This is a genomic window from Lacrimispora sphenoides, from assembly GCF_900105215.1.
GTDB lineage: Bacteria > Bacillota > Clostridia > Lachnospirales > Lachnospiraceae > Lacrimispora > Lacrimispora sphenoides_A.
Genome location: NZ_FOIP01000002.1, coordinates 2,190,542 through 2,291,170, shown reverse-complemented (window position 1 = coordinate 2,291,170; position 100,629 = coordinate 2,190,542). Strand labels below are relative to the sequence as shown.

The 100,629-nt window shown below is 42.2% G+C and carries 96 protein-coding genes and 2 pseudogenes (1 of these 98 running past the window's edge); 74 read left to right on the top strand and 24 right to left on the bottom strand.

Annotation, left to right across the window (positions count from 1 at the left end):
• Nucleotides 1-90 precede the first annotated feature (90 nt).
• The 7 genes and pseudogenes from BMW45_RS28680 to BMW45_RS27335 all read left to right on the top strand — a co-directional run bounded on the left by BMW45_RS28680 (nucleotide 91) and on the right by BMW45_RS27335 (nucleotide 4,234).
• A complete protein-coding gene (locus BMW45_RS28680) occupies nucleotides 91-294 on the top strand; it encodes a hypothetical protein (RefSeq protein WP_242883273.1) in 204 nt (67 codons plus the stop codon).
• Nucleotides 266-706 carry a hypothetical protein gene (locus BMW45_RS28675; RefSeq protein ID WP_242883271.1) on the top strand — a complete coding sequence of 147 codons (441 nt, stop codon included), beginning with the start codon at nucleotides 266-268 and terminating at the stop codon, nucleotides 704-706. The genes BMW45_RS28680 and BMW45_RS28675 overlap by 29 nt, the downstream gene beginning before the upstream one ends.
• Nucleotides 645-1,481, top strand: coding sequence for a HAMP domain-containing sensor histidine kinase (locus BMW45_RS28670; RefSeq protein WP_242883269.1), 837 nt, complete (start codon nucleotides 645-647; stop codon nucleotides 1,479-1,481). Before BMW45_RS28675 ends, BMW45_RS28670 begins: the two co-directional genes overlap by 62 nt.
• Before the next feature lie 125 nt (nucleotides 1,482-1,606).
• Nucleotides 1,607-2,579: pseudogene (gene pta / locus BMW45_RS27350) on the top strand (phosphate acetyltransferase).
• A gap of 247 nt (nucleotides 2,580-2,826) precedes the next feature.
• Nucleotides 2,827-3,222: a YbaN family protein gene (locus BMW45_RS27345; protein WP_092246017.1), complete on the top strand. Its 396-nt coding sequence runs from the start codon at nucleotides 2,827-2,829 to the stop codon at nucleotides 3,220-3,222.
• 13 nt (nucleotides 3,223-3,235) lie between these two features.
• Nucleotides 3,236-3,523: a DUF4491 family protein gene (locus BMW45_RS27340; protein WP_092246020.1), complete on the top strand. Its 288-nt coding sequence runs from the start codon at nucleotides 3,236-3,238 to the stop codon at nucleotides 3,521-3,523.
• A 231-nt stretch (nucleotides 3,524-3,754) separates the two neighbouring features.
• Complete coding sequence (locus tag BMW45_RS27335) at nucleotides 3,755-4,234, top strand: hypothetical protein (RefSeq protein WP_143057054.1); 480 nt, start codon at nucleotides 3,755-3,757, stop codon at nucleotides 4,232-4,234.
• 148 nt (nucleotides 4,235-4,382) lie between these two features.
• Here the strand turns inward: BMW45_RS27335 and BMW45_RS27330 are convergent, their stop codons facing one another.
• A complete protein-coding gene (locus BMW45_RS27330) occupies nucleotides 4,383-5,057 on the bottom strand; it encodes a DUF5680 domain-containing protein (RefSeq protein WP_092246026.1) in 675 nt (224 codons plus the stop codon).
• 353 nt (nucleotides 5,058-5,410) lie between these two features.
• Here BMW45_RS27330 and BMW45_RS27325 point away from each other — a divergent pair, with 353 nt between their 5' ends.
• Nucleotides 5,411-6,064 carry a class I SAM-dependent methyltransferase gene (locus BMW45_RS27325; RefSeq protein ID WP_207649080.1) on the top strand — a complete coding sequence of 218 codons (654 nt, stop codon included), beginning with the start codon at nucleotides 5,411-5,413 and terminating at the stop codon, nucleotides 6,062-6,064.
• A gap of 54 nt (nucleotides 6,065-6,118) precedes the next feature.
• Nucleotides 6,119-6,574: a GNAT family N-acetyltransferase gene (locus tag BMW45_RS27320; RefSeq protein ID WP_092251210.1), complete on the top strand. Its 456-nt coding sequence runs from the start codon at nucleotides 6,119-6,121 to the stop codon at nucleotides 6,572-6,574.
• 137 nt (nucleotides 6,575-6,711) lie between these two features.
• On the opposite strand, the gene BMW45_RS27315 is transcribed toward BMW45_RS27320, so the two are convergent.
• Nucleotides 6,712-7,260: a GNAT family N-acetyltransferase gene (locus BMW45_RS27315; protein ID WP_092251096.1), complete on the bottom strand. Its 549-nt coding sequence runs from the start codon at nucleotides 7,258-7,260 to the stop codon at nucleotides 6,712-6,714.
• Nucleotides 7,261-7,572: 312 nt separating this feature from the next.
• Between BMW45_RS27315 and BMW45_RS27310 the strand changes: the two genes are divergently transcribed.
• Entirely contained in the window at nucleotides 7,573-8,511 is a 939-nt protein-coding gene (locus BMW45_RS27310) for a UbiA family prenyltransferase (protein ID WP_092251095.1), read from the top strand.
• Nucleotides 8,512-8,873: 362 nt separating this feature from the next.
• On the opposite strand, the gene BMW45_RS27305 is transcribed toward BMW45_RS27310, so the two are convergent.
• Both BMW45_RS27305 and BMW45_RS27300 read right to left on the bottom strand, forming a co-directional pair.
• Entirely contained in the window at nucleotides 8,874-9,302 is a 429-nt protein-coding gene (locus tag BMW45_RS27305; protein ID WP_092251094.1) for a hypothetical protein, read from the bottom strand.
• Between the two features lie 68 nt (nucleotides 9,303-9,370).
• Nucleotides 9,371-10,153 carry a class I SAM-dependent methyltransferase gene (locus tag BMW45_RS27300; protein ID WP_092251093.1) on the bottom strand — a complete coding sequence of 261 codons (783 nt, stop codon included), beginning with the start codon at nucleotides 10,151-10,153 and terminating at the stop codon, nucleotides 9,371-9,373.
• A 203-nt stretch (nucleotides 10,154-10,356) separates the two neighbouring features.
• Between BMW45_RS27300 and BMW45_RS28665 the strand changes: the two genes are divergently transcribed.
• The 13 genes from BMW45_RS28665 (at nucleotide 10,357) to BMW45_RS27235 (ending at nucleotide 26,508) form a co-directional block, all read left to right on the top strand.
• The gene (locus BMW45_RS28665) at nucleotides 10,357-11,208 is read left to right on the top strand and encodes an N-acetylmuramoyl-L-alanine amidase family protein (protein ID WP_092251092.1); all 852 of its coding nucleotides are present in this window, start codon (nucleotides 10,357-10,359) and stop codon (nucleotides 11,206-11,208) included.
• A 290-nt stretch (nucleotides 11,209-11,498) separates the two neighbouring features.
• Entirely contained in the window at nucleotides 11,499-12,908 is a 1,410-nt protein-coding gene (locus BMW45_RS27290) for a glycoside hydrolase family 1 protein (RefSeq protein WP_092251091.1), read from the top strand.
• Nucleotides 12,909-13,037: 129 nt separating this feature from the next.
• Nucleotides 13,038-14,408: a PTS transporter subunit EIIC gene (locus tag BMW45_RS27285; RefSeq protein ID WP_092251090.1), complete on the top strand. Its 1,371-nt coding sequence runs from the start codon at nucleotides 13,038-13,040 to the stop codon at nucleotides 14,406-14,408.
• Nucleotides 14,409-14,556: 148 nt separating this feature from the next.
• Entirely contained in the window at nucleotides 14,557-16,005 is a 1,449-nt protein-coding gene (locus tag BMW45_RS27280) for a M81 family metallopeptidase (RefSeq protein ID WP_092251089.1), read from the top strand.
• A gap of 16 nt (nucleotides 16,006-16,021) precedes the next feature.
• Complete coding sequence (locus BMW45_RS27275; protein WP_092251088.1) at nucleotides 16,022-17,398, top strand: M24 family metallopeptidase; 1,377 nt, start codon at nucleotides 16,022-16,024, stop codon at nucleotides 17,396-17,398.
• Between the two features lie 121 nt (nucleotides 17,399-17,519).
• On the top strand, nucleotides 17,520-18,305 hold the full coding sequence (locus BMW45_RS27270) for a MurR/RpiR family transcriptional regulator (RefSeq protein WP_092251209.1): 786 nt from the start codon (nucleotides 17,520-17,522) through the stop codon (nucleotides 18,303-18,305).
• Between the two features lie 241 nt (nucleotides 18,306-18,546).
• A complete protein-coding gene (locus BMW45_RS27265; RefSeq protein WP_166433486.1) occupies nucleotides 18,547-20,583 on the top strand; it encodes a BglG family transcription antiterminator in 2,037 nt (678 codons plus the stop codon).
• Nucleotides 20,577-20,852 carry a PTS sugar transporter subunit IIB gene (locus BMW45_RS27260; RefSeq protein ID WP_025233773.1) on the top strand — a complete coding sequence of 92 codons (276 nt, stop codon included), beginning with the start codon at nucleotides 20,577-20,579 and terminating at the stop codon, nucleotides 20,850-20,852. Before BMW45_RS27265 ends, BMW45_RS27260 begins: the two co-directional genes overlap by 7 nt.
• Before the next feature lie 39 nt (nucleotides 20,853-20,891).
• Nucleotides 20,892-22,172: a PTS ascorbate transporter subunit IIC gene (locus tag BMW45_RS27255; RefSeq protein WP_092251086.1), complete on the top strand. Its 1,281-nt coding sequence runs from the start codon at nucleotides 20,892-20,894 to the stop codon at nucleotides 22,170-22,172.
• Nucleotides 22,172-22,870 carry a tryptophan synthase subunit alpha gene (locus tag BMW45_RS27250; RefSeq protein ID WP_092251085.1) on the top strand — a complete coding sequence of 233 codons (699 nt, stop codon included), beginning with the start codon at nucleotides 22,172-22,174 and terminating at the stop codon, nucleotides 22,868-22,870. Before BMW45_RS27255 ends, BMW45_RS27250 begins: the two co-directional genes overlap by 1 nt.
• 339 nt (nucleotides 22,871-23,209) lie before the next feature.
• On the top strand, nucleotides 23,210-23,773 hold the full coding sequence (locus BMW45_RS27245; protein ID WP_038284412.1) for a TetR/AcrR family transcriptional regulator: 564 nt from the start codon (nucleotides 23,210-23,212) through the stop codon (nucleotides 23,771-23,773).
• A 113-nt stretch (nucleotides 23,774-23,886) separates the two neighbouring features.
• Nucleotides 23,887-26,304 carry an endopeptidase La gene (lon, locus tag BMW45_RS27240; RefSeq protein WP_092251084.1) on the top strand — a complete coding sequence of 806 codons (2,418 nt, stop codon included), beginning with the start codon at nucleotides 23,887-23,889 and terminating at the stop codon, nucleotides 26,302-26,304.
• Entirely contained in the window at nucleotides 26,305-26,508 is a 204-nt protein-coding gene (locus BMW45_RS27235) for a DUF1858 domain-containing protein (RefSeq protein WP_330390914.1), read from the top strand.
• A 75-nt stretch (nucleotides 26,509-26,583) separates the two neighbouring features.
• Here BMW45_RS27235 and BMW45_RS27230 read toward each other — a convergent pair whose 3' ends face one another.
• Nucleotides 26,584-26,967, bottom strand: a complete 384-nt coding sequence (locus BMW45_RS27230) for a DUF6483 family protein (RefSeq protein ID WP_092251083.1) — start codon at nucleotides 26,965-26,967, stop codon at nucleotides 26,584-26,586.
• Between the two features lie 221 nt (nucleotides 26,968-27,188).
• Between BMW45_RS27230 and BMW45_RS27225 the strand changes: the two genes are divergently transcribed.
• The 3 genes from BMW45_RS27225 (at nucleotide 27,189) to BMW45_RS27215 (ending at nucleotide 31,035) form a co-directional block, all read left to right on the top strand.
• Nucleotides 27,189-28,313: a CdaR family transcriptional regulator gene (locus BMW45_RS27225; protein WP_092251082.1), complete on the top strand. Its 1,125-nt coding sequence runs from the start codon at nucleotides 27,189-27,191 to the stop codon at nucleotides 28,311-28,313.
• A 121-nt stretch (nucleotides 28,314-28,434) separates the two neighbouring features.
• On the top strand, nucleotides 28,435-29,826 hold the full coding sequence (locus BMW45_RS27220) for a GntP family permease (protein WP_092251081.1): 1,392 nt from the start codon (nucleotides 28,435-28,437) through the stop codon (nucleotides 29,824-29,826).
• A 51-nt stretch (nucleotides 29,827-29,877) separates the two neighbouring features.
• Nucleotides 29,878-31,035 carry a glycerate kinase family protein gene (locus BMW45_RS27215; protein ID WP_092251080.1) on the top strand — a complete coding sequence of 386 codons (1,158 nt, stop codon included), beginning with the start codon at nucleotides 29,878-29,880 and terminating at the stop codon, nucleotides 31,033-31,035.
• Between the two features lie 51 nt (nucleotides 31,036-31,086).
• Here BMW45_RS27215 and BMW45_RS27210 read toward each other — a convergent pair whose 3' ends face one another.
• Nucleotides 31,087-33,378, bottom strand: a complete 2,292-nt coding sequence (locus BMW45_RS27210) for a methyl-accepting chemotaxis protein (RefSeq protein ID WP_166433485.1) — start codon at nucleotides 33,376-33,378, stop codon at nucleotides 31,087-31,089.
• Nucleotides 33,379-33,740: 362 nt separating this feature from the next.
• Nucleotides 33,741-34,736, bottom strand: coding sequence for an SPL family radical SAM protein (locus BMW45_RS27205; protein WP_092251078.1), 996 nt, complete (start codon nucleotides 34,734-34,736; stop codon nucleotides 33,741-33,743).
• A 159-nt stretch (nucleotides 34,737-34,895) separates the two neighbouring features.
• On the opposite strand from BMW45_RS27205, the gene BMW45_RS27200 reads away from it, so the two are divergent.
• A complete protein-coding gene (locus BMW45_RS27200; RefSeq protein ID WP_092251077.1) occupies nucleotides 34,896-35,597 on the top strand; it encodes an ATP-binding protein in 702 nt (233 codons plus the stop codon).
• A gap of 86 nt (nucleotides 35,598-35,683) precedes the next feature.
• On the opposite strand, the gene BMW45_RS27195 is transcribed toward BMW45_RS27200, so the two are convergent.
• Nucleotides 35,684-36,361 (bottom strand): Crp/Fnr family transcriptional regulator, encoded by a 678-nt coding sequence (locus BMW45_RS27195; protein WP_092251076.1) that lies wholly within the window; start codon nucleotides 36,359-36,361, stop codon nucleotides 35,684-35,686.
• 112 nt (nucleotides 36,362-36,473) lie between these two features.
• On the opposite strand from BMW45_RS27195, the gene BMW45_RS27190 reads away from it, so the two are divergent.
• From BMW45_RS27190 to BMW45_RS28200, 11 genes are all read left to right on the top strand, one after another.
• Nucleotides 36,474-36,809 carry a cupin domain-containing protein gene (locus tag BMW45_RS27190; RefSeq protein ID WP_025233759.1) on the top strand — a complete coding sequence of 112 codons (336 nt, stop codon included), beginning with the start codon at nucleotides 36,474-36,476 and terminating at the stop codon, nucleotides 36,807-36,809.
• A gap of 44 nt (nucleotides 36,810-36,853) precedes the next feature.
• Nucleotides 36,854-38,446, top strand: coding sequence for a hydroxylamine reductase (gene hcp / locus BMW45_RS27185; RefSeq protein ID WP_207649164.1), 1,593 nt, complete (start codon nucleotides 36,854-36,856; stop codon nucleotides 38,444-38,446).
• A gap of 33 nt (nucleotides 38,447-38,479) precedes the next feature.
• A complete protein-coding gene (locus BMW45_RS27180; RefSeq protein ID WP_025233757.1) occupies nucleotides 38,480-38,662 on the top strand; it encodes a DUF1858 domain-containing protein in 183 nt (60 codons plus the stop codon).
• Nucleotides 38,663-38,677: 15 nt separating this feature from the next.
• Nucleotides 38,678-39,298 carry a hypothetical protein gene (locus tag BMW45_RS27175; protein WP_092251074.1) on the top strand — a complete coding sequence of 207 codons (621 nt, stop codon included), beginning with the start codon at nucleotides 38,678-38,680 and terminating at the stop codon, nucleotides 39,296-39,298.
• A complete protein-coding gene (locus tag BMW45_RS27170; RefSeq protein WP_054791698.1) occupies nucleotides 39,286-39,834 on the top strand; it encodes a hemerythrin domain-containing protein in 549 nt (182 codons plus the stop codon). Before BMW45_RS27175 ends, BMW45_RS27170 begins: the two co-directional genes overlap by 13 nt.
• Before the next feature lie 338 nt (nucleotides 39,835-40,172).
• Complete coding sequence (locus BMW45_RS27165) at nucleotides 40,173-40,820, top strand: helix-turn-helix domain-containing protein (protein ID WP_092251073.1); 648 nt, start codon at nucleotides 40,173-40,175, stop codon at nucleotides 40,818-40,820.
• A gap of 19 nt (nucleotides 40,821-40,839) precedes the next feature.
• Nucleotides 40,840-43,539, top strand: a complete 2,700-nt coding sequence (locus tag BMW45_RS27160; RefSeq protein WP_242883267.1) for a cation-translocating P-type ATPase — start codon at nucleotides 40,840-40,842, stop codon at nucleotides 43,537-43,539.
• Nucleotides 43,540-43,778: 239 nt separating this feature from the next.
• Complete coding sequence (locus BMW45_RS27155) at nucleotides 43,779-44,549, top strand: tRNA threonylcarbamoyladenosine dehydratase (RefSeq protein WP_025233752.1); 771 nt, start codon at nucleotides 43,779-43,781, stop codon at nucleotides 44,547-44,549.
• A 4-nt stretch (nucleotides 44,550-44,553) separates the two neighbouring features.
• The gene (locus BMW45_RS27150; RefSeq protein WP_092251072.1) at nucleotides 44,554-45,723 is read left to right on the top strand and encodes a rhodanese-like domain-containing protein; all 1,170 of its coding nucleotides are present in this window, start codon (nucleotides 44,554-44,556) and stop codon (nucleotides 45,721-45,723) included.
• A 24-nt stretch (nucleotides 45,724-45,747) separates the two neighbouring features.
• Nucleotides 45,748-46,179, top strand: a complete 432-nt coding sequence (locus BMW45_RS27145; protein WP_092251071.1) for an RrF2 family transcriptional regulator — start codon at nucleotides 45,748-45,750, stop codon at nucleotides 46,177-46,179.
• Between the two features lie 140 nt (nucleotides 46,180-46,319).
• The gene (locus BMW45_RS28200) at nucleotides 46,320-47,114 is read left to right on the top strand and encodes a CAP domain-containing protein (protein WP_207649162.1); all 795 of its coding nucleotides are present in this window, start codon (nucleotides 46,320-46,322) and stop codon (nucleotides 47,112-47,114) included.
• A 193-nt stretch (nucleotides 47,115-47,307) separates the two neighbouring features.
• On the opposite strand, the gene BMW45_RS27135 is transcribed toward BMW45_RS28200, so the two are convergent.
• The gene (locus BMW45_RS27135; RefSeq protein ID WP_025233748.1) at nucleotides 47,308-47,679 is read right to left on the bottom strand and encodes a YmaF family protein; all 372 of its coding nucleotides are present in this window, start codon (nucleotides 47,677-47,679) and stop codon (nucleotides 47,308-47,310) included.
• A gap of 263 nt (nucleotides 47,680-47,942) precedes the next feature.
• Here BMW45_RS27135 and BMW45_RS28660 point away from each other — a divergent pair, with 263 nt between their 5' ends.
• Nucleotides 47,943-48,161, top strand: a complete 219-nt coding sequence (locus BMW45_RS28660) for a hypothetical protein (RefSeq protein ID WP_092251069.1) — start codon at nucleotides 47,943-47,945, stop codon at nucleotides 48,159-48,161.
• Nucleotides 48,162-48,892: 731 nt separating this feature from the next.
• The gene (locus BMW45_RS28195; protein ID WP_092251068.1) at nucleotides 48,893-49,168 is read left to right on the top strand and encodes a hypothetical protein; all 276 of its coding nucleotides are present in this window, start codon (nucleotides 48,893-48,895) and stop codon (nucleotides 49,166-49,168) included.
• A 252-nt stretch (nucleotides 49,169-49,420) separates the two neighbouring features.
• On the opposite strand, the gene BMW45_RS27120 is transcribed toward BMW45_RS28195, so the two are convergent.
• Nucleotides 49,421-49,774, bottom strand: coding sequence for a hypothetical protein (locus BMW45_RS27120; protein ID WP_092251067.1), 354 nt, complete (start codon nucleotides 49,772-49,774; stop codon nucleotides 49,421-49,423).
• A gap of 465 nt (nucleotides 49,775-50,239) precedes the next feature.
• Between BMW45_RS27120 and BMW45_RS27115 the strand changes: the two genes are divergently transcribed.
• Nucleotides 50,240-50,788 (top strand): DUF4489 domain-containing protein, encoded by a 549-nt coding sequence (locus tag BMW45_RS27115; RefSeq protein WP_092251066.1) that lies wholly within the window; start codon nucleotides 50,240-50,242, stop codon nucleotides 50,786-50,788.
• Between the two features lie 179 nt (nucleotides 50,789-50,967).
• Here BMW45_RS27115 and BMW45_RS27110 read toward each other — a convergent pair whose 3' ends face one another.
• Nucleotides 50,968-51,303 (bottom strand): nuclear transport factor 2 family protein, encoded by a 336-nt coding sequence (locus BMW45_RS27110; protein WP_092251065.1) that lies wholly within the window; start codon nucleotides 51,301-51,303, stop codon nucleotides 50,968-50,970.
• Between the two features lie 92 nt (nucleotides 51,304-51,395).
• Complete coding sequence (locus BMW45_RS27105; RefSeq protein WP_092251064.1) at nucleotides 51,396-52,145, bottom strand: GNAT family N-acetyltransferase; 750 nt, start codon at nucleotides 52,143-52,145, stop codon at nucleotides 51,396-51,398.
• Between the two features lie 170 nt (nucleotides 52,146-52,315).
• Here BMW45_RS27105 and BMW45_RS27100 point away from each other — a divergent pair, with 170 nt between their 5' ends.
• The gene (locus BMW45_RS27100) at nucleotides 52,316-52,516 is read left to right on the top strand and encodes a helix-turn-helix transcriptional regulator (RefSeq protein ID WP_025233742.1); all 201 of its coding nucleotides are present in this window, start codon (nucleotides 52,316-52,318) and stop codon (nucleotides 52,514-52,516) included.
• A complete protein-coding gene (locus BMW45_RS27095) occupies nucleotides 52,513-53,004 on the top strand; it encodes a DUF6773 family protein (protein WP_092251063.1) in 492 nt (163 codons plus the stop codon). Before BMW45_RS27100 ends, BMW45_RS27095 begins: the two co-directional genes overlap by 4 nt.
• A 330-nt stretch (nucleotides 53,005-53,334) precedes the next feature.
• Here the strand turns inward: BMW45_RS27095 and BMW45_RS27090 are convergent, their stop codons facing one another.
• Both BMW45_RS27090 and BMW45_RS28190 read right to left on the bottom strand, forming a co-directional pair.
• Nucleotides 53,335-54,855 (bottom strand): exosporium glycoprotein BclB-related protein, encoded by a 1,521-nt coding sequence (locus tag BMW45_RS27090; RefSeq protein ID WP_092251062.1) that lies wholly within the window; start codon nucleotides 54,853-54,855, stop codon nucleotides 53,335-53,337.
• A gap of 238 nt (nucleotides 54,856-55,093) precedes the next feature.
• On the bottom strand, nucleotides 55,094-55,249 hold the full coding sequence (locus BMW45_RS28190) for a hypothetical protein (protein ID WP_166433483.1): 156 nt from the start codon (nucleotides 55,247-55,249) through the stop codon (nucleotides 55,094-55,096).
• A 428-nt stretch (nucleotides 55,250-55,677) separates the two neighbouring features.
• On the opposite strand from BMW45_RS28190, the gene BMW45_RS27085 reads away from it, so the two are divergent.
• The 4 genes from BMW45_RS27085 to BMW45_RS27070 all read left to right on the top strand — a co-directional run bounded on the left by BMW45_RS27085 (nucleotide 55,678) and on the right by BMW45_RS27070 (nucleotide 59,578).
• Nucleotides 55,678-57,345, top strand: a complete 1,668-nt coding sequence (locus BMW45_RS27085) for a DUF2207 domain-containing protein (protein WP_092251061.1) — start codon at nucleotides 55,678-55,680, stop codon at nucleotides 57,343-57,345.
• Between the two features lie 266 nt (nucleotides 57,346-57,611).
• On the top strand, nucleotides 57,612-58,049 hold the full coding sequence (locus BMW45_RS27080; protein WP_092251060.1) for a GNAT family N-acetyltransferase: 438 nt from the start codon (nucleotides 57,612-57,614) through the stop codon (nucleotides 58,047-58,049).
• Nucleotides 58,050-58,163: 114 nt separating this feature from the next.
• Nucleotides 58,164-58,925, top strand: coding sequence for an MBL fold metallo-hydrolase (locus BMW45_RS27075; RefSeq protein WP_092251059.1), 762 nt, complete (start codon nucleotides 58,164-58,166; stop codon nucleotides 58,923-58,925).
• 140 nt (nucleotides 58,926-59,065) lie between these two features.
• Nucleotides 59,066-59,578: a dihydrofolate reductase family protein gene (locus BMW45_RS27070; RefSeq protein ID WP_092251058.1), complete on the top strand. Its 513-nt coding sequence runs from the start codon at nucleotides 59,066-59,068 to the stop codon at nucleotides 59,576-59,578.
• A 221-nt stretch (nucleotides 59,579-59,799) separates the two neighbouring features.
• Here the strand turns inward: BMW45_RS27070 and BMW45_RS27065 are convergent, their stop codons facing one another.
• The 4 genes from BMW45_RS27065 to BMW45_RS27050 all read right to left on the bottom strand — a co-directional run bounded on the left by BMW45_RS27065 (nucleotide 59,800) and on the right by BMW45_RS27050 (nucleotide 62,128).
• Complete coding sequence (locus BMW45_RS27065; protein WP_092251057.1) at nucleotides 59,800-60,090, bottom strand: hypothetical protein; 291 nt, start codon at nucleotides 60,088-60,090, stop codon at nucleotides 59,800-59,802.
• Between the two features lie 228 nt (nucleotides 60,091-60,318).
• A complete protein-coding gene (locus BMW45_RS27060) occupies nucleotides 60,319-61,170 on the bottom strand; it encodes an IS3 family transposase (protein WP_242883299.1) in 852 nt (283 codons plus the stop codon).
• Nucleotides 61,137-61,697 carry a COG3415 family protein gene (locus BMW45_RS27055; protein WP_092248602.1) on the bottom strand — a complete coding sequence of 187 codons (561 nt, stop codon included), beginning with the start codon at nucleotides 61,695-61,697 and terminating at the stop codon, nucleotides 61,137-61,139. The genes BMW45_RS27060 and BMW45_RS27055 overlap by 34 nt, the downstream gene beginning before the upstream one ends.
• Before the next feature lie 98 nt (nucleotides 61,698-61,795).
• On the bottom strand, nucleotides 61,796-62,128 hold the full coding sequence (locus tag BMW45_RS27050) for a hypothetical protein (protein ID WP_092251056.1): 333 nt from the start codon (nucleotides 62,126-62,128) through the stop codon (nucleotides 61,796-61,798).
• 298 nt (nucleotides 62,129-62,426) lie between these two features.
• Between BMW45_RS27050 and BMW45_RS27045 the strand changes: the two genes are divergently transcribed.
• Nucleotides 62,427-62,897: a GNAT family N-acetyltransferase gene (locus BMW45_RS27045; protein ID WP_092251055.1), complete on the top strand. Its 471-nt coding sequence runs from the start codon at nucleotides 62,427-62,429 to the stop codon at nucleotides 62,895-62,897.
• 230 nt (nucleotides 62,898-63,127) lie between these two features.
• Here BMW45_RS27045 and BMW45_RS27040 read toward each other — a convergent pair whose 3' ends face one another.
• Complete coding sequence (locus tag BMW45_RS27040; protein WP_092251054.1) at nucleotides 63,128-63,496, bottom strand: YkvA family protein; 369 nt, start codon at nucleotides 63,494-63,496, stop codon at nucleotides 63,128-63,130.
• A gap of 312 nt (nucleotides 63,497-63,808) precedes the next feature.
• Here BMW45_RS27040 and BMW45_RS27035 point away from each other — a divergent pair, with 312 nt between their 5' ends.
• Entirely contained in the window at nucleotides 63,809-64,282 is a 474-nt protein-coding gene (locus BMW45_RS27035; protein ID WP_092251053.1) for a peptide-methionine (S)-S-oxide reductase, read from the top strand.
• A gap of 377 nt (nucleotides 64,283-64,659) precedes the next feature.
• On the opposite strand, the gene BMW45_RS27030 is transcribed toward BMW45_RS27035, so the two are convergent.
• Nucleotides 64,660-65,052, bottom strand: coding sequence for a hypothetical protein (locus tag BMW45_RS27030; RefSeq protein ID WP_092251052.1), 393 nt, complete (start codon nucleotides 65,050-65,052; stop codon nucleotides 64,660-64,662).
• 299 nt (nucleotides 65,053-65,351) lie between these two features.
• On the opposite strand from BMW45_RS27030, the gene BMW45_RS29210 reads away from it, so the two are divergent.
• Entirely contained in the window at nucleotides 65,352-65,666 is a 315-nt protein-coding gene (locus BMW45_RS29210) for a GNAT family N-acetyltransferase (protein ID WP_092251051.1), read from the top strand.
• Nucleotides 65,667-65,814: 148 nt separating this feature from the next.
• Here the strand turns inward: BMW45_RS29210 and BMW45_RS27020 are convergent, their stop codons facing one another.
• Complete coding sequence (locus tag BMW45_RS27020; protein ID WP_092251050.1) at nucleotides 65,815-66,069, bottom strand: hypothetical protein; 255 nt, start codon at nucleotides 66,067-66,069, stop codon at nucleotides 65,815-65,817.
• 956 nt (nucleotides 66,070-67,025) lie between these two features.
• On the opposite strand from BMW45_RS27020, the gene BMW45_RS27015 reads away from it, so the two are divergent.
• Nucleotides 67,026-67,589: an HD domain-containing protein gene (locus BMW45_RS27015; protein ID WP_092251049.1), complete on the top strand. Its 564-nt coding sequence runs from the start codon at nucleotides 67,026-67,028 to the stop codon at nucleotides 67,587-67,589.
• A gap of 211 nt (nucleotides 67,590-67,800) precedes the next feature.
• Here BMW45_RS27015 and BMW45_RS27010 read toward each other — a convergent pair whose 3' ends face one another.
• A complete protein-coding gene (locus BMW45_RS27010; RefSeq protein ID WP_092251048.1) occupies nucleotides 67,801-68,706 on the bottom strand; it encodes a DUF2935 domain-containing protein in 906 nt (301 codons plus the stop codon).
• Nucleotides 68,707-68,934: 228 nt separating this feature from the next.
• On the opposite strand from BMW45_RS27010, the gene BMW45_RS27005 reads away from it, so the two are divergent.
• From BMW45_RS27005 to BMW45_RS26935, 14 genes are all read left to right on the top strand, one after another.
• Nucleotides 68,935-71,631 (top strand): diguanylate cyclase, encoded by a 2,697-nt coding sequence (locus tag BMW45_RS27005; protein WP_092251047.1) that lies wholly within the window; start codon nucleotides 68,935-68,937, stop codon nucleotides 71,629-71,631.
• A 237-nt stretch (nucleotides 71,632-71,868) separates the two neighbouring features.
• A complete protein-coding gene (locus BMW45_RS27000; protein WP_092251046.1) occupies nucleotides 71,869-73,812 on the top strand; it encodes a methyl-accepting chemotaxis protein in 1,944 nt (647 codons plus the stop codon).
• A 448-nt stretch (nucleotides 73,813-74,260) separates the two neighbouring features.
• A complete protein-coding gene (locus tag BMW45_RS26990; protein ID WP_092251044.1) occupies nucleotides 74,261-74,920 on the top strand; it encodes an amino acid ABC transporter permease in 660 nt (219 codons plus the stop codon).
• Nucleotides 74,901-75,578, top strand: coding sequence for an amino acid ABC transporter permease (locus BMW45_RS26985; RefSeq protein ID WP_025233718.1), 678 nt, complete (start codon nucleotides 74,901-74,903; stop codon nucleotides 75,576-75,578). The genes BMW45_RS26990 and BMW45_RS26985 overlap by 20 nt, the downstream gene beginning before the upstream one ends.
• Nucleotides 75,579-75,582: 4 nt before the next feature.
• On the top strand, nucleotides 75,583-76,335 hold the full coding sequence (locus BMW45_RS26980; protein ID WP_092251043.1) for an amino acid ABC transporter ATP-binding protein: 753 nt from the start codon (nucleotides 75,583-75,585) through the stop codon (nucleotides 76,333-76,335).
• 28 nt (nucleotides 76,336-76,363) lie between these two features.
• The gene (locus tag BMW45_RS26975; RefSeq protein ID WP_092251042.1) at nucleotides 76,364-77,233 is read left to right on the top strand and encodes a cysteine ABC transporter substrate-binding protein; all 870 of its coding nucleotides are present in this window, start codon (nucleotides 76,364-76,366) and stop codon (nucleotides 77,231-77,233) included.
• Nucleotides 77,234-77,376: 143 nt separating this feature from the next.
• Complete coding sequence (locus tag BMW45_RS26970) at nucleotides 77,377-77,994, top strand: TetR/AcrR family transcriptional regulator (RefSeq protein ID WP_092251041.1); 618 nt, start codon at nucleotides 77,377-77,379, stop codon at nucleotides 77,992-77,994.
• Nucleotides 77,995-78,123: 129 nt separating this feature from the next.
• Nucleotides 78,124-79,947, top strand: coding sequence for an ABC transporter ATP-binding protein (locus BMW45_RS26965; RefSeq protein ID WP_092251040.1), 1,824 nt, complete (start codon nucleotides 78,124-78,126; stop codon nucleotides 79,945-79,947).
• Nucleotides 79,940-81,691 carry an ABC transporter ATP-binding protein gene (locus tag BMW45_RS26960; RefSeq protein WP_092251039.1) on the top strand — a complete coding sequence of 584 codons (1,752 nt, stop codon included), beginning with the start codon at nucleotides 79,940-79,942 and terminating at the stop codon, nucleotides 81,689-81,691. Before BMW45_RS26965 ends, BMW45_RS26960 begins: the two co-directional genes overlap by 8 nt.
• 41 nt (nucleotides 81,692-81,732) lie before the next feature.
• Nucleotides 81,733-82,359 carry a VOC family protein gene (locus tag BMW45_RS26955; RefSeq protein WP_092251038.1) on the top strand — a complete coding sequence of 209 codons (627 nt, stop codon included), beginning with the start codon at nucleotides 81,733-81,735 and terminating at the stop codon, nucleotides 82,357-82,359.
• A 281-nt stretch (nucleotides 82,360-82,640) separates the two neighbouring features.
• Nucleotides 82,641-83,756, top strand: a complete 1,116-nt coding sequence (locus tag BMW45_RS26950; RefSeq protein ID WP_092251037.1) for an ABC transporter substrate-binding protein — start codon at nucleotides 82,641-82,643, stop codon at nucleotides 83,754-83,756.
• Nucleotides 83,757-83,872: 116 nt separating this feature from the next.
• Complete coding sequence (locus tag BMW45_RS26945; RefSeq protein ID WP_092251036.1) at nucleotides 83,873-84,952, top strand: ABC transporter ATP-binding protein; 1,080 nt, start codon at nucleotides 83,873-83,875, stop codon at nucleotides 84,950-84,952.
• Nucleotides 84,946-86,598: an ABC transporter permease gene (locus BMW45_RS26940; RefSeq protein ID WP_092251035.1), complete on the top strand. Its 1,653-nt coding sequence runs from the start codon at nucleotides 84,946-84,948 to the stop codon at nucleotides 86,596-86,598. Before BMW45_RS26945 ends, BMW45_RS26940 begins: the two co-directional genes overlap by 7 nt.
• A 63-nt stretch (nucleotides 86,599-86,661) precedes the next feature.
• Nucleotides 86,662-88,110: a phosphoglucomutase/phosphomannomutase family protein gene (locus BMW45_RS26935; RefSeq protein ID WP_092251034.1), complete on the top strand. Its 1,449-nt coding sequence runs from the start codon at nucleotides 86,662-86,664 to the stop codon at nucleotides 88,108-88,110.
• A gap of 68 nt (nucleotides 88,111-88,178) precedes the next feature.
• On the opposite strand, the gene BMW45_RS26930 is transcribed toward BMW45_RS26935, so the two are convergent.
• Nucleotides 88,179-89,024, bottom strand: coding sequence for a hypothetical protein (locus BMW45_RS26930; protein WP_092251033.1), 846 nt, complete (start codon nucleotides 89,022-89,024; stop codon nucleotides 88,179-88,181).
• A gap of 133 nt (nucleotides 89,025-89,157) precedes the next feature.
• On the opposite strand from BMW45_RS26930, the gene BMW45_RS26925 reads away from it, so the two are divergent.
• The 5 genes and pseudogenes from BMW45_RS26925 to BMW45_RS26905 all read left to right on the top strand — a co-directional run bounded on the left by BMW45_RS26925 (nucleotide 89,158) and on the right by BMW45_RS26905 (nucleotide 94,461).
• Entirely contained in the window at nucleotides 89,158-90,222 is a 1,065-nt protein-coding gene (locus BMW45_RS26925; RefSeq protein WP_092251032.1) for an extracellular solute-binding protein, read from the top strand.
• A pseudogene (locus BMW45_RS26920) lies at nucleotides 90,219-91,938 on the top strand (sensor histidine kinase). Before BMW45_RS26925 ends, BMW45_RS26920 begins: the two are co-directional and overlap by 4 nt.
• Nucleotides 91,931-92,695 carry a response regulator transcription factor gene (locus BMW45_RS26915; protein WP_092251031.1) on the top strand — a complete coding sequence of 255 codons (765 nt, stop codon included), beginning with the start codon at nucleotides 91,931-91,933 and terminating at the stop codon, nucleotides 92,693-92,695. The pseudogene BMW45_RS26920 and the gene BMW45_RS26915 overlap by 8 nt, the downstream one beginning before the upstream one ends.
• 104 nt (nucleotides 92,696-92,799) lie before the next feature.
• Nucleotides 92,800-93,174, top strand: coding sequence for a desulfoferrodoxin family protein (locus BMW45_RS26910; RefSeq protein ID WP_025233703.1), 375 nt, complete (start codon nucleotides 92,800-92,802; stop codon nucleotides 93,172-93,174).
• 129 nt (nucleotides 93,175-93,303) lie between these two features.
• A complete protein-coding gene (locus BMW45_RS26905; protein ID WP_025233702.1) occupies nucleotides 93,304-94,461 on the top strand; it encodes a DUF4317 domain-containing protein in 1,158 nt (385 codons plus the stop codon).
• 3 nt (nucleotides 94,462-94,464) lie between these two features.
• On the opposite strand, the gene BMW45_RS26900 is transcribed toward BMW45_RS26905, so the two are convergent.
• Nucleotides 94,465-95,625 carry an acyltransferase gene (locus BMW45_RS26900; RefSeq protein WP_092251030.1) on the bottom strand — a complete coding sequence of 387 codons (1,161 nt, stop codon included), beginning with the start codon at nucleotides 95,623-95,625 and terminating at the stop codon, nucleotides 94,465-94,467.
• A gap of 179 nt (nucleotides 95,626-95,804) precedes the next feature.
• On the opposite strand from BMW45_RS26900, the gene BMW45_RS26895 reads away from it, so the two are divergent.
• From BMW45_RS26895 to BMW45_RS28650, 4 genes are all read left to right on the top strand, one after another.
• On the top strand, nucleotides 95,805-97,538 hold the full coding sequence (locus BMW45_RS26895) for a restriction endonuclease FokI recognition domain-containing protein (RefSeq protein WP_092251206.1): 1,734 nt from the start codon (nucleotides 95,805-95,807) through the stop codon (nucleotides 97,536-97,538).
• 20 nt (nucleotides 97,539-97,558) lie between these two features.
• Nucleotides 97,559-98,227: a Crp/Fnr family transcriptional regulator gene (locus BMW45_RS26890; protein ID WP_025233699.1), complete on the top strand. Its 669-nt coding sequence runs from the start codon at nucleotides 97,559-97,561 to the stop codon at nucleotides 98,225-98,227.
• Nucleotides 98,228-98,339: 112 nt separating this feature from the next.
• A complete protein-coding gene (locus tag BMW45_RS26885) occupies nucleotides 98,340-99,977 on the top strand; it encodes a SulP family inorganic anion transporter (RefSeq protein ID WP_092251029.1) in 1,638 nt (545 codons plus the stop codon).
• 557 nt (nucleotides 99,978-100,534) lie between these two features.
• Nucleotides 100,535-100,629, top strand: partial view of a YezD family protein gene (locus tag BMW45_RS28650; RefSeq protein ID WP_242883261.1) — the 5' portion only. Its footprint extends 70 nt past the window's final position; only the first 95 of its 165 coding nucleotides appear in the window; the start codon lies at nucleotides 100,535-100,537; its stop codon lies beyond the right edge, outside the window.

The window sequence follows — 100,629 nt, the reverse complement described above, 5'->3', positions numbered from 1 at the left end:
CATTAGAAAAAAGGTTGAGGACGATCCCAAAAACCCGGTGTATGTGCGGACGATCCCGGGGCTGGGATATAAATTCGGAGGGGATGGAGATTGAAGAGCCTAAGAAAACAGCTGTCTCTTTCTATTTTGCTGACGCTTCTGGTCACTATTGGACTGATTGGCCTTCTTTCCAACTGGGTTATTAACCGGGAGTTTGAGAAGTATATCACGGAACTTGGGCGGGAGCGCAGGGAAAATATTGTAGATGATTTAAGCAGGCAGTACGATGGATTCAAAACGGAACTGGAAGCTTGACTACGTTCATGCCATCGGCATGAATGCCTTGTATGACGGGTATATCGTGAAACTGTACGACGCAGGAGGAAACATGGTATGGGATGCGGAAAACCATGACATGAGCCTATGCGGTCAGATTATGAATGAGATATCAGCGCGTATGGAAGAGAGGGGCACTGAGGGCGGCTTTGTGGACCACACCTTTGAAATTGATCAGAATGGGAAAAAGGTGGGAGCAGTCTCTATTAAGTATTACGGTCCGTTCTTTATGAATGAGGCTGATTTCAATTTTATCAATGTCATGAATACAGTCCTTCTTGTCATAGGAATCTTGTCCAGCGCCTGCTCAGTGGTGGTAGGGTGTCTCCTTGCCCGAAGAATATCCCGTCCAGTCACAAAAAACGGCTTATATTGCCAAACAAATATCTAAAGGCAACTATGACATCCGGTTCGAGCCAGGTACAAGGATACGGGAGCTTGATGATCTTGCAGACGCAATCAATCATCTCTCCGATGCCCTTAAAACACAGGAAGGACTGCGCAAACAGATGACTGCAGATGTGGCTCATGAACTGCGTACACCGCTGACTGCCTTGAGTTCCCATTTGGAAGCCATGATCGAAGGTTTATGGGATGCAACCCCTGAACGGCTGAAAAGCTGCCATGAGGAGGTAATGCGTCTTGGAACGCTGGTTGAGGATTTGGGGCAGCTGGCGAAGATAGAGAGTGAAAACCTGGTCTTAAATAAAACCCGGATCGATTTGCTGGAGATTGTACAAACGGTGTCAGATACGATGGAGGGAGAAATCAGCAAGAAGAACTTATCTCTTTCCATAGAGGGCAGTCCGGTCTTTGCTGAAGCGGATAAAAACAGATTCAGCCAGGTCGTGGCCAATCTGCTTTCCAATGCCGTCAAATACACGCCGGAGGGCGGAGCTATAGAGATTAAAGTATATGAAACGGACCGGTGGGGGATTGTTAAGGTAAAGGACACGGGAATTGGAATTCCTGAAGCGGAGTTGCCGTTAATCTTTGAGCGCTTTTACAGAACCGACAAATCCAGGAACCGGAAATTCGGAGGCGCCGGAATCGGTCTTGCTATTGTTAAGTCCATTGTCGCCGCCCATGATGGAACTGTGACGGCGGAGAGCGTAAAAGAGCAGGGCAGTTGTTTTACAGTAAGCATTCCAAAGGAAGGCAAATGAAACCAACGGTATGAGAGATTATATTGATAAGTTTTGGGCAGTTAGGGAAACGTTATTGATTTATTCATGTGATTTGGTTTATACTTGATAAAATAAGTATCAAATAACCAGAGGAGGAAATGAATATGTTCGAAAATATGGTTGCCGCATTGAAAGTTCAAAAAAGAAAAATCGTATTTACCGAAGGCACTGATCCAAGAATCCTGGAAGCAGCCAGCCGCCTTTACAATGAAGGTGTTCTTACGCCGGTCCTTCTTGGCAATCCTGGTAAAATAGACGCAGCTGGCAAAAGAATTTGGCTGGCCCGTCGATGGCATTGAAAAAATTGATCCACTTAATTATGAAGGATTAGAAGAAATGGTAGCCAAAATGGTAGAATTGAGAAAGGGTAAGATGGATGAAGCAGCCTGCCGGGCAGCACTTGAAAAATCCAATTATTTCGGAACCATGTTGGTCAAAATGAGAAAAGCAGACTGTTTGTTAGGCGGAGCAACCTATTCGACTGCTGATACGGTAAGACCGGCTTTGCAGCTGATTAAAGCCAGACCTGGCAGCAAAATTGTTTCCAGCTGCTTTATTCTATACCGGCAGACAGAAAGCGGCAGTGAAATGTATGCGATGGCTGATTGCGCCATTAATGTTGATCCCGATGAAAACGAGCTGGTAGAAATTGTATTGGAGACAGCCAGAACAGCCGGTACTTTCTCCATTAATCCCAATGTCGCACTGCTTTCCTACAGTACGCTTGGTTCCGGAAAAGGCGAATCCGTTGATAAAATGCACAATGCGGCTGAGAAATTGAAGGCAATGAATTTAGACTTTCCGGTAGATGGTGAGCTGCAGTTTGATGCCGCTTTTTCTCCCACAGTAGCGAAGGTAAAGGCCCCGGACTCTCATGTAGCCGGACATGCCAACACATTCATTTTCCCGGATATTGATGCCGGCAATATCGGCTATAAAATTGCGCAGCGCTTAGGAGGCTTTGAAGCTTTCGGCCCCATTCTGCAGGGTCTCAATGCTCCGATCAATGATCTCTCAAGAGGATGCAATGCTGATGAGGTTTATAAAATGTCAATTATAACAGCGGCTTTGCTATAAGCCTGCTTTAAAATGTAGAGATAACTTGAAGCGCCAAAAGCATCAGAATGGAGTCTTGTGATGCTTTTGGCGATTTTTAAGTTGTAAAAACATGAAAAACGGGAGATACCTACGACAATGCATATTGCCAGATACCGATGCGGCGGCACGAATAATCAACTCATAGCTCCAATACTATTATATAGATCATGATAAACATATCCGGACTGCAGGAAGCTTCAGCGGGGAATGAACAGGAGGGTCTTGCTTGTTAAAAAAAGTAATATATGCTTCTATTGGAATCGCTGCCATGGCCCTGGGAGTTATGGGAACGGTGGTACCTGGCCTGCCTGCCACACCGTTCTTCCTGCTGGCCTTGCTCTGTTTTACAAAAAGCTCTGAAAAGCTCAATTGCTGGTTCAGAGGCACAGGTCTGTATGCAAAATACGTGAAAGGGTATGAATATGACCGGTCAATGACAAGAAAGCAGAAGCTTATCATTCAGACTGCCGCAGGATTGATGATGTTTATCTCCTTTCTATTGATCGGAAATATGGCTGTACGTCTGCTTCTTATCGCAGCCTTTATTCTGCACAATTATGTTTTTATCTTTGTTATTAAAACGCGTCAGGCAGGCAGAACAGAAACGACTACAAAGGGATAGGTTGGTGACAAATATGAATTATAATGGAATTCTTATCGGTATCGGAACATTTCTTATCATCGGATTATTACATCCTGTTGTTATCAAGGCAGAATATTACTTTAGCAGCAGAATCTGGCCGCTTTTTCTGATAGGGGGAATCTTGTGTATCGGTTTCTCTCTTGCATGCGCTAAGGTAGTATTATCCGCACTTTTGGCAGTTTTGGGCTTCTCGCTTTTATGGAGTATAAAGGAGCTTAAAGAGCAGAAAGAGAGGGTGGAAAAGGGCTGGTTCCCCAGAAATCCTAAAAGAAAATGGTAATGTAAACAAAAAACGATCCATAAAGGATCGCTTTTTGAATTGTGAAGAAATGGCCGTCAGGTGCAAGAAAACATATCGATTCGGTTTAGTGATATTCCGGTATATGACCAACCAAATCTTCGGTCCCAACGGAATCCTGCGACGGTATTTGCCCAGATCTGAACTGGGAAAAACCAAAACTCTAATCCGTTGCTTAACCATACATAAGTAAAACGTCCAATGCAATTTCTCATGGAACCAGGATTGACAAATCTGACTCCAGGGCTTGGAGGGCCAGGCCTTCGGGGAACGCTGGATGGTGGAGGTCCCATAGGTACCGGACCGCCTCCTCCAGGTGGCCTTCCAGTAGGTGGAGATGGTGGCCTTCCAGTAGGTGGAGATGGCGGCCTGCCAGTAGGTGGAGATGGTGGCCTGCCAGTAGGTGGAGATGGAGGCCTGCCAGTAGGTGGAGATGGAGGCCTGCCGGTAGGTGGAGATGGAGGCCTGCCGGTAGGTGGAGATGGCGGCCTGCCAGTAGGTGGAGATGGCGGCCTGCCGGTAGGTGGAGATGGCGGCCTGCCGGTAGGTGGAGATGGCGGCCTGCCAGTAGGCGGGGATGGGGGTCTTTGGGGTCTATCAATAGGTGAGGTTGGCGATCTATCGGTAGGTGGGAATGGGGGCATGTTTTTACTTCCTTTCCGGATGTTGATATTAATATTATATGAGATATAGGAAAGGGAATTGCCATGAACCGGAAGGAAAATAAGGATTATGCCAAATTGGATATAGGTATAGACTGTTCTCATTCTAATACATGGTTCGATACTTATGAGGGCAGCCATAGTGATAAATTGTAAATACAGGCATTGTGCTGATTATCTCACTTTACGATTCCTCCATGAAAATAACACTCATAAACCTGTAAATTCTTATAGTATATTTCTTCGTATCCCTGATACCATTTGAAATCTCCGCATACCTTGCATTTATAAAGATAATCATGCTCTTGATAGAAGTCAGGACCGCGGAAGGGTTTATCCCGGGGTACCGCTAATAAGACCGCCTTTAAAAAGTCGCTGTTAAAATTACTGCTTATTACCCGACCGGAGTAATTCATTGCATAGATTGGAATGCTGTTTTTCCACACGGCTTCTTCTCCGGAAAAACACTCACCGCCGATATACGTGTCTAAATACAAGAAGACGCCTTCTTCATAACGTAAATCATGGGAGCTTGGCCTTGAAGAGGCACATTCTCTTCCTTTCGCAGCATAAGTATTACATTTTGCCTTAATAAGAAAATCAATTAATTCATTACTGTCGCAGGAATCTTCCTTGACGATAGAAGTAATGCAGGAATCATTATCTTTTACCAAATGGTCAATCGTAACTTTAAAAAATTCTGATATACTGATGAGATTGGAAATGTCAGGATATGCCTGGCCGCTTTCCCATTTTGTTATGGCTTGACGGGATACGGAAACTTTTTCAGCTAGTTCCTCCTGCGTTATGCCTTTGCTTTTTCTTAGTAGCTGTAATTTTTCCGGAAAAATCATAGAAATCCACCTCCGTGTTTTTTTCTATCTTACCATATTTGACTTGTACTTTTGTAGTCCCTGCTGGTTGCTTTTTTGCTACTTTTACTTGCTTATTGTAATTAATAAGTGCCGTTGGCATTTTTGTATGAGAGCGATATATGGATAGCTGGCAGTTTTAGGTGAAAAGTATTATACTCTGTTATCCAATATTGAATTTTTTAAGGATTATACCTATTCATGTTATGATTTACTTATCACGAATAAATAAGCTGAAATTTGATGTACATTCAGTAACAAATATTGATAGTTCGTATGTTAGATGGTAGTATATTCTTAAAACTTATTTGATTGATCATATGGGGGGGATTGTAATGAAACTTGAAAAGATGGAAGAATTTTTTGATAGTCGTTTAGATGGGTATGAGGATCACCAGCTTAATGCTATTGATTCTGCAAAAATATTTTATCCCTATACGGCATCCCAGCTGCCTATGGCCGAAGGCTGTAAAGTACTCGATTTGGGCTGTGGGACAGGGCTTGAATTGAACGAATATTTTATGCTTAATCCACTTGCTGCCATAACAGGAATCGATTTGGCAAATGGGATGTTAAAAGCACTTAAGGCCAAATTTCCAGACAAACAGCTTACGCTTATCAATGGTTCATATTTTGAGGTTCCTTTTGGTGAAAAAGTATTTGATGCTGCCGTTTCTGTGGAATCATTGCATCATTTCACTATGGAACAGAAAATCCTGCTTTATAAAAAGCTGCATGGTTCGTTGAGAGAGGGCGGATATTTTATTTTAACGGACTATATGGCTGAAAATGATGAGGAAGAAAAGAATAACTTTTTAGAGCTTTCCCGGTTGAAAAAAGAATTGGGAATATGTGACAGTGAGTTCTATCACTATGATACACCGCTTACACGAGCGCATGAAACAGAAGCGTTACTCTCCGGAGGATTTTCAAAAGTCGAACTACTGAATAAATGGCAAAGTACGAACATTTTGAAAGCATATAAATGATTGTTATTTCCTTACATGCAAGAGGTGAAAATTTTAGATTGGATGAAAAGTATTATGGGATTGAGATATATAAGAGCTGAAAAGAAAGATGTAGATTTATTAATCAATATTTATAATGCAGCATTCTATACTGATTATGTTAAGTATGGGGAATGTCCTGCTTATGGTAAAACAAGAGAAGAAATGGAAGCATCGATTGAAAAGTCTCAAAAACTAATTATTTACAGCGTAAACAATCCCATTGGAGCTATTTCAATTGCTGACAGAGGAGATGGAGAGTATTATTTGGGATGTCTTTGCATTATTCCTGAATATCAGGGCAAAGGAATTGGCACACACGCATTTCACCATATTCTGGACTTTTATTGCGATTGGAAAAAGATAACATTGGTAACCCCTGCGGATAAAGAGGAAAACATAAAGTTTTATACAGAAAAATGCGGTTTTATAGTAAGTAGTACAGAAATGGATGGAAATGTTCCGGTAGCACATTTTTTATTAAAACGATAAATCTTAGAGACACTTCAGAGGACTGCTAACTTAATACCATAAGCGGCAGTCCTCTGATAAATTCAAGTGTATCTTTTAAATCCTCATATTCTGCTTTTTCTATTTTTAATTGATACACCCCTTTACATATAGCAATCCTATAATTTACATATCATCATAAGTAGATCCCGATACGTACCATCCTTTAATTTTTCGGCATTTTCAATTGTCCCGCATATCTTAAATCCATGTTGTTTATATACATGGGCTGCTCTTTTATTGCATGCAACGACTTGAAGCTCGACCTGTTCATATCCTAGCTTTTTTGCATGATCGAGGCAGCATTTTGTTAACATATGACCGATTCCCAGATCCCAGTAATCTTTTAACACTGCAATTCCATAACCAGCTCTGTGCTTTGTTTTCATATTTTCCCTAATGCAATAAATAGTCCCATTAGCAACCAGCTTATTGTCTACAAATGCTGAGATTTCTAAGCCTTTTTTATCTTCCAGATATTTGAAGATATGAGAATCCTGTTCCTCCAGAGTGCTGTTAATTTCCTCAGGATATCTCCCCAAATAGTCGGTCTCACCAGCGCATTTCACTAAGTATTCAAGTAAATCTTTGGAGTCGGATATCTCAGGACTTCTTAAAACAACTTTTTTACCATTGTTAGATATGTATGTAGTTTCCTCTATTCTCATTATGATCCTCCGTGATATCCTTATTTATTTTAATTTTACTTAGATTTCTTATAGTAAATTTCATATTATCAAAAAAAGTATCACCAATCAATATAAATTTCCAATATACCGTGGTCCTATAAATCCTACAGTAGTTAAGCCTTTCTGGTGTTTGCAATCATACTGATTGATTTGACTATTTTTTTCAGTATTGTTATAATATTGACGAGCACAATTTTATTTGTGATCGAAAGGATTCCTATACGGATATAATATGTTTCGTTTAGGAAGTCCCCATTAAACCATTTGATTAATAGATGAAAGAGGATTGCAATGCAAACAAAGACCGCTGAAGTTGATTATCATTCTAATATGAAAAAGTTTCTTGAATTTACTGAGATACGTACCAAGATCACAAGTCTGATTCCGTTTCTTATGTCTCTGGCTTATCTGTTTTACCGCAGGCAGCCGGTAAATATGGAACGTACAGTTTTGTTTTTTTGTTCTATGTTTTTGTTCGACCTAACGACAACCGCGATTAATAACTATATTGACACCAAAACGAATGGTCAAAAGCTGCCTTTTTCACGGGGCATAGCAAAGCTTATTATTTATCTGCTGTTCGGCATAAGCGCTGCTTTGGGTCTTACACTGGCGTACCGCACGGATTTGGTCGTGCTGCTGTTGGGCGGACTGTGCTTTCTCTGCGGCGTGTTTTATACCTGGGGGCCGGTTCCAATTTCCCGTTTACCCTTGGGAGAGATTTTTTCAGGACTGTTTTATGGTCTGTTTATTCCCTTTTTGATGCTTTATATGAACATGCCGTCAGGAACGTTCCTGACCTTGGCAGTGGATTGGCATGCAATCCGGTTCGTTTTAAATATTGCGCCTGCGTTTTCTCTGCTTTTAGTTTCAGCAGGGCCAATCTGTGCGACTGCCAACATTATGCTGGCTAACAATATCTGCGATCTGGAAAAGGATATTACGGTAGGGCGTTATACGCTACCTTACTTTTTCGGCAAAAATGCATTGGGAGTTTTTGCCGGACTATATTATGTAACTTATTTGACATGGGCGGCGTCTGTTGCGCTGGGGATCTTATCCCCGATCTGTCTGCTGGCGTTAATCACCATTATTCCTGTGCATAAAAACATCTGCCGCTTCAGAGCGGAACATATCAAAGAAAAGACCTTTGTCCTTTCGGTACAGAATTATATTATCATTGTGGGTACTCAAACTCTGGTGATCTTTTTAAGTGGTTTATTTCTTTGATGGGAAACTTTATTGACCAGGACTTCATTGTAACGTTTGGTTTTCCATTATCATTATAGCTAGTTACCACAATAAGAGGGGAAGGTATTGTAAGAACGTACTCATTCCATGAAAATCCATATAACTCAGATTTGTTAATTTTACGGACACCGTTTGAATTCTTTTTTCATTTTTAAATCCCCCAATTTCCGATTTTTTTATTTAATAATATAAGAAAGTTATCCAGACATGAAAATATGCTTCCCTTATATAAACAGTTTTATAGTTAAGCTGTTTATATAAGGGAAGCATATCAATTACTGATTAATTAGTTATCTATGATTACCATTATTGATCTGAAGTTTATCTGCTTCATATAATGTTTATTTAATACGAAGTTGTTGTTTACTTTGTTCAGCAAACCAATCATCAACTGCTTGCTTACTAAAATAAAGCCGGTCGTTAATCTGTACATAAGGGAACTCTGGCCAAACTCCATTCAAAATATTATTTTGCAAATCGGAACGAAGTTTACTGTCTATTTTGTCATAGTTATCACCATAACCTTCGTTATCGTATTCATCATGAGACGGATATATACCCAAATATTGCTGCAAAACATCAATTTCCATAAGATCGGGATACGTATAGCTATTCGATGATATACTACCGTTAAAATTGCCCATCATAGGGCGGTCAGCCATAATGTTCGCAAAAACCAATGCAGCAATAATAAATCCGACTGCTATAATGATAGCACAAATCATCAGAGGAAAGCTATTTTTCCAATCCTTATTTTTGTCTGAAATCATCTAAACCTCCTAAGTATTGAATTTGGTTGTTAAATAAATTATATTCGCATTATTCTAACAAAAGAATATTATGGTTTCCTCGCAAGCTGTAAATCGATAGTATCATATATAGCGATTTGGCCGCCAAAATTATGAATCGTTTCTTCAATTTCTGAAAAGAACTTTTTTCTGGTATGCTCTTCAATAGCAATGTGGTCGGAATAAGTACCGAGTAGCGATATGTATTCACTTGCTGTAAAGGATCTTGTTCTATGATATAATTTATAACTTATATCAACAAAACCGTATTTCTGAGCCATATCCGCAAGTTTTTTAGCTTCATTCTCACTGTATTCATTGGCACTTACAGCACCAGGCATATATATAGAATATATCTTCTGAAGTGCCTCATGAATTTCTTCTCTGCCTTTATCTTTGTATGGATGATTTGCAAAACGAGCAAAGACACCGCCGCTTTTTAGCATATCAAAAACTTTTGTATACCCAATTTCTTCTGGTATCCAGTGAAATGCAGATGCAGAATAGATTAAATCATAAATATTTTTATCGTACACAAGGTATTCAAATTTTGCTGTTACGGTTGAAAAAGTCGAAAATTCCTTAAATTTCTGACGACATAATTTTGTGAAATTTTCACCATATTCCACAGCGGTTATCTTGCAGCCTGTTTTTAGAATCGGTAATGTTGCTTGCCCTCCACCGATTCCAACCTCCAAAACATTACTGGTTTTATCAATTGCAATATAATTAAAAATATCTTCGTATAGTTCTGGAACATAACCAGGGCGCATCTTTTCATATTTTTCGGCCTCAGTGTTAAAAGTCCATTCCAACCCTTTGATTACTGGCATAAATCATCCCCCACCCCTGCAGTTACATAAATAATCTTTATTATAATAGTACCATCGAACTTGCTAACGATCAATAATAAGTTCCCAATGTAAGGAAATTGACTAAATCCTAACGATCATTAAGTAAATTGTAAATATATCGTAATGCCAAAATATGGGATCTGCTGTTATACTATTCTTATAAAGATGAAGGAGGACAAAACATGAAGAAATATTTAAAGTTACTGTTAACCGGTATTAGCTCCTTAGCATTAGTCCTGTCGGCGAGTGCTTTTACAACACAAGCAGAGGAACAGACTTCATTGCCAAGCTCCATACGTATTTACGGAACAGTTACCCAGGTATCCGAAAACAGACTCCGTATGATAAGGAAAGACGGTGCCAGTGCAGACCAGGAAATCATTTTGAACCTTTCCTCTGAGTCGAAAATTTTAAACGCCGTCAGCGGAGATCCTGAAGCAGTTGAACAAATACAGGAAGGAGAATTTATTTATGCTGACATTAGTCCGGTTATGACTATGAGTCTGCCGCCTATGACAAATGCCTTTACAGTGCTTTGTAAAATCCCGGCTGATTATCAGGTTCCGGAATACATAACGGTAGCGTCTATGTCTATAAACTCAGATGGGAAGACGGGCACCCTTACCTCTGATACAGGGAAACAATACAGGATAACAGAGCAAAGTAACCTGTTTCCATATTTAACCCGTAACATTGTTACAGTCCATGACCTGACAAAAGGACGTAATTGCCTTGTCTGGTCAACGGATAATGCGATTTCAAAAATCATGGTATTCCCAAATTCCGTCACATCGGATATGCAGACCGGCTGGGTAAAAAAGGACGGCAACTGGTATTTTTATGATAACAATGGCCTATCATATACAGGCTGGCTGAAAGATAATGGTAACTGGTATTACTTGGATCCTGAGAGTGGAATTATGAGAACAGGATTCATCACCCTGGAAGGCAAAACATACTATCTTCAAAAAGATGGCCGCATGCTTACATCAGCCAAGACATTTATTCCCGATGAAAACGGCGTATTAAGATAACAGCAAATCCAAGCCGGGGGAAGGAGATAATGGCTTGATTGTCAAGCCATATAAAAACCATTGCAAAACCAATCTAAAACTAATTTCAAAACAAAAAATAGTTAAATAAAATAAGCATTAAGGTGAAAGAAGTCCCCTCACCTTAATGCTTTTTTTATTATAGATAACGAAAGCTAAAGCCGGCTATAAAATCGTTCGTATTCTGAACTACATGAAATTTTTAAAAAGATTATAATAAAAAGTGTAAAACGTTTTGCGATAATTGTTTAAGAGAGGAATACAGAAAAAACATGAGTATCAAAGGAAATTTTTTATGGGGCTCGGCAACCGCTGCTTATCAATGTGAAGGAGGTTGGGACGAAGATGGGAAAGGCTTAAATGAATGGGATGTCTTTAACCATGAAAGTTCTCTGAATATTAACAATGAAGATGGTGACGTTGCCAGTGATTTTTACCATAGGTTTAAAGAAGATATAGACCTGATGGCAGAAGGAAACCAAAATACTTATAGATTCTCAATCTCATGGGCCAGAATCATTCCGCGGGGAGTTGGCGAGGTCAATCCGAAAGGTATTGAATTTTATAACAATGTTATTAACTATTGTATGGAAAAAGGAATTACTCCTAATGTGACATTATTTCATTACGACCTCCCCAATGAGATGGCTAAAATCGGCGGATGGGAGAACCGAAAAGTTGTAGATGCTTTTAATCAATATGCAAAAGTGTGCTTTGAAAACTTTGGAGACCGGGTTAAGATTTGGTCTACGATCAATGAACCAAGATATTATGCGTACTGCAGCTATGTTGTAGGAAATTATCCGCCAAACTACAAGGCTGATTTCAGTCGCTTTTGGAACGTTCTTTATAACCTGATGCTGGGTAGTGCGAAAGCCGTTCAAAGCTATAAAGTGTTAGGTATGAAAGGAATCATTGGGATTGTTCATGACAATGGAAATGTTGAATTAGACCCTGACACGAAAGAAAAAGAATTAGTAAAATTAAGAGCTGATATTTTTTACAACCGTATGGTTTTAGATACCGCCGTATTTGGTAAAATTCCGGCTGAACTAAGCAAGGTGTTAGAGGATAATCATGTCGATGCTTCATTTATTTATGAAGAAGATATTCCTGCCTTTGAAAAAGGCAAGATCGATTATATTGGCTTAAATCTTTATAATCGTCAGTATATAACCGATTATTCTGAGGGTGAAACAGAAATTTTCCACAATAATAAGGGAAAAGGATCAAAATCCAAAGAAGGCATTCGTATAAAGGATCTGTTTGAAACATCATTTGACCCTGATGTTAAACGCAATCTTTGGGGTAGAGAAGTCTATCCAAAATGTATGTACAATGCCTTAAAGGAAATCAAGGCAAAATATGGAGATATTTTGGTTTATATCACGGAAAACGGATGCGGTCAATATGAAACTCCCGATGATAATGGCTATGTGAAAGATACTGAAAGAATAGAAATATGCAGTGAATTTATCGACTACATGTTACAGGCGAAAGAAGAAGGCGTCAATGTACAAGGGTATTATATGTGGTCTTCCATGGATCTCTATAGTTGGATTAATGGCTATGAAAAGCGGTATGGAATTGTCAGAGTTGATTTTAAAAACAACAACAGACGAATTCCAAAGGAAAGCTACTACTGGTATAAAGCGCTTATCGCAGCCAAAAGGGGCATCTAAAAAGGGTATTGAAGTATACAAATATGGTAACGGATAACGATTTGGCTGTTAACATGATTTAAAAATTTTGATATAGCTATATAATGATAAATTTTATTGAAGAATAATTATGGGTGGAGGAAAAATAAAATGAAATATGTTGAGATGTCAAAGCAAGTATTAGAACATGTCGGTGGTATAGAAAACTTAAATCATGTTGAGCACTGTGCAACCAGGCTTCGTTTACACTACAACAGCAAGAAACTTGTAAATGAAGAAGCATTAAAAGGAATTGAAAATGTCCTGGGCATTGTCAGCAAAGCCGGACAGGTCCAGATTATCATTGGGCCTAATGTGAATGAAGCATATAACGATTTCTTAGATGTGTCAGGCTGGAAAGAAGGCATAACCAGCGAAACAGTTTCCCTGGAAGAACCGGAAGAAAAAAAGGCGATGTACTATGTTAATAAATTTGGTAACTTCATGGCCGCAGTTTTTATGCCGATTGTTCCTGCGCTGATTACAGGCGGAATGATTCTGGCATTTAAAAACTTACTGGTTAACTACTTTGGTGTTGCCATGGATTCTGGTACTGCGGTTATTTTAACTTCGATTTTCAGTGCTGCGTTTACCTTTTTGCCGGTTTACATTGGATTTACAATGGCGAAACGTTTAAAAATGGAACCAATCATGGGCGCATTTTTAGGCGGCCTTTTAGTTAGTTCAAATATTAGCGGGGCAGCAGGATTAAGCTTCTTGGGAATTGGTATTCCGGTGGTAGAATATACAGGCAGTGTATTGCCGATTATGCTAGGCATTGGATTTATGTATTTTGTGGACAAGTTATTCCAGAAGTATATTCCTGAAACCGTGAGATACTTTTTGAAACCATTATGTACAATGATCGTTGTTGTCCCTGTCACTTTAATTATTTTAGGGCCGATAGGAACTGTTTTAAGTACTTATGTAGGTGTTGGAATTACAAACTTAATGAGTGCAATTGGCGGAATAGCCATGCCGATCTTTGCGGTGGTTTACCCTTACATGGTCATGCTGGGATTAGACAAAGCCATTATGCCGATTGGATTTAACAGCGTTGCGACGATTGGATATGATCCGGCGATTATGGTTATGGGATATATCTCGAACCTGTGTATTGGTGGGAGTGCGTTGGCAGTAGCTACAACCATTCGAAACGATAAAAGCAAAAAAGGTATGATTACATCTTTTGGTATCACTGCACTTTGCGGAGTTACGGAACCGGCATTTTATGGATCATTAATCATGAGGCCAAGAGTTTTGATTGGTACTGCAATCGGAGCGGCAAGCGCTGGTTTAGTTGCTGGTATCTTTGGATTAAAGAGCTATGTTATGGGAGGATGCCCAGGATTATTAACAGCTTTGTTCTTTGTTGAGAAAGATGGCGGCTTGGGGAATTTCTTTTTGGCCGCAATCGTATCAGTAGTGGCAGTTGCAGTATCTTTTGTATCATGCAAGATTATTCTTTCAAAAACAGAGTAATAAAATATAATAAAATAATTTTTAAATAAGGGTGTCTTAATCTATTTTGTAAGAATATTATAAAAATTACTCCTGTGAATAATATTCATAGGGGTGATTTTTTATAGTGAGAGGCACACTTCTAACCATATTCAGGAGGAAGAATGTAATGAAAGTATTGATAGCCCAATTTGTTATTGAATCCAATGCAAACATTCCGTATAAAAGTAGATTGGAAAATTTTAATCTTTTATTTGGAGAAGATTGCATTCGGGAAATGAAATGTGAAGATGTATTTGGGAGAGAAGGAGTTGAAATCATCCCTTCCATTTATGCCAATGCAGCAGCCGGCGGTGTATTAGAGAAAGATGCCTTTGATTTCATTGAAAATAGAATTTTGGAAGATGTCAAAAAGCACATTCATGAAATTGATGGAATCTACCTTCACCTGCATGGAGCAAGTGAAGTGGAAGATTTAGAGGGCGGATCAGGTGATCACCATATTGTGAAGGAGATCCGCAAATTAGTCGGGCCTTATTTACCGGTTGCAGTGGTTTGTGATCCTCATGGCAACTTATCGAAGGAATATGTTGAAAGCACAACACTGATTCGCAGTTACCGGAATTCACCCCATACAGATATAAAGGAAACGATTACGTTTGTTTGTGAAAAGATGGCAGCACTGTTGAAGACCCGTCAAAATATTACACCGGTATACCGTAAATTACCCATGATTTTAGGAGGGGAACAAAGTGTTTCTGCGGATGAACCAGTTAAAACCATCAATCAATATTTAGAAGAATTAGAAGAAGATAAAAGAATTTTAAGCTGTTCCTGGCATGTAGGATATATCCGCCATGACTGTGATGTTGCAGGATGCGGTATTGTTGTTATCCCCGCAACAGAAACCGACCAGGAATATGCAAATCATATTGCTGATAAATTAGCCAAGTATGTATGGGATAAACGGCATGAATTTCATTATACCGGACTGACTGCACCGCCGGAAGAAGCAATGAAAATGGCGGTAGAATTTAAAGGTAAGCCCGTATTCATCACTGATTCCGGGGATAATGTAACCTCTGGAGCCGTGGGATGCAATACAGTTCTATTGCGCCAGGTGCTGGCACTTGTCAATACCAGTAACAAGAAGTTTTTGTTTGCCGGCATAAATGATGCAGAGGCTTTAACAAAATTAGCCGGTTTGGAAGAAGAGGAGAAAGTATCAATTTCTTTAGGAATGAATTTGGATGAGTTATCCGCAAAAGTAGATTTAGACGTTGAGGTCAAAGCTAAAGGGTATTTGGCCGGATACTCTTATGTAGGAGAAGGGAATTTTGGCGATTGTATTACCATTGGTGTCAAAGATAAACCAATTGATATTATAGTTTCAGGAAATAATCATCCTTTTGTGGAAATACACCAGTTTCATACGGCTGGTGTAAACTATGAAGACTATGATATTATTATTGTTAAACAGGGATATATTTTCCCGGAATTAAAAGAAGAAGGCAAATTAACTGTTATGTCATTAACACAGGGAGCAACGCTGCAGGATACTTCAAAGCTGCTATTCAAACGCATTATGCGTCCAATGTTTCCGATTGATGACATTTAAAGAAGGAGAATATATAATGATACAGCTAAAAGAAATAAAAGCGCCGGAATTAGAGCAGGATCTTGTACCAGTTGCATTAAGTGATGAAACAATGGAAGAAAGAAAAGAAAAGTTGTTGGCAAAGATGAAAGAAAAAGGTTATGATACTGTTGTTATCTATGCCGATTTGGAACACGGAAGTAATTTTGAATACATATGCGGTTTCCTGCCACGTTTTGAAGAGGCCTTATTAGTGCTTCATTCCTGTGGTAAGGCGTATATGGTATTAGGAAATGAGAATTTGAACAAAGCAGCAAAATCAAGAATTGAAGTGACGGCTGTGCACATGCCGTATTTTTCCCTTCCAAACCAGCCGATGGAGACAGAGAAAAGTGTGGCTGAAATTTTCATGCAGTGCGGATTGGAAAAAGCAAAAAATATTGGTTTTGTTGGTTGGAAGAATTTTACCGGCAAAACCGAGGATAATACTGCATTATATGATATTCCTTACTTTATCGTACAAGCAATCATGAGCAACTGCAGGGAAGCCAGATTTTCTAATGCTGCGGGCTTATTCATTGGTGATGGAGGCGTACGTACCACAAACAATGCCAATGAACTAGCACATTATGAATTCGGGGCTGCACTTGCAGGAAATTGTATATTAGAAGCAATGGAAGCGTTTGATGAAGGAAAAACAGAAATGCAGATTGCAGAAAAATTAGCTGCATTTGGACAGCCTCATAATGTTGTAACAATCATGGCGGCTGGGGAGCGTTTTGTAAAAGCCAATATATACCCAACCAATAAAGTAATTAAAAAAGGAGACCGTATTTCAATTACAACGGGATTCAAGGGTGGATTGCAAAGCCGCGGCGGATATGCGGTATTTTGCGAAGAGGAGTTGCCGGAAGGTGAAAAAGACTACTTGAAGAAGGTAGCAATTCCCTACTACACTGCGGTAAAGACTTGGTTAGAAACGATTAAGATTGGTATGGACGGAAATGAATTATATGATAAGATAGAGGAAGTGCTGCCAAAAGCCCAGTATGGATGGTCATTAAACCCCGGTCACCTATGTGCCGATGAAGAATGGCTTGCTTCTCCGGTATACAAAGGTTCTGAGGAACGAATAAAGAGTGGAATGCTGTTCCAGATTGATATCATTCCATCCGTTCCCGGTTATGGCGGAATCAGCTGTGAGAGCGGAGTTATGCTGGCTGACAAGGCATTACGGGAAGCAATAAAAAAAGAATATCCGGAAGTGTGGAATCGAATCCAGAAACGCAGGGCTTATATCATGGAAGAATTGGCAATCAAACTTCCGGAAGAAGTCATTCCAACAAGTAATGCGACTGCTTACTGCCGCCCATTCTTACTCAATAAGAGAGCGGCATTCACAGGTTCCAAATGAGAATTCTGATCGTTGTTCCAATGTCTGTTTTGAGCACTTTTATCTGCATACCCGTCCGGTTATAAACAGCTTATAATAGAAGAGGAATCATGCATTAATAAGCTCAATGGAGGAATGTAATGTGGAAATCAATAACTTAGGTCTCTTAAACTCTTTATCATTAATAGTTAACGCAGGAAAATCAGATAATATTGAATATGTATTAGCACAGTACATTTTAAAGAATCTATATAGAATTTCCAGTGTTAGTATTTCAGAAATCACAGAGGAATGCTTTACATCCATATCAGCCATCAGAAGATTCTGCGAACAACTGGGATACGATAATTTCAGCAAATTAAAAAGTTCAGTGACTAAATTAGTATTTCCAAGTAATTTAAGATATAGGGATATTGAAGAATATTACAATTATCAAAGCCATATAAAAAACCTTATTAATGACATGATTATAGATATCGATGAGCATTTTAATTTTGAAAAGATAAGTTTTTTATGTCAGCTGCTTCATAGAGATGTTAATATCGTATTCTTATGTGCAAACAATACCAGCGGAACAATCGCAAAGTTTCAGCAGGAATTAATGTTTGCATCTAAGGTCACTCATGTTATTTCAAATTCATTTACTAAGAACAATGTTTTAAAATCTTTCAATGCTGAGGATATCATAATTACTGTATCAGCATCTGGAAAGTTTGCAGAGCTGTCATTTGAATTTGTTAAAAGTTTAAAAGGCCATAAATTTTTAATAACAGGAAACAGGGATCAAAGTTTAAAAAGTGCTTATGAAGATGTTTTTTATATAAGTAAGAATAGTATCTCAAATGACTACCTTAGTATTTATGGGAAATATGGCATTACCTATATACTTGATTTATTATCCATGCAATATATATTTTTATATTCTTAGATGATTTAAAATTCAGCTTCCTTATAACTGATATCTGAGCAAATTCAGTTATAAGGAAGCTTCTAAAAATTTTGTATTTCAAACAACCTTGACTTATGAATCATCATATGGCGTCAGCGTAAGCGGCGTCTTTTTTTGTGGTTTGCCCGCCATATACCTATCCATTCAAAAAAAGTGAAGCAAATTGGATTTGTAGATGATTTCAATGGAATGCTATACTTATCACATAAAGGAGGAAACCATGGAAAACCGACTTTTAGAAATATTCCGCCTTGTCTGCCAGAGCAACCGTGAGTTTACCGTGCGGGAGCTGGCACAGCAGTTTTCTGTAAGCAGCAGAACGATTTACAGTGATATAAAAAAATTAAATGAATTACTGGAGGCTTCCGGATACTCTGAAATCAATGCAGATAAGGGGAAGATGTTTTATACGGAACCGCTGATGATAGAGTTTGAGAGTCTGATCCACTCTACCCCGGCTTTTGTTCTGTCGAATTTAAGAATCCGGCGACTGCGGATCACCACGTCCATACTCTTGTCCGGGGATCAGTTCACGGTGGATGACTTGTTGAAGGAACTTGATATTTCAAGAAATACCCTCATCGGTGATTTAAAGGAAGTAAGGGAAATGCTCAGCTTTCATTCCATCGCAGTAGAGGCCACACCCTTTAAAGGGTACCGGATTTCCGGTAAAGAGCAAAACATCAGGAATCTTCTGATTCTTTCCATCAGTGAGGATCCGCTGTTTTTTGAGGACAGGGCAGGAAAGGAAGATATGCAGATCCTGTATTCCTGTGAAGCCTTTCTTGATGATGTAGCAAGACGGCTTAATGTAGAACTAAGCGATGTATCATTTAACCGTATGCTGATCGCCTTTTATGTCACTTATGCAAGGATCTCCATCGGAAAAGCGTTCACCGGAGGACCAAAGGATGTTTTAACGAGAGAAGAAAAGGCATTTGTGGAACGGCATGAAGAAATTGAAGCGATATTCGGCAGGGAAGTATCGATTGATGACTGCTTTTATCTGGCCAATAAACTGGCAGAAGCATCTGTTGTCAAATCCGAGGAGCTGTTATCTGAAAAATGGCTGCCCTTTAATCTGGTAACGAACCAGTTTATCGATGCAGTGGCACAGGAATACTCCTTTGAAGCTTTTCGAACCGATTCCAAGCTTTATGAGGGACTGCTCAACCATCTGCGTCCTGCCTATAAGCGGGCTTTGGCTGGGGAATGGGCTGAAAATCCATTATTGAGCTATGTTTTGGAAAATTTCTACCAGCTTAATAAAGCAGTGGAAAAGAGTGTAAAGGTACTTGAAGAAGAGCTTAAAGTGCATTTTAATGAGCACGAGATATCATATTTCACATTGTTTTTTGCTTCCGTAATAGAAAGAAATGAAAAACAGATCCGCAGGACGCCCAATGTCATCATTGTCTGCAACGCAGGAATCAGCACTTCTGAGATATTAAAAAGCAGGCTGCAGGCAATCTTCCATGTGAATATATTGGGGACATTCAGTGTGAGAAATGCGGCACTGTGGCTGAAGGAACATACTCCGGACCTGATCATATCCACGGTACCTTTTAAGTGGAAGGACACAAAGGTACTGAAAGTAAGCCCTTATTTATCGGATTATGACATAAAGGAAATACAGAGCCAATTGTCATTTTTAACTGCCAGGATCCATATGGCCGAGGTGATGAACATTATTGGCAAATATGTGGAAATCGAGGATCATAAGCTGGCGCCTTTAAAAAATGAATTGAGTATATATTTGGGAATTACAGAAAATTCAGAACCAAAGAAAGGAATTTATCAACCGATGTTAAAAGAAATTTTGACCACAGAATTAATAAAAGCAAAATTTGAGGCCGCCAGTCGGGATGAAGCCGTTAAGGAAAGCGGCAGGCTCCTTGTAGATAAGGGGCTGGCAGATGAGTCTTACATCCAGGCAATGCTAAAAAATGTTGAGGTGAACGGAACCTATATCGTAATCTCACCGGGAATCGCCATGCCGCACGCAAGACCTGAGGAAGGCGCCCTGGATATCGGCCTTAGTATTGTAACGCTAAAAGAACCCGTTGTATTCGGACATCCGAAAAACGACCCGGTTAAAATCGTGGTGGGCCTTTGTGCCATTGACCACCAATCACATTTAAAAGCACTTACCGAGCTTGCGGACATTTTAATGGACGAAAAAAAGGTATATGAAATAACCAATGCAAATTCCGCAGAGGAAATATTACAGATTATAAAGGGGGATTCACAATGTTAAAAATAGTTACAGTATGTGGTGCAGGAGTAGGAAGCTCCATGATGCTTCGCCTGTTTACCCAACAGATTCTTGATGCAGAAAAGATTGAAGCAACCGTAGATGCTTCAGATATCGGTTCCGTCAGCCCGGATTCCTATGATATTTTAATTACAACTTCAGATTTTGCCGATGTTTTAAGAGATTCTAAGGCGCACATTATCCGGATCGACAATATGATGGATAAGCAGTATTTAAAAGAGCAGCTTCTTGAAGCAATAAACAAGAGATAACCGGAAGGCTGATGGCGGCCTTGGAAGGGAGAGAGAAAAATGGGAGTAGTAATGTATTTGATTAATAATGTTTTCAGCCAGGCTGTATTCATTATTGGAATTGTTGTAATCGCAGGTATGGTTGCCCAGAAGAAAACCTGGGATCAGATCCTTCCCAGCGTGATTAAGACGATGATCGGCTTTACCATGATCAACGTAGGAGGACAGACCCTTGGTATGTCCCTGCTGCCTTTGCAGGGAATGATTACCAAGATATTTAATATGCCGCCTGTATCAGTGGATATTGGAGCGGCTCAAGCTGAAAGCCTTACCGGGATCGGTACAGAAATGGCATTGATCTTTGCACTGGGCTTTCTGGTGAACCTTTTACTGGCAAGATTTACTCGCTTTAAATATGTGCATTTGTCAGCTCATGTATCCTTCTTTTATGCCGGATTGATTGCGGCGCTGTTAAAATTCGGAACCAATTTGGCTTTTGTACCGCTTGTAATAACCGGTTCCATATTGTTAGGAATCTATATGACCTTTTCCTGCGCCTACGTGGCGGTATTTATGAAGGAAGTAAAGGGAGGAGAGGGCTTTACCCTTGCCCATTCCAGCTCCATCGGAATTCTGATTTCTTCCCTGCTTGCCAAAACCTTTGGAAACAAGGAAAATGATCTTGAAAACTTAAATATTCCAAAGAAGCTTAATTTCTTACGGGAGATGACCATTTCCTTAACCATTGTTATGACAGTTCTCTTTTTGGTCATAAGCCTGATTTCCGGTCCGGCCTGGATGCGTGAAAATATCACCGGCGGACAGGATATCGTTGTGTTCAGCTTTTTACGTGGTTTGTCCTTTGGTATGTGGATCACAGTTATTATTACAGGTGTAAGAATGATGCTTTCCGAGATCATCTCTGCATTCCACGGCTTTGCCAATAAGATCATCCCTAATTCCGTACCAGGGCTTGATATCCCTCTGCTTTTCCCCAATTATCCTAATTCCGTGATATTGGGCTTCCTGACCAGCTTGATTGCAGGTCTGATCGGTATGATGATCCTTGGATTTATTAATTATCCGGTTGTGGTATTCCCGGCTCTGATCCCCACTTTTTTCACCGGTGCGGTAACAGCCATCTTCGGAAATGCCCATGGCGGACGCAGAGGTGCGATCATAGGCTCCTTTGTAAATGGTTTGATTCTTATTTTCGGACAGGCTCTGCTCCTTCCAATGATTGGATCTTATGCGCCGATCATGCGTATTTTAAGCGAGACAGATTATTCCTTCTATGGTCCGATCTTAGGCTGGGTGCTTAAGCTGTTTGGAGGCATCTAATGAAAAATTTAGTGTTTTACCTTACCTTGAATTATCCGGACAGGGAAACGTTTTTTCAGATTTTAGAGTTATTGGATCATAAAAAGGCCGGTTTTGTTGAAATCGGCATACCGGTTACCGATCCTTTTGTAGACGGAGCTGTGATACAGCAGACTCATAAAGAAGCGTTGGAGCAAAAGATAAGCCCAGACGATGTAATACGCACGCTGGTAGAAATCCGCAGGCGTTTCACGTTTAAAGTTGTGTTAATGACTTATAAGGAAGGCGTGGAATACTTTCACCTTTCTGACGTTCCGAAAGACTTATATGACGGTTTTCTATGTGTGGATGGAGAATTTCCCACCGGATCCTTCCCCAATCAGATCACTGTACTGGGCCGGTCCCTTAGTGATGAGAGCATAGCAAAGGCTCTTGCGCATAATGACCTGTTTGCCTATATCGTTTCAGGGGAAGGGAAAACCGGATCGTTTGATAAGCTTCCTACAGAATACGTTGAAGTTGTAAAAAAAGTAAAATCTGTTTCAAAGACACCGGCCTATGTAGGCTTTGGCATAAAGTCCGCCGAGGACGTGAAGGAAGTCATGAAGAATGGAGCCGATGGTGCCATCATAGGGACAGAGTTCATAAAGCGTTACCAGCTTGGAGGTATGGATGCTTTGAATGCTTATCTGGAAGAGTTGAAGTTAGCCGATGCATAGGCTGGTTTTTCAATCTGCTTAGCATGACAAGGGGAGTGTTATGATATTGCAGAGTAGAGGGCAGGCAGGAGTTTAGTATCCAGAGTAATGCTGCCAGCATGATAATGATATATAAAAAGATAGAGGCCCTAAAATGGCCCTGTCAGAAAGCTATGTACGAAAAATAAGTCTTGATTGGCCTGAAAAGTCATTTTCAAGACTTATTTTTATATTATGAAAGCTATTTTATTGTGAAAACCCTAATTGCAGATAGGAATATAATAATTTGGTCTTTAAAAATAAAAAAATAGTTGACAATAAGTGAATGATCATTTATTATAAAAATATAGAGGTGATGGCATGAGAAAAAAAGACGACGAAAAAGTGAAAAGCATAAAGGAAGCAGTAATCAAGCTGATCCTGCAGGAGGGCTTCCATGGCACTTCTGTCTCTAAAATCGCTAAGATGGCAGGGGTTTCGCCGGCAACGGTTTATATCTACTTTGAGAATAAAGAAGATATGCTGCACGATATTTACCTGGAATACTCGGAAGAAATATATGATTATTTATTGGACAGCGTAAAACGGGAAATGGAGGGACGGCAGCAGATCGAGGTGCTCATCCGAAGCTACTATAACTATATATTAGAGAACAAGGAAATCTTCAGCTTTGTGGAGCAATTTTCCAATTGCCCCTCATTGGCCAACAACTGTTCCGGGAAAAAGGGCATTTGCAATATATACAGCCTGATGTCGGATATGAAGAGGAGTAATCTCATAAGGAATTACAAAGAGGATAATCTTTTGGCCATCATTTTTCAGCCGGTGAAAGCAATTGCTGTTGATAACCGCAAGAACGAGGCACAGAAAGAGGATTTGCTGCAGGAAATGATTCAAATAATTCAAGACGCAATATTGCTTTAGGTTTTTACAGGCGGGATTATTTTGTGAATATATTTTACAAAAAGTCTCGCATAAAAACAATTCCATATTAAATGAACATTCACTTAAGGAATACGCACAGAAAGGATAAAACTATGACAAATCATGATAAAAATAACATAGGAATCGTTTTCCCAATTTCCAACAAAGTTTTATTACCGGACGTCGTAACTACGGTTCGTTTGGAAGCACTTGACGAAACACATATGATGTATCTGGAAAACGAAGAATCCATAAAAATAGCTTTGCCGTTAAAACATAATTTTGGTAAAAACCTAAAGAATGAGGAAGATTTTTACCGGGCAGGCCTGACCTTTGAGGTCACAGGAATAGACCAGACGGATAAAGGGATCCTGCTTTCCGTAAGGCTGAGGGACCAGATCAATGTAAAAGAGCTTCACACAGAAAACGGCGTTATCTATGCCCAGTATGAGCTTAGTCAGAATCAAGAAGATTTAGACGAGAAGAGCCGGGAAGAAATGCTTGGCTATATCAAAAACGTTACCAGTGAGATAAGCTCCAAATTTTCGGGAGGAGAACAGTACCAGAGAATTGTCAATGAGTTTAAGGATTTAAATTCCATAATTGTGTATCTGTCTCAATTCCTTCAGATACCCAACGATGAAAAGCACGAGCTTCTGGAAATGTCCTTAAAAGAAAGAAGCCTTCGTTTCCTGGATTACATGCTGAAGCAAAAGGAAATGATCGAACTGCAGATGGAGATTTCCGAGAAGTTCTCCGAGAAGGCAAACCGGTATTACAGGGAGTCCGTGCTTAGAGAACAGTTAAAGGCCATTCAGGAAGAATTGGGGGAAGGCAAAAAGGACGAAGGAAAAAAGGAGCCGGATTATTTAAAGAAGATCGAAGAGGCAGGTATGCCGTCTGAGATCAAAGAGGCGGCTCTTGAAGAACTGGAAAAGCTTGATGATCAGGGCCCCAATAAACTGGACTACAACGTGATCCGTAATTATCTAGATCTTTTGGTTCAGCTTCCATGGAAAAAGGAAGAGGATAAGGACATTGATCTTGACGAGGCAAGACGGATTCTTGATGAACAGCATTACGGGCTGCAAAAAGTTAAGGACAGGATCATTCAGCATCTGGCAGTCATGCAGTTAAACAAAGCTAAAAAAGGTTCCATTCTCCTCCTTGTGGGACCGCCGGGAACCGGAATAACAAGCCTTGGAAAAAGCATTGCAGAGGCCCTTGGCAGAAAATACATCCGTTTAAGCTTAGGCGGTATCCGTGATGAATCGGAAATCAGAGGGCACCGAAGAACTTATGTCGGAGCAATGCCAGGAAGAATTATCCAGAGCATCCGGAAGGCAGGGAAGACCAATCCTGTCATGGTGTTGGATGAAGTGGATAAGATTATGTCCGGCGGTTTCAGCGGAGACCCTGCCAGCGCACTTTTGGAGGTTCTTGATCCGGAACAGAACAACAGCTTTACCGATCATTACATGGATCTTCCTTATGACTTATCCGATGTTTTCTTTGTAGCAACGGCCAATTCATTGGAAAGCATTCCAGGTCCTCTCTTAGACCGGATGGAAGTTATCCAGATAACCAGCTATACCATGGATGAAAAGTTCCATATCGGCAAAAATCATCTGATCCCGGAGGTCCTGAAAGAACATGGCTTAAAGCAGGAGCAATTGGTAATTGAAGATGAAGTATTACAGAAGATTATCAATGATTATACGCTGGAGGCCGGCGTGCGGGGGCTGAAAAAGCAGCTGTCCAGCCTGGCCAGAATTACAACGGAAAAGATCGTATCCAAAAAGGCGGAGCTGCCTCTTGTGATTAAGGAAGAAGATTTAGAAGAATATCTTGGCAGTCAGGTTTCCCGTCACGATAAGGCCCAGCAGGATAATCCTCCGGGTGTGGTTACAGGCCTTGCATGGACTCCGGTGGGAGGAGAAATACTCTTTATCGAGGCAACCGATATGCCGGGAAGCGGAGCGGTCATATTGACCGGAAAGCTGGGAGATGTAATGAAGGAATCTGCCAAGATTTCCTTAAGCTTATTAAAATCCAGACTGCCTTTAAATGCCTTTAATTTTAAAGAAAGAGACCTTCATATCCACGTTCCGTCAGGAGCGGTTCCTAAAGATGGCCCATCGGCCGGAATCGCATTATTTACCGCTTTGGCCTCTCTTGTTACCGGCAACAAGGTAGATTCAAGACTTGCCATGACCGGAGAAATCACTTTGCGGGGAGCGGTCCTGCCCATCGGAGGCTTAAAGGAAAAGCTTCTGGGCGCACAAAGAGCCGGAATCAACAGGGTCTTAATTCCCAAAGATAATGTAAGTGATTTAAAGGATGTACCGGAAGAAGTGAAGAATCAGCTTACGATCATACCGGTGGAAACGGTAGAGGATGTATTAAAGGAGTCTTTGGGGATTTTCCTGCCCAGAATCGAACATGTATATTTTCAAAAGAACGGGAACGGATTGTTTCCCGAAGGGTTAAACACACCACATAAAAATATTGAAAGAAAAGGGGTAATTTAAATGAATATGACAGTGACAAAGGATACTTTAATCGGAGAGGTCTTAGAAGCAGACCGAACCACCGCACACTTCTTTTTTGAAATGGGAATGCATTGCCTTGGCTGTCCCGCATCTGCCGCTGAGACCGTGGAAGAGGCCTGTATGGTCCACGGCATTCCGGCTGAAGAACTGATCGACAAGTTAAATAAGCATATGTCAGAGTAATGGTCTTAACAATTTAAAAGAGAGGCGTCTTCAAATGAAGATGCCTCTCTTTTATAATGTAATATGGATGTCTGATTAACCTCTGCCCAGAAGAGCTTCTGCCATGCTGTCATAGCCATAAACTGATGATACATATCTTAATCCGTCCGTAATTTCGTTTTTGGAATAATTATGCTCTTCAAGAAAGTTATAATCGATCTGATTTAAATGATAATAAAACATGAGCGCCATTTTAAAATGCTCCATATCGTCGGAATCCAGCTCATCCAATAATTTGTTTTCTGCCTCATTGATCTTTCCGGCCTGAATGAGAGCTAAGAGCTCAAGATAATTTGATGCTGTCTCCTGGTCTTTAAAATTCTGTTCCTCATTTTCCCCTAATTCAATATGAAAAATCAGTTTTAGCAAAGTTGTTACCATCTCATGAATCATGCGCATGATAAAATCATCTTGTAACATAAAATTCTCCTTTTTTAACCGTCATATATAATAAGTATAAAATGTTATGATAAAAAATAATTTACCACAAATCCTAGAAAAAGTAAAATGTATATAGTAAGAAAAGGATAAAATCCATTGCTATTGAAGGAAAAAGCAAAGTATGGTAAGCTGTTTTCAATAATGATGAAGAGATAACCGGTGAATTCGTATGATAAAGTTCAAGCTTCGGGAGGATGCAGATGATAGAAACAGAATTGGCTAAGAAATTCATTGAACAGGTCACTCAATATACAGAATACAATATCAACATAATGAATGAGCAGGGGGTCATCATCGCCAGTCGGGATCCAAAGCGGGTGGGGGCATTTCATGAGGTGGCCTATTATATTGTAACAGGAAGCGAGGATATCGTGGTCACTTCCACAGAGGATGATTATCCTGGAGTAAAGCCAGGGATCAACATGGTCATTAACATTGACGGCAGACGGGAAGGAGTGGTAGGAATTACCGGTGATCCTGGTGAGATAAAGCCTGTCGCTCTGATCACCAAAATGGCCATCGAGGCCATGCTGAAATACGAGAAGCAGCAAGAGGAATTAAGGCGCAGGAGAAATCGGAAGGAGCATTTCACAAACCTTTTGATCCATGTGGAATATCCGGATCCGGGGGAACTTCGGAGCGTAGCAAAGAAGTTAAATTATTCGGAAAACATCGTACGAATCCCCATCCTGTGCAAGCTGGATGACACCCGGCCGGAGCCGTTTCTTAACATAATCAAGAACAGCCCCAGGCACGGAACGGAGGACATCAGCATTGTCCTGGGCAACAGCCATATTCTCATATTTAAAACTATGCCGAAACAGTCTCGAAAATTATTTGCGGATTACAAATACATCATAGCAGAATATTTAAGCACTGCCTTAAAATGGCTTCGGGAGCAGGAGAAGAGCTGTAAATTCTACATCGGCTCATTTCAGGGAAGCTTTACCCAGTATTATAATGCTTATCGGCATTGCAAGTGGCTGGAAGAAAATGCGGATTCCGATTCTGCCGCCTTTTTTTATGACCATACAGGAAATTATGTGCGCTCTATTGTGCCGGTGAATGAGCTGCAATGGATGTTCAATGTTTATGAAAGAGAGCTGAGTGAAGGATTTATAAAGACATTTAAGGAAATTGCCGGAGCCCTTATAAAGACAAATTATAATCTGGTAACGGCATCAAAAGAACTTTTTGTGCATAAGAATACTCTTTTATACCGTTACAATAAGATAAAGGATACCTTAAATATCAATCCCATAGAATCTTCAGCAGACCGTTTTTTTCTGGAGGCTTTTTATAGTTTTTTAAGAAGAGAACACTAGTTTTGTATTGACGATACAAAAATCAGGGGTCATATTGATACTCATGACATTAGAAATTTCGGGGTCAATGATGTTATGATAACGGTAGAAACTGTTGTATTGTATAGAAGGGGGTTATTTTATGACAGGTTTACCACTGATTTTTATTTTCGTACTTGCAATTTTCATAATGATCATTGCAATCTCCAAGTTTAAGATTCACCCGTTTATCGCCATCATGAGCATCTCACTGCTCCTGGGACTTATTGCAGGGATTCCGCTGGTGGATAAGACATTGGAAGATGGGACCAAGGTAAGCGGCCTTGCAAATGTAATAGGGGCTGGATTCTCCGGTACATTCACAAGCATTGGTATTGTTATCATCCTTGGAGCCTTGATCGGAACCATATTGGAGAAAACAGGGGCGGCCCTTAAGCTGGCTGATATGGTAATCCGGCTTGTTGGGAAAAACAATCCGGTCCTTGCAATCGAGATGATGGGCTGGGTGGTATCCATCCCGGTATTCTGCGATTCCGGTTTCGTAATTTTAAACCCGATCCGGAAAGCCCTGGTAAACAGGACTGCCGCCTCCTTAGTCGCCATGACTGTAGGCCTTTCCTCTGGGCTCTATATTTCCCACGTTTTCATTCCGCCCACGCCAGGACCTATTGCGGCTGCTTCTACCCTAGGTATTGGAGAAAACCTGCTTCTTGTTATGGGAATGGGCGCATTATGTTCCATCTTCCCGCTGATTGCCGGGTTCTTCTACGCAAAATACATCGGTGGAAAAGTACGGTCAGACGATGAAGCCGATATGGGTGAGATTGCAAAAACCTATGAGGAGCTGGTTGCCGAATACGGTAAACTTCCCGGCGGATTCAATGCCCTTGCTCCTATTATTCTTCCAATCCTTCTTATGGCTTTTTCCTCAATCGTGGCAATGGCCAATATGCAAGGCTTTGGGGCTGATGTGCTTAAATTTTTAGGTACTCCCATCATAGCTCTGGCAGCAGGTACCGTGTGCGGTGTCCTTCAGCTAAAGGGAGCCGGTAAAATGGAAGAATTTTATGAGATAACCAATGACACTTTAAAAACTGTGGGACCGATCCTGTTTGTAACGGCTGCCGGCGGTGTGCTGGGTAAGGTGATTTCTTCCACCGATATGGTGAACTATATCAAGGACCATGCTTCCGTACTCAGCACCATGGGTATTTTCTTCCCATTCCTTTTGGCAGCGATCTTAAAGAGTGCTCAAGGCTCCTCTACCGTGGCTATGACAACCACTGCAGGAATTGTGGCTCCGCTGCTTCCTATGCTGGGCCTTGGAAGCCCCGTACGTGTAACTCTTGCCTGTATGGCAATCGGTGCGGGAGCCATGACTGTTTCCCACGCAAACGATTCATATTTCTGGGTGGTAACGAATTTTGGAGCCATGACTCCGGAAAAAGGATATAAGACTCAAACAGTCGCAACATTGATTCTGGGGATCGCAGGAATCCTGGAAATATTTATACTGACTTTGATCCTGCATTAATTTAAGAAGAAATAAGAATTAAAAATCACTGGTCTAAGGAGGACTTTGTATATGAAATTATTGTTTGCATCCGACTCGTTTAAGGGGACTCTTTCCAGTGAACAGACCATAGAACTGCTGAAAAAAGCTGCGGCGGAAGTGTTTGATCAGTGGGAAGGTATCGGAATCCCCGTGGCCGATGGAGGAGAGGGAACAACGGATGCGGTGATCGCAGCCATGCAGGGAGAAAGAATCCCCTTAACCGTCTGTGGGCCGCTTCTTGCTCCTGTAAACGCTTATTACGGAAAATTGGATGAGAAACGTGCCATCCTTGAGATGGCGGCGGCTTCCGGGCTTCCCCTGATTCCAAGAGATTTAAGGGATCCAAGGAATACCACGACCTATGGGACCGGAGAGCTGATAAGAGATGCTTTGGACCGGGGCTTTACCGATATTTCCATAGCAATCGGCGGTTCAGCGACCAATGACGGCGGCATGGGCTGTATGAGGGCATTAGGAGTAAAATTCCTTGATTCGGAGGGAAGAGAGTTAGAAGGAACAGGAAGAGATCTGGAAAAAGTCGCCCATATCGATAGTTCCGGCCTCCATCCCCTGATTTCTAAAGTGAAAATGACAGCCATGTGCGACGTCAATAATCCCTTATGTGGGAAAGACGGAGCCACCTACACGTTTGGAAAACAGAAGGGCGGTTCACCCCAGGTCCTTGATGAACTGGAAAGAGGAATGCAGAACTACCGGGATGTGATGATACGGGAACTGGGGATTAATCCAGATCATATGCCAGGTTCCGGAGCCGCTGGGGGCCTTGGCGCGGCACTTCTGGTATTTCTCCATGCGGAGTTAAAATCAGGAATTGAAACGGTTCTGGATTTGATTGATTTTGATTCCCGCCTGGAAGATGTGTCTATGGTTGTGACCGGAGAGGGGCGCACGGACTGGCAGTCCTGTTTTGGAAAGGTAATACAGGGCATTGGGATGAGGTGCAAAAGAAAAGGAATTCCGGCTGTTGCTCTGGTAGGAGCTATGGGAGAAGGTGCAGAAAAGATTTATGACTTTGGGATCTGTTCCATCATGACAACGGTCAATGGGGTCATGGAACTGGATAAGGCCTTGGAAGATGCCGAGGACTTATACTATCAGGGAGCTCTTCGGATGTTCCGTTTTATAAAAACTGGCATGGAAATACAGAAAAAAGCTGCGGATATTTAAATCCGCAGCCTTTTTTCAGGCATTTGCCAATAGAAAAGAATCCTGAAACTATTAATATTTATCATAAGTCTCTTCCGGGGCAGAATCCTCCCAAGAAGTAGAATCCTCCAAAGCAGTAGAACCTCCCCAAGCAGCAGAATTCTCCAAAGCATTAGAATCCTTCCAGGTAGCAGAATCCTTCCAAGCAGCAGTTGGTTCACTGGTTGTGGAAGGTACTTTATCCATCAGTTGAAATTTTTCTACCAGGGATTTTAGATTATAAGCCTGGGCGGTCAGTTCTTCGGAAGTGGCTGCACTTTCTTCCGATGTTGCGGAAGTGGTCTGTACAACGGCGGATATCTGGTCAATGCCGGTTGTAATCTGCAGCAAGGCTTCAGACTGGGCGGCGGATGCTTCCGCGATTTCTGCGACCCTGACGGAAGAAATATTAGATTTTTCAACTACAAGCCGCAGCGCTTCTGCAGTTTCATCTGCTATTTTTGTTCCGTTTCCAATGGCAGTAATAGCGTTTTCAATAAGAGCCGTAGTATTTTTAGCAGCTTCCGCAGACTTGCCGGCCAGATTACGGACTTCATCGGCTACCACCGCAAATCCCTTTCCGGCGGAACCGGCTCTTGCAGCTTCAACGGCTGCATTCAGTGCCAGGATATTGGTCTGGAAAGCGATATCGTCAATGGTTTTGATGATCTTACTTATTTCGCCGGAGGTACTTGCGATTTCATTCATTGCTGAAATCATATCCTTCATCTTCTGATCACTTGCCAGCATGCCTTCGCATGCTTCCAGGGACAGGGTATTCGCCTCTAAGGCATTGGACGCGTTTTCTTTTACCCGTTCTGAAACTTCGTTAATGGCTGCGGACAGCTCTTCGATGGAAGAGGCCTGTTCCGTGGCTCCCTGGCTGAGAGACTGGGAAGCATCAGATACCTGGGAGGCCCCGGTGGAAACCTGCTCAGAAGCCTGGTCGATCTCTAAAAGTGTATCGCTTAAAGTAATTCGGATGTTCCGCATTGCTTCCAGGATATACTGGTAAGCGCCGGTGTATTTTTCCTCATGATTGGAAGTTGCCTTGAAGTTGCCGTTGCTCATTTCGCCCAGAACCTCATTGATATCCTGGATGATGAATTTTAAATTTTCTGCCATATCCATAAATGTTTTGGACAGTACACCTATTTCATCCATGGACTGAACCTCCAACTGGATATCCAAGTCACCGGAAGCGATGCTGGCTGCAGCGGCCATCACACCGTCAATAGGGCGAAGAGTCTTTTTTAAGAAAATGATGACAACCGCATTAATTATGATCAGTGCCAGGACTGCAAGAAGATTCATTACTTCAATGATCTTTACTACATCCTTTGTCAGATCTTTCTTTTCCAGACTACTGGCAGCCCACCATGTCTGTGATCCGCTGGTAATCGGGTAATAATATCTGGATTCCATGGTTCCGTCGGATCTTTTGGTATCAATCTGGAATTCGGTTTTAGTCTGCTGCAGGGCTGTAATTTTAGCATAATCGGAAGGAGAAATCATCTCACTTAGGTTTCTGCCGATGTTATCGTTTGATTGGCTGTCATAGACAATCATGTTTTCTTCCGTGTAGATATCAACATACATGGTATGATATTTTGAATCTGAAGTTTTTATCTTAGAAAAGTTAGAAACGTTAATATCGGCCAGAATAACTCCGATGACGTCTTCCCCTTTCATAACAGGAAAAGCGATGGTACTCATCATAATTCCGTCGTAAAAATAAGGATCGGTGATATAAGTCGCCTTTGTTTCCTTGGCAACACGGTAATAATCCTTTGTGGAATAGTCGCTGTATGCTCCAAGAGACTGAGCGGTTTTATTTTCAGCCTCTTTTTTGTCTACATAGAGGGAGTAATCCTTGACCCCGGGATCAAATTCTAATGGCTCAAAAAATGCACCGATCCCATAAATATCAGGATTGGTGTCCACGGTTGACCAGGCAGAATTTAAGATATAATTCTCGATCGCATAATTAATTTCCTTAAGTCCAACATCGTATACCCTGCTCTTACGGACGGTGCTTTTCCAATCGCCGATAGCGTTCTTATCGTTGTATGCACGGTATAAGTAATCCTGCAAATTTTTAGCGGTTCCAGAAGCATCGTCGATTATGGCCTGTACCATGAGGCCATTCTGGGCGGATATTCCTGAAAATTCACCGTTGATTGCCTTTGAAACTGCTTTGCTTGCCTGCACTGCAGAGATACTAATGAGCAAGACCAGGCTCGCTACCAGAATGACTCCCATAGCAATAGAAGTCTTTGCAGCAAGTTTCAAATTGCTGAACTTAAGCTTTTTCAATATCTTCATAATTGTATTACACTCCCTTTTATTTAATGATCGGTCCGCTCTGTGGAAAAAGCGGAAAATTTTACCAGCAAATGAGTGAAAAAATATACTGCATGTTATGCAGTAAAATTTTATGGTCATATGCGGATAAAAGAAAAGATCCTCCTTTCGTATTTTAAGCATGGTTAGTAACCTTGTTATACTACCTATATAACAATTGTATATTCGACATAAAAGGACAAAATATTAATAGTATATCTTGATTTTTCATAGAATCGCAGCAATAACTGCGATAATTCACAAGGATTATGGAAGACCTTTGGCCGCCCATAACTTATGGAAGCGGCCATTTTAAGAGAGCAGGAAGTGCTCTGGGTATTTTTCTAAACTACATATAAGATTGTCATTCCTTTTAGCTTTTCTTCTATTTGCTGTCTTAAAAACTGTTCCCCGTCGCTTCTTAAATCATCACGGTAGCAGTATTTTCCCTTTCCCCGCCCGGTCATGAGTTCCTTGTCATAAAGACGTTCTGCCTGAGGAAATGCCTCTGTGTTGATTGCGTTCTGAACATAGCTGTAGGTCATGAAAATGACTTCAATGGCTGCCTGTTCCCTTACTTTTTTGGAAAGCCGGTCTGAGAGCGTATCAATCAGTTGAGAATACAGGTATTTCCAGTCATCGGTCATAATGATGGGAGCAATCAAAAGTCCCACCCGGTATCCGGCGTCACACATGCTGTTTAAGGCGGTAATTCTGGCGTCTAAGCCGGAGGTGCCCGGTTCAAACCGGGTGATGATAGGCTGGGGGTTGACACTCATCCGCATGATGACACGGCCGCCGTGGCTGAGGCCAAGAAGGGGTTCTACCTTATTGAATTTCGTTGGGAAGGTGAGAAATCCATAGTTGCTCTTGCTGAAATTTTCGATTGTCCAGGCCAGATTTCCGGTTATGGTATTTTCAAGAACAAGATCACTGTTGCTTCCGATTTCATAGGTATAGTTTTTTTCAGAGCGGGATCCGTGGTCCATTATTTTTTTCAGCAACTGCTCCCGGTTTACAAACAAACGCAAATAGGCGCATTTGTTGTAGTTGCATACCAGATAGCAGTAGTGGCACATGGCGGTGCAGCCGGAAGAGGTATAAGGAACAAGAAAATCCGATACCTTGTGATTGGGAACGTAGTTGTGGGTTTTGCGGACCCCTATGATGAGATGTTGTTTCATGGCCGGAAAATCACTGTTTGGACGGGTCCTCAGCTCATCTATTTTATTGTGGCTTTTAATAGGAATCCATGGAATCGTGCTGTATTTTTCCTTTAGAAACCGGCCAAGCTCATAGTCTAGGGATTCTGGTTCGTAATAAATTTTATCTGGGAACATGGGATACCTCCGATAAGGAGTAGTATGTGTGAAAAGTAAAGAGGTAAACCCATAAAACCGTATAATTTTTTCTTGAATTTTTGTTGTAATTACAACGGACAGAAGCCAAAGAGCATAGTATGATAGCTTCAGAAAGCAAATATGAGGAGGCTATAAGGAATGGTTCGTAGAATTATTCAGATTGATAAAGAAAAATGCAATGGATGCGGTCTTTGTGCAGCAGCATGCCATGAGGGAGCCATTGGTATGGTAAATGGAAAAGCAGTGCTTATGCGAGATGACTACTGCGATGGATTAGGGGACTGCCTTCCGACATGTCCTACCGGGGCCATTACATTCGTAGAGCGGGAAGCAGCCGCTTATGATGAAGCGGCAGTGGAATTAAATCAGAAAAAGGCTGAGGCAAAAGGACACGCTTCCTTTAGCGGCTGCCCTGGAAGCCGGGCGATGCAGATTGAACGCACGGCTGAAACAAAGAAAACGGCTGAGGCTCCTATCCAGTCCCAGTTAAGACAGTGGCCGGTTCAGATCAAGCTGGTTTCTGTGAAAGCACCTTATTTTGATCAGGCGGATCTATTGATCGCTGCGGACTGTAGCGCCTATGCTTATGGAGATTTTCATCAGAAATTCTTAAAGGGAAAGGTCGTTCTTGTGGGATGTCCGAAGCTGGACGAGGTGGATTACAGTGAGAAGCTGACGGAGATTATAAAGAACAACGCCATTCAAAGCATTACGGTCGTCCGAATGGAGGTACCATGCTGCGGCGGTCTGGAACATGCGGCCTTAAGAGCCCTTGAGGACAGTGGCAAAGAAATTCCATGTGACGTAGTTACCATCTCTGTTGATGGGAATATTTTATAAATTTAAAAGCGGAATCCGGGGATAATTGCACCGGATTCCGCTTTTTAAATAGTATTACGAAATAGGGTCCGTCAGGCAGGAAGAAGTTATCCTTCATGGAGATCTTCTTTTAACGTGAACCGGTTCTTCTTATAGGTTAAAATCCCTTCGTCCTGCAATTTGCTCATTTCATTGGACAGGGCACTGCGGTCAATGGAGAGGTAATCCGCCAGCTGCTGCCTGTTAAATGGAATATCAAAAGTGGAGGAATTGTTTTTTAAGGATTCGGCGGAAAGGTAAGAGAGCAGTTTTTCCCTGATGGTCTTTTTGGACATATGCTGCATTTTTTTCGTGAGGATTAAATTCCGCCTGGCAATGGAAGATAAAAAGTTTTGTAACAGGCGTGTGTGGAAGGTGCATGCGGAGGTGCAGACGTTCATTATCCTGTTAAAATCCATAAACAGCACATCGCATTCGGAATCAGAGATAACACTCATTTCAATCGGTATGGAGGGGATGCAGGCATAGGTTTCCGCAAAAAGAGCGCCGGACATCGCCTCGGAAATAATGGTCCGTTTGCCCCAGAAATCCTCCTGTATGATGAGTGCAGTCCCGGTGAGCACCATTCCAACGGAACGAATGTAGTCTCCGCTTCTTATAATAAATTCATCTTTTTTATAATGCTTAATCCGGGCCGACAGGCATTTTAGCATTGCGCTTATTTCCTCCGGCTGTACTCCGGAAAACAGATTTGACTTTTTTAATATAGGCAGGTATTCCTCCATTTGCCGCCTCCTTTTAAATTATTTTTATAATGTTGTAATTACAACAGAAATGATGAGATTATTATATTATAATCTGCTTATAAAAGCAATAGGAAAACAAGGAGGCAGCCAAATGACAGAGAAATTCATTAAAAATATAAAGCATGAAGAAATCGTAATGTTATCTGATCTGGTTCAGGCAAATGAAGGCCAGATTGTCAGCAAGACCCTTGCACAGAATGAAGCCCTTAGCATTACGTTATTTGCATTTGATAAAGGGGAAGAAATCAGTACCCACGAATCCAACGGGGATGCCATGGTGACTGTTTTGGAAGGAACCGGAAAATTTACGGTAGACGGTAAGGAATATCTGTTAAATGCAGGTGAGACCCTTATCATGCCTGCAAAAAAGCCTCATGCGGTTTATGCGGAAGAACGCTTTAAGATGGAATTGGTTGTAGTATTTTAACCAGTTGGAATAAAAAGGACAGAATAGAAAGGTTGGATATAGATATGGATAGTAAGATGTTTTGCTTTCAGTGTGAACAGACGGCAGGCTGCAGTGGATGTACGGGCAGCGCAGGAGTGTGCGGCAAATCCGCAAGCACCGCAAATTTACAGGATGAACTGACAGGCGCCCTGATCGGGCTAGCAAAGGCATGCGGCAATAATTCCCCTTTGGAGACTACCACAAGAATTCTTATTGAAGGGCTGTTTACCACCATCACAAATGTAAATTTCAATGATGAAGTTTTAGCAGAGATGATTAAAAGGGTACGGGAAGAAAAAGAAATGATCGTGCCGGATTGCAGCAAATGTACCTCTGTTTGCGGAAATACTTCCGATTATGATATGAAGAACATTTGGGAGGACCAGGAAGATATCCGTTCCTTAAAATCTTTGATTTTATTCGGACTTCGGGGCGTTGCAGCTTATGCCTATCATGCTATGGTTTTAGGATATGAAGATGAAGGAGTCAATCATTTCTTCTATAAGGCGTTGTCAGTCATTAGCTATGATCTGACCATGGAGCAGCTGCTTCCGGTGGTTCTTGAAGTGGGAGAGATCAATTTAAAATGCATGGAGCTGCTTGATAAAGCAAATACCACCGCATATGGGACTCCGGAGCCTACCAAAGTGCCTCTTACGATTGAAAAAGGTCCGTTTATCGTAATCACCGGACATGATTTATATGATTTAAAACAGCTTCTTGAGCAGACAAAGGATAAGGGGATCAATATCTATACCCACGGAGAGATGCTTCCGGCCCATGGCTATCCGGAATTAAAGAAATATCCTCATTTAAAGGGGAATTTCGGAACTGCATGGCAGAATCAGCAAAAAGAGTTTGATAATCTTCCTGCACCCATTCTCTTTACCACAAACTGCCTGATGCCAGTGAAAAAGAGCTATGCTGACCGTGTATTCACCACAGAAGTGGTTTCCTATCCGGAAATGGTCCACATAGGAGATGACAAAGACTTTACTACTGTCATTAAAAAGGCGCTGGAGCTTGGCGGATATGAAGAAGACCATGAAATGACAGGAATCAACGGCGGCAAAGAAGTCATGACAGGATTTTCCCATGGAACCGTATTGGGAGTTGCAGATCAGGTCATAGATGCAGTGAAGCAGGGAGCGATCAGCCACTTCTTCTTAGTAGGCGGCTGTGACGGTGCTAAGACAGGAAGAAATTATTATACCGATTTTGTAAAGCAGACGCCTGAGGATTCTATTATCTTAACCCTTGCCTGCGGAAAATACCGTTTTAACGACCTTGACCTTGGAACCATTGGAGGTCTTCCAAGAATCATGGATATGGGGCAGTGTAATGATGCATTCAGCGCCATCAAGGTAGCGGTTGCTCTGGCGGAAGCATTTGGATGCGGGGTCAATGAACTTCCCTTGTCCATGATATTATCCTGGTATGAACAGAAGGCAGTGTGCATTCTTCTTACCTTGCTGCATCTTGGAATCAAGAATATCTACCTGGGGCCATCTTTACCTGCATTCTTATCGCCAAATGTATTAAACTTCCTTGTTGAAAACTACGGAATATCACCTATCAGCACACCGGAAGAGGATTTAAAGAAAATTCTTGGATAATATAAATAATTAATAAATCAGGAGGATAATTATATGATAACGAAAGAAATGTATATTGGAGAAATATTAAGAAGCAATCCAAAGGCAGCGGAGATTTTAATGGGCTGCGGTATGCACTGTCTGGGATGTCCGTCATCCCAGATGGAATCCTTAGAAGATGCTTGTATGGTACACGGGCTTGATGCAGACACAGTGCTGGACAAGCTGAACCAATAAGAAAAGAGGTGTAACATGAGTGCCTTTTTAGGACCGATTCATACTTGGTTATACAACAAAATAAAATTTCAGGATGCAATGACTGACGCAATTTTAGACTACGCAGAAGAAAATGGCTGCGGCAAAGAGCTTAGAGCCAGGACTGACAGCAGATACGGAGTGCTTGAAAAAGGAGATCTGGAGGATATGATCGATACAGGCAATATCCACGGCTGGCTGCAGGAAAAGGTGAGCCTGGTGGAAAACAGACTTGCTTATGTGGTCACAGAACTCATGGAACCAGATCAGGAACGATTATCCCATATTGTTAATGCTGTCTTAGAATTTGGAAAAAGAACTTCTGTGGATAAAAATATCACTGTCCGCAAAGGCTATGATTATCTGGAAAGCACCTTGCTCAACGGCATGCCCTGTGACAGAGTGAACGAGTTAGTCCAGGAAACGGAAGACAACCTGGTATGGAGACAGACCCAGGATATCCATGGCACTTATTGGACGATGATCCATGGAGATGTAACACATTACTATACCTTAAGAGAATCTCTGATAAAAGGAATGTTTGAGGATTCCGAACTGGAATTTCATCAGATTGAGGATCAGGTATATGAATTGAGGAGACGCTTATGTACGGAATAGATATTTTAATGAAGGAGCATGAGAACATTCTGACTTTTACCGGCTTTTTAAGAAGCATCAGCGCTGATATTCTGGAGGGGAAGCCGGTGGATGCCCCTCTGCTGCGGGAGTGCCTTGAATTTGCAAGAAATTACGCAGATAAGCATCATCACGGAAAGGAAGAAAAAATCCTGTTCCGGATCATGATGGAAAATATGGGACCTGTTGCGGAAAAGCTAATCAGGAATGGAATGCTTGTGGAACATGATCTGGGAAGACTTTACCTTTCTGAGCTGGAAAAAGCCATTGATGAATATGAGAAAAATCCGGGAACAGAATCAAAGTTAGATATTATCTCCAATGCAGTCGGCTATGGTGCCTTATTAAAGCGCCATATTGAAAAAGAAGATGAGGCCGCCTATGCATTTGCAGTACGTGCACTGGCAGAAGATAAGTTAAAAGCTGTAGATGACGAAACGGAATCATTTGAAAGACAGGCAAAGGATCAGGGCGTACAGGATAAGTACGAATCCTGGATCCGCGAAAAAACAAGGTAACAAGCACGGGACGGCCTGAAGGGGAAACAGGCCGTCCCGCCTGTTACAGGGAAGATACAAAAGAAACCTTCCTAAGATCCGGTGATTCAAAGCTGGTGAATCAGGCGAAAGAAGAAAGCGGTTTATACCGCCTGGTAAGATAAGTAGAATAGATCCGGAGGCTGTACACGAATACTCAGTGTAACAGTCTCTTTTTTTGTTATAAAACCGTAAAATTGGGAAGGCTATTTCTAGATTCCTTCGTATAAAGAAAAGGTAAAGATTTGATAATATTCAGTATCATTTAATAAAAACGATTTACATTGTTATCATTTTTTTTTATACTTTTTTAGAAAGGTGTGGTAACAGTGATAGGAAAACGTATTAGAACTCTTCGGGAAGAAAGGAACTTGAGCCAGGAAAAACTGGCTGCAGAGCTCGGAGTGAGCCGGATGACGGTCAACAATTACGAGAATGAGAAGCGGGCGCCGGATATTGATTTTGCCGGGCATATAGCGGATTATTTCGGAGTGACGGTTGGATATTTAATGGGAGCGACTGAGTATCGCTACAAGCAGGATGAAATCATATCTCTTAAAAGAGCGGAAAAGCTATTCCGTATTATGGAAAAGCTTCCCCAGCCGGAGATACAGGAGATGATCTCTTCTCTTATTGAGACCTTGGAAAAGTCCGTGGAGCTGGATATGACCGATGAAATTGTACATGTAGTAAATCTACTCTGTGTACAGGTTCGCAGGCTTTTATACAGCTATGAAAATTTAAAGGGCGATATTGCGATCCCGGTTAAGAAACTTAAGGAGCTATCGGTTTCGGAAGAGAACATCAGACAGGTAGTTCATGATAAGCCAAGAACCGTTTATGATGCTGCATTCCAGTCGATCAAGCAGATCACACAGGAAGTGGACTGCTGCGCGGAGACCATGGAGCGGAGACTGGAAAGGTTAATGGAAGAGAAACTTAAGGAACCAATGAATGAAGAATTTTAACTGAAAGGAGGATGATTAAGTGGAAAATTGGTATGTAGCTAGCATAGCAGAGACACTTGAACATTTTAATACGAACGAAAATACTGGAATATCGGATCAAGAGGTAGCAAACCGACAAAGCAAGTATGGAAAAAATGAGTTTGCAAAGCAGGAAAAAACCAGTTTGATCAAAGAAATCCTGCACCATCTTAAAGATATTTCAACGATAATCCTGCTTTTGGCTGCCTTGCTGTCTTTGGGGATGGCATTGAAGGATGGTCATGGTTTTATAGAGCCAGTTGTAATCGTTTCGATTGTTATCTTAAACCTAATACTTGCAATAACCCAGGAGCGGGGCGCTGAAAAAGCCCTGGAGGCATTGTCCAGCTTAAACTCTCCTAACTGTATTGTTATACGGGATGGCATACAAAAAGAGATGGATACAAGTGAATTGGTTCCCGGTGATATCATTAAGCTTCAACTGGGAAGCATTGTTCCTGCCGACGCACGCCTGATCACCAGCACCAATTTACAGGTGGATGAATCGGCGCTCACAGGAGAAAGCGAGCCATCGGAAAAAGATGCGGATATTCTGCTGCAGGGCAGTGTTCCCCTGGGAGATCAGCTTAATATGGTATTCTCCAGCTGTCATGTAACATCAGGACATGGGTTAGCCATGGTTACTGCTACCGGAATGCAGACAGAGATGGGGAAGATTGCAGGATATCTTAACAACTCACAGAAATTAAAAACACCGCTGCAGCGGCGTTTGGAGCGAATTGCAAAGTCCATCAGCATTGTTGCCATTGCAGCAGCTGTATTGCTCTTTGCCATCGGTATATTACAGGGAGAATCCGTTTGGTCCATGGTTATGCTTGCGGCCACGCTGGCTGTAGCAGCAGTACCGGAAACCCTGAATTTAATTGTAACCTTATCCCTTTCCCAGGGCGTTAAAAATATGGTGAATAAAAATGCTCTGATCCGCAAGCTGTCCGCAGTAGAGACTCTTGGAAACACCTCGGTCATCTGCTCAGATAAGACCGGAACACTGACGCAGAACCGGATGACCATTGAAAAGCTTTGGATTCCTGGAAATGAGCCGTTTAAAGCCGTAGATGAATTTGTGAAGGATCAGATAGAGCTTCTTTCGATGTTTGCACTGGCAAGTAACGCCTCTGTCCAGGAAGAAGAGGATGGTACCTTAACCATCATGGGAAATCCGACGGAGAAAGCCATCATGCGCCTTCTCCATGAAAAGGGCTTATCCAAAGAACGTATTTCTGAGCAATACCGCATCGTAGGAGAAATCCCTTTTTCTTCTGAACGTAAGATGATGACCATTGTTTTGGAGGCGTCCTCGGGAGGATATTTAATTCTTACGAAAGGTGCTCTAGACCGATTGCCTCTCAAAGCATTTGATGAGAAAGCAAAGAATGAAGTTGATTATGTTCATAAGATTTTTGCCGGAGAGGCACTTCGTGTTCTGGCCCTTGGGATCCGATATGTAAAGGAAGCTCCTTCTATGGAAAACCCGGAGGAAATTGAGCAGGATCTGGAATTATGCGGACTTATTGGTTTAATTGATCCGGCTCGTCCGGAAGCAGCCCAGGCAGTAGAAAGGGCAAAGATGGCCGGTATCCGTACCATCATGATCACCGGGGATCATGCGGCGACAGCAAGTGCAATCGCTAGAAACATTGGAATTCTAGGTGAAAATGAAAAGGTTCTTACCGGACAGCAGTTAAATGATATGTCTGATGAAGACCTTTGCAGGAATATCCATCATTACTCTGTTTATGCCCGGGTTTCCCCTGAGGATAAGATCCGCATTGTTGAAGCATGGCAGGAAAATGGAGAGGTTGTTTCCATGACCGGGGACGGTGTCAATGATACGCCGGCACTGAAGGCAGCAGACGTTGGAATCTCCATGGGTCAAAGCGGAACTGAAGTAGCAAAAAGTGCTTCTGACATGATTTTAACAGATGATAACTTTGCTACGATTATAGATGCGGTATCAGAGGGGAGGAATGTTTTCTCGAATATCAGAAAAACTGTTTACTTTCTGCTGGTATGCAATATTTCGGAAATTGTCATTATGCTGGTTGCCCAGTTAAAAGGCTGGGGTATCCCTGTAACACCGATCATGCTGTTGTTAGTCAATGTGCTGGGTGACGGTATTCCGGGAATTTGCTTATCCAGGGATACTTCGGATCCTCGCCTTATGGATCGGGAACCTATCCGCAGAGACGAAGGATTTTTAGCCGGCGGCCTTCTTCCGGTAATTATACAGCAGACCATTGCGTGCTCGGTTGTGGTTCTGGTTGGATATTACATCGGTACGTTCCGGACACTTCCTGGAATGCAGGAACCCTCTCAGGCAATCGGACAGACCGTTGCCTTTCTGGTTTTAGGTTGGACCTCCATCCTACATTTATTTACAGTCCGCAGCAGGAAGTCTATCTTCAAGCGGACGATTAAAGATAATCCGCCGGTATTATACAGTACCATGGCCATGATCGCAGTATTCAGCCTTCTGGTGGCATTCCCGCCCATAGGTAAAATCTTTGGTTTAACTGCCATAGGTTCTTATCACTGGCTGTTTGCAGCTGGTCTTTCCCTAATACCGACGGTCGTAGCTGAGATTGGAAAATTCATTGATGAACAGACAAACATTCGCGAGATATATGAATACCGAAATCGTGTGATCCGCCACCGGATAAGAAAAGACGACAGTTTTTAACCTCATCTAGCAGGGGCGCGGACTGTGAATATCCGATTGACTAACAGTTAGCGAAAACTCTAAAAATAGCAGGCAACGAAAAGCCGTTTAGCAATCAGCGGTCCAGTAATTGTTTGCTATTTTGTTTTTCATCAGCAGTAAAAATCAATTGCCCAAATAAGCATTTAGAAGTATAATAATTGAAGTGCTTTTTTATTCCTACTAAATTGATAGTAAATTAAAGAAAGAGGTAGAATCAATTGTTAAACCAGTTTTCAAGAACCCAGTTGTTATTGGGTGAAGATGCCATGGAAAAATTGAAGAGTGCAAAGGTTGCTGTATTTGGTATCGGCGGCGTAGGCGGATATGTGGTAGAAGCCTTGGTAAGAAGCGGAGTCCGTTCCTTTGTACTAGTTGATGATGATAAGGTTTGTCTTACCAATTTAAACAGGCAGATCATAGCCACCAGAAAAACGGTAGGCAAATATAAAGTTGAAGTAATGAAGGACAGAATATTGGAAATCAATCCAGATGCCGAAGTGGAAATGCACCAGTGCTTCTACTTGCCGGAAAATGCGGATGATTTTGATTTTAAAAATTATGATTATGTAGTAGATGCAGTTGATACTGTAACCGCAAAGCTTGAACTGATCATGCGGGCAAAAGAGGCAGGCGTACCGGTTATCAGCTGTATGGGTGCAGGCAATAAACTGGACCCTACAAAATTTCAGGTTGCGGATATTTATAAAACCACCATGTGTCCCCTTGCTAAGGTCATGCGCAGAGAGCTTAAGAAAAGGGGCGTAAAGAAGCTTAAGGTTGTTTTTTCCACAGAAAAGCCAACAAGGCCTCTGGAGGATATGTCCATCAGCTGCAGGACAAACTGTATCTGCCCGCCGGGAGCCAAACATAAGTGCACGGAGCGGAGAGATATTCCCGGAAGCGTGGCCTTTGTTCCTTCTGTGGCAGGGCTTATCATAGCCGGAGAAGTGATCAAGGATCTGTCTCTAAATGGAAAGATGGGGAGGTAATCACATGTTTGACGGCGATATGGCTCAGGAGCACTATCTTTCATTGGAACAAATGAAGAAAATGAGCCCGGAGGAATATGTGCTTGTAGACGTCAGGGATCAGACGGCATACAACCATGGATTTATACCGGGGGCTATCAATATTGAAAAAGAAGCATTGTTGAATGGGGAGCCTTCCCTTCCAAGGGACAGGAAGATCATATTATATTGCTTAAAAGGGATCATCAGTGAAGAGGCTGCAGAGCATCTGACAAAACAGGGATATGAAGCGTATAACCTTCGCGGCGGCTATGGAGAATGGCTGCTTCGGGCCATGGAGAAAGAGGATACGGGAAAAGAACGCCTGGAAGAAATAGAAAAGAGCATCCGGAAGAAATTTCATAAAGAACTGTTCAGTAGATTTGCCAAGGCCGTTAATGAGTATGAGCTGGTAAAGGAAAATGACAGGGTTGCCGTCTGTATTTCAGGGGGTAAGGATTCCATGCTCATGGCAAAGCTGTTTCAGGAATTAAGACGGCACAATAAGTTTCCTTTTGAGCTGGTCTTTCTTGTCATGGACCCAGGCTACAACGAAACCAACCGGCAGGTAATCGAAAACAATGCAAAGCTTTTGAATATACCCATCACCGTATTTGAAACCCAGATTTTTGATGCGGTTTATGATGTGCAGAAATCCCCGTGCTATCTGTGTGCCAGAATGAGGCGGGGCTATTTATACAGCAAGGCAAAGGAACTGGGCTGTAATAAGATCGCCCTGGGACATCATTACGATGATGTCATTGAAACAATTCTGATGGGCATGATGTACGGAGCACAGATACAGACCATGATGCCCAAGCTACACAGTACGAATTTTGAAGGAATGGAACTCATCCGCCCTATGTATCTCGTACGGGAGGATGATATTAAGGGTTGGAGAGATTACAATGACCTGCACTTCATTCAATGTGCATGCCGGTTTACGGATACCTGTACGACCTGCAGGACCGACGGCAGCACCGGATCAAAGAGAATGGAGATAAAAGATTTAATCAGGCAGTTAAAGGAAGTAAACCCGTATATTGAAAGTAATATATTTAAGAGCGTGGAAAATGTGAATTTAAATACCATCATTGCATACAAGGAAAATGGAAATGTACATCACTTCCTTGACGGTTATGATTTGGACACATAATAATGAATCCGGAGGCTGTGTCTTATGAAGATTTCAACAAAAGGCCGCTATGCGGTAAGACTCATGATAGATCTGGCTGAGCACAATCATGGAGAATATATTCCTCTCATGGATATTGCAAAGAGGCAGGAGATATCGGAAAAATACTTAGAATCCATTGTTTCGGTTCTGAGTAAAAGCAATCTGCTCATTTCCCTGAGGGGAAAGGGCGGCGGTTATAAACTGGCGAAAAATCCGGAGGATTATACCGTAGGCAGTATATTAAGGCTTACGGAAGGATCTCTTGCTCCGGTTTCCTGCCTGGAAGGAGAGGTGAATGACTGCACAAGGGCCTGTCATTGCCGGACACTACCCATGTGGGAGGGTTTCAATAAGCTGATTAATGATTACTTTGACGGAATAACCATAGCTGATCTGGTTTCCAGCAGCGATTATTCAAACGATTATATTATATAAAATCAAATGAAAAAGACTGCCAAAAAAATTCCCAATTATTTCCACTGGAAAAATGGTAACAAGAGTGTTATTATATGTTTGTAACATAAATGAAATACAAACGTAACACAAATGTAACAATTTCAAAGGAGGCAATTGAATTGAGAAAACTAACGGCACTTGGAATGATTACACTTACTTTAACGAGTATGATACCATTGACAGCTAATGCAGCGGTGGCAAAACCTTACAGCCAATGCAACAATGGAAGGAATGTAGTAACAGTGAGCAAGAACTGTAATTTAGATGATTTAAAGTCTAGATTGCAGCAATTAGGAGTTGATGGAAATAACGTCGACTGGTCTAAGCTCATCAATAACGGTAATTCAGGCAAGAATTGTAATAATGGTAACACTGGTAATACTGGTAACAACGGTAATACTGGTAATACCGGAAATACTGGAAATAATGGAAATACCGGTAACAACGGTAACACCGGAAATACCGGCAATAATGAAAATTCCGGCAATAATGGAAATACCGGTACTACTCCAGATGACTCTACGGACACTTCGACCAATAAGTCCTATACCCAGCAGGTAGTAGACCTTGTGAATGCTGAAAGAGCAAAAGAAGGACTGGCTCCTCTTACCATTGATCCTAATGTGGAGAAGGCAGCAACCGTGAGAGCCAATGAGATACAGTCAAATTTTGACCATACACGGCCAAATGGCAGCTCATTCTCAACTGCTTTAAAAGAGCAGGGCGTGAATTACCGCGGCGCAGGCGAGAACATTGCTTGGGGACAGAAAACTCCTCAGGATGTTGTAAATGCCTGGATGAACAGTGCAGGTCATCGTGCAAACATCATGAATAAGAGCTATACACATATTGGTGTAGGCAATACTCAGAATAACTCCGGAACTCAGTACTGGGTACAGTTATTTACATATTAATAGTACGAATGCCTTACAAACCAAGATAATATAAGAGTTTTTGAGGATTCATTAGTGAACAAGATGGGCGGCGACAACCGTTTGACAACCTTTTTTAAGATGTTGTCAAATGGAGGCCGCCTTTTCGAATATATCCACTACCCACCACATCTCAAACGAAATTAAAGCGGTTTGAAATGTGGTGGACATTATTTTAGGCTTCTTCGCCGATAGGATCTTCAATCAAGGTGGCTACTCTAAATTCATGAAAGTGACCATCGCTCACTTCTGTAACGGATTCCAGAAAATGAACATGTCTGCCACCCCCAACAGGAATTGCAAGCGATGTTTTGCCACGAAATTCATGAAAATGATTTTCATAAAAATCTGTTCTAAATTTTACTTCATGAATGTGGCTTTTACCAGCAGGAATTGCTTCACCAGAAACCGTAGCAAAACGATGATTATGGGGATCTTCTTCGCGTTCTGCTATCTCTACGCTGCCTTGAACTTCATGATCGTGTGTCTGCCGCTTATTATGGCAATCACAACATTCTTTAAACCAATCTTGGCTATAGTTATCCATATTGATTTACTCCTGTACTCCAATATTTGGAAAACTTTGTTTTCCATGATTATTATATGAAAATAGTACAATAATGTGTTGTCTCTGAGACGGCCTATGGTAAGGAGAGGTATGGAATAAAGATTTTGACAATCAAAAAGGGGCCTAACGGCACTGGCTGGGATTCTTTCTGTACTTACATCGGTTGCAGGACTAAAATAGTTCTATAATATATAATTTTATGGCCTGGGATTATCCTGGACCTTTTTTAATTGGAGGTACACATGGGATCTTTAAGAGGATTAATCAGCAGAGGGGTAAAGGAAACCAACGCTCAGTTGGATTCTAAGACAGCTAATAAGGGCAGTAATCCTGATAATGGTTCGGGTGATTGGTATTTCCTTGACAGCACGAAAGATGGCCCTCTGGAAGGAGCCTGCTGGCACACGAAAGATAACGGTGCTCAAGAGATATGGACCATTAACAAGAATGATGACGTTTAGCGAATAGGGTTCCAAAGGAATTTGTAAGATATTATTAATAGTATATGCTTAAGTTGGAACATATAATTATACTGGCAGGTACAAACTGCTGGCAATCGTGTATAGGATGGTAGGCCTCGATTCTACATAGAATGGAGGTGTTGCTCATGAAGTATTTTGACTTTAAGGACTTAATGTCTTTTGGCATGTTCTTTCTGGCACTGCTGACATTCGTCTTAATGACGTGTCGCTAAATACAAAAAGCCTTCCCTGTACTTTGGCCGGTTGGGAAGGTTTTTGTTTTTCTAATTAGCCAACCACCCTGTGGCGATTGCCTTTTTTTATTATATTATACTTACTGTTAAAATATTACAAGTACAGGAATCTTTGCTGAAAAATAAGGGTGTTTGCGGCATAGAATATAAGTAGGCGTTAGATTGTATTTTATCTCCGGTCTCCCAAAGTATGATTCAGTTTCGTCAGCATTAACTCTACTTTTTCAGGATCAGAACGGGGCATTGCAGTATCCGGGATTGGCAGAGTAGACGACGATTTCGGTTACTATTTAAAATTGCTGCATATAATATATTGTACAAAGCATTTATTTCGATAAATCACTCCAACTTGATGGGCACCGATGATCCGAATTGGGCCTTTTTTTTCTGCTCATACTCAAAATTCACACCCTGCCTACTTGTCCCATATAATATTGTGTAGTACGATATGAAAGGAGTGAAAGTATATGAGTAGCGATGCTTTTAAATGTAGATGTAAAAGTTTTGAAAAGTGCGAACCAAAACGCGAATGTGAATGCAAACGTGAACGCGAATGGGAAAAGAAACGTAAATCCGAATGCGAACCTAAATGCGAATGCGAATGCAAAATCAAATGGGAATGCAAACCCAAGTGCGAATGTGAATGCAAACGTGAACGCGAATGTGAATGCAAACGTGAACGCGAATGTGAATGTGAACATGAACGCGAATGTGAATGCGAACATGAACGTGACTGGTAAAAATAAGAAATAAAAAAGCCTACTGGAAAAACTTTAAAGACGGCTGCAGAAAATGCAGTCGGAAAGAAAACGAATGTGGCGAGTTTAAAAGATAGTTAACGATAAGAGCGGGCTTCGGTATTCCGCGCCCGCTTTTAATAGCTCTTTGCAATCTGCCTGTGGAAAATTTAACTTGAATACAATACAACTTTTACTCGATAAAACAAAAGAATTCCCCCGGCAAATGACCAGGGGAATCCTCAAGCACCATTATATAGAAAGATTACTAATCCTTAAATACAATTGTATAATAAAGAATTATTTGTTTATTACCACAAGGGCATGTACAGCCTAAAAAAACTGTACTCTCTTGGTTGAAGCAAAAACCAAAAATGTGACCAAAAAGGTTGATTAAGAACAAGAAAAAATTTAATTCTCTCTCTAACTCTCTTGTGCTGCAGTAAGTGAAAACTTGTGCATACCAATTTTTACATGGTCTATGCTCACAGCATCTAGGGATGTCCCAATCAATATTAAAGTTTTTTCTTAATATTTCCCTTTTTTCATCATCTGATTTTCCTTCTATAGATCTTAATACATCCTCTTTCAATTCTTCTAATTCTTTTTCCTGTACTTTCATAACAATATTGCGCCCCCTTAAATACCTACTTACAATATTATAATATTCAAAATAAATCTTTTTGACACAAGCCCTAATTCATAGCCTTTATATTGCAGGGATAGTGTGGGAACTACGTAGTTTAATTGTCATTATTACGCCTTGTCTATTTTACTTATATATTACAGTATGATCTTTCCAAGTGATATAAATATATGTACTGCTTTAATAGACACTGTGGATGTAATTTCGGGTGCAGATATGATTTTGCTAACATGCAATAGAGACCATTGCGACTGTTAATAAAATAAGACTGTAAAACCTTAATAGAGGCGATAAAATAATATTGGACGGGTTACTGTATTCAGGGCCTGCAGATAGATTATACCTTCTTAAGTGTAGCATACTCTTTTTTTAATAATATAATGGAATATACCTATTGGTATAAATATTATTTTATCTGTCTATATATAAGGAGGTAGCCTTATGAGTGATTGTTATATTCAAGATCGTGAATGTAATAGTGATGAATTCCAGGAATGTGAACTTCATTTTAATTGCATGTGTGAAACCCATCAAAAAAATCTTGAACCAAATAGGACAATGTTAAAGTGTGGTAATTCAGGGTCTTTAGTACTTCCAGTTAATACTACAGCCGGTGCCAGATTTACTCTCACTACAGTTAGGGTTAATGCTAAGGATTTAAAAAAACCTTGTATTAAACTTGAATTTACGAGTGATATTGCAACTAGTGAGGCGGTTCTCACACTTGATTTTCAGATATTCAAGCAGTGTAAGGGTATGGCGACTCCTATTCCTATCGGACCTGTTTGGACTTTTTCACGGTTATTAGCCATTTCTGATAGTAACACATTTTCATTCCTTGTTTGTGACTGTGATATCTGTAATGACAAATGCTGCACATACAGCGTTGTTGCAAGGGTAGCAAGTACTGTAACCGTAGGCGTTACTACTATTAATAATGCCTTAATTTCCGCATTTATTGTAGATAATACGAATACCTGTAAATCGTAGGAAATGATTAAAATACAAAAAATGCTAAAATTGGGAATTAGTAAAAAAGTACGGAATATGACGTACTTCGTGGCATGGAGGATCGGGAATATAGGGATTAAGTATAGGTGGGGATCCGGTTTCCAGGCCCGCCGGAAAGTCTATATAAAAAATGGTGACGAACTATGTTGTTTATGCTATTATTCATTTAAGAAAAGCCCCCGGAAATCATAATCCAGGGGCTTATTTAGTATACTGAGTTTTAGAAGTTGGTGGCTGGGACTACCAGAGTCAGTGCCACCAGCATAACCAAGCAATACAACGGTAACTCCAGATACCAGTATATTATTAATTTCAATCAGATAATCGGGGAACCATGAAAAGTAGCCGGGCCAGCCTTGTTGCATCGCTTCTTTATTGGAACTGTTTCCATAAGCGTCAATAAACGTGTGGTCATCTGTCATGAGGGTGGTTATTTTATCAGCATTATGTGAGTTTATTGCATCTACAAAAGCAAGAGCGGTTTCTCTAATCATCCGTGTTCCTCCAACCGTCTTCTACATAGAATCCGGCATAATGTTTGAAATACAGTCCCGATATTCTACGGGTAAGAACTGAAATTGTATTTTCATTTTTTGAGTATTCTCTTTAAGTAGGCAACATCTAACAAATTCACTGTCTCAAATTTTCCTTTATAAAACACCCCCCAGTTATTGAAAACACAAGGCAATTCCTTTGCTTTTTGTAGTGTATCCACTTGAATTAAAGATACAGGTACGTCATTCATTTCACAATACTGTTTTATCATCTCAATGTTTTGAGAGACATAGGGGCATTGCATATCATAATAGATTGTTAGCTCTTTGCTCTCAATTTCTTGGCTTTTAACATTTCGTGCGAATTTTGGCGTTGTTCCATCAAAAGAAAGTGCTAGCAATTCATAGCCATTATCGGTCGTATCAACAACCTCAAAGCCAAACTTCTTCGCAAATGATTGGTCAGAAAGAAAAGATTTTTGTTTTTTTGCCCCGAGCATACAAATACCGGATTTACCATTTTCCTTTGCATCAGCCAAACAATACTCCATCAGCAATTTCCCATACCCTTTTCCTTTGTGACTACCAGTAACCCATAAGCAATACAGATAATAATAGTTGTCACCAGTTATGGGAACCCAAGCAGTTTCAAGAGGAGCATATTCAATTAAAACCGTAGCCTTTTCATTCAACTTTCTAAAGACATGACCTTCATTTAATCGGTCTGAAAGCCATTGTTTCTTTGCGTCAATACCTTGATGGGGCTTTTTACTGCGGATAATGCAGCACAAATGCTCATTGACAAGATTTTCTGTAGTTAAGTTTACAAAATCAGTATTCATGTACGCCCTCGTTTCAAATTAACAGCTATTATCGTTAAACTCAAGTATACTACGTTTGTTTGTCCAAAACAATTAAGATTATTAACTAAATTTCCAAATTGCAAAATGCAATATATACTTGACATTATGTAATATATGATGTATTCTGTGACTATGAAAGGGGGCATTCCATGAAGAACAAGAGAATGAAAATCGCCCGAATGGAAGCTGATATGAAACAAGAGGACTTAGCAAAAGCCGTAGGCGTTACCCGACAAACTATCGGGCTGATAGAATCAGGGGAATATAACCCCACGTTAAACCTTTGTATATCAATTTGTAAGGCGCTTGGCAAAACATTAAATGATTTATTTTGGGAGGAATCGAAATGAATAAACAAAATATACAAGACGAAAGAGTTGTAGCACAACGCCGTAAAATAAATAGTGAAGCGTACAGTATTTTAATGATTGTGCTTCTCGGTTCAATAATTGTACAGCAATTTTTCCTAAACGCACCATTTGAACAATATGCTGTTGAGGTTATATGCTTTTTTGGTATATCCCTATATATGATAATACGGTATATGACCTTGGGACTTGACATATACGGCGAAGGTAAACAGGCTAAAACCCTTCCTTTTGTGAACAGTGTAGTAGCCGGAATTGTAGTTACGACGATTAATGGTTTTTTGAACTATACACAGTACGCAGAAAAATATAAGGAAGATGGTATAGGTTATTTTATTGCCGTGTTGGCAGTTACTTTTATCAGCGCAACCATTTCAACTTTTATAGTACTGTCTTGCCTTAATTATCTGAACAAGAAAAAACAGGCAAAAATTCAAAAGCAGTTAGACGAAAAAGAACAGGACGAATAGCTTTGTCTTTCATTCGTTAATAACCATTAACAGGCATTACGCCTTATCCATATCATATGAATCCATAAACTAGAAGCAAGATATATGTCTTGCTTCTTTTCTTTACAAAATTATGGACCGAAATTCAGGTTGGGCTTTGCACCATGGTAGCCCGTAAATCAGGCCGTAATATAGGTTCCGTACATTAAACTTTAAATACTTTGTAAGACTGTATAAGGAAAACGGGACGTCCTCGAACAGACGCCCCGTCCCCATACGGCGATTCATTCTAAACAGCCAGCATTATCGTTTTATAAATACATGATTGAAAGGGGTTGCTTTATAAACCTCTTAGGATATACCTAGGCCAGCACTGGCATAGCCCGCGATGGTTGCTGCTACATCCAGACCAGCAGTGACTTCTGCGGAGAATAATAAAAGCAACCTGGTTCCTGCGGTAACAGGAATATTCAGTCCGGTGGTGATTCCGCTGCTGATACTACCGATAGAAATTGCTCCCGAGAGGGAAGGCGACAGCGTAACCACTGCGCCCGGCACAGCAACGAAGGTGTTGTTAGGTGTAGTGGATTGGAACAACTGAGCGGTTACTGTTACAGTTGAACCAATCAGGCTGAGCGCAGCGCTTATGCTCAAATAACCGGCCAAGGAGGTAATAATCCCATTCCTGGGCATGGAGAATGCCAAGTTCGTCAACCCAAGTAGATTGACTGTTCCGCTGGCAGCGGAAATGCCGGGAAGGTTACTTCCGAATCCAACTGCACTGGAGGTGTTAAGCAATCCTCCGAGTACTGTGGTCAAGGTAACAGGTGTACCGGAAGCAAACGGAATAATTGCTCCATCACCCGCTAAGCCAATAGGGCCAGTAGGTCCTGTGGGACCGGTATTACCAGTAGGTCCAGTGGGTCCCGTTGCACCAATAGGGCCAGTAGGCCCAGTAGCGCCGGTAGGTCCAGTGGGACCTGTTACACCGATAGGCCCGGTAGGCCCGGTAGCGCCGGTGAGTCCAATAGGGCCAGTAGGCCCAGTAGGCCCGGTGGGTCCAGTTTCGCCAATAGGTCCAGTAGGCCCAGTAGCACCGGTAAGTCCAATAGGCCCAGTAGGCCCGGTGGGCCCAGTTGCACCAATAGGTCCAGTAGCGCCGGTAAGTCCAATAGGCCCAGTAGGCCCGGTGGGTCCAGTGGCGCCAATTGGTCCAGTAGGCCCGGTAGCGCCGGTAAGTCCAATGGGCCCAGTAGGCCCGGTGGGTCCAGTAGCGCCAATAGGCCCAGTAGGCCCGGTAGCGCCGGTAAGTCCAATAGGCCCAGTAGGCCCGGTGGGTCCAATGGCGCCAATAGGTCCAGTAGGCCCAGTTGCGCCGGTAAGTCCAATAGGCCCAGTAGGCCCGGTAGCGCCGGTAAGTCCAATAGGCCCAGTAGGCCCGGTGGGTCCAGTGGCGCCAATAGGTCCAGTAGGCCCGGTAGCGCCGGTAAGTCCAATGGGCCCAGTAGCGCCAATAGGACCGGTAGGTCCGGTAGCGCCGGTAAGTCCAATAGGTCCAGTAGGCCCGGTGGGTCCAGTGGCGCCAATAGGTCCAGTAGGCCCGGTAGCGCCGGTAAGTCCAATGGGTCCAGTAGGCCCGGTGGGTCCAGTGGCGCCAATAGGTCCAGTAGGCCCGGTAGGACCAGTGGGCCCAGTAGCACCAATAGGACCGGTAGGTCCTGGACAACCTCTAGGTCCTGTTGGTCCAGTAGCTCCTGGGCAGCCTTTTGGTCCTTGACAACCCCTAGGCCCAGTAGGCCCAGTAGGCCCAGTCAAGATACATCGACGACGACAAGAACAGTGATCATCATTAGACTCTATATAGTTATTCATATGGAAATTCCCTTCTATAATTATTTGCTTATATATGGAAACATTATAAAGAATTTAATTCTTTATACCCATAGAATATGTCTGTTTGTACATGTCTGTTAATTTATACCGGTTAGTACAATATACGAGATCTTCTAATAAAAGTAGAAGAACTTCATATTACAAGTCGGTATTATGGTTTGTACGTTTTTAAGTAGTTGATTGAGAAAATATATTGATTTTCTCAACCGGACTGAATTTAGTCTTCAAATATCGGAAGACTTGGCAAAGGTTCTTCTATGGTTTTTGTTATATTACTAACTTCATGTGAGTCCTCATAATATTCTCGGTATTCATAAACACCGATAAATATAGCTCCTATAAAAGTCAAAATTAAAATTAATAGTCTTTTCATGATTAATTAACCTCCATAAATATTATGGTGTAAAAATGTAAAAAGACAACTAAGAATTGAAAGTAAAATCTAATATAAAGAATATAATAATCATGTAAATTAGTTTTTGACGTAATAGTATACATTGAAAAATTTATATTGATAGTTAGTAAATATGATGATATTCTACTCTTAAAGTTTATTGTGCGGCGGCCATACGCTACATTTAAGCACACGCATTACACTTAAACCTGCAATTACATTGGACCGACATTCCGGATTTTTTGAAACATTTCGCAATGGTCTTTATGTAGAAATGGAAAAGAAGCTGTAATTACAACTTACACTAATGAGCCCGATATGATCGGAATCTCGAGTGATATTCGCATTATTTATATAATGGGAATTTCAGCAACTTATTGATATATATACAAGACAGGAGAAGGCTAATGAAATCAAAACAAAAAAAATTGTTCTCTTTTTTCGTGCTGTTCACAGTACTGTTCATCCTGGGTGCAGTTCCAGTATTTGCGAAAGAGGATGCTATACCGTCCATTAATCTGGATGTCACTCTTCAGAGTGATGGCTCTGCGGTCATAACAGAGATCTGGGATGTTCGCGGTGTATCCAGCGGTACAGAATATTACAAGGCTCTGAATAACATGGATGGGATGAACATCCATTCCCTTGCTGTATGGGACGAGTCCGGAGCTCAGTACAAAACTCTGAGCGACTGGGACACAAAGCTCTCCAGAGAGGAAAAGTCCGGTACCTGCGGCATCCTGAAAACTTCCAAAGGATATGAACTCTGCTGGGGCATTGGCAGCTATGGTAACCATAAATATACCATCCAATATACCGTAGAGGGATTGGTAAAAGATTATGGCGACTATGCAGGATTCTATCATCAGTTTATATCGGAGCTTTCAAGCGCTCCAGATTCAGTTTCTATTAAAATCCGGATGGCGGATACACGTCTGACGGCAAACAATGCACGCATCTGGGCGTATGGCTTTACAGGAGAAGTTGAGATCGGGAGCGACGGCAGCCTTAATATTTTTTCTTCTGAAGCTTTAGAAGGAGGAGACTATGTAAATGTGCTCTGCCGATTTGAAAGAAGCTTGTTCCCACTGGCCTCTGCAGTCGACATGTCTTTTGAAAAGTTGCAGGAATCCGCAGAAAATAAAAACTCTGATACGGCTTTATATATCATCCTTGCTGTTATAGGGGCAGTTATTGTTTTGACAGTCCTTTTAATCGCCTTCTTTTCTTCACGATATAAACTGGTAGACGGCTCAGCCGTTCGGCTTCCCGGAAAGAAACAATTAGATACGAACTGGTCGGTTCCTTTTGACAGCAGCATTCCTGCTGTATATTCCGCTATGCTGCTGCTACGCAAGGGCATTTCCTGTGAAAAGCTTATGAGCGCGTATCTTATCCGCTGGCAGGAGGCGGGTTATATCCGCATAGAAGAGCGGGAAAATGAGCGAACTATAAAAAGGTCTCAAGAAGAAGCTATCGTGTTTAGCCAGGATAAAACACCGGACCAAGGAGTGGAGCGGTCGCTGTACGAAATTTTAACCGACGACACTGACCGTGACGGTATTCTTTGGACCTCGGGCATCGAAAAGAGGGCGGGAGCGCTTTATGAGAAACTCACTGCATGGGCGGCAGAAGTGAAGAGTGAAGGCGAAAAAGCATTAATCCGTTCAGGCACGGCGGCAACGGACACAAAGGGTACTATCCGGTTTACTGTATCGGGTTTTGATCAGGCTGTCAAACTGCTGGGGTTTAGGAAATACCTGATAGAAATGCGCAGACAAAGGGAAGACAGGTCAGTACCGGGAGAACTTTGGGGGGATTATCTTGTGTTTGCTACCTTGTTTGACATTGGAGAGAATGTCCTCGAAAGCATGAAAGCCCTTGACCCCGCATATTTTGATACCTTCGCAGGCATGTACGGCTGCAACGCCTACAATATGAGATACCTTGTGATCATGACGAATCACATTTCGAGTGCTGCGACGCCAACCAATAACACGGACGGCATCAGCGGAGGCGCAAGTTCGGCTGGCGGTGGAGGTTTCTCGGGAGGAGGCGGTGGAGGCAGCCGGTAATGGGCAGCCTTCACCATAAGTGCAGTGTTACTGTTTCTTGGAATCAAGTATGATTATCCAACTTGAAAGGAAGAAATTCAAACGAATAGCAGGCAGCTGGATGGCGTTCACATTATTTATTTAATAATCAGATAAATAGGAAATTAAATAAATTAATAAGATTATTTAACGAGTAAATGATCATTCACTCTAGTCGATGGTATTAATCGAATATGGTAGTTGGATAATATAAGGATTATTATATGGTATTTAGGAGGAATCTTTTCATGATTAACATGCATTACGCCAATGTAAGTGATTTAAATTTTTGGCTTTCTCTTGATAAACACTTAAGTAAGGGAGAGCTTGAAAGAAAAATCCTTCAAAAACAATGCTACGTAATAGAATATGATGGAAAGCGTGTCGGAGTATTAAGATATAATTTATTTTGGGATAATATACCGTTTTTGAATATGATATTTTTTAGTCCAGAATACCGTGCAAAAGGTATCGGTAGACAGGCAATGATTGCATGGGAAAATGAAATGAAGTTATTAGGCTACATCGCAGTAATGACATCAACAAATTCTGATGAACAGGCTCAACATTTTTATAGAAAGTTGGGGTATAAGGATTGTGGCTGTTTGATTCTTGATATACCGAAAATGGAACAACCCACGGAACTGTTTTTTATAAAATCTTTTGCGAAAAATCAGATGAATTAGTATTTTATGTATTAACGTACATTAAAAGCTTAATATTGATAGTTTGTAAGATTGGTGATAATCTACATATAAAGATTTTTTTAATTAATTACAAAACATAAAGGAATGATAAAAATGGAAAACTGGTTTACACTAGATCAAATTGATACGGATACTTACATAATCAGTGAATACCGCCATTGGGAGGAAACGCACTGCTATTTGCTTAAAGGCCATGAACGATGTTTGCTCATTGACACTGGACTTGGAATCTGCAATATTTCCGAAGAGGTGAAAAGGTTAACAGACAAACAGGTAACTGCCGTGGCGACTCATATACACTGGGATCATATCGGCGGGCACGAATACTACCCGGATTTCTACGCGCATGAGGCAGAACTAAGCTGGCTGAACGGCGAATTCCCACTGACAATGGATACTGTCCGGAATATGGTTATAGATCGATGTGATTTACCGGAGGGTTATGATGTCAACGCTTACAAGTTCTTTCAGGGAATGCCTACAAGGATACTAAAAGACGGTGATATCATTGATCTGGGTGGGCGCAAGATTACTGTACTACATACGCCGGGGCATTCCCCAGGGCATCTGTGTTTTTGGGAGCCACAACGTGGGTATTTATTTACCGGTGACCTTGTCTACAAGGATACGCTGTTTGCGTATTACCCCTCCACCGATCCTCAGGCATATCTTTCATCGCTTGAAAAGATAGCGGTACTGCCCGTGAAAAAAGTATTTCCGGCTCATCATAGTCTGGATATACAACCGGAGATTCTGAGCCGTATGCGAGACGCTTTCCTCCAGTTGAAAGTCGATGATAACCTTCATCATGGTGGCGGTACCTTTGATTTCGGCGATTGGGCTGTTTGGCTGTGATGAATATTGCAGGCGGAGCTATGAAGAAATTGAAAAAGCTAAAAAAATAGGTAGGTTGTTTTTTGAGGAGTGGCTGTAGGCTTAATTGTAGGAGATATAATTAAAGATTAAACAGGAATTAATCAAAGGAGGGTTAAAAAATGAGTGTATTTTTTTACGGTTGCATTACTATGGATGGCTATCTTGCTGACAAAAACCATAACCTGGATTGGCTTTATGAAACTGGCACAATAGAAGAAACTGGTTATGAAAGCTTCTATAAAAACATGGATATTACTATAATGGGCAAAAGAACATTTAATGAAATTGAAAACATAGAAAATATCGACGGTCTTTATCCTACTACCCAAAATTATGTTTTTACACATGCTGAAAGCTTATCGGCCAAGGAATTTGTTCCTATAAATTGTGATGTTGTTGAATTCGTGAAACAAATAGAGAGGGATAAAAATATTTGGATTATCGGAGGTAACACAATATTAGCCCCTCTGTTAGATAATCATATGGTTGATAACATGATAATACAGATCGCTCCTGTGTTATTGGGGATGGGAATACCAATATTTTCACAGAAAGAAGGGTTAAAGCGATTTTGTTTGAAGGAAGTAAAAAAATACGGACAATTTGCAGAATTAATTTATAGTAAAATATAGTTCATTGTAGCTTTTCAAAATCCTTTACCTTTACCATAGCCTGGTCATATAAATTCCAATTTATAAATTACAAGACTACTAACCTTGATATTGGTTAGTAGTCTTTTTTGTATATTTTATATTCAATGAAACTGAAAATTGACGGAAACACAGATTGAAAGGTATCATTGCTTTTTACGTAAAAAGCACTCCAAAAGTTAAGGAGTGCAAAATGAGATGAGTCAATGGGGTATAAATTGAACCCTACCAACATTAAAATACCAATTAGGTATAACGTCCTTTTTAGCTGGAATCGCTTTGTAACCTGCTTTGACCATGGCTTCCATGAAGCATTGTGAAGTAATTTGGTGCCCCATATCAGCCCCTGTTAAGTGGTTGAAGCGCGCTTTCAGACCATAAGCAGTCTGCTGATAGTTAATGCTTGGAATCATCTTATAGTTAAAAATAATGTGATCGATCAGAATATCCTGATCAGGAAGAGATAAGTCAGAAAAATGATTAGCCTTTTTCATGGAACGTCTCCTTTCGTCTATACTCAGTTCTGGCGTAAGCCTACAAATAAATTATATGAGAAAAGTAAAAAGATATGTCAAAATAATTGAAAATACTGCCATACGGCACCAAAGGAGGAATGCAACCTTGTACGAACCATTACACTGTTATTGTTTGGAGGATAAAAAAACCCCCTGCAAGCTGATATGTACCCAGTTTTCTGGACACATCATTATTCAACTGGATGATTAGGCACTCTTGATGGATGTCTTCCTGTATATTACAGGAGGCATCCATTTTGTTTTTGATTGAATTCTCCTGTTATTATAATAATCTATATATTCATCTATTGCTTTCTTAAATTCATCGAAGGATCCAAAATCCTTTTCATGCCCATAAAACATTTCGGTCTTTAGTCTTCCGAAAAAAGTCTCCATAATGCAATTATCGTAACAGTTTCCTTTACGAGACATAGATTGAATTATTCCATATTTCTTTAATTCATTACGATAGTACGCATGTTGGTACTGCCAACCTTGATCGGAATGAAAGATGATTCCTTCAGTATTACTAAATTTCCGAAATGCTCTTTCTAACATGTTAGATATTTGCTCCATATTTGGACTTTTTGACAAATCGTATGAGATAACTTCATTTGTATTCATATCTAAAATAGGCGAAAGATAACATTTTCCCCATGGCAGGTTAAATTGAGATACATCTGTTGTCCATTTTTGAAGTGGAGCAGTTGTACAAAAATCTCTATTAATTAAGTTGTCAGCTATTCTGCCAACTTCGCCCCTATATGAATGGTATTTCTCTTTAGGTCGTTTGCCGGCCAACATCATCTTATGCATTAATCGTTGTACTCTTTTGTGGTTTATGGAATATCCTTTATTTAATAATTCCTGATGAACTCTGCGAACACCATATCGTTGCTTATTGTCTTCAAAAATCTTATTGATTTCATCCATAAGTTTCTGATTTTTGATTACGTCAAAACACACATGATTTAATTCATAATAGTATGTAGATTTTGATAATCCTACAGCTTTCAATAAATGCTTTAAGGCATATCCTTTTTCTCGGAGTTCCTTAATGATTGCTGCTTTTTCGCCTTGAGTTGCGCAGCTTCTTTTTCTCGTCTCAAGGCGATAGATTTTTTTATTGATTCATTTTCTGCTTTAAGGTACTCTGTCTCTGCCCTTAATCTAATTAATTCTTCTCTTTCAGAAGGTGAAAGTTCTTTTGGTTTATTGTCTTTTTTCATGAAGGGCTCCTTACCATGTCTACCTTTCTTTAAATACAGACCATCGTACCCTTTTATTTTATATATCTGTACCCATTTAGACAATAGGCCTGAATCAATTCCAGCAATTATTGCAACACTTTTTTGTGATTCTCCAGCTAAAACTCTAGCTACAAGAGAATACCTTTCTTCAGCTGTACGTTCTTTACATGTTGAAGGATGCTTTAAAGCATCAATTCCATAAATATCTGCAATTCTTGACCAAGTAACAATTCGTTTTCTAAAATTCTTTTGACCAATTCCTGCTGGTGTTTCAGGCCATTGGCCATTTCTGTATAGCTCGACACAATTTAATTTAAATACAAAATCATATTTCACGTAAAAACCCCCTTTACTGGTGCTGTCCAGTAAAGGGGGTACATATCAAGCTTTGCCTACAGGGAGTGCTTTTTAATTTCTAGTTTGTTTGTCAGGGGTTATCTTCTGCAACCACGACCGCCAAGGCTTTTTCCTCCAAAGCTGCCGCCATTTGCTACACAGTAATCGAACATTTCTACATAATATCCCCTGTCAGCAGAAGCAATATCGCCGTCTGCGATCGCCTTGTCGAGATTGGCCTCAAAATCTTCTTGGCTTAAAAAGTTTCCGTTGGCATCTCTCATCAGGTCATACCCTAAGCCACCGCAAGCAGCGCCATAGGTGGAAGCCCCTGTTTTGTACTGTGCATTTGCAGGAGCTGCAAATGCCGCTGTTGCCATAGACAGTGCCAATACTACTACTGACACGAGTGAAATTAGTTTCTTCCTCATATTACTACCTCTTTCTTTATACATTTGCATTTTACTGGCATACGTAAAGGATAATATTATTATGTGTAGATAGTATGGAGAAATTGTACCAAATAAAACTATTTTGAGAAGAATGTCATCAAACAGTAAAACAGGTTATCGTGTGTAATGGTAATAAAAAATTGGGATTTAACGTATTAGAGTACATTGAGAACTTAATATTGATAATTAGAAAGTATGGTGGTATTCTACTTATGAAGATTACTTACAAATAATGAGAAATACAAATCTAGATTTTATATAGGAGAGAATAAATAAAATGATTATGGTTACAACAGATAGAATGTTGATCTTTCCGATTTCTAATAAAGAGATCGAAATGAAGGTTCGGGAAGAAACGGATGAGGAAATGAAGCAAGCATATTCTGAAATGCTTGCTGGTTGCAGAGAAAAACCTGACCAGCGAATTTGGTATGCAATATGGATAATGCAGCTAAAGAACAGCAAACAGATAGTTGGTGACTTGTGTTTTAAAGGTCTAAATGATAATGGGAGTGTTGAAATAGGTTACGGGATTAAAAAGGAATACGAGGGTAAGGGACTGATGACGGAAGCAGTTACTGCTATGGCTAAATGGGCTAGTAACCAGACTGGTGTATCCTTTGTGGAAGCAGAAACAGATCCTAATAATGTTGCATCTCAAAGAGTTCTCCAAAAAGCGGGATTTTTAGCCAATGGAGAATTAGGGGAAGAAGGTCCAAGGTTTACGTGGAGGAATGTCAAAATCTGATTTAGCGATAAGATTATGAGCATAATTTATTCACCTATGGTTTAAAGGTTAAATATGGAGAGAAAGTTTATGTCTGATATTGATTTTTATATTTTGAAATTTGAACCGGAAGTACAACGTAGAGATACGTTTTACTGCGTTTAGATACTTTTAAAGGCGCCGAAGAAAGAATATACCACGGTATTCCTACATATAATTTTAGTAGTCTTTTTATTTTAAAATATATAAAATCATATAAAAATGGCCTTAATTATTAACCACAAAATTAACAACCAAATGGCAAGTACAGGTACAGCATAATACCATTTCCTGGCTAGGTTATTTTGTGAAATATTTTGGGCTTCAATTCTACATTTTTCAAAGGTTTCTTTTGGTATGAATTTAATTGTAAGTGAAATTAATGCAGGAAGTAGAATGACATCATCAACATATCCCAATACCGGAATAAAATCCGGAATAAGATCTATCGGAGATAGCGCATAAAGGATTGCTAATCCTGCAAAAATTTTAGCAATAATGGGCGTTTCAGAACTCTTTAGAGCTAAGAAAAGTGCGGGAATATCAGTTTTTAATTGTAGTGCTCTTTCTTTTAAATTCATTAAGGCATTCCTTTACTTATATTCATTATTTATTTGCTTACCTTACTATGCCATAAGTATCTAAAAAAATCAATATATCAAACTGATATTGAATGGAGGTTGAGTGATTATTACACCGAGAGAAGCAAGGGAAATTGCCGCTGATTCTTAAAGTGATGATTGTATGGAAGAGTAGCAAATATTTTTTCGATTGGAAAATGAGTATTTAAAGTATTGCCGCACATTGGAAAATTAATATTGATTGTTAGTAAGTATGGTGGTATTCTACTCATGAAGGTTTTTATATTTGACGAATGAAAACAGGTGAATACTATGGTTGAAACAATATATTTTGCAGGTGGCTGTCTATGGGGTGTACAAGCATTTATCAAAACACTAAAAGGTGTTATTAATACTCAAGCAGGACGAGTAAATGGTTATTCAAATACTCTCGAAGGCGAGTATGATGGTTATGCTGAATGCGTAAAAACAGAATTTGACCCTGAAATTGTAACTGTTTCACAACTAATGGATTATTTTTTTGAGATTATAGATCCTTACAGTGTGAATAAACAAGGTAATGATGTTGGAAAAAAATACCGCACAGGCGTATATAGTAAAGTGCCTCAACATTTGGAAGATGCCAAGAATTATATAACAGAAAGAGCAGATAGGAACAAAATTGTAGTGGAAGTTCTTCCACTAATGAATTATGTTAAAAGTGCTGATAAACATCAAGATAGATTAGATAGGTGTCCTAATGACTATTGTCATATTCCTAAAGATTTATTACACAAATATTCATAACTCACCGTTATAAGCATAATACGGAGCCGACAAAATCAAATATATAAAGAAGACTACTAACTATCAGTATTTAGAGGTAGTTTTTTAATGCAATGATTTAAAACATGAAAACTGAAATTTGTCCGTGACTATCAAATGATCAGTGAACTGAATAGAGGAACCAAGACAGGCGAGTATTATTCTTTCTAAAGAAAACAGGAATATGGATAAGTGTATTTATGGTGTTCTGGTTTAAAAGATATTGAGATAATAAAATTGGATTATCTATACTACACCATTATGAAAGCACCGTAAGTATTACATAGAAAATACCGGTGAAAAATCCACCGGTATTTAATCATCAAGTATGCTTTTAATTCGAAAAATGACAAAACGGTTTAGTGATTGCTCATATATTCTTTTTTTAACCTGTTAAATTCCGATTCTAATCGGTAATCATTTCTCTTTTTTATGTATTCAGCAATACCATCTTTAAAAGACGGTTTGGCAAATTTAAAGATTCGGTACAGTAGGCGTATTCCCCAGAATAGAGAAAAGATGACACAAATGAGTACTTTTGTGCCATAATCCCAGATTACTGCGAATGATGCAAAACACAATAGGATAAGCATATAATCCAAAGCTTGGGATAAAAGATTTTTCTTTATTGCCAGTCTGCGTTTTGCAAGTTCTAGGATAGTATTATCGTCAGGGGTTTGAATGTTCAGGATGCCATCAGAGTCAACATTTGTTGAAGAATTTACACTTTGTACGATACTTTCTGTAGTCATTAAATTTCCCTCCACATACTGTAGTTTCATGCGAATAGTATCTTCAGAGATCCACTCTGCCCGTTGATTTTTAACCAGTTGCCGGGCACGTTTCAGATAAGTTGGCTCCAAAGAAATATTGCTATAATCTACTACATTAATTTGTTTAATATAATATCACCTCTTTATATGTTTTTTGTTATGGGTGTCTCCCCGTGCAGTTCGTTTTTTGTTATGGGTGCCTCCCCCGCTGCAAGTAATATCATATCATAGTTTTATTGTCTGCTCAACATTTTTAAGGTTGTACGGTCAAAGAAGCAATTGTAAATAAAAAGAACAATCAAGTAGTTGGTTCTGTCGGCTGTAGTGCTTATCAAAATATTCATGAAATTGGAATTACTTATTTCATAGATATGAATCATAGAAACTATGGTTATGCAACAGAAGCGATAATATTATTCACGAAGTGTTTTCTAAAGAAGTATGATGTAAGCAAATTAATTGCAACAATAAGAACGGAAAATGTACCATCATGTAAAGCTATAGAAAAAGCTGGGTATGAATTAAAAGAAACTAAAATGTACAAAGACATTAACGATACTTTGGAGCAGCAGTACAATTTTTATTTTTTTTAACAAAAGCATGATTTAAAATAAATTTGTAATATCGCAGCAGATTATGGCATCATTAACTATCAGTATTAAGCTGGTAGTTTTTTGTAATTAAAGTATTCCACAAAACTGAGAGTGACCGAAGCTCTAGCTTCGGCCATGGAATAAGAAATTAGCTTAAAGTATAATCTTTTTTACTTAAATTCCAACTGCTGACACCAAGGTCGGTGTTAAGTTCATATTTATTGCAACAATCGTTACAATGAATATTAACAACATGTTCTTCAAAACCAGGAATGAAATTGTGTTCTTCTAAGATTTTGCCTTTTCCGCATGGGCACTCATATTCAAAGTGCTCGATAATGCCCGGACCAGTACCGTAGCCTACGTGTCCCTTAGCTATTGAATTAGTTAATTTGGTTTTCATTTGTAAACCTCCGATATTACAAGTATGATAACAAAGCAATATAAAGTGAGGGTAACAAAAGTATAAATTTTTTAAAAAGTTAATCTGAAATTTTAAGAGGTATTAGCATGATAGATTTATATGTAAATGATGTGCCTTTGATATATATTCATAGGAAAGAATGTCTAGTGGGATTTATGATATGCGGTTAATAGGTGTAAATGAGAAAGCATAAGTATGATTTTGAGCGAATTAGTATTTTCCCGAGTATTACTATTAAGAGGAGAAGTGCCGGCAAGATAAGGAGATCCTGCCGGCAGTAATAAAAACTGTCATTGAAAAAACAAGCAGGGGAAATTAAATTAATACCTGTTTTCTCTTTAAGGTATAAATACCAAATATTTGAATAAAAGAATGGTCAATGTAATGAATTGTTATTTACAGGCAATTAAACGGAGATTTAAAGGGTATATTGATTATTAAAAGATAAAGGACCTGAAGATCAGAATAAAAAGGAGTGCCACGCAGGTTGGGGAGTAGGTGGCACTCTAAAAAAGAGCTATATACATTATACCACTTTAACGAATTACAGTATATTAACTTTATTCATAAAAAAATATTAACTTATTAAGCAATATGATTAATGTGTATAAAATTCATTGCTTAATTAAGTGAAAATTTCTATCTAACGCCCGACTGACAGTAACGAGGCCGGAGTGAGAAAGGAATGATATCATTTTTTTAAATACTTGATGCAGCATAGGAAAACCATGACATATACAACATACTTAAATATTTCAAGTAGCGGTACTAATAGTAAAAAATAAGAAATCATAGGAAACCTCCAAACTTTTTACTTTAGTATATAGCAGGTTATTTAAAAATGATAGTAGGTTGAGCTGATAATTTGTATTGATAGTTAGTAGCGATTGGTGTATCCTTATTTACAAAATGAGAATTTATAGGGAGGAAAGAATATGGAAGCAAGAAAATTATTGGATGCATTATTGGTCGCTGAAAAGCTGAAAGATACAACTCGCCATTGCTATACTTCCAATGGCAGACACGAGAGTGTTGCGGAACATAGTTGGATGATGACCTTGATGGCTTTTTTTATGAGGGATGAGTTCCCTGAAGCTGACATGGATAAGGTTATCAGAATGTGCATTATTCACGACTTAGGAGAATGCTTTACTGGAGATATACCTACTTTTGAAAAGAACCAGGCCCATGAGCAGACCGAAAAAAATCTGCTATATAACTGGGTTCGTTCCTTACCGAAGGAATATGAAATAGAAATGCGGGAACTTTATGAGGAAATGGCAGAGCGTAAAACAGTTGAAGCTCAAATTTATAAAGCCATTGATGGCCTTGAAGCATTGATTCAGCATAATATGTCCGACTTATCTACTTGGATTCCGAAAGAATTTGAACTCAACTTAACCTACGCAGATGATAAGGTTGCGTTCTCCGATTACTTAAAATCTTTAAGACAAGCTGTTCTTGAAGATACCATTAAAAAGATTGATGAAGTAAAGTAACCCCTTTTACTTAAATTCCAAATGCGGACACCAAGGTCGGTGTTAAGTACAAGGAAAATAGACATGGTGAATTCTAATTATTAATGGAATTTATACACGAAAATAATTTAGAGGCAGCGCATAGCACTGCCTCTAAACAAAATATGCTAGAATGGCCGCTGACCGCGCCTTCGATGTTAGTAGTATAGAGTAGAATCTATTTTAAAGAATATTAAGATAATTGTCGAAGCAACCGGATATAATGGTTAGATTCACGCAGCACATGATCCGCCAACAAAGGCAAAATAATACTGCGTATTTTGCATTCATTGATTCCTTTTGTGCCCGCTTCTTTGAAGTCGCGGTACTTTTCAGTTTTCTGCAAGGTTGTATCTGTTACGCTGTCAATGGTCATATCAGTAGCCGTCATTGCCGCTCGCATTAGATCTTTATATTCCCCAGCAAAATCATTTGCTGTATTTATGAGGTCGCATTCCGTTGGATCAAGCAGACCTCGGATAAATAATGCATGTTCCATCATGATCTGATCCCAGAACAGCTCGGTTTCTTTAAGGTTTTCCTCTGGATTCTGCCGGTTTTCCAGCGCGATTAAATGGCTATGATACAACTTGGCTTCACGTAAGATATGATCAATAAGCAGCGGGTAGTTTGCCGTGAACATACGACAGGACAATACATCATTCAATAATCCTGTTTTGAAACCGATAAGTCCTTCCAGCATAGGTCTGACGAGGGCATTTAGCTGACTTACCTGCTGTACCAATGTAGAAGTAATCAAAGGATTGGCTTCACCATAAAGTGCTTCTTCCAGCCTTGTGATCTCCTGATTGATGGCTATGCCGGTGAAGTATTGTGTTTTTTGTTCGCTGCCAAGGGTGTAATCCGTGACGATTTCACCGGAGGACGCTACAAGTGGGCTGATAATGCCATTCCCCAATACTACAGCATTATGTAAAATAGTCTCAAACTGCTGCTTGTATTGATCTGCAACTTTGGAAAAGTCAGGATTGGCAGGAGTAAAGCCGGCCTCTAAGAATAAGGAATGTTCTTTCATGATGCGTCCAAAAAACATATTTAGCTCTAGTGATAGAATTACATATTGCTGTTCAGTAATCATAGGAAATCTCCTTTATTGTTCTACCAGTATCATATGACGGAGCTGATGGTTTATTAACCGAATAAACAAAAAAATGTTTTGCTTTACGATGCTTTTCCTATCACTTTCAATGAATTATAAGGGTTTTGGCTTAGTTTACGTGCAAATATTTTCAGGTTGAACTTTACAATAGAAATAGTTATACTTATTTTATGCGGGGCCAGCCGGCAAGTAATTAAGGAATGAGCCATGCAGGAAAGGGTACGTTTAACCGAAGCGATCAGGAAGATGAGATTACGAAGACCACGAAAAAGCATGTCAATCCAAAATGTGACAATCGTCACATTTATCTGTCTGTTCCTTTTGTCCCTGGTGACTATTGAAAAACTTGTTTTGAACAATTGGCAATCTTCCATAACCAGAGAGACTGCCGGGATTTCTGAAAAGATGAATCAGGATGTGATTGAAAAGATGAATTCATTTTTCAGAGTTCCAGTTACGGCAAATGAACTAGGGAAAAAGTTGATTGAAAATAAAACCATTGATTTTTTAAACGAAAAGAGTCGCAACTCTTTTTTTATTGGCATTTTAGAATCTTATGAAAAAGAGATTTACAGTTTTACATATGCATCGGTTGATGGAGAATACTATGGGGCCCTAAGAAATAATAAGGGGGAACTTGAACTCATAAAAAGTAATGATGAAACTGGCGGAGAAAGCTGGCGCTGTGATATAAATGAGGATATGACAGCGGGGTCGTTGATACGAAACACAGGCACCTTTGATCCCAGGCTGCAGGAATGGTATCAGGCGGCTGAAAAAGAGAAGAGGCCTGTTTTTTCGCCAGTATACAGAGATTTCATCGTCAATGACCTAGCAGTGTCTGTTTCATGTCCTGTATATGATGAGGAAGGAGCGCTTAAGGGTATTCTAGGGACCCATATGCTTCTTTCCGATATTGGGGATTATCTGAAAAACGAGGGAGCCGGTTTCAAGGGCTACGTGTCTGTTATAGAGAAAGACTCCCGGAATTTAATTGCAAATTCCATGGGAGAGGATAATTATACCGTAGCTGGTGACGGATCACTGAAAAGAAATACGATCGATGACCTTTCCCTTCCGGCCTGGAAGAGCAGTTACGAGAAGTATCGTAAATCCCAGAAGACAGAATTCTCATGGATGGAGGGAGAAACGGACTGGTATTCGAATGTACAGGAATACCGGAAAGCAGGTCTTGACTGGGTCATTATTTCTGTGATTCCGGGAAGTTTTTTTGCTGCAGAACTGAACCGGAATATCGGGGTTTCGGCGGAACTGGCTGTTATTGCCGGCGCTCTTTCCATTTGTATTTTCTTCTTGATCATCCGAAGGCTTTATAAGCCTATCAATGGCTTACTGACCATTGCGGAGAACATTTCTGCAGGGAATTTAGAGCAAAGAGTGGAGATTGTAAGGAATGATGAAATAGGAAGAATATCCAATGTATTTAACCGCCTGGCAGATAATCTGCTTGATATGGTCAAGCATCTGGAATGTATTGTTGAATTGCGGACCAAGGAGTTAAATAAGGCAAATGAGATATTAAGGGAGAGTCAGTCCCAGCTTCAGCTCATACTGGATACCGCGGCGGAAGCTATATTAGGTACGGATTTAAACGGAAGATTCACATTCTGCAACAAAAGCTGTCTGCGCCTTCTGGGATATTCAAAGCCCGAGGAATTGCTGGGAAGCGATATGAAGTTTTTTGCGGATTTTCTTAGTCCTGAAAAGAATGGAGGGGAAAGAACCGGTGTGCTTAGACGGGCCGACGGTACCTGCTTTGATGCGGAGTACCGCGCTCTGCCCCAATTAAGGGAAGGTAAGCAAGTTGGGTATGTCATAACCTTTGCCGATATTACCGAGCGAAAGAAGGGGGAGGAAAAGATCCGCTTTTTAAGCTATCATGATCCTCTGACCGGATTGGTAAACCGGAGGCGTTTTGAGCAGGAGATGAAGAAAGCAGACACGCAGCAGAACCAGCCGGTTTCCCTGATATTTCTGGATTTAAACGGCTTAAAGCTCATCAATGATACCTTTGGGCATACGGCAGGAGATGAATTCATAGTTAAGGTCGCCCAGGTCTTGAAAAAGAACTGCCGGGAAGGGGATGTTGCCGCACGGATCGGCGGCGATGAATTTACGATGCTGCTTCCCCGCACGTCCGGGGAAGAGGCGGAGTCCATTGCTTCGAGGGTAAAAGATCAGGTTTCAGTGGAAAAGGTAAATATGGTGTCATGCAGTGTTGCGGTTGGAATTGGAACAAAGGCCAAGCACTGGCAGAAGATTGAGCGGATCCTGGAGACAGCAGAGAACGAGATGTATAAGGAGAAGAGCATTTCTTCCATAAACTTTGGAATTCATGCAATTAACGGCATTATCACTTCTCTTCATATGAAAAGCCCATGGGAGAAAAAACACTCAGAAGAAGTCAGCAAGCTGTGCGAAAGGATCGGCATGGCAATGGAGCTCCCTGAAACAGAAATTAAGAAACTGCGGGACGGAGCATACCTCCACGATATCGGTAAGATCACCCTGAGTGAGTCGATTCTTGAAAAGACTCATGAACAACTGACGGAAGCAGAACATGAGATGATGAGACAGCACCCGGCCATCGGATACCGCATCCTGAATCTGTCCCAGGAAACTCTGGACCTTGCCAACGGTGTGTACGGACATCATGAATGCTGGGATGGTTCCGGGTATCCCAAGGGTTTAAAGGGCGAGGAGATCCCGCTTATTTCCCGTATTTTATCTGTTGCAGAAGGGTATGAGAGAATCTTAAACCGGGAAAATAACCGGGAAGCGGGAAAAGAAAATGCGCTGCAAGCCATTATAAATGGTTCCGGACAAAAGTATGATCCAACGATTGCTGAATTGTTTGTACTCATCATGAAGGAGAATAAATAATGGCTCCATCATTGGATTTCCCGCATTGGCGAATGGTTGTTCGCTTCCATTATTTATGCTATAATGCCTACGGCATAGCAGTTGTCCGTAGAAACAAAAATTACAGTACGATGATTTATAAGACTGCAGTTGGAAAGATACTATGTCTGAATTTCCATATACTTAAGAGAAATGCCTGTAAGAAGATTCAAAATTCAGGATTTTTCAAAATTGCAATTTTGAGGAGGCACAAGAAACATGAAGTACTTAAGAAACAAGCTTTTACTATTTATCTCTTTGCTGCTAATCTTTACGGTCATATTCCTGACCACCATTTCTTCGATTCTTTATTACCGAAGCTCCATGGCTGAGGCAAAGCAGAATTCGTCTTATCTGGCAGCAGCATATCAACAGGGGATCGATTCCGTCTTAAATATTTACCGCAATGAATTAAAAGTAACTGCATCAAAGAGCTTTTTAACAGATGGCAGAACATCAGATTCAGAAAAGAAACGTCTGCTGGATGAGGAGGCAGAAGCTTCAGGTTTTCATTACATAACAGTAGCGGATGCACAGGGAACCAATAACAAAGGGGACCAGATTGCAGACCAGGACTTTTTTACAGAAGCCCAAAAAGGAGTTGTCTATATTTCCGATCCGTTTTTAAATGAAGATCAGAAGCTGAGTCTTTATATAGCAGCCCCTATTGCCGGCACCGGAAACGTATTGTATGGATCTCTTCCTTATGAAGCCATCAGCGCCGAACTGACGAAAATCAAAATCGGTGAAAACGGATATGCCTTTGTTATTGATAAGAATGGACTGACTGTCATTCATCCGAATGAAGACGATGTATCCAATCCAAGAGACTATTTTGAACTGGCAAAAAAAGATCCATCCTATGCGCCTACCGCTAAAATTTTTAAGGAAATGACTTCCGGTAAAACAGGTACCGGTTTCAGCTATTATAACGGACAGCGCCGCCTGGTGGGATATGTTCCCTTAGCCGGGCCGGAAGGCTGGTCAGTTGCAGTCACCACGCCTTTGACACAGATCGAAGAAAATATGAGCTATACTCTGATCATGTGTGTGATCGCCGGGCTGGTTCTGCTTTTAGCAGCCATAGCTATTACCCGCATATTCTCCAAGAAGATCACCGAACCGATTGTGACTGCAACACAAAGGATTGAACGGCTGGCCAGGGGAGAACTTGATGAAGATATTGAGCCGGTGAGAGGAAAAGATGAAAGTGCACGGCTTATTATGGCCCTGCAGAACACCATCCATGGATTGCGGTCATATATCATGGATATCTCAAATGTGCTGAATGCCGTGGCGGCCAAAGATTTAACCGTAAGAAGTGCCGTGCAGTATCAGGGTGATTTCATTCCGATCCAGTCCGCCCTGGACCAGATCTTAGACTCTTTAAACAATACACTATGGAATATTACACAGGCAACGGATCAGGTACGTTCCAGCTCCGCACAGGTTGCGCTGGGCGGACAGAATCTTGCGGAAAATTCTGCGGAACAGGCGGCGACTACAGAGAGCCTGACCAATTCTCTGGAAATGGTATCTCATCACATTCAGGAGAATGCAGAGCATTCCCTGTCGATGAAGAACATGACAGAGTCAGCGCTTTTGGAGACTCAGCATGGAGATGAGGAAATGCATAGGCTGCAGCAGTCCATGGCGAGCATTGACGCTTCTGCAAAAAAGATCCAGAGTATCATTCACATCATTGATGATATCGCTTTCCAGACCAATATTCTGGCACTTAATGCAGCGGTGGAGGCAGCTCGTGCCGGTGAGGCAGGAAAAGGATTCTCCGTGGTAGCAGACGAAGTACGGGAGCTGGCTTCCAAAAGTGCGGATGCAGCGAAGCAGACGACTGATCTGATTCACAGCACCATTGAGTCTGTAAAACAGGGAAAACAGAATACAGAGCAGACTGCTGATGTGTTTAAGAAGATCGTAGAACAAACTAGTTCCGTTAATACGCTGGTGTCAAGGATATCTGAATCACTGGAGAGCCAGGCAAGCAGTGTCTCTGAACTGGGAGAGGGAATGCAGAAGATTTCCATGGTTACTCAGGCCAACTCAGCAACAGCAGAGGAGAGTGCGGCAACCAGTGAAGAACTTTTAAGTCAGATGCAGATGTTAAAAGAACGGGTTATGGAGTTTCAGTTAACACAGTCTTAGAAGAAAGGTTATAAAAAATGATTGACAAATAGGCAGGATAATAGTATATTAAACATATATGTTTAGTATGTATAAGGAGAAATCAAAACGATATGAAAACGAACTGCGTATGTAACATGAATCTTATGATGAATTGTTGCTGCTGTAGATGCTTCATGAGAAGAGATACAGTTTATTTACGTGTGCGTTTTGGTATCTGATTTCCAAATGTTATCCTGAGACATAGGGAATAATAAATGGAAGGAAGCAGGTATATGCGTATACCTGCTTCCTTTTGCATTTATTAATATAGTACTTATCGGAACTTGTATTGCAGGTGAAGATAAAAGGGCTGTCTATAAGCCCGTCCATCCGATCATCGAAAGCGTCTTTTGCTTTTGATAATATAAAAAGGGAGGAAGGTAATGGATGGATCACATAAGTAAAAAGGAGGGAGAAAGGAATAATCATGGATTTTGAGTTTATTCGTGCCTATATGCCGTTGTATGCAGAGGCGGCAGGTATGACACTTCGAATATCTTTTCTGGGGATCCTGCTGTCAGCAGCCATTGGCCTTTTGTGTAGCCTGGTTAAGATTTTTAAGATACCGGTGTTAAAGAGTATTGTGAATGGCTATATTGAGGTATCCAGAAATACGCCTCTTTTGATCCAGCTGTTTTTTTTATACTTCGGACTTCCTAAAATCGGTGTTGTTTTAAGCTCTGAAAGCTGTGCAGTCACAGGGCTGGCATTTTTAGGAGGAAGCTACATGGCGGAAGCATTCCGCACGGGAATTGAACAGGTACCGGTCATCCAGTCAGAATCGGGACTCAGCCTGGGACTTACAAGAGAGCAGGTTTTTCGGTATATCATCCTTCCTCAGGCGGTTACCACCTCGGTCCCTGTATTTTGTGCCAACATCATATTTCTTATAAAAGAAACATCGGTATTCAGTGCGGTTGCACTGGCTGACTTAATGTTTGTGGCAAAGGATCTGATAGGAATTTATTATAAAACAGATGAGGCCCTCTTAATGCTGGTGGCAGCATACTTAATCATCCTGCTGCCGATATCCTTATTCTGTTCCTGGATAGAAAGGAGGGTCCGCTATGCAGAATTTGGGAATTAGAATACTGTTTGAGGGAAATAATTTTCTGCGGTTGTTCGGCGGTCTCCTGGTATCACTTAAGATCGCAGTTTTATCCATGTTTTTATCCGTGGGACTTGGAATACTCCTAGGAATGGTGATGACCAGCAAAAAAAGGCCGGTCCGGTTTTTTACAAGGATTTATCTGGAGACAGTCCGGATCATGCCTCAGCTGGTTCTATTGTTTCTCGTTTACTTTGGAGCTGCAAAGCATTTGAATGTGAATTTTTCCGGTGAAATGGCCGCGGTCATTGTATTCACTTTTTGGGGGACGGCAGAAATGGGAGATCTGGTGCGAAGCGCTCTGGAATCCATACCGGCTCATCAGTATCAAAGCGGCTTTGGTCTGGGAATGACGGAGCTTCAAGTGTACCGGTATATTGTGATTCCCCAAACGGTACGCAGGCTGCTTCCGTCGGTCATGAACCTTTTGACGAGAATGATCAAAACCACTTCTCTTGTTGTACTAATCGGTGTGATTGAGGTGGTTAAGGTTGGAAAACAGATCATTGACTCCTCCAGGTACACGGTACCTGATGCGGCCCTCTGGGTATACGGAGTGATCTTCATTCTGTACTTTGTGATTTGTTACCCGTTTTCCAGGGCTGCTGCCCTGCTAGATAAAAAATTAAAGGATTGATAATATGAGTCAGGAAATGATTTTAAAGACAGAGAATCTTAGGAAGTCCTACGAAAGCGGGCAGCCGGTTTTAAAGGATATCTCCTTTACCTTGGAAAAAGGAGAGGTAGTGGTGGTCGTAGGACCTTCCGGCTGCGGAAAAAGTACCTTTTTACGATGTCTCAACATGCTAGAGCCTATTGATTCCGGTACCATTCAGTTTAAGGACCGGATCATTGACAGGGGCAAACGGGATGTTTATGAAATAAGACAGAAGATCGGCATGGTATTCCAGAGTTACGATTTATTCCCACATAAGACCATTCTGGGAAATATTATTCTGGCTCCTATAAAGGTGCAGAAAAGGGATAAAAAAGAGGTGACAGCGGAAGCAGAACAGCTTCTGGCCAGAGTAGGGCTTCTGGATAAAAAGGATTCTTATCCCAGGCAGCTCTCCGGCGGGCAGAAGCAAAGAGTGGCTATTGTACGGGCGCTTATCATGCATCCGGAGATCCTGCTCTTAGACGAGATCACGGCAGCCCTGGACCCGGAGATGGTACGGGAGGTGCTGCAGGTGGTGTTAGAACTGGCAAAGGACGGAATGACCATGGTCATTGTCACACATGAAATGGAATTTGCTAAGGCGGTGGCTGACCGTGTCCTGTTCATGGATCATGGCGTTGTAGTGGAAGAGAGCCTGCCGGATGAATTTTTCACCTCACCCCGGACAGAGCGGGCAAAACAGTTTTTAAATACGTTTCATTACGAAGCGTTATAAAATAAAAAATGAAATGGAGGATGTAATTATGAAGAAGAAATTACTAGGTGCATTATTAGGCATTACTATGGTGGCAGGTCTTTTGGCAGGCTGCGGCCAGGCAAAGGACAATGGAGGAAACACCGGAGGGGCAGCTGCAAAGGCAAGAACCTTATCCGAGATCAAGGAATCCGGAACCATTAAAATCGGCGTATTCAGCGACAAGAATCCTTTTGGATATGTGGATTCCAACGGAAAGATCCAGGGCTATGATGTATATCTTGCAAAGCGGCTGGCAAAAGATTTACTTGGAAGTGAGGATAAGGTTGAATTCGTATATGTAGAGGCTGCCAGCCGGGTGGAATATTTAAAATCCGCCAAGGTGGATGTGATTTTGGCTAATTTCACTGTTACTGACGAGAGAAAGGAGCAGGTGGATTTCGCACTTCCTTATATGAAGGTGGCTCTTGGTGTCGTATCTCCTGATGCAGCTCTGATTAACGATGTGGCACAATTAAAGGATAAGACCCTTATCGTGGTAAAGGGAACTACGGCTGAAACTTATTTTTCCGAAAATCATCCGGAAATAAAGCTGTTAAAGTTTGATGAGTATCAGGAAGCTTATGACGCTCTTCTTGACGGAAGAGGAGATGCCTTCTCTACCGATAATACGGAAGTTCTTGCATGGGCTCTTCAGAATAAGGGATTCACGGTAGGAATTGAGTCCATTGGAAATCTGGATACCATTGCTCCGGCCGTACAGAAAGGAAATAAGGATCTTCTGGATTGGATCAACAGCGAGATCGAAACTCTTGGCAAGGAGCAGTTCTTCCATAAGGATTTTGAGGAGACTCTAAAGCCTGTATATGGAGATGAGATCGATCCTGAAAATCTGGTTGTGGAAGGCGGCCAGGTTTAAGATACAAGAAACTGAGAAAAAATATCATCAGCTGCTTAATAAGAACTTAATGAGAAAAATAACCGGCAGGGCGTCTTGACGTCCTGCTTTTTTTATTTCATAATAGCATTGTTATATAACAGCGTTATAAAAAGGGAGAAACGATGAGCGCTCAGGTAAAAGATACACATCTTGCCATTTTGGAGGCGGGCAGAAAGGAATTTTTGGAGTATGGCTATGAGGGGGCTTCCCTAAGAAGGATTGCCAGGGAGGCTTCTGTTACAACAGGAGCCATATATGGGTATTTCCCAAGCAAGGAGGCGCTTTTTGATGCATTGACCGGAGATGCGGCAGATGGGCTCCTGGAAAAGTACAGACAGGTTCATGACGAATTTGCAGGTCTGTCTCCCGGTGAGCAGGCGGCTTCCCTGGATCATATTACCGATGATACGATTCCCTGGATGATCAACTATATTTATGACCGGTTTGATATATTCAAGCTGTTTTTTTGTAAGAACAGCGCGGGAGGTTGTGATAGCTATTTCGCTCAGCTGGTTAAAATCGAAGAGAAATCAAGCTGGGATTTTATCAATGCCATGAAAGAATCGGGGCATGAGGTTATGGATATTGACGGCACCTTGATCCACATCTTATCCCGATCATTTTTCCAGCATATTTTAGAGTTTGTGGCCCATGATGTCCCAAGGGAAAAAGCTCTTTCCTACTCGCTGGTTCTGGGGACCTTCCAGCACGCAGGGTGGAAGAAGATTATGGGACTTTGATGTAGTGGAGCTGTTTTCGGTTCCTTCGAACAAAAAAGTTTTACATAATGGTTAGTTTAAGCTAACCAATTTGATACAGGGAGTTGCTATTAAAAAGCAGTTACATTTTACCTAGAAAGGTGGTTTATCATGAAACAAATTAATTCTGCGGCTGCCAGGCCCAAAACCGGCATGGCAAGGTTGATGGAGCTTGCGGCTACCAAAAAGCCTCTTATGGTCTCCTCGGTGATCTTATCGGCGCTGGCATCTATCGCCTCGTTTGTGCCTTATATCGCCATTTACTTTGTGGTGAGGGAAGTCATGGGAGTATTCCCTGACTTTGAGAATCTTGATCTGCAAAGAACGGTTGGGTTCGGGTGGCTGGCCTTTGGGGGAATCCTTCTTAATGTATTGCTGTACTTTGCAGCTTTGATATGTTCCCACCTTGCCGCTTTTGGTACGCTGTATGAGCTGAAAGTGAACTTTGCTTCCCACCTTGCCGGATTGCCTCTGGGATTTCATATGCTGGTCGGCAGCGGTAAACTGCGTAAGATCATGGATGAAAACATTGAGAAAATCGAAGGATTCATTGCCCACCAGCTTCCTGATCTGGTGGCTTCCTTTGTAGCTCCGGTGGTCATGTTCATCATTCTTCTGGCAGTAGACTGGCGATTTGGGCTTGCGGCTGTGGTTGGCATTGTCATTGCCTTTGCAATCCAGATTAAAGCCTATGGCAATGACGGGGCGAAAACCATGATGGCAAACTACCAGAGCGCCCTGGAGGATATGAACAATGCATCCGTGGAGTATGTCCGTGGAATCACTGTAGTCAAGGCGTTTAAGCAAACGGTGTTCTCCTTCCGCCGGATGCACAGCGCCATTAAGGAATACACCCGAATGGTCATTCCTTATACCATGAGCTGGGAAAACTATATGTCCGCTTTTCAAACGGTCATCAATAACATTTATTTATTCCTGATCCCGGTTGGTATTCTGATCGGACTGCATACAACGGATTATCCTGGTTATGCAGCCACTTTTATCTTTTACCTGATCTTTGTGCCATCCATTGCCTCTGTTTTGATGAAGATCATGTATGTTTCTACCAGCGGGATGCAGATCATTGGCGGTGTGGAGCGAATGGATGAAATTCTGAATACGCCTCCCCTTAAGAATCCCCAGAGACCGAAGGAAATTTCCAGTCATGAGATTGTATTTGAAAGCGTATCCTTCTCTTATGCCGGTCAGGAGGCCCAGGCACTTTCTGACATTTCTTTCCGGGCGGAGGAAAATCAGATCACCGCAATCGTTGGTCCATCCGGCGGCGGCAAAAGCACCATTGCCCATCTCATTCCACGTTTTTTCGATGTAACAGAGGGAAGGATCAAAATCGGAGGCGTTGACGTACGGGATATGAGAAATGAATATCTGATGGAAAAGGTCAGCTTTGTATTCCAGGATGTGTTTCTCTTTAAGCAAAGCATTATGGATAATATCCGTTTGGGGAATCAGAGTGCCACTGATGCGCAGGTGGTTGCTGCGGCAAAGGCGGCACAGTGCCATGAGTTCATTGAAAAGCTGCCGGAAAAATATCATACGGTCATAGGTGCAAAGGGCGTCCATCTCTCAGGCGGAGAGCAGCAGCGCATTGCAATTGCCAGAGCCATTGTAAAAGACGCTCCAATTGTTCTTTTAGATGAGGCAACAGCATTTTCCGATCCAGAGAACGAACATTTGATCCAGCAGGCGTTTCAGAAGCTGATGCATGGGAAGACGGTAATCATGATTGCCCATCGCCTGTCAACCATCCGCAGCGCGGATAAAATCATAGTAGTAGACAAGGGCTGCCTTATGGAGCAGGGCAGGCATGATGAATTACTGGAAAAACGGGGGAAATATTCTGATATGTGGAATGTATATACGAAAGCTCTTGACTGGAAGATGGATAGAAAGGGGGTGAAAGAACATGTATAATTGGAAGGAATCACTGATGCTTACGGATAAAGGCTACAAGGATTTAAAGAAGGCCATTGTCGCCTGCACAATCACGAATCTGTCACTCATGTTTCCCTTTGCAGTGACCATTCAGGTTTTTGCCGAGCTTTTAAAGCCGATGATGGCCCAGGAGATTTCCTGGACGAGGATGTGGTTTTTATTCGGATGCGGCCTTGTCTCTGCAGTGCTTGTATTTCTTGCAAGTAAAAACGACTATAAAAAAACCTATGTCACTTCTTATCTGGAAGCAGAAAATTCCAGGATCAGTGTTGCAGAACGGATCCGGAAGCTGCCTATGAGCTTTTTTAACGCAAAGGACCTTTCCGAGCTGACCACAAACATTATGGCTGATTGTTCCACTACGGAGCATGTGTTGAGCCACGTCATCCCTCAGCTGAGTGCCAATGCTATTTCCATTTCTATTATCTGTGTGATGATGGCTCTTTTTGACTGGAGAATGGCTCTTTCCGTATTCATCACTGTACCAGCTGCGCTGCTTGTCATCTTAGGCAGTAAAAAGATTCAGGCAAGATTAAGCGAGAAGCAGGTGGAAGCAAAACTGAAAGCTTCCGATCAGGTGCAGGAGTATTTAGAGGGGATTAAGGTTATAAAAGCCTGTGGCTTAGACGGTTCAAAATTTTCGGCGCTAGATGATGCTCTGCGCCTGATGAAGAAAATGGCAATCAAAATGGAATTTGTCACCGGAACTTTTGTCACCGGAGCTCAGATGATTTTACAGGCAGGTGTGGGGCTGACCGTTTTTGTCGGAACCTATCTGCTGACAGGGGGCAGCATCCAGCTCATCCCCATGCTCATGTTCTTTGTCATCGTCGTCAGGATTTACGGCCCGGTCCTTGTGGAATTTACCCTTTTGCCGGAATTGTTTTACCATCGGATTGCCACAAAACGGATGCGTACCCTTATGGCTGTTCCGGTCATGGATGGTGAGGGCGTTAAGCCTCTGAAACACTGGAATATTGAATTTGAGAATGTTACCTTTGGCTATAACATGGAAAAATCCCGGGAAGACAGGGTGATCAAAAACCTGTCCGTATCCATTCCCTCCGACGCCATCACGGCTCTGGTGGGCCCTTCCGGCTGTGGGAAAAGCACCATCTCAAGGCTGATCGCCCGGTTCTGGGATGTGAATGAGGGCAGCGTGAAGATTGGCGGAATTGATGTGAAAACCCTGGATCCGGAACATCTGATGAGCTATATGTCTTTTGTATTCCAGGATGTGGTGCTGTTTAACGATACAGTCTATAATAATATCCGCATCGGAAACATGGAGGCTACGGAGGAACAGGTTATGGAAGCGGCAAAGGCCGCCTGCTGTGACGGATTTATAAGCGCTATGCCCCAGGGATATGAGACAACGCTTGGAGAAAACGGCAGCACACTTTCTGGAGGGGAACGGCAGCGTATCTCCATTGCCCGGGCCCTGTTAAAAAATGCACCTATCGTACTTTTAGATGAGGCAACCGCCTCCCTTGATCCAGAGAATGAAGCGCTGATCCAGCAGGCAATTTCCAGGCTGATCGAAGGCAAAACGGTAATCGTCATTGCTCACCGTTTAAGGACCATATCAGGGGCGGATAAGATTATCGTGCTCAATGAAGGCAGACTGGCTGAGGAAGGTACTCATGAGGAACTGATGAACAACAAGGGGCTTTATGAAAGGCTGTATAGGATCCAGCAGGAAAGCCTGGGATGGAGTGTCTAAGGGGTAAAATTACCCCATAACAGATAGGAGGAGTGATCCAGGTGAAAACCAGCCATATTGTATATAAGGTAGATGACTTGCACCGGGCAGTAAAAGAATATAAGGAAAAGGGATTCGTAGTGGAATATGGGACAAAGAAAAAACCATATAATGCAATTATTTATTTTTCCGAAGGTCCCTATCTGGAACTGCTTGCTTCAACCGGAATGCCGGAAATCATGAAGAGGATTTTGCGAATGTTCGGAAAAAGCAAATTGGCAGACCGCCTGAATGATTGGGATAACCATAAAGGGGGCCCATGCGGAGTCGCCCTTGAGAACTATAAAACAGATTTAAGGGAAGAAAAGGGGATCCTGGAAAAGTATAAGCAGGGATATTTTGAAATGCTTTCACGGAGGAATGATACCAAGGGAAGAAAATTACGGTTTACGTGCCTGTTTCCGGATGAGATGCAGCTTCCTTTCCTTATGACTTATTTTAACATTGATCCGAAACCTGTGAACTTTATACACCCGAACGGTATAAGAAGAATTAAGAACATATCCTTCGGAACGAGGGAAGAGTTGATACCAATTATCAAGGAACTATGTGACGATCCTGTATTGACCCTGTTTATAGGGAGAGGAATTAAAGATCTGGAATTTGAATATGCAGTTAGGGAAATATAAATTAGGCCGCCATTTTTGGCGGCTTATTTTTTTGAGAACAAGATGACAGGCATGTGATCTGATCCAGTGGCGCCGGGCGGCTTTCATGGGTTGGAGTTATGTATTGTGTACATGTATGTTTGCAATAACAATGAAAAATAGTGCAAAAGTTCAGGATGACAAAAGAAATGTAAGAATATTAAATGGAAAAGTGCACATCAAAACCTTATAATTAGACCATAGGAATTAAACATTTCCATATAAGCGTGAACTAAAATAATTTAATAAAGGAGAGGTTATTTATGAAAAAAAGATTATTAACAGCTTCACTGGCAGCACTGGCGGCATTAAGCTTATCTGCCTGCAGCGGTGGCGGAAAACCTGCAGAAACAACGGCAGCTCCCCAGACGGCAGAGACGACGGCTTCTGCCGAAACAAAGGCAGAGGAGTCCAAGGACGGAGCAGACGCAGCAAAGGCACCGGAGGATTACAAAGGAACCGTTGTCGTATATTCTCCCCATGATGCGGACCCGCTCAATGCAGGCGTGAACTTATTCATGGAAAAGTATCCAAATGTTAAGGTGGAAGTTGTTGCGGCCGGCACAGGAGAACTGTGCAACCGTATTGCAGCGGAGTCAGCTAACCCTATTGCAGACGTATTGTGGGGCGGCGGTGCAGACTCACTGGCAGCGTTTAAGGATCATTTCGCTCCCTATGTATGTGCCAATGACGAGTTCATCGGCGATGCTTATAAGGACACCCAGGACATGTGGATCGGTGAAAGCCCACTGCCTATGGTCATTTTTTATAACAAGAACTTAATCGAGAAGGATGGCCTTGCCATTCCCGAGACATGGGAAGATTTGACAAAGCCTGAATGGAAAGGCAAGATCGCATACTGCCTGCCATCTAAGTCCGGCTCCGCGTACACACAGCTTTGTACCATGATCCTGGGCCATGGCGGCAAGGAAGACGGCTGGGATTTCATCAAGAAATTATATGACAATCTGGATGGAAAGATTGTTGACTCTTCCGGTAAGTGCCACAAGATGGTTGCAGACGGTGAGTTTTACGTAGGTCTGACCCTTGAGAAATCCGCAGTTCAGTATAAAGATGATCCTTCGGTTGGATTCGTATATCCCAAAGACGGAACCAGTGCAGTACCAGATGGTGTAGCTCTTGTAAAGGGCGCTCCCAATGAGGAGAATGCAAAGCTGTTCATCGATTTCGTTACATCAAAAGAGTGCCAGACAGAGCAGAGCAAGAACTGGGGACGCCGTCCGGTAAGAAGCGACATGGAAGTAGGCGAAGGAATGGCTAAATTACAGGATATCGTGCTGGTAGATTATGATTTTGACTGGGCAGCAAATGAGAAGGAAGCTATTATTGAGAAATTCAATGACATTATGGTCGACTAATAAAAAGGATAGGAATACATTCTGACGAAAAAGACTGTCCCGGCCCTTCGGGGACAGGACAGTCTTTTACTGTAACAGACAGAAATGCAACGAAGGTTTAAGGAGGAACGAAAGGTATGAGCCATGCAGTAATTATTAAACAGGCCGTGAAAAAATACGGTGATTTTACAGCACTTAATGGGGTGGATCTGGAGATGAAGCCGGGAGAATTTTTCACATTACTTGGTCCCTCCGGATGCGGTAAGACAACTCTGCTTCGTATGATAGCAGGATTTAATACAGTGGATGGCGGTGAGATTTGCTTTGATGACAGGGTAATCAACAACTTGGATGCCCACAAGAGGGATATCGGAATGGTGTTCCAGAACTACGCCATCTTTCCCCATCTGACCGTGGCGGAGAATGTGGCTTACGGTCTGAAAGCAAAAAAATATCCAAAAGATCAGATTTCCGGCAAGGTGGAGGAAGCCCTAGACCTGGTACAGATCAAAAATCTAAAGGACAGGAAACCCAATGAGCTTTCCGGCGGCCAGCAGCAGAGGGTGGCTCTTGCAAGGGCATTTGTCATTGAGCCGGGGGTGCTTCTCATGGATGAGCCCTTATCCAACTTAGATGCAAAGCTCAGAGTACAGATGAGAACGGTAATTAAAAAGCTGCAGAGACGGCTTGGGATCACCACCATTTACGTTACCCACGATCAGGAGGAAGCTCTGGCTATTTCTGACCGGATCGCAGTCATGAAGGAAGGCAACATCATGCAGGTAGGATCTCCGGAAGAGATTTATAAGAAGCCGGCGAATACCTTTGTAGCCGGATTCATCGGAGTATCTAATTTTATTGACTGTGAAGTGGATGGAAGCGATCCGGAGAAAGCCGTATTAAATATTAAGGGGGAATGCAGCTTGACATGTAAGCTGAAATCCGCCTACAAAGGAAATGGGATCATTTCTGCAAGGCCGGAGCAGTTGTTTTTCGATGAAAAGGAAGGGCTTCCCGGTAAGATCGTCATTTCCACTTTCCTGGGAGATTTCATTGAGTATGAAATACAGCTGAACAACGGGCAGACCATTCAATTGAATGAATACACAAAGGATGCCAGCGACTTGCGGCCGGACGGTCAGGAAGTGCGGGTGAACTTTGATATCAGTGCGGTAGGCGTATACGATGCTAAGACCCAGGAGGTGATATCATGGTAAAGAAAGGATGGAAGTTTGACTTCTGGTTTTGGGTAAAAGTGGTGGTGGTAGGCTTCATGCTGCTGTTTCTGATTTACCCTTTCTGTACCCTGATTACGCGAAGCTTCTTCTCCGGCAAGGTGGAAGGCTTTACCCTTGAGAACTACATCCGGTTTTTTTCGAAAAAGTATTATTATTCCTCTCTTGGGCGAAGCCTGTTCGTCTCCATTGTCACCACGGCTACGACTTTGGTCGTAGGGGTGCCCATGGCCTATCTGATGTCCAGATACAACATTTTTGGAAAACGCTTTATCCATATATTCATCATAATGAGCCTTATGAGCCCGCCGTTTATCGGCGCTTACAGCTGGATCATGCTATTCGGGCGTGCTGGCTTTGTTACACGTTTTTTTGAAAGCATCGGGATCTTTCTTCCAAGTATCTATGGAAAGCTGGGCATTATTCTTGTTTTTACCTTCAAGCTGTTTCCCTATGTGTACTTATATACATCAGGGGCAATGGGAAGCATTGACTCAAGCCTTGAGGAGGCGGCGGAAAATCTGGGAAGCAACAAGCTTCGCAGGCTTTTGACCATCACCATACCGGTCATTCTGCCCTCCATCGCAGCGGGAGCCATTATGGTATTCATGACCAGCCTTGCGGACTTCGGTACGCCAATGCTCATCGGCGAAGGCTATATGGTTCTTCCCGTGTTAGTATACAACGAATATATGAGTGAGATCGGGGGCAATGCTCATTTGGCCAGCGCCCTGTCCGTGATTGTGGTACTCTGTTCGACTACGGTGCTTTTGTTGCAGAAATATTTTGTGACCAGAAAAAATTATGTCATGACGGCCATGAGACCGCCTAAGGAAGAGCAGCTTCACGGTTTCAAGCGCTTCCTGGTAACATTGCCGGTTATGCTGGTGACATGTATCGGCATCCTTCCCCAGATCGTGGTGGTGGTCAGCAGCTTTATAAAGAGTGATTTTACAGGTTTCAAAAAAGGTTTCAGTATCGAAAGCTATGTGACGATTTTTAACAGACTGTGGACCAATATCCGGAATACGTTCGTATTCTCTGCCACAGCCATTGTATTCATTATCATACTGGGCATGCTGATATCCTACATCGTAGTGCGTCAGAAAGGGATAGCAGGACAGCTTATGGATCTTCTCATTATGTTCCCCTTTGTCATTCCGGGCGCGGTACTGGGCATCAGCCTGATCGTGGCTTTCAATAAGCAGCCCATGATCCTTACGGGTACTGCCGCTATTATGATTATAGCCTTTGTAGTCAGGAAGCTGCCTTATACGGTACGGTCGGGCAGTGCGTTCCTGCAGCAGATGGACCCCAGTGTGGAAGAGGCCTCCATCAGTCTGGGCGTATCCCCCATGAAAACCTTTGCCAAGGTGACAGCAAGGCTTATGGCCCCGGGTATCCTGTCAGGAGCCATATTAAGCTGGATCACCTGCATCAATGAGCTGTCCTCCAGCGTTATGCTTTACGGCGGCAAGACAAGTACCATATCCGTGGCCATATATACGGAAGTTGTCCGGAACAGCTATGGTACGGCGGCGGCACTGGCTTCCATATTAACGGTCAGTACAGTCATCTCCCTGCTCATTTTCCTAAAGGTAAGCAAGGGAAAGGTTTCGGTTGTATAGTCCATCCAAAGGTTTCACAGGAAGGCTTTGGGCATTTTTAGAAAACATGGAGGGATACGAAGGATGGTAACGTTTGGTACCGGTGGCTGGAGAGCCATTATCGGAGAAGATTTTACAAAGGAGAATATCCAGAAGCTGGCGCTTGCCGTCAGTCTTAAGATGAAAGCGGAAAATGTAGAGGGAGAAGGAATTGTCATAGGATATGACAGACGTTTCCTTTCGAAAGAGGCAGTCATATGGGCCTGTGAGATATTTGGGAATCAGGGAATCAAGGTATATTTCGTAAACCGCAGTTCCCCAACCCCCCTCATCATGTTTTATGTAATGAAGCACAGGTTAAGCTACGGCATGATGGTAACGGCCAGCCATAATCCGGCCATATATAACGGGGTCAAGGTGTTTACCTACGGCGGGCGTGATGCGGATGAGGTCCAGACCCAGGATATTGAAAGATATCTTATAGAAGCGGAGCGGAATTATGAGCCAAACCATGAGGCGGCCGGACAGATGCCTCCAGCCTCTTATCTTGAGCTTGTAAAAAAAGGAGTGGTAGAGGAAATCAATCCTTTAAATGAGTATCTGGATAATATCATATCCGTCATTGATATGAATGCCATACGCTCCCGGGATTTCCGGGTTGCCATTGACCCCATGTACGGAGTGAGCCTTACAGCCTTAAGCACCATCCTTTCCGTTGCAAGGTGTACCATTGAAACCATTAATGACCAGCATGACACTTTGTTTGGCGGAAAGATGCCTGCACCAACGGAGCAGACACTGCGGAACTTACAGAATTATGTGCTGGACCGGTACTGTGATATCGGGATCGCCACGGATGGAGATGCGGACAGACTGGGGGTCATTGACGATCAGGGCCGCTATCTCCATGCCAACAACATTTTGGTGATGCTGTATTATTATCTTCTGAAATACAAGGGCTGGCGGGGACCCGTGGTTCGAAGCCTTTCCACCACCCATGTTCTGGACCGGGTGGCGGAGAGCTTTGGGCAGAAATGTTACGAGGTTCCCGTAGGGTTTAAATTTGTATCTGCGAAAATGCAGGAGACAGATGCCATCATCGGCGGAGAGTCCTCCGGCGGCCTGACGGTTAAGGGACATATTCATGGCAAGGATGGAATCTATGCCGCTTCCCTTCTGGTAGAAATGATGGCTGTATCAGGGAAAAAGCTGTCTGAGATTGCAGCAGATATCCGCAGAGAGTATGGGGCGATCCATATGGCAGAGCGGGATTACCGTTTTACCAATGAGGAAAAGGAGAGAATCAACCAGATTCTCATGATTGACCGGAAACTGCCAAAGTTGCCTTTTGAAATTGACAAGATCTCATATATCGATGGGTGTAAGGTCTACTTTAAAAACGGCGGCTGGGTGATTGCAAGATTCTCCGGCACAGAACCCTTGCTGCGGATCTTCTGTGAGATGGCAACAGAGGCAGATTCTGTGAGCGTGTGCAGTTTGTTTGAGGAATATCTGGGACTGCAGGAAGGATAGGAAAAGGAAGAGGAAAAGGCTGCTGCAAAAGGAAGTTATTATTTTGCAGCAGCCCCTCTGTGTTTCCTTTATAAAGTGTCGAAGCGGATATAGGTGCGGTCATCAAAGCTGTCATTTCCCATAACTAACCCTTTGGTGCCCTTGTTTTCCCGAAAGCAGAGGGGATCTTTTTGTATGAGCTCCTTTAAGGCGGCTTCGCTTTCAGCCAGAGTCTCCTTTAGAACAGGATAGCCGTCGCTTGCAAGAACTAACCGGGAGTGTGGGGGTACGGTATGGATGATGACACGATCTGAGTGAATGGGAAAACCGTTTATTACATCATATCCATAATCAGAGTCCTCATTGGCGAAAAGAAGCTGGCGGCGCAGGAGGGGTAGGATGTATTCCCTCCCGGTGTCATGGCCGGAAAATGACGTTTCTGTCCGGCCTGATAGAAGCTCCGTTTGGATATAAAGGCTTCTGACCTGGGAAAGCAGGTTGTCAATGGCTTTCACTTGCTGATGGTGGATGCCGCCAATGAGACATTGGCAGTCACCAAAGGCCCATACCTCCCTGCGGCTGTTACTATACAGGATGAGAACTGCCTGCAGGCGTTCTTCAGGTCTTTCCTCCAGGATGGAGCGGCGTGAGCGGCAGGCCCTGGCCAGGGATTCGTTTAAATAGTCCATGGCGCCGGCGCCGTCTATGTCGGAAGGCATGGTGCTTAAGGCATCAAGCAGCACCTCTTTTGCGTAGCATCCGCTGGTCATGTTTCCGGGACGGCCTCCCGGGCTTTCGGGCCAGGTAAGGGTTCCCTTGCTTGTAACTCCGTCGATTACTGCGATAAAGTTCTCATTTACAAACAGTCCATCTTCGCACAGGCTGCTTCCAATGTGTTTTGGGATAATGGATTGTTCTATGATATGTACGGCCATGGCAGGCACCTCCATTTGTCTATTAGGTAAAGTTTACCATAAATATGGTCTTCTGCCCATGGCAAAATAAGCACTTTTTTGATATAATGGATAAAACGAAACCATACTGAGGACAGGAGAGGAGGAAGCGTCTATGAGACTTTCTGACAGCACCAGGAAACGATGGCCGGCGGTCTGCACGCTGTCTCTTATTTGCTGCGTCCTGCTGTCTTCCTGCCGGCCGGAAACGGGGGAGCAGCCCATGAACTCCCAGGCGGATCTGGTGGTTTACTCGGTCCAGGAAAAAGGGATATGCGAGCCTGTTGTCAAGGAGTTTGAAGAACGTACAGGCCTTCATGTAAAGGTAGAAAACGGATCTTTGGAGGAACTGTTAAAAAAATTAGAGGATGGCAGCGGCCCATATGGTGATGAGGGGGAAGCATGGGATGTGGTATTTGGTGCAGGAATTGAGACCCTGGAAGAAAAAAAGGAATATTGGCAGGCTTATGAAAGCCCGGAAATCCCAACCATAGCCGGGGCGTTCCGGTGTGAAGATCATAAGTGGACCAGCTTTTCCGTCTGCCCCTTAGTCATCATGTACAATACCAACGTGGTGACATACCGGGAGGTGCCTGCGGGCTGGGCCAGCCTGTTGGAGCCAAGATGGAAAGGCAGGGTTGCTTTTGTGGATCCCGGTATGTCGGATATCTATTCCTCTGCGCTGGCTACGGCTGTCTATACGTACCGGGGAGAAGGAGACTATATGAAGCAGCTGGCAGATAACCTGGAATACGGGAGTCTTTCCAGCTTATCGGAAGTAAATTCCGGCATTTTGGATGGCAGGTATTCCCTGGGGGTCACCATAGAAGGGGCAGCCCAGGCGCTGCGCTTAAGAGGTGCAGATGTGGACTACATTTACCCGGAAGAAGGGACCACGGTGCTGCCGGATGGTACTGCCATTGTAAATGGCTGTCCCCACCCGGAGGCGGCCAGGCGTTTTTTGGATTTCACGGTCAGCAAGGATACACAGAGGATCCTTGTTTCGGATTTAAACAGGCGCTCCGTGCGGCTGGATGTGCCTCCTCTGCCAGGGCTTTCCCCTGTCAACAGGCTTCCCATCATAGATATGGATTTAAAGGGTCTTTCCCGGGAGAAAAAGGAAATCCAAAAGCAATGGAATAAGGTTCTGACTGTGTATAAAAGGAGGACTGGAGGATGAAGTGGTACGGTCAGTTTTCTTTCAAGACACGGGTATTTTTGGGATGTCTGCTGGTAGCTCTGGTGCCTCTTACCTTTTCAAGCGTGGTGGTTACCAGGCTTTTTGCAGCTTCCATTAACCGGCAGCTGGCGGTGGAGGGAAACCGGCAGCTGGAGGAGGTAAGCGCAAAACTGACCCAGCTGTTTGAAAACTGTGAGAAGGCCTGCGAGACTTTTACAGCAGACGGTACAGCAGCCAGGGTAATGATCGATAAGGATGCTATTGAGATGCAAAAGGATTTATATCTGTCCTTATATCAAGCGGTTCAGGAGATATACAGCAGCGCCCAGTTCAGCATTTATGATTCAGGCGGAAAGCTTCGTTTTACAACGGACACTGCTTCAAAAAACAGTTCTCTCCCCATACGCTGGGGGCTTTTTAAAGAAGGCACAGGAAGCGAGCGGGATCACCTATTACAGGACGGATCCCTATCTTCCGGGAACAGATAAAAATATCCTGATGCAGGGAGCTTATTCCCTGGAAAATTCCCATGGAGCAAGAACCGGATATGTGGTCCTTGATTTCTCACGTGAAAATTTTGACAATCTGTTAAATGGCTTCTATTCTTCCGGGGATACGTTTTTAGTGCTGGATTCCCATCAAAGGCCCATTTACTGCTCCAGTCCGGAGTATGGGGAAAAGGAGATCAATGACATCATCTTTCATGGAGTATCAGGACATGAGGGAGAAAAGGGAAGAGGAGTGTATACCAGGTATTTATGGACCAGGGAACCTTCCCAGGGGATCTATGTCATCCTAAGACGTTCCGCACCAATCAGTGCAGATGCCATCCGCACGATGGGAACGGTGAGCATACTTTTATCGGCTCTTGGTCTGGTCCTCTGCCTGATGATTTCCGGTGCTCTGTCAAGAGGCATTGCCCAGCCGGTGAGCCAGCTTGATAAGGCTATGGCAAAGGTGAAAAAAGGGGATTTATCCATCCGCATTCATACAAACCGGCAGGATGAGCTGGGAAGGCTGACGGAAAGCTTTAACCAGATGACAGGCGACTTACAGAAATACTTAGAGGATACGGTTCAAAAGCAGAAGGATTTAAATAAGACAACCATTAAACTGTATCAGACCCAGCTAAACCCTCATTTTCTCTATAATACCCTGGATACGATTAAGTGGAATGCCAGGATCAACCAGATTCCGGAAATCGCCATATTGGCAGAGAATCTGGCGGTAATCCTGCGAAGAAGTATATCCAGCCGCCCTTTCATCACCCTGAGGGAGGAATTAGAAACCATTGAAAGCTACATTCAGATCCAAAAAATCCGTTTTACGGGACGATTCCTCTATGAAACCGAGATACCGGACCAATTGGAGGACTGCATGGTGCCCAGAATGTTTTTGCAGCCATTGGTGGAGAATGCCATCATCCATGGGCTCGATGGGTGTGAGAACGGATACATCTGTATTTTTGCATATCAGAAAGATGGAGTATTAAGCATATCCATTACGGATGACGGGTGCGGGATGGATAAAGAAATGGTGGACTGGATCAACAGTGACAATCCGGTGAAAAGAGATGGACACTTAGGGCTTTATAATGTGATCCGTATACTGAAAGTTTATTACGGACAGGAATATGGGATCAGGGCGGAAGTGACAAAGGAGGGAACCACCATTGCGTTAAGACTGCCGGTCCAGAGGGAGGTGACGGATGTATAAAGTCATAGTTGTGGAAGATGAGACGATGGTCCGACGGGGAATCATTTTGACCATTAACTGGGCGGCTCTGGACTGTGTTATAGCGGGCGAGGCCGCTAACGGGGAGGAAGGGGCCAGTCTGGCAAAACGGCTCTCCCCGGACATTATCGTGACAGATGTGAAGATGCCCCGCATGGACGGGGTGGAGATGATCACCGAACTTCGGGAAGAAGGGTGCAGAGCGAAGTTCATTATCCTGACTGCTTACGGGGATTTTAAGTACGCCCAAAGCGCGTTGCGGTTAGGGGTCAGTGATTACCTCTTAAAGCCTTTAAAGGATGGAGATTTAGAACAGGCCATCCTGCATATCCGGAGTCAAATCGAGCAGGGGAAGGAAAAGGAGGCAGGAGAGGTTTCAGCACCGGTACTTCTTTTTAATGCGGACAAGAAATCCAAGAACAAATATGTGGCTGAGGCCATCCGGTACATCCGGATGCATTATCAGGAGAACATCACCATTAGTACGGTGGCGGAATACTTAGAAATCAGCGAAGGATATTTGAGCCGGGTATTAAAAAAGGAAACGGATTATACATTTACCAGCTATCTTACGTTTTACCGGATGCAGGTAGCCATGTCCCTGTTAAAGGACTGCCGGGTTAAGGTTTATGAGGTGGCGGATCAGGTGGGGTATTCGGACACCGCCTATTTCAGTGCACAGTTTAAGAAGCTTTTGGGAGTATCGCCTTCGGAATATCAGGAAAGATGCGGCAAATAAGAGGGCTTTGTTTGCCGGTTTAATTCTATTGTAAATGAATGGTAAATATGGTATAATGAGAATATAATTCAATAAAGATTCAAAAGACGAAGGAGGTTATTACTATGAAGTTTTTAAAGTGTAACCGTTGCGGTAATATTGTAGCGGTTGTAGAGGAAAAGGGCGGTACCATTACATGCTGTGGAGAAAATATGCACGAATTGGTAGCCAATACAACAGATGCTGCAACTGAGAAGCACGTTCCGGTTATTGAGATTGACGGTCAGCATGTAAAAGTTACAGTTGGTTCCGTTGAACACCCAATGCTTCCTGAACATTTCATCGGTTGGATCGCATTAGAGACCAAGCAGGGCAATCAGAGAAAGATATTGAATCCAGGTGATAAACCAGTGGCTGAATTCATGCTTTGCGACGGAGATGAAGTAGTTGCCGCATACGAATACTGTAATCTTCACGGATTATGGAAAGCAGATAAATAAAAAAGTTGAAAAGCTCATGGACCTGATGGTCTGTGAGCTTTTTTTTAGCAATACCAATGATTGACATCTGCCCGGATTTGCTCTAGTATTAATTCTGAAGTTTTACATTAGGATAGGAGAAGCCGTAGAATGAATAAGAAAGAAGCTAACGAAATAAAGAAACTTTTTACTCCTGCTAACTGTGCCATCAGCCGTATCTGTGGCTGTTATGTGGACGCGGAAAAGAACAAAAGAACGGAGATTAAGGAAGCATTTTTATCACTTCCGGAAGAAGAAGCGTTTAAATATTTTGCCATCTTTAGAAGCGGCCTGTCAGGGACGATTGGTAAGAACATGGTCAATATGGAATTTCCATTACATACGGAAGCTGAGGACGGAACCCAGAACTTTCTATTAAAGCTTCGGGACAGCCAGTTAAAGGATGATGCCCTGATCGAGGAATTTTATGATAAGGTGATCGCAAGCTACGATTACGGCGAGAATTTTTACATTATCCTCATTCATTGTGCCTACGATATTCCCGCAAGGTCCTCTGATGGACTTGAAATGGATGATGCTTCAGACTTTGTTTATGAATTCATCCAGTGCTCCGTTTGCCCGGTAAAACTGTCAAAAGCGGGCCTTTGTTACAATTCCGAGTCTAACGTAATCGAAAACCGCAGCAGGGACTGGATCGTGGAGGCTCCTGATACCGGCTTTTTATTCCCGTCCTTTAATGACCGGAATACGGATATTCACAGCCTTTTATACTATGCCAAAAACCCGGAGCAGATGCCGGAACGCTTAATTGATGAGCTGCTTGGCTGTGTGATACCTATGTCAGCCAAGAGCCAGAAAGAAACATTCCAGGCCCTTGTGGAGGAAACGCTGGGAGATAACTGCGATTTTGAAACGGTTAAGAACCTTCACGAAAATTTAAATGAGATTCTTGAAGAAACAAAGGATGAACCGGCTCCCTTTACCCTGGACAAGTATCAGATGAAAAGGCTGCTGGAAAACAACGGAGCCAGCCAGGAGAAGCTTGAGGAGTTTGAGCAGCGTTACAGCGAAAACGAAGAAACGTCTGTGCCTCCCTTCATCGCTTCCAATGTAGTTAATACCAGAAGCTTTGAGATCAAGACAACGGATGTGAGTATCAAGGTAGCGCCTGATAAAACCTATCTTGTAGAAAACCGGATGATCGACGGCCGGCCATGCATTGTCATCGGCATAAGTGAGCATGTGGAAATCAACGGAATCACGGTAAGGCCCATAGCAGCAGATAGAACAATGGAGCCGGAAGAGTAACACTCACCGGCTCCTTAATGGATGGACCAGACGTTTAAACAGGGTCTGGACACAAAGAACTACGGTCTGGTCAAAGAGAAATGCCGCTGCGGCTGACAGAACCAGAACCAGAAGAAAAGAAAGCAGGGTGCTGCCTGCCATTTTGAAACCAAGTCCGCCGATATGGAGCCTTTCCCTGACAAAATAGAGCACGGCCCAGTGTACTAAAAGGATAGAATAGCTGTGCCGGATCAAGAAGTTCATCACGATTCCAGGCTTTGGAAGCCGGCTTTCCAGAGAGCGTAGCATAAGAAAGACTGAGGCTGCTAAGAGGATCATGGCAGGAGCGCCTTCTGCCAATAGGATGGCCTTGTAATCGGGCCGCAGGGCAGTACAGAGGACGGTAAATAAGCAGGCTGCGAGGCCAAGTCCCCACCAGGCTTTCCTGTATTTCATGGAAATTGGTTGCGCAAAGTAATAGCCAAGTAAAAATACCCCTTCCCATGGGCTGATCATAAGCTCAAAGTTTAAAGGAAGGCCCATGACAGGCAGATAAACCGCCAGACAGCGGAAGAGAAGGATCAAAAACGCCAGTCCGTGAAGCATGGAGTCATTTAGATGCGTTAAAAGGATGCTGAAAAATGGAGCCAGGATATACAGTGACAAAATGACATAGATCACCCATAAATGGGGGGCCCACCCAATAGGGCCTGCCGCCATATCTTTTAAAGCCTTAAATATTCCTCTTAGGAAGCCGGAATTGAAATACTGGCAGGAGAGCAGGATATAAATGCAGTAGTAGCAAAAAAAGGGAAGAGCCACCTGAAGGAATCTTTTATAGTAAAAAACAGCCAGGCTGTCTCTTTGTTCCCTTAAGATCAAAGCGCCGCTGTTCATGATAAACAGTGTGTTGCAGACCAGAAGTATGGAAGAAAGGGACTGCACCGCCACCCATTCTTTGGTCCCGGTGGTAAGTCCGGCTGTGGAAAAATCCAGGCAGTGGACTAAAATAACGAAAAGAGCAGCAATAAGACGGACATAATCCAGATAGAGAATCCTGCTTTTTCCGGCATCACTCCCTAAAAACAGATGTTTGATGTAATCTCTGTCCTTAAGCTGCCGCCTGATATGAATGCAGCAGGAAATTGCTATAAAAGCTAGTATTGTCATCTGTAATTTTCCCATAAATTCTGTTCCTTTCCGGTCCGGTTATTCTCGCGAAGGCTAAAGTTTCCACCATTATATCACAGGAAGCCGGTCATCACAAACCAAACCCTTTGGGTGTTCCAGGGAAAATTTCGTGGTCAATCCCAGGAGGCTATGATATACTTAAGAAAAAGGAAACGTACAGAGAGGAAATAACAGTGGCAGATCGGACATTTGGCTGGGTACAGGAGGCCTATACCCTGGATAACTTAAAAAATGTGGTATCCGCGTTCGTGCCGGATTCAAAGATCAACAGGATCCTGCGCATGGACAAAATACCCAGACTCATATCGGAAAAAGACGGGAGAGATGAGTTTATACGGGAATTAAGCGGCGAGGAGATTACCATTCCTTATACCCATTTAAAGGGAAAGGGGACACCTGTTGGTTATACAAGGAGCAATGCCCCCTGTTCCGGGATCATTCAGGCAGTTCTGCCAGGACAGCGGAAGGAATACCAAAGCGACTGGCCTGCAGATTCCTTTCTAAGATGGGCGGTAAGCATTGGTTTTCTCCATTACAGCCGGAACGATGATGTCTGTTCCCTGTCCCCGCTGGGGCGGCAATATGCGGAGGCAGCCGCAGGAAGCGAGGAAGAAGCCGGCGCATTAAAGACCGCACTGCTTTCCTATCCGCCCGTATGCCGGGTGCTGTCCCTGTTAGGAGAAGAAGGGCATCTGACAAAGTTTGAGATAGGAGCAAGACTTGGCTTCATCGGGGAGGCAGGCTTTACCTCCATTCCCCAGTACATGATCCTGCAGGGACTGACGGAAGCAGAAACCAGGGAAGAGAGGACAAAGCTTCTTCAGGATACGGAAGGAACCAGCGATAAATACGTCCGGACTATTTGCAGCTGGCTTTTTCAGATGGGCTGGATCAATAAGGTGCCAAAAGAGGTAACCGTTTCCATTGGGGGCCTGACCTGCACCGGAACCATTCCACAGTCTTATCAGCTGACGTTAAAGGGAAGGACCATATTAAAACATGTCACAGGGGTTTCAAGATTTTCCAGGATTCCCAAACGGGTGATGTGGGATATGCTGGCTACCAAGGTAGCTGACCGGGAATATTTACGCAACCGGAGGACCCATATCATAAAATTCCTGGAAGGAGCCTACCGCTCCCCTTTGCAGGTAAAGGAGTATTTAAAAGGCATGGGTATGGAAGAGGCAGAGGAGACGATTCTCGATGACCTCCGAAGCTTTGAAAATATTGGGCTTCATGTGAAAAAGACAGGAAATACCTATCGGATCATGGAGGAGATAACCGGTCTTGAACTGCCTTCTAAGAGCCAGGGACCGGTACCGGTAAAATCAGAGGTGTCCCTGTGCAAGGATTATTTAAGATCCCATTTGAACCATGTGGATCATAAGTATCTGCTTCTTTTAGATTTAGGATTTGACGGCACTTCTGACCGGGATTATGAGATACAGACTGCCCAGCTTCTGACTGGGGAACTTAACTTTAAGGGAGCCAGGCTTGGCGATACCAGAAAGCCGGATGTGTGCGTATATTATGGAGAAGATGGGCTGATCATTGATAATAAGGCTTATGGAAAGGGGTATTCCCTTCCGATTAAGCAGGCTGATGAGATGTACCGTTATATAGAGGAAAATAAGGAACGGAATGAGAAGCTTAATCCAAATAAGTGGTGGGAGATTTTTGACAAAGATGTGATTCATTATCACTTTGCATTTGTTTCCGGGGCCTTTACCGGCGGATTTAGGGAAAGGCTTGAGAACATCCGGATGCGTTCCGGGATTTACGGAGCCGCAGTCAATTCCATGAATCTTCTTTTGATGGCAGAAGAACTGAAGTCCGGAAGACTGGGTTACAAAGAATGTTTTAAGATTTTTGACTGCAATGATGAGATTGTGTTACAACGTTCTTAGGCACATGGAGGTTTGATGATATGGTGTTGGGAGAATACCTTCCTTTCTGGAATAAGCTGACAGAGAAACAGAGAATGCTCTTAAAAGAAAAGGCCAGGGAAGCAAGGTTTGAAAAGGGTATGCTGGTCCATGGCGGTGCTGATGGCTGCAGCGGGCTTTTGCTTGTGACCGCTGGGCAGCTAAGGGTTTTTATGTTATCGGATGAGGGGCGTGAGCTGACGCTTTACCGTCTGCTTGAGCGGGATATCTGCCTTTTTTCCGGTCCCTGTATGGTTAAAAACATCCAATTCGATGTGACGGTGGAAGCGGAGCAGGATTCCGTGGTTTCTGTGATCCCGCCGGAAGTTTATAAGACGCTGATGGAGCAGTCGGCAGTTGTATCCAATTTTACCAATGAACTGATGGCTTCCCGTTTTTCCGATGTCATGTGGCTGATGGATCAGGTCTTAAATAAGAAAATGGATGGCCGCCTGGCCGCCTTTCTTTTAGAAGAGGGAAGGCTTAACGGTTCCAGTGAGCTTTCCATTACCCATGAGCAGATTGCCCATCACCTGGGGACTGCAAGAGAAGTGGTTACCCGGCTCTTACGGCTGTTCCAGGCAGATCATCTGGTAAAGCTCACCAGGGGAAACGTGGAGCTGCTGAATGAAGAGGGTCTGGAGCTGCTTGCTGCAAACAGCCTGCGGTAGAAATTCTTGTACTATTTGAAAAACATGGGAAATTTCCTTGCATTCTTCTCTTTTCACAGTTATATTATAAAAAGTTTATAAAAAATTTATAATATACAGAGGAACAGGAAAGATGAAGGATTTTATCCCACAGTTTTTTTTATCAATGAAGTATTACACAAGGGAGCAGTTCGTAAAGGATGTCATTTCAGGGATCATCGTGGCGATCATTGCTCTGCCCCTTTCCATCGCCCTTGCCCTGGCTTCCGGTGTGACGCCGGAGCAAGGGCTTTATACAGCCATTGTTGCGGGCTTAGTGATCTCTTTTTTAGGCGGCAGCAAGGTGCAGATCGCAGGGCCTACGGCAGCATTTGCATCCATTGTAGCCGGAATCGTATTAAAGAACGGGCTTGACGGCCTGGCTGCGGCAACCGTTATGGCCGGGGTTCTCCTTGTGATCATGGGGTTTTTACGGCTGGGAAGCCTGATACGTTTTATTCCGTATACCATTACAACCGGGTTCACCGCTGGCATTGCGGTGACCATTTTTATCGGCCAGATAAAGGATTTCCTTGGTCTTACCTTTGAAAAGGCACCGGTGGAGACTATGGAAAAGCTGGAGCAGGTGGTACGCACCATCGGAACCTTTAATCCAATGGCGCTGGCGGTAGGAATGATTGCCCTTGCCATACTTATCATCTGGCCGAGATATTTTAAAAAGGTCCCCCCATCCTTGATTGCAGTTATTTTGACTGCTGTTTTGGTAAAAGTACTGGATCTTCCGGTACATACGATTGGGGATCTGTATACCATCTCCCCCAGCCTTCCGACTTTTCATATTCCCAGGCTGTCCTTTGCCATGATGGGAAAGGTCATGCCCGATGCAGTGACCATTGCGGTATTAGCTGCCATTGAATCATTGCTGTCCTGCGTTGTGGCTGACGGCATGATAGGCAGCAGGCACAATTCCAACATGGAGCTGATCGCCCAGGGTGTTGGAAATACCTTCTCCGCCCTGTTTGGAGGAATCCCTGCGACTGGCGCCATTGCACGGACAGCAGCCAACGTTAAAAACGGGGGAAGGACTCCTGTGGCCGGAATGGTTCACGCGGTTCTTCTGCTGTTGATCCTCATATTCCTCATGCCCTATGCAGCCCTTATCCCTATGCCGGCCATTGCAGCGATTCTGTTTATGGTTGCTTACAATATGAGCGAGTGGAGAGAGTTTGTTTCCATTGTAAAAACCTCCCCCAAAAGCGATTGGTCGGTACTTTTGGTATCCTTTGTCCTGACTGTGGTATTTGATCTGGTTATGGCCATAGGCGTTGGCCTGGTCATCGCATCTTTGCTGTTCATGAAGCGGATGGCAGATGTGGCCGAGGTAAATGGCTGGAAGTATCTGGAGGATGAAGAGGATCATGATGGGGACCGAATTGACTTAAAGCCGGTTCCGGGGCATGTAGCCGTTTTTGAAATCAATGGCCCGATGTTCTTTGGAGCCGCCGATAAGATATCAAAGGTGGTCTTAGAAGATGGTAAGAGAGTGCTGATCCTTCGCATGCGGAGCGTTCCGGCCATGGATACAACTGCATTAAAAAGTTTAAAAAAGCTTTACAATAACTTAAAAAGAAAAAACGTCACACTGGTATTATCCCATGTAAACGAGCAGCCTATGTCAATGATGGAACGGGCGGGATTTGTAGAAGATATGGGAAGAGAGAATATTGCGGGCTGTATTGATGACGCTTTAATGCGTGCCTCCGTTTTATAAAAGCCAGTTAGGTAAAAATAAAGCCATAAGAAGCCAGAGATAAGAAATTTTCCGGCTTCTTGTGGCTTTTCCATTGGGACAAGCTGTTAAAAAAATATCATAAAAATAAAAAATGTTGACATACCCAAAAGATGATACTATAATCAATACATATTAAACCTACAAGAATAATAGGATATACAAGAAAGGATGTTATTCATATGAAAAACGCAATGGTTTCTGCCAGAGTTATTCATCTCTCAAGCTTTGATAAAATGGATTGCTGTTGTTGTAAAACTGTGTGCATGTATATGAATACAGCTTATTTTTGTATGTATTAGAATACCTGGATCCGCAGCGGCAGGAGTTTAGCAGGTACTATAATTGTACCTGTTTTTTTATAAGCGGAAATAGATGATAAATTTCATCAGTAACACCACTTAATCAATCCATACGGGCAGGAAGATGCAGAAGATACGAAAGATGTGTCAAATACATATAAAAAGAACCACCTGAGAAAAAAGAATCCGGGCCAGGGCTTAGAGGAAGGCCCGGCGGCGATCCATAAGTGAGAGAAGGTGATTCCGATATCCTATTCAAATGCTTCTGATCAAGAAAAAGAATATATCAGGCTGATCCATGAAATGGCCAGCCACGTAAAGTATGGTTCCAT

Coding starts and splice junctions, on each gene's coding strand:
- BMW45_RS27020 (WP_092251050.1), bottom strand. CDS start 66,069: ATGAAAACCAAATTAACTAATTCAATAGCTAAGGGACACGTAGGCTAC.
- BMW45_RS27305 (WP_092251094.1), bottom strand. CDS start 9,302: ATGATTTCAGACAAAAATAAGGATTGGAAAAATAGCTTTCCTCTGATG.
- BMW45_RS27175 (WP_092251074.1), top strand. CDS start 38,678: ATGAGTGCCTTTTTAGGACCGATTCATACTTGGTTATACAACAAAATA.
- BMW45_RS27195 (WP_092251076.1), bottom strand. CDS start 36,361: ATGGAGGAATACCTGCCTATATTAAAAAAGTCAAATCTGTTTTCCGGA.
- BMW45_RS26950 (WP_092251037.1), top strand. CDS start 82,641: ATGAAAAAAAGATTATTAACAGCTTCACTGGCAGCACTGGCGGCATTA.
- BMW45_RS27040 (WP_092251054.1), bottom strand. CDS start 63,496: ATGAATTTAAAAGAAAGAGCACTACAATTAAAAACTGATATTCCCGCA.
- BMW45_RS27145 (WP_092251071.1), top strand. CDS start 45,748: ATGAAGATTTCAACAAAAGGCCGCTATGCGGTAAGACTCATGATAGAT.
- BMW45_RS27110 (WP_092251065.1), bottom strand. CDS start 51,303: ATGATTAGAGAAACCGCTCTTGCTTTTGTAGATGCAATAAACTCACAT.
- BMW45_RS27050 (WP_092251056.1), bottom strand. CDS start 62,128: ATGAGGAAGAAACTAATTTCACTCGTGTCAGTAGTAGTATTGGCACTG.
- BMW45_RS27095 (WP_092251063.1), top strand. CDS start 52,513: ATGAATAAACAAAATATACAAGACGAAAGAGTTGTAGCACAACGCCGT.
- BMW45_RS28195 (WP_092251068.1), top strand. CDS start 48,893: ATGCTTTTAAATGTAGATGTAAAAGTTTTGAAAAGTGCGAACCAAAAC.
- BMW45_RS27035 (WP_092251053.1), top strand. CDS start 63,809: ATGGTTGAAACAATATATTTTGCAGGTGGCTGTCTATGGGGTGTACAA.
- BMW45_RS28675 (WP_242883271.1), top strand. CDS start 266: ATGGATTCAAAACGGAACTGGAAGCTTGACTACGTTCATGCCATCGGC.
- BMW45_RS27230 (WP_092251083.1), bottom strand. CDS start 26,967: ATGTTACAAGATGATTTTATCATGCGCATGATTCATGAGATGGTAACA.
- BMW45_RS27250 (WP_092251085.1), top strand. CDS start 22,172: ATGAAAAATTTAGTGTTTTACCTTACCTTGAATTATCCGGACAGGGAA.
- BMW45_RS27225 (WP_092251082.1), top strand. CDS start 27,189: ATGATAGAAACAGAATTGGCTAAGAAATTCATTGAACAGGTCACTCAA.
- BMW45_RS27260 (WP_025233773.1), top strand. CDS start 20,577: ATGTTAAAAATAGTTACAGTATGTGGTGCAGGAGTAGGAAGCTCCATG.
- BMW45_RS27000 (WP_092251046.1), top strand. CDS start 71,869: ATGAAGTACTTAAGAAACAAGCTTTTACTATTTATCTCTTTGCTGCTA.
- BMW45_RS26885 (WP_092251029.1), top strand. CDS start 98,340: ATGAAGGATTTTATCCCACAGTTTTTTTTATCAATGAAGTATTACACA.
- BMW45_RS27210 (WP_166433485.1), bottom strand. CDS start 33,378: ATGAAGATATTGAAAAAGCTTAAGTTCAGCAATTTGAAACTTGCTGCA.
- BMW45_RS27010 (WP_092251048.1), bottom strand. CDS start 68,706: ATGATTACTGAACAGCAATATGTAATTCTATCACTAGAGCTAAATATG.
- BMW45_RS26935 (WP_092251034.1), top strand. CDS start 86,662: ATGGTAACGTTTGGTACCGGTGGCTGGAGAGCCATTATCGGAGAAGAT.
- BMW45_RS27070 (WP_092251058.1), top strand. CDS start 59,066: ATGAGTGTATTTTTTTACGGTTGCATTACTATGGATGGCTATCTTGCT.
- lon (WP_092251084.1), top strand. CDS start 23,887: ATGACAAATCATGATAAAAATAACATAGGAATCGTTTTCCCAATTTCC.
- BMW45_RS27330 (WP_092246026.1), bottom strand. CDS start 5,057: ATGATTTTTCCGGAAAAATTACAGCTACTAAGAAAAAGCAAAGGCATA.
- BMW45_RS26985 (WP_025233718.1), top strand. CDS start 74,901: ATGCAGAATTTGGGAATTAGAATACTGTTTGAGGGAAATAATTTTCTG.
- BMW45_RS27300 (WP_092251093.1), bottom strand. CDS start 10,153: ATGCCAGTAATCAAAGGGTTGGAATGGACTTTTAACACTGAGGCCGAA.
- BMW45_RS27215 (WP_092251080.1), top strand. CDS start 29,878: ATGAAATTATTGTTTGCATCCGACTCGTTTAAGGGGACTCTTTCCAGT.
- BMW45_RS27280 (WP_092251089.1), top strand. CDS start 14,557: ATGAAAGTATTGATAGCCCAATTTGTTATTGAATCCAATGCAAACATT.
- BMW45_RS27015 (WP_092251049.1), top strand. CDS start 67,026: ATGGAAGCAAGAAAATTATTGGATGCATTATTGGTCGCTGAAAAGCTG.
- BMW45_RS26910 (WP_025233703.1), top strand. CDS start 92,800: ATGAAGTTTTTAAAGTGTAACCGTTGCGGTAATATTGTAGCGGTTGTA.
- BMW45_RS26890 (WP_025233699.1), top strand. CDS start 97,559: ATGGTGTTGGGAGAATACCTTCCTTTCTGGAATAAGCTGACAGAGAAA.
- BMW45_RS27205 (WP_092251078.1), bottom strand. CDS start 34,736: ATGTTCCCAGATAAAATTTATTACGAACCAGAATCCCTAGACTATGAG.
- BMW45_RS27030 (WP_092251052.1), bottom strand. CDS start 65,052: ATGACTACAGAAAGTATCGTACAAAGTGTAAATTCTTCAACAAATGTT.
- BMW45_RS28660 (WP_092251069.1), top strand. CDS start 47,943: ATGGGATCTTTAAGAGGATTAATCAGCAGAGGGGTAAAGGAAACCAAC.
- BMW45_RS26945 (WP_092251036.1), top strand. CDS start 83,873: ATGAGCCATGCAGTAATTATTAAACAGGCCGTGAAAAAATACGGTGAT.
- BMW45_RS27275 (WP_092251088.1), top strand. CDS start 16,022: ATGATACAGCTAAAAGAAATAAAAGCGCCGGAATTAGAGCAGGATCTT.
- BMW45_RS28190 (WP_166433483.1), bottom strand. CDS start 55,249: ATGAAAAGACTATTAATTTTAATTTTGACTTTTATAGGAGCTATATTT.
- BMW45_RS27150 (WP_092251072.1), top strand. CDS start 44,554: ATGTTTGACGGCGATATGGCTCAGGAGCACTATCTTTCATTGGAACAA.
- BMW45_RS27255 (WP_092251086.1), top strand. CDS start 20,892: ATGGGAGTAGTAATGTATTTGATTAATAATGTTTTCAGCCAGGCTGTA.
- BMW45_RS27135 (WP_025233748.1), bottom strand. CDS start 47,679: ATGGATAACTATAGCCAAGATTGGTTTAAAGAATGTTGTGATTGCCAT.
- BMW45_RS27310 (WP_092251095.1), top strand. CDS start 7,573: ATGCAAACAAAGACCGCTGAAGTTGATTATCATTCTAATATGAAAAAG.
- BMW45_RS27290 (WP_092251091.1), top strand. CDS start 11,499: ATGAGTATCAAAGGAAATTTTTTATGGGGCTCGGCAACCGCTGCTTAT.
- BMW45_RS26940 (WP_092251035.1), top strand. CDS start 84,946: ATGGTAAAGAAAGGATGGAAGTTTGACTTCTGGTTTTGGGTAAAAGTG.
- BMW45_RS26965 (WP_092251040.1), top strand. CDS start 78,124: ATGAAACAAATTAATTCTGCGGCTGCCAGGCCCAAAACCGGCATGGCA.
- BMW45_RS27100 (WP_025233742.1), top strand. CDS start 52,316: ATGAAGAACAAGAGAATGAAAATCGCCCGAATGGAAGCTGATATGAAA.
- BMW45_RS27315 (WP_092251096.1), bottom strand. CDS start 7,260: ATGAGAATAGAGGAAACTACATACATATCTAACAATGGTAAAAAAGTT.
- BMW45_RS27005 (WP_092251047.1), top strand. CDS start 68,935: ATGCAGGAAAGGGTACGTTTAACCGAAGCGATCAGGAAGATGAGATTA.
- BMW45_RS26990 (WP_092251044.1), top strand. CDS start 74,261: ATGGATTTTGAGTTTATTCGTGCCTATATGCCGTTGTATGCAGAGGCG.
- hcp (WP_207649164.1), top strand. CDS start 36,854: ATGGATAGTAAGATGTTTTGCTTTCAGTGTGAACAGACGGCAGGCTGC.
- BMW45_RS26960 (WP_092251039.1), top strand. CDS start 79,940: ATGTATAATTGGAAGGAATCACTGATGCTTACGGATAAAGGCTACAAG.
- BMW45_RS26975 (WP_092251042.1), top strand. CDS start 76,364: ATGAAGAAGAAATTACTAGGTGCATTATTAGGCATTACTATGGTGGCA.
- BMW45_RS27190 (WP_025233759.1), top strand. CDS start 36,474: ATGACAGAGAAATTCATTAAAAATATAAAGCATGAAGAAATCGTAATG.
- BMW45_RS26915 (WP_092251031.1), top strand. CDS start 91,931: ATGTATAAAGTCATAGTTGTGGAAGATGAGACGATGGTCCGACGGGGA.
- BMW45_RS26930 (WP_092251033.1), bottom strand. CDS start 89,024: ATGGCCGTACATATCATAGAACAATCCATTATCCCAAAACACATTGGA.
- BMW45_RS26900 (WP_092251030.1), bottom strand. CDS start 95,625: ATGGGAAAATTACAGATGACAATACTAGCTTTTATAGCAATTTCCTGC.
- BMW45_RS27115 (WP_092251066.1), top strand. CDS start 50,240: ATGAGTGATTGTTATATTCAAGATCGTGAATGTAATAGTGATGAATTC.
- BMW45_RS27320 (WP_092251210.1), top strand. CDS start 6,119: ATGGGATTGAGATATATAAGAGCTGAAAAGAAAGATGTAGATTTATTA.
- BMW45_RS27120 (WP_092251067.1), bottom strand. CDS start 49,774: ATGAAAGTACAGGAAAAAGAATTAGAAGAATTGAAAGAGGATGTATTA.
- BMW45_RS27045 (WP_092251055.1), top strand. CDS start 62,427: ATGATTATGGTTACAACAGATAGAATGTTGATCTTTCCGATTTCTAAT.
- BMW45_RS26980 (WP_092251043.1), top strand. CDS start 75,583: ATGAGTCAGGAAATGATTTTAAAGACAGAGAATCTTAGGAAGTCCTAC.
- BMW45_RS27220 (WP_092251081.1), top strand. CDS start 28,435: ATGACAGGTTTACCACTGATTTTTATTTTCGTACTTGCAATTTTCATA.
- BMW45_RS27105 (WP_092251064.1), bottom strand. CDS start 52,145: ATGAATACTGATTTTGTAAACTTAACTACAGAAAATCTTGTCAATGAG.
- BMW45_RS27180 (WP_025233757.1), top strand. CDS start 38,480: ATGATAACGAAAGAAATGTATATTGGAGAAATATTAAGAAGCAATCCA.
- BMW45_RS27245 (WP_038284412.1), top strand. CDS start 23,210: ATGAGAAAAAAAGACGACGAAAAAGTGAAAAGCATAAAGGAAGCAGTA.
- BMW45_RS27080 (WP_092251060.1), top strand. CDS start 57,612: ATGATTAACATGCATTACGCCAATGTAAGTGATTTAAATTTTTGGCTT.
- BMW45_RS26925 (WP_092251032.1), top strand. CDS start 89,158: ATGAGACTTTCTGACAGCACCAGGAAACGATGGCCGGCGGTCTGCACG.
- BMW45_RS27085 (WP_092251061.1), top strand. CDS start 55,678: ATGAAATCAAAACAAAAAAAATTGTTCTCTTTTTTCGTGCTGTTCACA.
- BMW45_RS27265 (WP_166433486.1), top strand. CDS start 18,547: ATGGAAAACCGACTTTTAGAAATATTCCGCCTTGTCTGCCAGAGCAAC.
- BMW45_RS27200 (WP_092251077.1), top strand. CDS start 34,896: ATGGTTCGTAGAATTATTCAGATTGATAAAGAAAAATGCAATGGATGC.
- BMW45_RS27090 (WP_092251062.1), bottom strand. CDS start 54,855: ATGAATAACTATATAGAGTCTAATGATGATCACTGTTCTTGTCGTCGT.
- BMW45_RS27340 (WP_092246020.1), top strand. CDS start 3,236: ATGAATTATAATGGAATTCTTATCGGTATCGGAACATTTCTTATCATC.
- BMW45_RS28665 (WP_092251092.1), top strand. CDS start 10,357: ATGAAGAAATATTTAAAGTTACTGTTAACCGGTATTAGCTCCTTAGCA.
- BMW45_RS27170 (WP_054791698.1), top strand. CDS start 39,286: ATGTACGGAATAGATATTTTAATGAAGGAGCATGAGAACATTCTGACT.
- BMW45_RS27325 (WP_207649080.1), top strand. CDS start 5,411: ATGAAACTTGAAAAGATGGAAGAATTTTTTGATAGTCGTTTAGATGGG.
- BMW45_RS26905 (WP_025233702.1), top strand. CDS start 93,304: ATGAATAAGAAAGAAGCTAACGAAATAAAGAAACTTTTTACTCCTGCT.
- BMW45_RS27335 (WP_143057054.1), top strand. CDS start 3,755: ATGGAACCAGGATTGACAAATCTGACTCCAGGGCTTGGAGGGCCAGGC.
- BMW45_RS27075 (WP_092251059.1), top strand. CDS start 58,164: ATGGAAAACTGGTTTACACTAGATCAAATTGATACGGATACTTACATA.
- BMW45_RS27065 (WP_092251057.1), bottom strand. CDS start 60,090: ATGAAAAAGGCTAATCATTTTTCTGACTTATCTCTTCCTGATCAGGAT.
- BMW45_RS26970 (WP_092251041.1), top strand. CDS start 77,377: ATGAGCGCTCAGGTAAAAGATACACATCTTGCCATTTTGGAGGCGGGC.
- BMW45_RS27235 (WP_330390914.1), top strand. CDS start 26,305: ATGAATATGACAGTGACAAAGGATACTTTAATCGGAGAGGTCTTAGAA.
- BMW45_RS27285 (WP_092251090.1), top strand. CDS start 13,038: ATGAAATATGTTGAGATGTCAAAGCAAGTATTAGAACATGTCGGTGGT.